This window comes from Sphingomonas sp., assembly GCF_004799495.1.
Classification (GTDB): Bacteria; Pseudomonadota; Alphaproteobacteria; order Sphingomonadales; family Sphingomonadaceae; genus Sphingomonas.
Window position 1 is genome coordinate 1 of the sequence record NZ_SSMY01000011.1, and the last position, 110,921, is coordinate 110,921.

Below are 110,921 nucleotides of genomic sequence, written 5' to 3' on the forward strand. Positions count from 1 at the left end.
GCCCATAAAAATGCCCCCGGCGAACCAAGATCACCGGGGGCACCTACACATATCGCACCCGAGGGAGATCGGGACTGGAGTCGCCATCGTCAAATGAGCAAACCGGTGGCGACATGCTATTTATCATTCGGGCTCAATCTGGCGTAACTTCGCGGTCTAACGCGTCCTTCGGAGATTGAACCTAACTTTTCCTCCCACGAGATCAGCCGACAAAGATCGCGTTCCACGTGCTCAAACTCGTGTTTGGTGAAATGCCGATTGGCGAAGCACGAACGTGCGTGCACGTGAGTAAGCGGAGCCATGAGGCCGGTGGCCGCGAATGCGGACGCCGCGCATCTATCGAGTGATCGAACTCGCTTTGCTCGTTCGCCCAGCGACCGCTTGTTCGCTCACGTGCGAGCACGCGAGCTACACCGCGCGTTCGCATTTCTAAGAGCACTTCGTGTAAACACGCTTAGCCTATAAAGGCTTTATAAGAGAATAGAAGTTTACAACCTTTAGGCCGTCGAGTTACGCGGCTGCCAGCCGATTTCAATTTCGACTTCCGACACCCGAATCGTGTAAGCTTGATAAATAAGAACGAAGGCGCTCCCGCCTACATTCAAGGCTTACATGAAGATCACTGTAGACGAAGCCGCACCGGGCAGCGGTAAGACACACAACGCCCTTTCTAACATGATCTCGTTTCCGGCTCGATATCTGTTCGTCACCGAACGCAAGGAGTCGATCCACTCGATTACACGTCAATGTCGCGAACTCGGCGTTCAACGGCATCGCCACGTTCGAGTCTGGCCGGTTGATGCTGACAATCTCCCCACGTCCCGGAACAGTGTGCGCGAGGAAGTCGAAGCGCTGCCGAACCACTTCCGTGACGAGCCGCACGTCATTGCGATCATCACGCACGCGGCGCTTCTCATGAGCGACCTAAGCGATTTCACCGGCTGGCACGTCATCATTGATGAGGTCCCGAATGTGCTCAGCATTCAGGAAGTCCAAACCCTCAAGGACACCGCATTCTTCGCCGACCACTACACGTTGGAAAAGCTCGACGGCTATGACGGCTGGTCGGTCGTGGGGCTCACCGCGCGTGGTCGAGCGCTCACTTCTCGTCACCTCTACCAAGATGACAGTCACCGGCATTTGCGGTCGTTCCATAGCCGTGTGCTCGATAGCGCCGATCACGATCATCGTCGCGTCGTCTGCAATCTCACCGATTGGGGGCAGATGGGTCAAGCCGTGGAGACGACGGCGGGCAAGCTCGCCCCGGTGTGGATTTGGGGAAGTCTCTTCACGCTGTCCGCGCTGGCGGCGTTCGAGACGGTGACGATCCTCGCGAACCGGTTTCGGGAATCGCTGTCCTACAAGCTTCTCGTGGCGTCGGCGGGCGATCTCGATATCCGGTGGACGCTCCGCGCATCATCGCGCCCGATTGCGTGGCAGCGTCGTTCGGTGCGTGTCGTCTATTTCAGCGAGCGCCGGGCATCGCGCTACCATCTCCTTTCCGAGACGGGTCGTGAGCATCTGACGCGGATCGATGCCTATTTGGCCGCTCAGATGGGCACAGCGTCGATTTGGAGCACGAACGGGGCATTTGCCGGGTCTTTCACGTCGTTGCCCTCAGCGAACCGCCAGCCGCCAAAACAGGCGGGTTCAAATGAGTTCGTCGCGTGCAACGAAGCCGCAATCATCTACAGCGCCAAGGCTTCGCCGAACGTGCGCGGGTTGCTTGCCACCCATGGCGTGAGCGAGGCCGATTGGATCGCGACCAATGAAAACGAGATCGTGCTTCAATTCCTCACGCGCACGAGCCTGCGCAATCCCGCCTCAGCCGAGCCCGTCACCCTCTACGTGTATGACCGGGCTCAGGCCGATTACGTCGCCGAGCGGATCGGTGCCTTGCCCCACGCCGATCTCTCCGTTGAACACGTCGATCTCGGCGTTGAGACGGCTCAGCGGCCCCGTGGGCGGAAGCCGCGCATCCTCTCGCCGGACGAGATCGAAGCCAAGGCGAAGGCACGGCGCGACTACATGCGCGACTATCAGCGGGCTCAGCGGGCAGCCGCGAAAGGCGGTGCGGCATGACAGGCTCGCTCAAGCGACACTACAGCATTCGCTTTGTCCGCGCGGACGACGCCGCACCGATATGGAAAGAGATCAACCGGCTACGTGAAACACAGACGATCTATCGCGGCGTATCGATGTGGCATGACCTTCACTATCGCGTGTCGTTTTCGGATGAGAGCGCCGCGTTAGCGTTCTTCATGACGTGGTGCGATGACATTGAAATCGTTGACCGATGGGCACACGACGAATGGGGCAACCGCCTTCGTGACGGCGATGCGGTCGAAGGCGGCGCGGCATGATCGTGCTCAAGGAATACGTCGCCGACGCTTTGCTCACCGCGTGCGAAGCCGATCCGGCTCGGGAGTTACCGCCCGCTGCCAGCTTCCCCACATCGTTCAGCTTTCGCGTGCTCGCAATCACTGCCGGTCATTTGGCCACTATGATGTCAGCACTTGGTGAGCGCCTGTTCGCCGAGTGTGGTGACGCATGATCCGCCCCAAAGAATACGCCCTCAGCGGTTGGCTCGAAGCTCAGGCACGAGCGTGGCATGAAGAGATGGGCCGGGGCGTGTTCGATTTCGACCGACGCGACGTGTTGCGAAATCGGGCACTGAACGGTTACGTCGTTGATGACGCTCTTCGATCATTCTTCAATGCGGTCGTCAGATTCGACAACGCGACCATTCAGAGCGCTGCCACGCTGCACTATCTTAACGTCATTAAATCCGCACCTAACCCCTAATTCGCGAAGATAACTACTATCGGAACCCACGGTTATCGACGGGTTCCGATAGGACACACAATGATTGATCTCGTCACCGCTGCCGAACTGTGCAGCCGCCTAAAGATCGGACGCGACAAGCTCAACGAGCTTCGCACCGATCCTGCCTTTCCCAAGCCGGTTGAACGGCTGTTGCCCAAGCTGTTTTGGCTCGAAACTGAAATCGCGCAATGGCTCAAACCCGGTGAGCCCAACGACGCCTCCGACGCTAAGATTTGCCGTGTCTATCGACACACTTTCATCGACGTTGGTCGTGCCAACGCCTTCATGAAGTTCTTGGGCGACGATCTCATTGAAATCAGGGTCGGCGACGGCGAATGGTTCTTCAACCCAGACGGCACGCTGCCCGAGCGGGACGGGCTCGCATACGAGTTCACTTTCCGCCGTCGTGAAGCTCTTGATGAGTTTTGGGCGCACTGTCGGGAGGGCAAGTGATGCCCGGTCGTTATTTCGCATTCGCCACTTCCGCCATTCATGAAAACTATGGTTGGCGAGACTTCATAAGTGCGCATGACAGCATCATCGATGCGTTGGCGGCAATCGCGGCTTTCGAACCCGATCCTGACGAACCCGGTGGCGATTTCGAAGGCAACATCGGCGACTCCGAAAGCCTCAAGTGCGTCCTCACTTTCGAACGAGAATGGGGAAAGACCTACGTCGAGTTCGATGAGATAATGGACGAAGACGCAGTTCAAGTGAAGTTGACCTTCCCCGACCTATTTGAAGATCGCGATTCTTATCCGACCGTCGCACGACTTCGTCGCGGTGCCGCCTATTACATCGTTCGCGAAACGCTGTCGGGCGCGCCTCCCTCGCCGACATATTCGCCGCTGTTCGGTATGCCGAAGTTGGAGGGCAAGTGATGACCCGCACCGAACGCCTCATCATCGCCCGCGAAGCTGAACTCGAATACATCTACGAACTCGTTGAGGCGTCGGCACTCACCGCCCATGCGGACGATATCGCCACCCTGTTTGCCCGTTCGCGGGAGATCGTCGCGGAGATCGCGGCGTTGAAGCGGGAGGCGGCATGACGACGCTCGTTTTCCGCCTTCCATATCGCGATATAGGGGAAATCTTGGCGTTGGGTGACGGACGGTTTGCTTCGCGCGAGGTTATCGTCGCCGATCTTGCCAACCGCATCGCGACCGGCAACGGTTCGCTCACCATCAAATCGCTGTTCACCGACGAACAACTGGCATCGATGCGTCCCCGTATATCCTTTCTCGAAGGCGTCGCGGCTTTTCTCGCTTTCGACAACGATGCCGACGCCGTGGCCTTCCGCCTGCGCTACGCCGACGATCTCGACTTCATCGCCTGAGCGCCGTAGCCTGCCTGCTACAAGGGGGATAGCGATGCGGGAAGAGGTTGCGACGCTCCACGAGCGGATGAGCCGAGGCGGCGATTGGCGTGCGTTTCGGGATGAGATCGCGGAGCTTCACGCTCAGGACAACACCGAGGAAGAGTATGTCGAGCTATTGAAGGCGCACTTCAATCTCATGCTCTTGATCGATCAGGTCTTCGACGGCGAGACGGCGACGAAGCTTCACCAAATCGTCCTGTCGGAATATCTGCTTTTCCTGAACAAAGAGGCGCTGCAAGGCGGCGAGCTAATCAACCCGGTCGTGCTCGAACGCATTACGCGGCGTGAGGTCGAAGCGGGGCGGCTCGACCCGGACAGCGAAGCCCGCAAGCTCGCCGTCGCGGGTGCTTCCGTGCTCGGCGACTCGTCGCGCCATGACCGCTCGGACGGACGCAACGCCGTCGGCGGCGGTGCTACGCTCGGGTTGATCGTCGGCGTCATTCTCAAATTCGTGATCGCGGGCGCGACGTGGTGGATCGTTGGCAAGGCAATCGTGATAGGCGCACTGATCGGGCTGTTCTTCGAATTGCTGCCCCGATTATTCCGCGTTGCGCGCTAACGCACGTTCCAAACGTAGCTGTAAGTCCCGCAAAGGCCGGGACTGTCCTTGTCTTCCGGCTTCGTCGCGGAAGACCACACCGACATGTTGACGGCACCGCCGACGCCATCCTGATAGCTTTGCCAGAGGACGACGAACCGCGCCTTCGCGCCAGCCCCGCAAAGTGTGTTTCCTTGCCGTAGCGCGCCGGGATCGCTCGATAGCGCGTAGACGCTGGCGGTGCTTTTCTTGCCCGTGTCATCCCACTCGCGCCACCACTTGCCAACGAGCCGCGACCGAACAACCTTGCCGTTGAACGTGATCGACTGAGGCCGGACGCGCACCGGACCGGTGATGGCCTGTGCCGTGCGGCTCAACGGCACCAAGGGACGCGGGTCTTGCCACGCATAGTGCTCGATAGCGGATTGCGCGAAGGCGAGCGTCGGCATCGTGGCGAAGAGCACGGCAAGGATTGTTTTCATTCGGCAATCTCCCACTGCTAACCACTGTGCCCGAACGCACCCCGGTTACGTCCACCATCCGGCGTGTTTTGCATTTCGACCACTGACTCGGCGTTGCCCAAAAAGAGCGTCACGTTGAGGGGGTGCGCGTGCACCTCCTTGTAAAACTCAGGGTCCGCTTTCGCTTCGACGTTCAGCGCTTCCATCACGCCCGCTATCCGCTGCGCGACGATAGGATCAACGATCTCAATGACGCGTTCGATTTGCGTCTTCGCCCGTGCGATCAAGTGTCGGTCGATTATCTGACGGCGCGACAATGCGCCGGTTCGAACCGTGATGCCTTCGACTTCCAAGACGGCGATTTCTCGAACCCAATTGCCCACGTAAGAGCCGCCAGTGCCGTAATGGGCAACGGCGCGGTCGCGGAGATCGCAAAGCTCTTTGTGCACGATCTTCTCGGCGTCGTTGAGGTATGGCAGCGGATCGAATTGCTTCCGCTCTTCCGATGAGGTTTTCGCGGCGCGCGCATAGAGCAACACGATGTAGCTCATGAGCGCGGCTTCGCTCGTCTCGCGAAACTCGGCGGGCTGGTTCATCGGCGTGTCGAGCGAGAAGGCCAAGGCGTCGCACGCCTCAAGCGCAATTCGGAGATCAACCGAAATCGACTGTAGCCCGATCATGTTCTTGATCGTCCAAGCGAGGTCAAGCTTGCGCTTCTCAGCAATGAGCCGGTCGGCGAACGCGGATAGGTTGAAAGTCTGCTTCGCTGGCATCGCCCGAGGATAGCGGAATTGGTTTCAATTCCTATCGCCGGTTTTTGCCGGTATATACTCGGCATCGCGCGACAATGCGTCAACGTGCGAAATGGCATCACGCTATCGGGGGTGAACTGCGGCCCGCCCCTGACGCCCTGAGATAGGGTGATAGTGTGGCCTTGCGTGATCGTTATTGGGAACGTCCGTATCTGACGCTCGAAGAGTTTGCGGACTACGCGTGCATGAAGGTGCGTAGCCTCAACGACTGGCGGGCGAAGCGGAGTCCGCTCTTCCCGAGCGAATACCGCCCCGCCGGTCGTCCAATTTTCAAAACAAGCGAAGTTGCGGATTGGGTGGAGAGTCGGGCACTGACGCGAAAGACGGCGTGGCATCATCCCGAGTGGAAGGCTTCGCCGTCTCAAGAGTGATCGCACGTTCAGGAACGCCGAGACGATCCGCGACGCCAACCTTGACCGCAATGTCGATCAAGAACGCTTCCCATTTGGCGTAGGCGTCGCGCTTCTCGTCCGCGAGGTCGTAGCGGTCATAGACTTCCGTCAGCCCGGTTTTCTTGTGGGCGATCACCGCTTCCGCCGTGTCGTAATCGATGCCGAGCCGCTTCGCGTTCGAGCGAAAGGTGCGACGGAAGTCGTGATAGGTCCACGCGGGGATCGACTGCCCCGCGATCTTCGCCATGCGCTTCGCGACCCGGTTCCGAATCTTATACCACCCGTCCATGCGTGGCCCGTCCTTGCGGTCGCTCGCGATCAGCCAAGCGTCGTTCGTCCGGGCGAGCGCGGTGCCCCATGCGCCAAGATAAACCTCATGCGTGATGTGGTTCTTCATACGCGGACCGGGGATCGTCCACACGCTGCCCGCGATCTCGCTCATCGCTGCGCCGAGCACTTCGTCGCGGCGCAACGCGGTGAGCAATAGGAGCAAGATCGCCCGTTGATAGATGCGCTCTTCATCCGCCAGCGCGGCCAATAACCAACCAATCTCGTCATGGCTGAGGAAGCGGTCGCGCTTGGTCTGCTTGTAGTAGTAGGCATCAAGGGAGATTGCGGGATCGGCCTTTAGCACAATGCCCGCTGCCTTGCCCTCACGGGACGCGCACCATTTGAAAAACACCTTCATTTCACCCGCGAGCCGGTTCGCGCGGATTGGTGCCTTCGCGCCCTTGGCGAGCACGAGCGACCACAAGTCATCGTCGGTGATCTCTTGAAGGATGCGCGAGCCGATTTGCTCGCACATGTCGATCTTCCACATCGATTCCTTGTCGGCGATTGATCGCTGCTTGAGCTTCCGCCGCGTGCCCGCGCGGACGTAGGTCATGTAAAGGTCGCGCGCGTCGCCGACCGTGATGTAGGCGGCTTTCTCGGCACGCGTCGCTTCGTCCGGATCAATTCCTTGCTCGACCGCCCGATTGAGCGTCTGTGCCCATTCGCGTGCATCGGCGATGCTCTTGTCGGGGAACTTGGCGAAGGTCTTTTTGACGAACCTTGCGGCGTCGCCCGTGCCCGCAACGCGGCGGCGATACTTCCACATGAGGCGGAAGCCGCCGCGCGTTTGAGCTTCGACATACAGGCCGGGCGTCTGCGGATCGGCCATCATGCCCGAGCGAAGTGCTTCGATGGTGGCAGGGGTAAAGGTCTGCTTTTTGGTCATTGGAGCCTCATCAGGAAGAGCGAGGCGGTCCAAGTTTCACGGGCACAAGCCGGGCACAACAAGGTGCCCTGATTCGCTTTATTTCGCCTGAAATCGCCGAAACCGTGTGCCCGCATTGTGCCCGTATTCGCTCTTCGTAGCCGCGCAAAGCGGCGGAAAAGCTCGGTTTTCTGCGGTTTTTGACGCTTGCTTACGGTGCGCTAAAAGCGAATTTGTAAACCGAAGGTCGCGGGTTCGATTCCTGCAACCGGCACCGCCTACCGATCCCGCCAATAATCGAACGCGATCTGCTGCTGCTCGCGCACCAGCTTTATCGCGCGTGGCCCGGTCCACGGTCCGTCATACCCGAGCACGAACGCCCGCGCGCCGCCCCACCAGCCCTGGCCTGGCAGCCCGTCCGATTCGCGCACGACCAGCACCGCCAGTTCCGGCTCGCCCGCCGCGATCGCGGCCTCGTCGATCACATCGAGCGTCTTGCACAAGGCCCGCATCTTTGGCCGCGTAAAACGCAGGCCCAGTTCGCCCAGCATCTCGCTGTAACTAACCGCCCGTCCTTCGCGCGCCGCCGCGATCAGCAAACCGCGCACGCGCTCCACATCGGCGATCGGTGAGTCGGTCATTGCCCGCGCTCCGTTCCTCGGCTTAGGTGCAACCCGCATCGCGTGGAAGGCGTTACGCACCCCAAAATGATCAAGGTCGCGAGCTATAATATCCGCAAGGGGATCGGCACCGACCGCATCCGCAGCCCCGACCGCATCCTGCACGTGCTCCACGAAATCGACGCCGACGTGATCGCGCTGCAGGAGGCCGACCGCCGCTTCGGCGGGCGCGCGGCGATCCTCAGCCCGCACCACCTCGCCGAGCATAGCGCGTACAAGGCGGTGCCGTTCGGCAAGCGCGAGCATTCGGCGGGGTGGCACGGCAACGTCCTGCTGGTGCGCAAGGACGCGACGATCGCCGATTGCGAAGCGATCCACCTCCCCACCCTCGAGCCGCGCGGCGCGGTGATGGCGGATCTGCGGGTCAACGGCACGCTGGTGCGGATCGTCGGGATGCACCTCGATCTGTCGGGGCTGATGCGTCGGCGCCAGGCCGATGCGATCATCGCGCACCTTGATGCGAGCACCGATCGCTTGCCGACGGTGATGATGGGCGATCTCAACGAATGGACGCGGCATTCGGGGTGCCTCAAGAACTTCGCCGAGCGCTTCACCATCGCGGCGACCGGGCCCAGTTTCCACGCGCGGCGCCCGGTCGGGCGGCTCGACCGGATCATGGCCTCGCCCGATCTGCGCATCGCCGATTGCGGGGTGCACCATTCGCCAGCGTCGCGTACCGCGTCCGACCACTTACCAATCTGGGCCAAGATCGAAGCCGCATGACGCGCGAGAAGGAACTCCGCATGGCGCTGGTCTGCTACGGCGGGATCAGCCTGGCGGTGTACATGCACGGCATCACCAAAGAGATCTGGCGCCTCGCCCGCGCCTCGCGCGCGTTTCACGGCGACCACGCTCCGCCGGCGCAATCGACCGAGCGAGTCTATCACGCGCTGCTCGCGGAAATCGAGACCGAGTCCGACGTGAAACTGCGCATCCTGCCCGATATCATCGCGGGTGCGAGCGCAGGCGGGATCAACGGCGTGTTCCTGGCACAGGCGATCGCGACTGGGCAGAGCCTGGAGCCCCTAACGCAATTGTGGCTCGACACCGCCGACGTCGAGGCACTGATCGATCCCGACCAGGCGGCGCAGCATCCCTGGACGAAGATATGGGCGCTGCCGATCGCGTGGATGGCGCAACGCCGTGGTGCCGCGCGGATCGACGAGCTGGTCGAGGCAGGCGCGCGGCGCGAGGTGCAGGCGAAGCTGTCGCAATTCGTCCGCGCGCGCTGGTTCGAGCCACCGTTCGGGGGGAAGCGCTTCTCCAACCTGATCCTCGACGCGCTGGAGGCGATGCACGCCGCGGGCGGCGACGGGCGGTTGCTCCCCCACGGTCAGCCGCTCGACCTGTTCGTCACCGTCACCGATTTCCGCGGCCATCCCGAACGGCTCGAACTGCATTCGCCGAGCGAAGTGATGGAGACCGAGCACCGCCTCGTCATCCCGTTCAGCGACCATGGCACGGGCGGCTTCGCCGACCCCGCCGAGCTGACTTTCGCCGCGCGTGCGACCTCTAGCTTCCCGGGCGCCTTCCCGCCGTTCAGTGTCGGCGAACTCGATAGCGTGCTCGACGAGCGCGCGCTGGCGTGGCCGACCCGCGCCGCGTTCCTCGAACGCGCGCTGCCGCGCCAGTACGCCGCCAACGCGGCCGACAGCGCAGTGCTGATCGACGGCTCGGTGCTGGTCAACGCGCCGTTCCGCCCGGCGATGGACGCGCTGCGCGAACGCCCCGCCAGGCGCGAGATCGACCGCCGCTTCATCTATATCGACCCCGCCCCCGGCCCGAGCTTCCAGTTCGGCGCGACCGCGGCAGCGACGCCCGGGTTCTTCCAGACGATCATCGGCGCGATTTCCGAAATCCCGCGCCAACAACCGATCCGCGACAATCTGGAAGCGATTCAGGAGCGCAGCGAGCGGATCGACCGGATGCGCGCGATCACGCGGCTGATTCGGCCCGAGGTCGAGGCGCAGATCGAGGCGTTGTTCGGTTATACTTTGTTTCTAGATTCGCCGACGCCGGCGCGACTCGCCGCTTGGCGGACCAAGGCGCAGAATGCGGCGGCGGCCAAATCGGGGTTCGGGTACGCGGCGTACGGTCATTTGAAGGTCGCTGGTGTCGTCGACCTGATCGCAACCCTGCTCCACGCGGTCGGCGGCGAAGGGGCGCCCGAGCGGCTGCACCGCATCCGCCGCGCCGTCGAGGAGGCGGTGCGAGCAATGGACGGCGGGCTGACCTTCGCCGGCAAGGCGAGCCCGTCTGCGATCGCATTCCTGCGCTCGTTCGATCTCGGTTTCCGCATCCGCAGGCTTCGGCTGGTAGCGCGCCGGCTCACCGAGCTGGAGGACGAACTGACCGAAACGCAACTCGCGACCGCGCGCGCGCAAATCTACGACGCGCTCGCGGGGTATCTCGAGGCCAAGCGCACCGACCCGCACGCGGGGCTGCGCCGCGCGGTCCGCGTGATGCGGAGCGACGCGCAGCCGGTGCTCGACCAATTGGCGGCCTCGCTCGGACTCAAGCAGCTCGACGACGAGACCGACCGGAAGATGGCGGTCGCATTCGAAGGCATGGCGAAGGAGGTGAAGCGCCCACTCCTCCTCGCCTATCTCGGTTTCCCGTTCTTCGACGTCGCGACGCTGCCGCTGCTCCAGGGCGAAGGGCTCGATGAATTCGACCCGATAAAGGTCGACCGGATCGCGCCCGAGGACGCCGCGTCGATCCGCCAGGGCGGCGCCGAGGCTACCTTGAAGGGCATCCAGTTCAACGCGTTCGGCGCGTTCTTCAGCCGCGCGTATCGCGAGAACGACTATCTGTGGGGCCGCCTCCACGGCGCCGAGCGGATGATCGACATCGTCGTCTCCGCACTCCCGCCGCGCACGCGGATGAAGCCGGGACGTGTGGCGGCGATCAAGCGCCAGCTTTTCCATGCGATCCTCGACGAGGAAGAACCGCGACTGGGCGCGGTGCCGGGGTTGATCGGCGCGCTGCGCAAGGAAGTCGGCTGAGGCTGGCCAAGGGCGCCCTTCCCCGCTAGCCTCCCTCCCATGCAATTCCTCAAAATCCTGCTGTGGTGCCTGCTCGCCTTCGTCGCGGCGATCTTCACCTTCGGCAACTGGACGTGGGTCACGATCAACCTGTGGGGCGGGCTGGTCGCGGAGGTGAACCTGCCGTTCCTGATGCTGCTGATGTTTCTCGCCGGGATGCTGCCGACCTGGCTATATTTCCGCGCGCAGCGCTGGCGGCTGACCCAGCGGCTCGCCACGTCGGAACGGATCATCGCCGACCTCAAGCCCGTACAGAGCGTCGCGGTGGTCGAGCCGGTGACGCCGCCGGCACCGCCATCGCCGCCGCCGGTCGACAAATTGCTATGACCAGCCGCATCTACGTTGCGCTCGACACGCCCGATATCGAGCGGGCCAAGGTGATCGCCAACCGCGTCCGCCACCATGTCGGTGGGATCAAGCTGGGCCTCGAATTCTTCATGGCGAACGGGCGTCACGGCGTGCTGGAGATGCACGAGCTCGGCCTGCCGATCTTTCTCGACCTCAAGCTGCACGACATCCCGAACACCGTCGGCAAGGCGATTCAGTCGTTGCGCGGGCTCGATCCCGCGGTGCTGACCGTCCACGGCGCGGGTGGCCGCGCGATGCTGGAGGATGCCAAGGCGGCCGCGCCGATCGACACCAAAGTCGTCGCGGTAACGATGCTGACCAGCCTCGACGAGAACGACCTGCGAACCACGGGGATCGAAGGATCGGCGCACGATCAGGTGCTGCGGCTGACCGACCTCGCGATGGACGCCGGGCTCGACGGCATCGTCTGTTCGGGCGACGAGGTCGCCGCGGCGCACAAACATTGGCCCAAGGGGTTCTTCGTCGTCCCCGGCGTGCGTCCGGCCAACGGCGCGATCGGCGACCAGAAGCGCGTCGTGACGCCGCGGGCCGCGCTCGATGCAGGCGCATCGATCTTGGTGGTGGGACGTCCAATCACCGGCGCCGAAGACCCCGACATGGCCGCGCGCGAAATCGGGGCGACGTTGTAAGGCGAGTCCGCTTCGGCCATAGCGCCGCGATGCCCCGCGTCACCGGCAAGATTTGCGGCCTTTCAACGCCCGAAACGCTCGACGCCGCGATCGCGGGCGGGGCGAGCCATGTCGGGTTCGTGCTCTATCCGCCCTCCCCCCGCGCGGTGTCGTTCGATGGCGTGCGCGGTCTCACCCAGCGTGTGCCCAGCCATGTCGCCAGGGTCGGCGTATTCGTTGATCCGTGCAACGCGCTGATCGACCAGGCCATCGGGAGCGGAGCGCTCGATGCGATCCAGCTCCATTCGGTGACGCCGGCACGCGCGGCGGCGTTGAAGCAGCACAGCAAGCGTGAGGTGTGGGTCGCGGTGGCGGTCAAGACGCGCGCCGACCTCGACACTGCTGCCAATTATCGGAGTGCGTGCGACAAAATTCTGTATGACGCCAAGACGCCGGACGGCGCACTCCCCGGCGGGATGGGCGTGCGGTTCGACTGGACTTTGCTCGACGGCTTCCCGCACCCTCTCCCTTGGGCGCTGTCGGGCGGGCTGACGGCGGACAATGTTGGCGAGGCCGCGCGGCGCACCGGCGCGTCGCTCGTCGACACGTCGTCGGGCGTCGAGACCGCGCCGGGCGTGAAGGATGTGGACAAGATCGCCACGTTCCTGCGGGCAGTTGCACAAATCTAGTCCGCTGGTGTCGAGCGAAGTCGAGACACGGTAACAGGCGGAAACGCTTCTCGACTTCGCTCGAAGCGAACGGCTAAGGGGAGGCGCAATGACCGCCAACACCTTCCGCGCGCAGCCCGACGACAGAGGGCATTTCGGCCAGTTCGGCGGGCGCTATGTCGCCGAGACGCTGATGCCGCTGATTCTCGACCTCGAGCGCGAATATCGCGCGGCGAAGGCGGACCCGGCGTTTCAGGCGCAGTTCGATGACCTGCTCGAACATTATGTCGGCCGCCCCAGCCCGCTCTATTTCGCCGAGCGGCTGACCGCGGCGGTGCGGGAGGGGTGCGACCCCGGCAAAGGTGCGCAAATCTGGTTCAAGCGCGACGAGCTCAACCATACCGGTGCGCACAAGATCAACAATTGCATCGGCCAGATCCTGCTCGCCATGCGGATGGGCAAGACGCGGATCATCGCCGAGACCGGCGCGGGGCAGCATGGCGTCGCCACCGCGACCGTGTGCGCGCGGTTTGGGCTGCCGTGCGTGATCTACATGGGCGCTAAGGACGTAGAGCGGCAGCAGCCTAACGTGTTCCGGATGAAATTGCTTGGTGCCGAGGTGATGCCGGTGACGAGCGGCGCGAACACATTGAAGGACGCGATGAACGAGGCGCTGCGCGATTGGGTCGCGAACGTCCACGACACCTTCTACATCATCGGCACCGCGGCGGGACCGCATCCCTATCCTGAACTCGTCCGCGATTTTCAGTCGGTTATCGGGACGGAGGCGCGCGCACAGATGCTGAGCCGGATCGATCGCCTGCCCGACCTGCTGGTCGCGGCGATCGGTGGCGGGTCCAACGCGATCGGGCTGTTCCACCCATTCCTCGATGATGCCGAGGTGAAGATGCTGGGCGTCGAGGCGGCCGGCGAAGGGCTCGACAAGAAGCACGCCGCGAGCCTTGCGGGTGGCTTCCCCGGCATCCTCCACGGCAACAAGACCTATCTGCTGCAGGACGACGACGGCCAGATCGCAGAGGCGCATTCGATTTCGGCGGGCCTCGACTATCCCGGGATTGGGCCTGAGCACTCATGGCTCAAGGAAATCGGGAGGGTCGAATACACCTCGGCAACCGACGAGGAAGCGCTCAGCGCGTTCCAGTTGTTGTGCAAGACCGAGGGCATCATCCCCGCGCTCGAACCTTCGCACGCCATTGCAGCTGTCGTGCACAAGGCACGGGAAATGGATCAAAACCAGATCATCCTGTGCAACCTGTGCGGGCGCGGCGACAAGGACATCTTCACCGTCGCTGAGGCGTTGGGGGTTGCGATATGAAGAGCAAAAATCAGCTAATCGGCTTCGTAATTATGACGACGCTAGTCGTTGCGCTGATCCCGCTCGGTGAAACAATGGCGTTTGGGAACACCATTGTCGTCGTCCTTTACGCGATCTCGTTTGCGACAGGCATTTCGCTCGCCACCGCCAGCCTGTCGCGGCCTTATCGGGCGTTTTGGGCCCTCGGCTTGTCGATCGTGCTGGTTGTATTAGCAACCACGATCAATACGTCGATGGCGCCGGGCGAAGAGGGAGGACCCGTTCTGGGCCTGATCGTGTTCGGTTTCTACCTGGGCCTGCCGACCTTGATCTTCGCGTTGCTATTTGGGCTCGCGCTAAAACCCCGCATGCTACAATGAGCCGCCTGTCCTCCGCTTTCGCTAAAGAACGTCCTGCCCTCGTGACCTTCGTCACCGCAGGCGACGGCCCGACCGCGGCAGTCCTCGACGCGCTGGTCGCGGGCGGCACGGACGTGATCGAGCTCGGCATGCCGTTCACCGATCCGATGGCGGACGGCCCGGCGATCCAGGCGGGCAATCTGCGCAGCCTCGGCGCGGGAACGACGACCGCCGATATCCTGAGTATCGCCAAAGACTTCCGCGCGCGCCATCCCGACGTGCCGCTGGTGCTGATGGGCTATGCCAACCCGATGACCCGCCGCGGGGCAGACTGGTTCGCCGCCGCCGCGCGCGAGGCCGGGGTCGATGGCGTGATCTGCGTCGATATCCCGCCCGAGGAAGACGAGTCGCTGGGTCCCGCGCTGCGCGCCGCGGGGGTTGACCTGATCCGTCTCGCCACCCCTACCACCGATGCCGCGCGGCTCCCCCGCGTGCTCGATGGCGCGAGCGGGTTTCTCTATTACGTCTCGGTCGCCGGGATCACCGGCAAGCAACAAGCGGCGCAAGCTTCGATCGAGGACGCCGTCGCGCGCCTTAAGGCCGCGACCGATCTGCCCGTCGCGGTCGGTTTCGGCATCCGCACGCCCGAGCAAGCCGCCGCGATCGCGCGCGTCGCCGACGGCGTCGTGGTCGGCTCGGCGATCGTCGAACTGGTCGGCGAGCACGGGCGGGATGCACCGGAACCGGTTCGCGCCTATATCGCTTCACTCTCGGCGGCGATTCACGCTGCCCGCAAGGAAACAGCATGAGCTGGCTCAGCAACGTCCGCAACGCGCTCTCTTACGTGATGCCGAAGAAGGAGAGCCCCGACAACCTCTGGCACAAGTGCAAGGGGTGCGGGCAAATGGTGTTCGCGAAGGAGCTGGAGGACAACCTCTATGTCTGCCCGAACTGCGGACATCACGAGCGGATCGGGCCCGAGGTGCGGTTCGCGCAGATCTTCGACGAGGACAGCTACGAGCAACTCGCCGCGCCCAAGGTGCCCGAGGATCCGCTCAAGTTCCGCGACCAGAAACGCTATACCGACCGCATCAAGGCCGCGCGCGCCGCGACGGGCGAAAGCGACGCGCTGATCAACGCGAGCGGGACGATCGACGGGCGCAAGGCGGTGGTCGGCGTGCAGGACTTCGCGTTCATGGGCGGATCGATGGGCCTCGCGGTCGGCGAAGCATTCGTGCGCGGAGTCGAGGCGGCGATCGAGGAGGAGGCGCCGTACATCATCTTCACCGCGGCGGGCGGCGCGCGGATGCAGGAAGGTATATTGTCACTGATGCAGATGCCGCGTGCGACCGTGGCGATCGAGATGCTACACGACGCCGGACTGCCCTATATCGTCGTGCTGACCGACCCCACGACGGGCGGCGTCACCGCGAGCTACGCCATGCTCGGCGACGTCCAGATCGCCGAGCCGGGCGCGCTGATCGGGTTCGCCGGGCAGCGCGTGATCGAGCAGACGATCCGCGAGAAATTGCCCGAGGGGTTCCAGCGCGCGGAGTATCTGCTCGATCACGGCATGCTCGACATGGTCGTGCCGCGTGCCGAGCTGAAGGCGACGCTGGCGAGCGTGGTCGGCTATCTGTGCGAGCGCCGGAAGGCGGCATAATCTCCCCTCCCGCTTGCGGGAGGGGTCGGGGGAGGGCATGTGCCGACCCGTGCTGATCGACGCGCCCTCCCCTAGCCCCTCCTGCAAGCGGGAGGGGAACTGATGCCCGACCACGCCACCTCCGCCGATCCCGCCGTCCAGCGCCAGTTCGACCGGCTAGCGGCGTTGTCCCCCGGCGCCGACATTCTCGGGCTGGAGCGGATCAGCGCGTTGTTGGAGCGCGTCGGCAATCCTCAGGATCGCCTCCCACCCGTGCTCCACGTCGCGGGGACCAACGGCAAGGGATCGACCTGCGCCTTCCTGCGCGCGGGATTGGAAGCGGCGGGATATAGCTGCCACGTCTATTCCTCGCCCCACCTCGTCCGCTTCAACGAGCGAATCCGGCTCGCCGGCACGCTGATCGACGATGCACAGCTTGCCGCGTTGATCGAGGAAGTGCTCGACGCGGGCGGCGATATCGGCGCGAGCTTCTTCGAGGTGACGACCGCCGTAGCGTTCCTCGCCTTCGCGCGCACGCCGGCGGACGCTTGCATCATTGAGGTCGGGCTCGGCGGGCGGCTCGATGCGACCAACGTCATCGCGGAGCCGATCGTTACCGGGATCGCGCAACTCGGGATCGACCACGAACGCTTTCTGGGGAGCGACATCGAGGGCATCGCCGCGGAAAAGGCCGGGATCGCCAAGCCACACGTCCCGCTCGTCACGATGCGTTACCCGGCCAAGGTCGAGGCGCGCATCGCCGGCGTCGCACGGACCGCCGGCGCGCCGATTGCGGCGGAGGGCGGGCACTGGTTCTGGGCGGCGGACGAGGCGCACGTGACATACCGCGACGCCGCGGGCCGGGTCGTGACACCCCTCCCCGCGCTCGCCGGATCGCACCAGCGGGCCAATCTCGCGCTCGCCATCGCGATGCTGCGGCACCAGCGCGCGCTGACGATCCCGCCCGAGGCGTATGTCGCGGCGGCGGAGCACGCGATCTGGCCCGCACGGCTGCAAAAGCTCAGCGCAGGGCCGCTGACGACAAAGCTGCCCGGCCGCACCGTGCTGGTCGACGGCGGGCACAATGCCGATGCGGCGCAGGCAATCGCGGCGGCGCTGGCCGGGTCCGCCCCTTTCGACCTGATCTTCGGGCTGATGAAGAACCGCAAGATCGCCGATGTCCTCGGGCCGATCGCGCCACTCGTGCGCAAGGCGCATGTCGTGCCGCTGACCGGGCACGAGCACCACGACCCGCGCGACGTCGCGATGTTCGCGCAGGCGCGCTCGGCGCCGCGCCATTGCTATCCGGCTGTCAGCCTCGAGCAGGCGGTGGACCGGCTGGCGACGGACGAGGAAGGCGCGCCGACCGTCCTCATCGCCGGGTCGCTCTATCTCGCCGGTGAAGCGCTCGTCGCGAACGACGAGGCGCCGGTCTAGCCCGCGCGCAACTCGCGCAATTTGTCGACCGCCCAGCGGTACATCTCAGCATCGTCGCGGCGCTGATAGCTGTCGAGCCGCTTCATCCGGTCCTCGACCTCCTCGAGCACACCAAGCGCTTCGCGCTTGCGCCCCAGTTCGATCAGCAGCGCGGCATAGCGGCAGCGCGCTTCCTCGCCCGGCATGCGCGTGACGATGTCGCGATAGATCGCCAGCGCCTCGTCCTGGCGCCCGACATGATCGTACAGCCGCGCGCGCAACAGGTTCAACTTGTCGCGCTCACTCTGCCCACTCGGCTCCTTGATGTCCTCGACCGTCGCCAGCGCGGCATCGACTTGATCGTCCTCGAACAACGCGTTGGCGAGCTTGGTCTCGGTGCGCGGGTCCGCCATCGGCTGCGCCGCCAGCGCCTCGCGATAGAGCGGGATCGCCTCGCCCGGCCGGTGCACCGCCGCCAGCGCGTCGGCGAGCCGGATACGGTTGGCGATCGTGTCCGCCAGCCCCAGCGCATCGCGCGCGTTGCGCACCTCGCGCTCGGGGTCGATCGCTTTGGCCGCCTGCGCCTTCATGACGCGGACGTGGCGGTTGCCCTGCATCCCGGGCAGCACCTCGATGATGAAATAGGCGAGGCATCCGACCACGGGGAAGAAGATCAGCGGCCAGATCCAGAACTGGTTGCGCCCCAACCGGATGCAATGGACGACGCATGCGACCTGGCACAGGATCGACCCGCCGTAGAGGAGCAATGGCAGCATCAGCCGGGCTCGCCGGTGTGGCCCGGCTCCGCCACGGCCGCGAGGCGTGACGTGCGCCACCATTCTAGCAGCACGAACAGGATCGCGATCACGCCCGCCAGCGACAGCCAGCGGAACACCGTGCCGTAGCCATGGATCGGGATCGCCTCGCCCACCGGCGCGCGCATCAGCGCGCCGACCAGGAAGGTCATCGACGACAACACCGAATATTGTACCGCGGCGTACTTCTTGCTGACCACGCCCGACACGAACGCAACCAGCGCGGCGCCGGCGATGCCGGTCGAGATGTTCTCGTAACAGATCGCGAGCAGCAGCCGCGCCATCCGCAGGTCGCCGCCGAAAGCCTGCACCAGCAGGTCGAGCCGCGTGGCGTGCAGCACCATGTCGATATAGGGCGACCCGTCGGCCAAATCGGCGAACACGAAATTGCCGAAGATCGGCAGGATCGCACCGATCAGCACGGTCGGAAAACGGCCGATCCTGAGGAAGAGATACCCACCGATGCTCACCCCGACGATCGACATGATGATGCCGAAGATCTTCGACGCGAACGCCACCTCGTCCTTCGAATAATGCATGAAATCGAGGTAGAACGGGTATGCGAACGACGCCCAGACATTGTAACACAACGCATAGGTCAGGATCAGCCCGATGATCAGCAGCACGCCCCAGCGCAGCCGCTCGGCGAGATCGGCGAGCGGGGCGATCAGCGCGCCGTAGAGGTGGTTGGCGGCGGTGCGCGCGCCCGATCGCGTCGTGTCCTCGACCGTCTGGACGTTCTGCCCGCGCGCCTTCATCCGGTTGATGAACGCGGCGACCGCCAGCGGCACGAACACCGTCGCGGTAATGATCAGCCAGCCATAATTCTTCAGGAAATCGCCCGCCGAGGGCCGCACCGCGCCGGGCGGCAGGTCGGCGAGCATGCCGATCATGAACATCACGAGCGTGACGATCGCCCAGGTCCAGCTCGCGCCGACGATCAGCAGCGCGAACGCGCGGATTCGCGGATTGACCTCGCCCGGTTGCGCCAACGCGCTCGCCTTGACGCTATCGGGTCGCGGCGTGTCCGGCGCACCGAGCCCCAGCGCCAGCACGACAGCCATCAGCGCCGCCATCACCAGATAGACGGTCGGCCACGACATTCGCGCCGCGAGATACAGCGCCACCGCCCCCCCGACGATCGACGCGCTCCGTGCTCCAAGCTGATAGACCGAGGACAGCAGTTCGACCGGCGTCTTCTCGTCGGCAACATCGATCCGCCAGCCGTCGATCGCGACGTCCTGAGTCGCCGACGCCAGCGCGCCGATGAAGGCGAAGATCGCGAACCGCGCGATATGCTGGGTCGGGTCGGTGGTGACGATCGCCAGCAGGCTCAGAATCATCGCCGCCTGGCACAGGACGATCCAGCTCTTGCGCCGCCCCAGCCGGTCGAGCACGGGCAGCTTGACGCGATCGACCAGCGGCGACCACAGGAACTTGAAGGCATAGGTCAGCCCGATCCACGACAGCACCCCGATCGTCGCGAGCTTGACCCCGACCTCGCCGAGCCACGCCGTCAGCGTGCCGACCAGGAGCGCCGCGGGCAGCCCCGAGGAGAAACCGTACACCAGCATCGACGCCGACTTGCGCGTGCTGAGCGCGGCCGCGAACACCTTCAATCCCTTTGGCCGTGCCGACGCCGCACTCATTCAGGCTTGCTCCCCACTTCTTATCGGCAGACACTAGCTTTAATTACGGGGAGAGGAAGCCATGAACGTGGCGACCAGGATCGCGCCGACGCCGGGGCAACTCGCTTTGGCGAAGGTGCTCGCGGAAGGCGGCGCGCGGCGCGAGCCGGCGATCACGCATGTGCCCGCATCGGCCTATACCGATCCGGCGCGGTTCGCGCTCGAGCGGGAGAAGTTGTTCGAGCGCCGCCCGCTGGTGATCGCGCCGTCCGCGTTGCTGCCCGATCCGGGCATGGCGGTGCCGCATGACGGCTGCGGCAAGCCGTTGCTCGTCACGCGCGACCGCGAAGGCATCGCGCATGTTTTCCTCAATGTCTGCCAGCATCGCGGGACACGGCTGGTCGAGGGCGGCGATACGGTCTGCGCGGCGAAGCTGGTCTGCCCGTATCATGCCTGGACCTACGGCCTCGACGGCAAGTTGCTCGCGCTGCCGCGCACCGATGCGTTTCCGGGACTCGACAAGAGCGCATTGGGGTTGAAGCGCCTGCCGACGCTGGAGGCTGGCGGGCTAATCTGGTTTTCGTTCGACGAGGGCGCGGATTTCGCCGAGCCGGAAGCGCTGGGACACGATTTCGACGCGTTCGACCTTGCCGGACAGCATTTGTTCAAGCGGCGCACGCACGATGTCGCGGCGAACTGGAAGCTGATCATGGACGCGTTCCTGGAGAGCTATCACGTCCAGCGACTCCACGCGGCAACGATCGGCCCGTTCTTCAAGGACGGCGTGGCGTCGGGCGACCTGATCGGGCCGCACCAGCGATCGGCGGTCGGCCGCGATGTCGAGGCGATCGAATGCGCGGCGGAGGATTGGCCGACGCTTCGCCGCGCGATCACCTATACCTATCAGATGTTCCCCGCGACGATCCTGATCGTCAGCCCCGATTACATTAACCTGATGACGCTGATGCCGCGCGGGGTCGACCGCGTACTGGTCGAGGATTTCATGCTGATCCCCGAGGCTCCCACAACCGACAAGGCGCTGGCACATTGGGAGAAGAGCTGGAATCTGCTCGACGGCGGGGTGTTCGGCGCCGAGGATTTCCGCGCGGCGGCACTTGGGCAGGAAGGGCTGATGTCGGGTGCGATCGACCGTCTGACGCTCGGCGGGCTGGAGGGCGGGATCAAGGTGTTCCACGGTGCCGTCGAGGCGGCGCTGACCTGCCGCTAACGCAAAAAGGGCGACCCGGACGGGCCGCCCTTCAGATGCGCATACCGAAACCGTCAGGCCGGCTTCTTCATCACCGTCGCCTTCGAACCGTCGTCGCCGGTCCCGGTCCAGCTCCCGTCGGCGGCGGGCGCTGAATTGGTATAGCACATTTCCTTGGCGCCCTTCGCGGTGAAGCAGCCCTTGGCTCCCTTCATCACGAACGTGCCGGTCTCCGGCTTTCCGGCGGGGTCGGTGCCGGAATAGGTGCCGTCGGCATTGATCGTGACTTCCATCTTGTCGCCCTTGGCGTCGGTAACAGCATAGGTGCCCGGCTCGAACCCGGTCCATGCCGCGGTGGTGTTCGTCGTCGCCGCTTCGGTCGTCGTGTTTTCGGTCGTCGTCACCATATTGACCGAATCGGTCTTGTTCTCGGTTTTGGGTGCGCATGCCGCCAGCGCGGCGACGGTCGCGAAAAGTAGCATCGTCTTCATGGCTGTTCCCCTCCCATGGGAGCGGGAAGGTATCGTTGTTTGCCCGTAACGGTCAATCCTTCAACACCAGCACGATCGTCTCGATCACGCGGAGCGTGTCATCGACTGACCCCACCCGGATGGTGTCGAGTCCCATCTCCTTCGCCGGATAATCGTTGCCGCCCGGGAAGATCGCGTCGCCGAGGAACAGCACTTCGTCCGCGCTTACGCCAGCTTCGGGAAACAGCTTCTTCAGGCCATACGCCTTGTCGACCCCCTTGCGCGTCACGTCGATCGAGGTCGATCCGCCGATATTGATCGACAGGTCGGGCAGCATGCCGCGCAGCCGCGCCTGTAGTTTCTTGCGCTTGGCGTGGTCGGGGTCCCACGCGTCCTTCGCCTCGAGCGGCGCCTGCTGGCCGAGCGCGGAGAAGGTCACCTGGCTGCCGCGATCCTCGACGCGGTCGCCCCACGTCTGGCCCTGGTCGAGCCCTTCCTCGTGCATCGCCTTGTCGAACGCCTGGATGATGTGCTGGCGCTCGCCCTCGCTGAACAGTTCGGCGTAGATCGCCTTCCATTCGCCGTCGACGAAGCGATAGAGCTTGGTCCCGGTCGTCGGCTGGATGAACAGGTTCGCGAGGTTCGCGCGGTCGATCATCCGCCCGATCACCTGCTTCTCGAACTGCGGCCAGTCGCCACCCGAGATGATATCGACCTTCGCCACATCGAGCAGGTCGGCGAGCGCGTTGGCCATGCGGTCGTCGAGCGGTTGCTTCGACAGCGCGAGCGTGCCGTCGAGGTCGAATGCGATGAGCTTCTTCATGATGTCACCTTGGGCAGGATGAACGCATCGATCGCATGCGCGACGCCGTCCTCCTCGTTGCTGCTGGATGTTTCGTCGGCCTTGGCTTTCACCGCCTCGGGTGCCTGGCCCATCACGACCGAGAAGCCGGCGCGGTCGAACATCGGCACGTCGTTCTCCATGTCGCCGAACACCGCGACATCGGCCATGTCGACGCCGAGCATTTTGGCGAGCGCCGCAACGCCGTCACCCTTATTCGCAGTGACGCCCGTCACGTCGAGATAATAGGTCTGGCTTTGGCCGATCGTCGCCTGCTTGCCGAACGCTGCCTTCGCCTTGTCGGCCAGCCCCTTGAGCAACGCGGCATCGTCGCTGACGATGGTGAGCTTGTCGATGCGGCCGTAAAGGTCGGCGAAATCGTCGCGCAGCACCGGCGGCTGGTTCGACGCGATGCGTTCGTGCTCGACATGCACGCCCTGGTCGCTCGTCGCGTACCAGTGCCCGTCGGCAAATACCCAGCGGTCGACCGGCGCATCGCCGACGATCGCGAACACGCCGCGCACGACAGTTTCATCGACATGGCAGGCCGACAGCACCGCACCGTCGGGGCGGAAGACGATCCCGCCGTTGAAGGCGGCGAGCGGGATATCGATCCCCAGCGGCGCGATCAGCGGCATCATTCCCGAAATCGGTCGCGCGCTGATCAGCGTGAACGGCACCCCCGCGTCGCGCAACCGATGGACCGCGGCGATGACTTGCGGGCTGAGCGACTTGTCCTTCCTGACCAACGTGCCGTCGACATCCGACACCGCGAGTCGAATCATTGCGGCATCTCGACATGCCCGCCGAACCCGAAGCGCATCGCCGACAGCAATTTGTCGCCATAGGTATGCTCGACCCGGCTGCGGTAGCGCGCAAACAGCGCAGCGGTCAGCACATGCGCGGGCACCGCCTCTTCCATCGCCGCCTCGATCGTCCAGTGCCCTTCGCCCGAATCGGCGACGCGGCCGCTGAACTGGGCAAGTTCCATGTCCTTGGCGAGCGCCGATGCGCACAGGTCGAGCAGCCACGACGAAATCACGCTGCCGCGCCGCCATACTTCGGCGATGTCGGTCAGGTTGAGGTCGTAGCGCTCGTCCTCGGGCAGCTTGTCGGAGTTCTTCGACGACAGCACGTCGAAGCCCTCGGCATAGGCCTGCATCAGGCCGTATTCGATGCCGTTGTGCACCATCTTGACGAAGTGCCCAGCGCCCGCCGGCCCGGCATGGATATACCCCTTCTCCGCGCGCGGATCCTCGCCCTCGTTTTCCATGCGGTTGGGGGTGCGCGGGATAGTGCCGAGTCCGGGCGCGAGCGCCTCGAGGATCGGATCGAGCGTCTTCACCACCTCGGCCTCGCCGCCGACCATCATGCAATAGCCGCGCTCGAGTCCCCAGACACCGCCCGACGTGCCGACATCGACGTAATGAATTTGCTTTTTCTTCAGATGTTTGGAGCGCTTTATGTCGTCCTTGTAGAAGGTATTGCCCCCATCGATGATGATGTCGCCTGGCGCGCCCATGCCCGACAGCGCCTCGATCGTCTGATCGGTAGGATCGCCCGCCGGGAGCATCACCCAGAAGATCGACTGGCCCTCGAGCTTGCCCTTCATCTCGTCGAGCGACCCCACGCCGATCGCGCCTTCGCCGGCCAGTTCCTTCACCGTTTCGGGCGAGCGGTCGAACACCACGGTTTCGTGTCCTGCGCGCATCAGCCGCCGCGCGATGTTGCCGCCCATCCGGCCGAGGCCGATGATCCCAAGTTTCATGTCCGTGCCAATCTCTCTACCGTTCGCCCTGAGCTTGCCGAAGGGCGTGTCCAGAATACGTGCTTCGACAAGCTCAGCACGAACGGGGTGAAGGTAAGGCCTTACGTCGCCTCGGCTGGATGCTTGGCGGCGATCGCGCCGAGCAAATCGTCGAACGCCTTGGAAAAGGACGCGACGCCTTCCTCGACCAGGTCGGCCGTCACCCCGTCGAGGTCGAGGCCCAGACGCTCGGCCTCGGCGAGCACGTGGCGCGCGCCGTCGACGTCCTGCGTCAGCGTTTCGGCCGCGGTGCCGTGATCGCGGAATGCGTCCATCGTCTTGGGTGGCACGGTGTTGACCGTATCCTTGCCGATCAGCGTGTCGAGGTAGAGCGTGTCGGGGTAATCGGGGTTCTTGGTGCCGGTCGACGCCCAGAGCAGCCGCTGCGGCATCGCTCCCTTCGCGGCGAGCGCCTGCCAGCGGTCCGATTGGATGAAATCGAGATACCATTGATACGCCAGCTTGGCGTTGGCGATCGCGACCTTGCCCCTCAGCGCCTTGGCCTCCTCGCCGCCGGTGCCCGCGTCGATCGCGTCGTCGATCTTGGTGTCGATCCGGCTGACGAAGAAGCTCGCGACGCTCGCGATCCTGTCGATCGCCTCGCCCCGCGCGGCGCGCTTTTCGAGGCCCTCGACGAAGGCCATCGCGACCGCCTTGTACGCCTCGATCCCGAACAGCAGCGTCACATTGATGTTGATGCCCTTGTCGATGCTCGTTGCGATCGCGGGCACGCCCGCGGCGGTGCCGGGAATCTTGATCATCACGTTGGGCCGGTCGATCATCGACCACAGTTTCGCCGCCTCGGCGATCGTGTCGTCGGTGTCGTTCGCAAGGTACGGCGACACTTCCATGCTGACATAGCCATCCTTGCCGCCGAGCCGGTCGTACACCGGACGCAAGGTATCGGCGGCGTCGCGGATGTCGCTGATTGCCAGCGCTTCGTAGCGGTCCATCGTCGCAGCACCTGGATGCGCCTTGTCGAACTCGGCGAGCTCGGCGTCGTACGCGTCGCCGTGCCCCATCGCCTTTTCGAAGATAGACGGGTTGCTGGTGACGCCGGTGATCCCGTCTTCGTCGACCAGCTTCTTCAGCCCGCCTTCGGCGAGCAGCTTGCGGTCGATGAAGTCCAGCCAGACGGCCTGCCCGAGCTTTTCGAGGTCGTTGAGGCGTCCCATCACTTCGTCTCCAGCATCGATTTTGCGGTCTTCACGACATTGTCGACCGTGAAGCCGAACTTGTCCGCGAGCTTGGCGAGCGGGGCCGACGCGCCGAAGGTCGACATTGTGATCGTCCTGCCCGACAGCCCGACGTAGCGGTCCCAGCCGATCTCGCCGCCCATCTCGATCGCGAGCCGCGCGGTGACTTTCTTCGGCAGCACCGATTCCTTGTACGCATCGGATTGCCGTTCGTAACGGAACCAGCTCGGCATCGAGACGACGCGCGCCGCGATTCCCTCGGCCTTGAGCTTTTCGTAGGCGCCGATCGCGAGCGACACTTCGGAACCCGTCGCGATCAGGATGACCTGCGGATCGTCGCTGTCGGCGAGCACGTAGGCGCCCTTCGCCAGTCCGTCGGCGCTCGCATACTTCTGGCGGTCGAGCGTCGGCAGCGCCTGGCGCGACAGGATCAGCGCGGTGGGATAATTGGCGTCGCTCACCGCCGCGCGCCATGCCTCGGCGGTCTCGTTGGCGTCGCACGGGCGGATCATGTCGATCCCGGGAATCGCGCGGAGCGTTGCGAGATGCTCGATCGGCTGGTGCGTCGGCCCATCCTCGCCGACCCCGATCGAATCGTGCGTGTAAACCCATACCGCGCCGATCTCCATGATCGCCGACAGCCGCACCGGCGCGCGCATGTAATCGAGGAAGACGAGGAACGTGCTGCCGTAGGCGCGCAGGTGCGAGAGCGCCATGCCGTTGACCACCGCGCCCATGCCGTGTTCGCGCACGCCGAAGTGGAAGTTGGCGCCGCCGTAATTGCCGGGCTCGAAAGATTCGGCGCTCTTGATATCGGTCTTGGTCGACGGCGCGAGGTCGGCCGATCCGCCGATCAGCCACGGCACGTTCTTGACGATTGCGTTGAGCACCTTGCCCCCCGCGTCGCGGCTGGCGATACCCTTTTCATCGGCATCGAACGTCGGGATGTCGGCGTCCCACCCGTCGGGCAGCTTGTCCGCCAGCACCAGGTCGAGTTCCTTGGCCAGATCGCCCCAGGTGTCGCGATAGCTCGCCAGCGTCTGTTCCCACGCCTCGCGCAACGGCCGCCCGCGGTCGGCCACGCAACCGCTGAAATGATTGACCACGCCGTCGGGCACGTAGAAACTCTTGTCGTCGGGCCAGCCGTACGCCTGCTTGGTGAGCTTGACGTTTTCCTCACCCAGCGCTTCGCCGTGCGCCTTCTCGCTCCCGGCGCGGGGAGATCCCCAGCCGATCACCGAGTGGACGACGATGAAGGTTGGCCGGTCGTCGGTCTTGCGGAACGCCGCGAGTGCCTGCGCCATCGCGTCGCAATCGTTCGCGTCGTTCACGTGGATGACGTTCCAGCCATACGCCTCGAAGCGCTTGCCGACGTCCTCGTCGAACGCGAGGCTCGTCGCGCCTTCGATCGAGATGTGGTTGCTGTCGTAGATCCAGCACAGGTTCGACAGCCTGAGGTGCCCGGCGAGGCTCGCGGCCTCGGCCGACACGCCCTCCATCATGTCGCCATCGCCGCACAACGCGTAGACGTCGTGGTCAAACAAGTCGAAACCCGGCTTGTTGTAGCGCGCGGCGAGCCAGCGCTCGGCGATCGCCATGCCTACCGAATTGCCGCAGCCCTGGCCGAGTGGCCCTGTGGTCGTCTCGACCCCGGTGGTGTGGCGATATTCGGGATGCCCAGGTGTCTTCGACCCGAGCTGGCGGAAATTCTCGATATCCTCGAGGCTGACCGCTTCCTTGCCGGTCTTCTTGCCGTCCTTGTCGATTTCCTCGATCCCCGCGAGGTGGATCAGTGAATAGAGCAGCATCGACGCATGCCCGACCGACAGCACGAAGCGGTCGCGGTTGGGCCAATCGGGCTTCGATGGGTCGTAGCGCAGAAATTGCGACCAGAGCGTGTACCCCACCGGCGCCAGCGCCATCGGCGTGCCGGGATGCCCCGAATTCGCCTTCTGCACCGCATCCATCGACAGCGTGCGGATCGTGTCGATCGTCAGCCGCTCGATCGATCCATCCTCTTGCAATTGGTCGACGTCGCGGATGGTGGTGGTTTCGGTATCGGACATCATAGCTCCCGCTTCGCCTGCATAACGCCGTCATGGCGCGGAGGTTGCGGCCCCTATATGGCGCGCGGCGGCGCGGGACCAGCCGTCAGCGTTCCATTTTCGTAACGATTCCATCCTGCGCGACGTACGCCACGTCGACTTCGCTCAGGAACAACCCGTGGCCGAGCGCGCCCGGAATCGCCTGAAGGTCGACCGCCAGCTTTTCGGGGTCGGCAATCGCACCGAAATGGCAATCGAGGATCAGATTGCCCTGATTGGTGCGATACGCTTTATCCGGAGACATCCGCAGCACCGGGTCGGCACCAAGCGCCGATAGCCGCGCTTCGGCAAAGCTGCGCGCGAACGGCAGGATTTCGACCGGCACCGGCGCCTTGCCCAGCGCCGCGACGCGTTTCGACCCGTCGGCGACGACTACCATCCGGGCAGCTGCGCTCGCAACGATCTTCTCGCGCAACATCGCCCCGCCTGCCCCCTTGATCGCGCGTAGCCGCGGGTCGACCTCGTCGGCGCCGTCGATCGCCAAATCGAGCGTGGCCATGTCGGCAAACCGCCCGATCGTGATTCCTGCTGCGTGCGCGGCGCGCCACGTCGCTTGCGATGTCGCGAAGAAGGTCGCCGTCGGCCATTCGGCGAGCCGCGCGCCGATCGCCGCGATCGCGAATGCCATGGTCGACCCGGTGCCGATCCCGACCCGCATGCCGTCGCGGATTTCCGCCAGCGCGGCTTCCGCCGCCAGCTTCTTGTCGTCGTCCTGCATCGCGCGATGCTAGCCGATAACGAAAGGGCCGCGCCACCCTGCGGTGACGCGGCCCCCGATCGTCAGCGCTTGCGCGCCGCCGGATCAGTTCGCGTTGGCGACGTTCGCGACCGGAACCGTCGCGTTCGCGTCGACGGTGTTGGCGTCGGTCGCGTTCACGTCCGCAGTCAGGTTGGCGTCGTCGGCATTCAGCACGACGTCGTTGCTCACGACGTTGCCCTGGTCCTTCTGGCCACCGCAAGCGGCGAGGCCGAGGACGGCGGGCGCGATCAGCGAGAGAATGAAAAGCTTCTTCATAGACTTCACTCCGTGGTTTCCAGGCCGCTTGCCCCCGCTCTGCACCATGCGTCGCGAACCGGTCCTGTGTTCCGTCGCCGCCTATGCCTTAATCCCCACCGCTTTGATAGGATAAAATGCACGTCTCGCCGCTTTTCGCCCAGATTGAGTGCTCGCGCCTTTTTTCTGCCACAAAACAAAAGCCCCGCCGGTCGGTCTGACCAGCGGGGCTTTCATTGGCGCGCCCGGAACGATTCGAACGTCCGACCCTCAGATTCGTAGTCTGATGCTCTATCCAGCTGAGCTACGGGCGCGCGGAAGACGCGTCCCTTAGAGGCGTCATTCGGGGAGCGCAAGTGCGTTGCGCCGCCGCATGCCGCCGCCTAGGACAATGGCATGATCCGGCGTTCGCTACTCCTCCTCGTCCTGCTCACCGCTGGTTGCGCGGAAGCGACGGACAAATATCCCTCGCTCGCGCCGCGGCCGATCGAATCGCGGCCGGAGGCCGAAGTCGTGACGCCGGTCACCGCCGCGACGCCCGATGCCGCGCTCGACCTGCAGATCGCAGGGATCGCGGTGAAGCTCGCCAAAACCGACAGCGATTTCACCGCGGCTGCCGCGCGCGCCGATGCCGCGGCGCGGGCGCGCGGGGCGCAGACGACCGGGAGCGACCAGTGGCTCGCGGCGCAAACCGCGCTGGCCGATCTCGAAGCACTGCAGGGTGACACGCTCGGCGTGGCCAGCGATGTGGAGACCATGGTGACCGCGCGCGGCGAGGCGGGCCAGCCGCCCTACCCCGCGCTCGACGCGCTGCACGACAAGGCGCAGGCACAGGCCGATGCCGAAGCGGCCAAGGTCGCGGCGATCAGGGCGCTGACCGGCGATCAGTAATCAGGGCCGCGCGAGGCGGTAGGTCAGGTGGCGCTTGAGCGGGTTGCCGTCGGGCACCGCGGGATGATCGAAATCGCCGTTCGGGTCGCGCGTCATGCCCAGCCGTTCCATCAAGCCCCAGCTGTTCGTGTTACCGGCAACGGTGATTGCCGCAATTTCCGGCGCGTCGGTGTTGGCCCAGGTCCAGGCGATCACCGCCTCCGCCGCTTCGCGCGCATAGCCCTGCCCCCAGGCGTCGCGTCGCAGCCGCCAGCCGATCTCGACATCGTCGGCGATCGGCGTGCCCGCCGGCCCCGGCTTGATCCCGCAAAAGCCCAGGAACGCGCCGTCGGCCCGGCGTTCGACCGCCCAGAAGCAATAGCCGTGCTCGGCAAGCACCGCATCCATCCGCTCGCGCGCGGCCTCTGCGTCGGCCAGCGTCATTGGCGGGCCGAGATAGCGCATCACCTCCGCATCGTTGCCCATCGCATGGAACGGCGCGACGTCGCCCTCGCGCCAGCCGCGCAGGATCAATCGCGCGGTGTCGATCATGCGGGACGGTCGATGGAGTAAACGATCATCCGCCCCAGCAGATCGCCAACCTCGTACAGCGGATGATCGAAATCGAGCTCCGCGCGCCGGACCATGCCGAGCCGGAGCATCAGCCCCCACGACCGCGTATTCTGCGCATTGGTCCAGGCGACGATCCGCGGGCGGTTCGTATTGGCCCAGCCCCACGCGATGCTAGCCTCCGCCGCCTCGCGCGCGACGCCCTGTCCCCAATATTCCTCGGCGATGCGCCAGCCGATCTCGAGCTCGTCCGACACGCCCGTCCCGGGATAGCCGCTCAGCCGCACGCCACACACGCCAGCGAGCTTGCCGTCGGCCTTGTGACCGACCGCCCACATCGTGTGCCCGTCGCGATCCTGGCTCGCCATTAGTCGGTCGATCAGCGCGTCCATGTCGGCGCGCGGGCGCACCCCGCCGAAATGCTCCATCATCGCCGGGGTGTTGATGATCGCGTCGAACGCGGGCTTGTCGTCCTCGCGCCACGGGCGGAGGATCAAGCGGTCTGTCTCGATCATAGGTCGATCATTTCGCGAGCAGCCTCGCCGCGTGCAGCGCGTGATAGGTCAACACGCCCGAGCACCCCGCGCGCTTGAACGCCATCAGCGTCTCGAGCACCACCGCGTCGCGCTCTGCGGCACCCGCCGCGACCGCCGCCTCGATCATCGCATATTCGCCGCTGACCTGGTACGCGAAGACCGGCACCTGAAACTCCGATTTCACGCGCAGGATGATGTCGAGATAGGGCAAGCCCGGCTTGACCATGACGCTGTCCGCGCCTTCCGCCAGATCGAGCGCGACTTCGCGCAGCGCCTCCTCGGCATTGGCCGAATCCATCTGGTAGGTTTTCTTGTCGCCTTTGAGCAGTCCGCGCGATCCCACCGCGTCGCGGAACGGGCCGTAGAAGCCGCTGGCGTACTTGGCGGCATAAGACATGATCTGGACGTTGACGTGGCCGCCCGCCTCCAGCGCCTCGCGGATCAGCCCCACGCGGCCATCCATCATGTCGCTCGGCGCAATGATGTCGGCGCCCGCCGCCGCCTGGTTGAGCGCCTGACCGACCAGCACCTCCGACGTCGCGTCGTTCAGGACGTAGCCGGTGTCGTCGAGCAGCCCGTCATGCCCGTGGCTGGTATAGGGGTCGAGCGCGACGTCGGTCAGCACGCCGACCTCGGGCACCGCGTCCTTGAGCGCGCGGATCGCGCGGCACATCAAATTGTCGGGGTTGAGCGCTTCCTTGCCGTCGTCGCTGCGCAGGCCTGCCGGCGTGTTAGGGAACAGCGCGACGCACGGAATCCCCAGATCGCGCGCCTCCTTCGCGCGCGCGACGATCCCGTCGACCGACCAGCGCGACACGCCGGGGAGGCTGGCGATCGGTTCCTCGACCCCCTCTCCTTCGGCAATGAACAGCGGCCAGATCAGGTCGGCGGGGGTCAGCACGGTCTCAGCGTGCAAGCGGCGGCTCCACGCCGAAGCTCGCGTGCGGCGGAGACGAAGCGCGGGAAATTGGCTCATCGCGACGCTATCGCGCCCCGCACCCGATCAAGCAAGTGCGGTTGAAACGGAGCCGCAAGGGTGGCAGCCTGACAGGATAGCGGGAGAGGGAAATAATGACCAAGAGCACCAAAATCATCGCGGCGGCGGTGATGCTTTTGACCCTGGGCGCGGGGCAGACACCGCCGTCCACGCCGCAAAACCTGCCGAAGCCGCGGATCGAGTTGTGGCGGATGGAGGCCTACACTGCCGGCGGCAGGAATTGGGTGCGTTACAGCTTTCTGGTCCCGAACAGCGCAGCCTATCCGGCCGAGATGTTCGCATCTGCGCCGACGCTGCCGCCATGTGGAACCAACACCAAGTCTTCACGGACGTGGGTCGATTTCTTCACTGCCGAAGGTAAGCGGATCTACGGCTTTTGCGCACTTGGCAGCCCTGCCGATCTCAACAAGATCTGGTTCGCGGTCGAACGCGGCACCCCGCCACCGCCGACGGTCTATATCGAGATGACCGACCGGGCAACGGGCAGCAAATACCGCTCGGCGCCCGCACCGACGCACTTCTGATCGTCAACCGGTCGGGTGCAAGCGCCCCGCCGGCTCGCCGTCGCCGTGCGCTTGTTCCTCGGCGCGTTCGGGCTCGGGCGGGACGATCATCACCTGCTCGCGCCACCGGCCATAACGGTAATAGAGCGCCGCCAGCGTCAGCGACACCGACGAGCCGAGTGGGAAGGCCCACCACAAGGCATCGGCACCGATCAGGTGCTGCCCCCACACCGCGAACGCCAATCGCACCGGGTAGAAGGCGATCGTCAGGATGATCAGCGGCGGCACCGTCGCGCCGTTCGACCGCACGGTCGAGAACAACACCATCGTCGCGCCGAACATCACGAAGGTCCAGCTGGAGATCAGCTGGATATGCCGCGCGATCGGGATCGCCGGGCTCTGCGCGCCGACGAAGAGCGCCATCACCTGGCGGTCGAACAGGATGATCGCGGTGATCACGACGAGCGTGATGATCGAGTTATAGACGATCCCCGACCGCGTGATCGCGCCGACGCGGTCCCATTTGCCCGCGCCGATATTCTGCGCGGCCATGCTCGATACCGCGACGCCGATCGCCATCGCGGGCATCTGGATATAGGTCCATAGCTGCTGCGACACGGCATAGGCCGCGGCGGTATCGACCCCCAGCCGGTTGACCAGCCCCATCATCGTCAGCCCGGCGGTCGACATGACGAGCATTTGCGCACCCATCGGCAGGCCCTTGGCGAGGATCGTGCGGACCAGCGCCGCTTCGGGGATCAGGTAGCGCACCTCCGCGCCGCGCAACCGGATCGGCAAGTCGCGCCAATAGGTATAGATCAGCAGCCCCGCCGACGAGACGATCCCGGCGAGCAGGGTCGCGGTCGCCGACCCCGCAATCCCCATCTTGGGGAACGGCCCGATCCCGTCGATCAGTAGCGGGTTGAAGGTACTGTCGATCGCGACGCTGAGTGCCATGAACCACAGCGGCGTCAGCGAATCGCCGGTGCCGCGCAAGCTCATCTGGATGAGGACGCCGAGCATCGAAAAGGGCAGCCCGAGGAAGATCACGCGCAGGTAATCGCGCGCCATGTTCTGCGCCTCGCCCGGCGTCGCGAGCAGCCGCAGGATCTGCGGCGCGAACAGCCAGCCGATCACCGCGATCACCACCGCGCCGCCGACCACCAACCCGACCGCCGAGCCGAACGCGCGCCGCGCCGCCTCGATATCGCCGCGGCCGACCGACTGGCCGATCAGGATCGTCGCGGCCATGCCGAACCCGAACACCGCGCTGAACATCAGGAACATGATGATGTTGGCGTTGGAGGTGGCGGCGAGCGCGCCTTCGCCGAGGAATCGCCCGACCCAGATCGAGTTGATCGATCCGTTCAGCGATTGGAGGATGTTCGAGGCGAGCGTCGGCAGCGCGAACGCGAGCAGCGTCGGACCGATCGGGCCAACGGTGAGGTCGCGCTGGCCGGGGCGGCGGCCGCGCGAATGTTCCGAATGTTCGCGGTCACCGTGGGCATCGCCTTGGGACGACCGAGACGCCCGCGCGGGGTCGGTTGCAATACGCGCTTCGTCGTCGGCGTGCATCTGGCGGCTATCGCATCATCGGCACGTTGTAGGAAAGACTTATCCTAGCCGCGCTAGCGCCGCCGCCAGCCGCTCCGCCTCGGCAGATTTTTCCTCGAAGTCCGAGCGAGCCTTGAGCACCGCCTCGGGATTGGCGCGCTGGACGAAGCTGGGGTTGCCGAGGCGGCTCGCCAACCCGTCCCGCTCCTTCTCGGCGGCGGCAATCGCCTTTGCCAGACGGGCGCGCTCTGCGTCGAGATCAATCACGCCCTCAAGCGGCAGGACAAAAGTCGCCTCATCGACCACGATTTGGATGCCGGCACCAGATGCCGTGTCCGGGGGGTCAAGCTGCGGCCTGATCCGCGCCAAGCGGTTGAGCGAAGCGACGTGCCGTTCCAAGCGCGCGTGCGTTTCGTCCGAAGCATTCGCATGGGAAAACGGGAGGATGGCGCCCGGCGGTACGTTGAGTTCGGTCCGGCTCGATCTCACGTCGCTCACCAGCCGGATCAGCCAATCGATCTCCTTGCCCGCCTCCGGATCGATCGCGCGCGCGTCCGCCATCGGCCATTTAGCGACGATCAGATCGTACTCACGCTCCCCGAGCTTCGACCAAAGTTCCTCGGTCACGAACGGCATGAACGGGTGGAGCATCACCAGGATCTGGTCGAGCACCCAGCCCGCGACCGCCTTCGTCTCGTCGTCGATCGCACCCTTGACCAGCTCGAGATACCAGTCGCAGAACCGGCTCCACGCGAACTGGTAGATCGCGTTCGCCGCGCCGTCGAAGCGGTAATCGGCGAGCGCGAGGTCGACCGCCTGCACCGTCTGGATCGTCTCGCCGATGATCCATTTGTTGACCGCGAGGCTCGCCGCGGGCGGCTCCAGCGTCTGGCTCGCGCCGATCCCGTTCGCCTGGCAGAAGCGCGCCGCGTTCCACAGCTTGGTCGCGAAGTTTCGGTATCCCTCGACCCGCTTCTCATCCATCTTGATGTCGCGGCCCTGGCTCTCCATCGCCGCCATGAAGAAGCGCAGCGCGTCGGCGCCGTAGCGGTCGATCAGCCCGAGCGGGTTGACGACATTGCCCTTCGACTTGGACATCTTCTGCCCGTCCGCGGCGCGGACCAGGCCGTGCAGGTAGAGCGTGCGGAACGGCACGTCCCCCATGAAGTGCATCCCCTGCATCATCATCCGCGCGTCCCAGAAGAACAGGATGTCGAAGCCGGAAATCAGCACGTCGTTGGGGTAGCGGCCGTGGAGCTTGGGATCGGTCTCCTCGGGCCAGCCCATCGTCGCGAACGGCCACAGCGCGGAGGAGAACCAGGTGTCGAGAACGTCGGGATCCTGATGAAGCACGACAGATTTCAGCGCGCCTTCGCCATAGGTGGACTCGTGCGTCATGCCCTCGGGAGCTTGCCAAGGATCGGCATCGGACGTGCCGACCGCCCAATCCTGTCCATAATATTCACGCGCGAGCGCCACGGCTTCGTCTTCGCTCAGCGCAACGAACACCTTCCTGCCAGCGGGATCGTTCGGGTTTTCCGTTAGCTTGTCAGCACCGTCCTTAACCGGTCCAAACCAAGCCGGAATCCGATGCCCCCACCACAACTGCCGCGACACGCACCACGGCTGGATATTCTCCATCCAGTTGAAGAACGTCTTCTCCCAGCTCTTCGGCACGATCTTGATCGCGCCCGACTGCACCGCCTCGATCGGTCCTTTCGCCAGCGTCTCGGCATCGACATACCATTGGTCGGTCAGCCACGGCTCGATCACGTCGCCGGATCGGTCGCCATAGGGGGTCTGGATCGTGCGCGGTTCGGCATCGTGTTCGACGCCCTCCTTGTCGACGAACGGCACGAGGAAGCCGCCCGCCTTCAACCGCTCGACCACCTGCTTGCGCGCCCAGAAGCGGTCGATCCCGAGCAGATCGTCGGGGACCAGCCCATCGCTGGTCTGCGCCACCTGCGCCTTGGCATCGAGCATGTTGAGCATCTCGCCCGCCTTGAACCCAGCGCGCTTGCCCACCTCGAAATCGTTGAAATCGTGGCCGGGCGTGATCTTCACCGCGCCGGTGCCGAGGCTCGGGTCGGCATGCTCGTCGGCGATCACCGGGATCAGGCGGCCCGTGATCGGCAGCTTCACCTGCTTGCCAATCATCGCCTTGTAGCGCTCGTCGTCGGGATGCACCGCGACCGCCATGTCGGCGAGCATCGTTTCCGGTCGCGTCGTCGCGACGGTGATCGACCCCGATCCGTCGGCCAGCGGATAGCGGATTTGCCAAAAGCTGCCCTTGACCTCTTTCGTCTCGACCTCGAGGTCGCTGATCGCGGTGCCGAGACCGGGGTCCCAGTTCACCAGCCGCTTGTCGCGGTAGATCAGCTTCTGATTGTAGAGGTCGACGAACACTTTCAGGACGGCCTTCGAAAAGCCCTCGTCCATCGTGAAGCGCTCGTTCGCCCAGTCCATCGAGCAGCCGAGCCGGCGGAGCTGCTGGGTGATCTCTCCCCCGCTCTCGCGCTTCCAGTCCCACACCTTCTCGACGAACTCGTCGCGCGAGAAATCGGTGCGCTTCTGCTGGTGCTCGGCCATCTGGCGCTCGACCACCATCTGCGTCGCGATGCCGGCATGGTCGGTGCCGACCACCCACAGCGCGTCCTTGCCCTTGAGGCGAGCGTGGCGGACCAGCACGTCCTGCAGCGTATTGTCGAGCGCGTGCCCGATGTGGAGCGAGCCGGTGACGTTGGGCGGCGGGTTGACGATCGTCCACGGCTCGGCGCCCGGGCGATCGGGGCGGAACTGGCCGCTCGATTCCCAATGCGCGTACCAGCGGGATTCGATTTCGGCGGGGTCGAAGGTCTTGGGCAGCTCGGTCATGCGGCTGCCCATAACCAGTTCGTCACCCCAGCGAAAGCTGGGGTCTCGAGCCGCATGAGACCCCAGTTTTCGCTGGGGTGACAGTTAATTTCCGCCCTTCCCCGTCCATTTCCCCAGCCACCCGAGCACCTCGCTATACCATTGCCGGCTCTCCTTCGGGGCGAGGACCCAGTGGCTGCCGCCGGGGAAGACGATCAGCCGCGACGGAATCTCGCGCCGCTGCAGCGCGGTGAACGCCGCGATGCCCTGCGTATAGGGAATGCGGAAATCGCCCTCGGACGTGATCACGAGCTGCGGGGTCTTCCACCTGTCAACGTAATTGACCGGGTTCCATTTCTCGAACGCGGCGGGATCTTGGAAATAGGCCTTGCCGCCATGTTCCCACTCGTCGAACCACAATTCCTCGGTCTCGTACGCCATCGCGCGCGCGTCGAACACGCCGTCGTGCTGGACGATGCACCTGAAGCGGTCGGGCCACTGCCCCTCGATCCAGTTCATCATGTAGCCGCCGTACGAGGCGCCGAGCGCGCAGGCGTTGTTGCCGTCGATCCAGCCGAACTTGGCGGTGGCGGCGTCGAAGCCCTTCTTGAGGTCCTCGAGCGGCCAGCCGCCCCAATTGTTGCGGATGTCGTCGCTGAATTTCTGGCCGTAGCCGGTCGATCCGTGGAAATCGATCGCGACCAGCGCATAACCCGCGCCCGCAAACAGCGCCGGGTTCCAGCGGTACGACCAGCTGTTGTTGCTCGACCCTTGCGGCCCACCATGGACCATGAACGCCATCGGCGCCTTGGCGCCGTCGGCGAGCCCCGCAGGCTTCACCGCATAGCCCCACACCGTGTCGTTGTTCGCGCCGGTGAAGCTGAACCGCGTGACGGTCGGCATGTCGATCCCGGCGAGCTTGTCGGCGTTGACGCTGGTCAGCCGCGTCGTTTTCTTCCCCGCCAGCCAGTAGAAATCGTCGGGCCCGGTGAGCGAGTTCATCGAATAGACCAAGCCCTTCGCGGTCGGCACGACGGCGGAGACGTTGCCCTCGCCCGTCAGCCGCGCGACCTTGCCCGCCAGCGAAACCGACCAGATCGGGTTTTCCTGCGTGTCCTCGGCGGTGACGTAGATCGTCTTCGAATCGGGCGACCACGCGACCGAGCCCACCGAGCGGTCCCAGCTTTCGGTCAGCGCGCGTGTCGTCCCGCTGGCGAGGTCGCGCAGCATCAGCACCTGGCGGTCGGCTTCGTACCCCGGGCGCTTCATCGCGAAATAAGCGAGATATTTGCCGTTGGGCGATGCGGTGGGGAGGTTGTCCATCCCGTCGTTCGCGTCGGTCAAATTGACCGGTGCGCTCGACCCGTCGGCGGGCGCGGCGAAGATGTCGAGGTTGGTCGACGTGGATTCGATCCGCCCCGCCTCGCGCAGCGCGAAGAATACGGTCTTGCCATCGGCCGACCATGACACTTCCTCGCCGCCGCCGAACGGCTTGGAGGGAGTATCGCCGACCAGCGCACCCTCGATCGCCTTGCCGTACCCACTCGCCTTGCCGCCCGCCATCGGCAGCACGAACAGTTGCGAGCGCGTGCCGTCGGCCCAAGCGTTCCAGTGGCGAACGAAGAGCTGGTCGTAGGTGCGGCCGTTACCCGCGTCCGCCGCCTTCTTGACCTCGGCGGGTTCGCTCGTCGGCGCACCGGGAATGCGGTCGGCCCAGATCAGCAGCTTGTCGCCAGTCGGCGAAACCTTGAATCCGCCGAGACCGCCCTTGAGGTCGGTGACTTGCACCGGCGTCCCGCCCGCGATCGCGACCGACCAGACATTATCCTCGCCGCCCTGATCCGACTGGAAGAACACGGTCTTGCCGTCGGCGGAGAATTGCGGCGCGGTTTCGTTGACCGCGGCGTCGGCGACGAGCTTCTCGGGCTTCGCGCCCTTCACGCTCAGATCGAGCCGCCACAGGTCGAACCGGCCCTTGTCCTTGGCGATGTCGGTCTCCCGCTGCTGATACACCAGCCAATGCCCGTCGGGCGACACCGCGGGCGCCCCGACGCGGCTGAGCATCGTCACGTCCTCGATCGTGAGCTGACGCGCGGTTGCGGGAAAGGCGACAATGGCGAGCGCGACGCTCGCGAGCAGGAGCTTTTTCATGGCGGCGACGATGCCGCAAGATTGTTGCGTGGGCAACTGCCCGACGCGGTCAGCGCCCGCCGGTGATCCGCGCGATTTCCTTGGCGACCATCGATTCGACCAGTTCGGGCAGGTTCTTGTCGAGCCACGCGCTCAGCATCGGCCGCAGCATGTCGCGCACCAGGCCCTCCAGCGTGTCGGCGCCGGGCGTTTCGGGCTTCACGATGAGCTTCGACAACGTGTCGAGCGGCGCGCGGCTGGCCTCGGCGGTCTGCGCGGAAACGATCGTCTCTGGCGTTGGTGCTGCGGCGGGCTGCGACATCGGCGGTGCTGCGGCGGGCTGCGACATCGGCATCGGCGCGGGATCGACGGCGGGTTCGAACGCGACCGGCTGGGCGACGGGGTCCGGCGCCGGCTCGTTCAATTCGAGCACATCGTCTTCTTCCTCGACGAACGCCTCGACCGGCGCGGGCGGCGGAACGGGGCGGCGGCGCGCGCGGACGGGGCCGCCGCTCTCGACGTCCTCGGCGATGATCCGCTTGATGGAGGCCAGGATGTCCTCCATCGACGGTTCGGCGCTCACATCCCCCATATGCAGCTTCCTCGCGCGGCCAAACCCCGCGAAAGCGAGGTTATTTCTTGGTGCCGTTTGCTTGAGTATCCGGTGCGATGTCAACCGGCGCGTTCAAACTCGGGTCGAGCGGGCGCTTCTGGCTCGAGTCCTGCGCCGGGGTCGCGCGAGTGCTGGTGCCGGTGGGCTTATATTCCGGGTTGCCGCCGAAATCGCTCCACTTGTTCTTGACGCGGTTATAGTTGGTCAGCGGATCGTAGAGCGCTCCGCCGTCGAGGCCGAGGTCGCGCGCCTCCGCCTCGCCCATCGCCGCGAGCAGCGCGAACCCCGCGACATAGGCATCGCGCTGCGCGGTCACGAGCGTCACCTGGCTGTTGAGCAATTCCTGCTCGGCGTTGAGGATGTCGAGGATCGTGCGGTTGCCCACGCTGTTCTCGGCGCGGACACCCTCGAGGCTCAGTTTGTTGGCTTCGACGGCCCTTTGCGCCGACGCGATGACCTCGAGCGACGATTTCCAGATCGCATAGGCCGATCGCGTCTGCGCGATCACGGCGCGCTCGGTGTCGGTCACCGTCTCCAGCGCCTGCGCGCGGCGTTCCTGCGCCTGGCGGATCTGCGCCGAGGGCAAGCCGCCCTGATAGAGCGGCAGCGTGATCTGCGCGCCGACCGTGCCCGCCGAGCCGGACTGGCCGGGTCTGGGGTTGGTGCCGGTGCCGAACGAACCGAGATAGTTGAAATAATTGCCACCGACGACGCCCGACAGCGTCGGCAGGCGCGACGCGCGCGCGGCGCTCACGTCATATTTGGTGGCATCGCCCGCGCGCACCGCGGCGAGCAGATTGGGGTTGTTCTTCAGCGCGACGTCGACCGCGGCGTCGGGCGAATCCGGCAAGTTGGGCAGCGCGGGCGGATCCTCGAGCACCCCCGGCGGCGTGCCGACGAAGCGGATATAGCTTTCCTTGCTCGAAATCAGCCGCGCCTGCGCGGTCTCGAGCTGGCTGCGCGCGAGTGCGAGCCGCGCGTCGGATTGCGCAACGTCGGTGCGCGTCAGGTCGCCCACTTGGAAGCGGTCCTTCGCGGCCTGGAGGTTGACCTCCAGCACCTTCACGTTTTCCTTGTTGAGCCCGACGATCGCCTCGTCGCGGATCACATCCATGTACGCGCCGACGACCCCGACGAAGAGGTCGGATTCGGTCCCACGCAACTGGTCGCGCGCGGCGTCGGCGCGAACTTCGGCACCCTTGATCGAATTGGAGACCCGCCCGCCGCGGAAGATCGGCACGGTCAGCTGGGTATTGGCCTGAACCTCGCGATCGGGGTTGAGCAGCGAGTTCGTGCTCGAACTGTTGAGCGCGTTCTCGGTGTATCCGCCGTTGAGCGACAGCGACGGGCGTCCCGCGGCCTTGGCGATCGGCACGTTCTCGTCGGTCGCGCGCACGCCGGCGCGCGCCGCCGCCAGGCTGGGGTTGGTGTTATATGCCTTGACCAGCGCCTCGCGCAGTGTGTCGGCGGCGGCGGGTCCCGCCACCACGCCGATCAGCGCCACCCCGGCGAGCAGTACGGAAACGCGCATCAAAATCCTACCTTCGTTAAAACGCGAAGCCGCGCGGCGCGGCAAAGCCGGGCAGCGCGACGCAATCGATATCGGCGAATGCCTTGAGCCCGAACCCGCCCTTGACCGCGCGGCCGGCGGCGAGCCGGCGCACGCCGCGCTCGACGATGCCGGCGACGATCCGTCCGCCCGGCGCGACCTGGCTGGCGAGCGTCTCGGGCAATTGCTCGATGCAGCCGTCGACGATCAGCACGTCGTACGGTGCGCCCTTGGCATAACCCTTTTCCAGCGGCCCGGCGATCAAGGTCACGTTGCCATAGCCCTCCAGCGCCGCCTTGGCGTGCGCGGCGAGGTCCTTGTCGCTTTCGACCGCGACGACCGAGGCGACCAGCCCGCTCAGCACCGCCGCGGTGTACCCGCCCGCCGCACCGATCAGCAACACGCGGTCGGCGGGCAGCAGATACGCCTCGGTCAGCAGCTTGCCCGTCGCGATCGGCACGTTGAGCTCGCGGCCGTTGCCGATCGCCACCGCGGTGTCACGGTATGCCAGCCGGCGCGCGGCTTCGGGCACGAATTTCTCGCGCGGCACCGTCGCCATTGCGGTCACCACGCGCGGATCGTTGACCGCGTTGGTGCGCAACTGGCTCTGCACCATCGCGTGGCGCATCGCTTCGTAACTGGTGATGTCCGCCGCCGGATCGCTCATGGCCCGCTCATTCGCATAACTGTTTTACTTATGCAACACACTAGATGCCGCGCGTTCCCTATATGGTGCGGGCGCGCCCACGCCAAGCGGCAGACTGATCTAATTTGCAGTGGTTTGGCGGGGCGGTGGTTGACTTGGGGCAGAGCCTTGCGCAAAGCCCCGCGCCTTGCCGCATCGGGGCCCGATGGCGGAGTGGTGACGCAGAGGACTGCAAATCCTTGCACCCGGGTTCGATTCCCGGTCGGGCCTCCAGCGGCGCTCAGCTGATCATGCTCTTTAGCGGACGCGAATTGCGCTCTTACGAGCTGATTTTACCCGCTAACGATCTAAATATGCCGAAACGGGCCTGAAAATCTGGTGGTCGCTCGACCGCGATCTCAGATTGGCGCCGCCGGAACACGGCAGTGGATTCGCCTTATCGCGCCCAAGGCATGACGTATTTTGCTGATCCCGTCATGACGATCAGGCGTCGATCGAAAGGGAATTCCTCTTCCACCGTAGCGGCGATGCGCCATCCGCGTCCGCGCCATGCCTCGTATTCGACGATCTCGTCCAATGGCCTGCCGACCAATGCAGCGAAAATCGTCTCGGGCATTTCAGACCCGAGCTCGATGCTCAGCTCGCCAAAACGCGTCTCGATAGTAACCGGACCGATCTTGGCCTCGATCTCAAGCGAGTGATCGACCAGCTGGAGCGTGAAATATCCACCATCTGCTCTGTCGAACATTCGCGAGAATAACGGGGGCTGCGACATCTGCGCCGGCGGCCGCTGTGAAAATTGCGACGGTCGGGTCGCAGAATGATAGTATCGCAGCGGGTGGGATCGCAGATGCCGGCCTACGCTTGGGCCCGACAACCGGGGTCGGGCGGGCCAACCGAACTGCGGCCGAAGCAACATGACCGCTTCGTCGAGCGCCAGGCCCTGGAGCTCAAGCATCGAGACGAGGAGCGGCGACGCGGACCTGACGGTCGCCGCCAGCTCCGCCCGAAGCGCGTCGTTCAGCGCGGCATCTCGCGCCGCCTCGATCTCGCGATACCGGCCAAGTGCCATGCGACGCGCGCTGCGAATACGACGGCGGTCAAGAGCGGTCGGCGCGTCAAGCGACCACGGAACGACGGCCGCTTCCAACCGTCTTGCGGTGCTCATTTCGACAGCCCGCCCGTGGCGACGATCACCGACAGGAGATGGCGGGTGAGCGCGTCGGCACCCTTTTCGTAGGCGATCTCACCCCAGGCGTCCCAGCGGTGCACGCGCTCGGCCAGCCAGGCGAACAGGTCGTCGCGCGACCGCGCGTCGGCGAAGGACTGCGACCAGGCGACGTTGCGGGTCGGCATCCTCGCGCCGACCTTGATACCGGTCAGGGTCACCACGCTGCGCCTGCCGACGACCTCGCGCGCGAACACGTGGCGGCGGAAGCCGACCTCGCGCTCGAACCGGAGCAGCGCCCGCTCGCGTGCCTCGTCTTCCAGGCCCTTCGCCGCCGTGACCGCCGCGACGACCGCCGCCATCGGCAGGCGCTCGAACTCCGGTTCGCGCGTGGCCTGCAGCATCATGAGCACTGACCGGCCGAGCGGGCTGAGCCCCGCCTCGAGGGCGGTCGCCCACGGCGACGACCGAGAAGTTTCGACCATGCCAATGCTTGCGAGCCAGCACTGGTGGAAGCGCCAAAAGGCCATGTCGCCGTCGAACAGGTCCGACTTGCTCTCCCGGCCGTGCCAACCCGCCTCGATCCCGGTCATGGCGCGGAGCATCAGCTCGTGCTGCTCCCGCGCGAAATGCACGGGCGGGAAGCCGAGCTCGCCTTCCCAGAAGGCGTTCCTGACGCTCGGCCAGACGCGGCCCGCGGCATCCTCGAACCCGCCGGGGCACTCGCGCAGCCACCAGCCCCACGGCAATTCGCCGAGGTGGCGTTCGAACTCAGCCACGACAGCCTCCCCGGGTGGGGTCGAGGCCGACCGGCGGCGGCGGGCCGTCGCGCGGGGGCGCCTCGCTACCATCCGCGACCGCGCGCAGCTGGGCGGCGAGCGCGGTCGTCTCGCGGAAGACGTAGGCGTCGTCGCGATACGTCCGGGCGAGTTCGGACGACGACGGGGCCACGGATCCGCGCCCATCACCCGGGACCAGATCAAACGCGTGATCGCACTCGAACCCGAACCACCATGCGTGCTTGTCCTCGACGCGGTGGTCGGTGGCATGCTCGACCTCGTGGAAGACATCCGGACGGATCACGACGTGGCAGATGCGGCGCGCCTCGACAGCGAGGCGGCGGGCCGGGGTCGGTCCGTCCTGGCACAGCCGGGAATACGTCAGGCCACCATGCACCTCGATTCCGATGTCGGGCGCCACCGCCTCCGAATCCCAGCCCCACAGCGGGTGGTCGGACGGGACACCGACGTATCCGGAGAGGAAGCCGCGCCGCGAGTCGCGGAGCATGATGCAGTCGTAGCCGCTGGCCTCGTCGCGCCAGCTGACCTTGTCCGCCTCGCCGAGCCACACACCGTCGCCGTCAGGCCGGGATTCCCGGTCGTAGTAGATCTCCTCTGCGGGGACGATGCCGGCGCTGGTGGCGTAGCCGCGGCCGGTGACGAGGACCACGCCGTCCTCGCGAGCTACCCCGCCCCCGGTGCCGACCAGCTTGGCGACAGCGAGTTCGGATCGCAGGAGGGGCAGCAGCGTATCCGCCGTGGCGGGCGCGACTGCGAGCGTCGCCGGCTTACGAGCCGCGGGCGTCCTGCGCTTGCTCGCGGGCGCAAGTGAAGTGGACTTGCTAGGCTTCTTGGACATTTCACGCTCCTTGCAAAATTGGTTCGGGTTCGGTGGCTGCAGGTCTGGCTTGTTCGAGGATCGGCTCATGGCGAAGCTGGCGCGTAGCGCTCACGCCAGGTGATCCGCTCGACCGTGGGACCGAGCGCCTTCGGTCGTGCGGAGACGGAGTAGACCTGACCGGCAAGCCACCACTCCTCTTCGGCGCGGCGCTCGTCGGGCACATCGCGCCACCAGCACTTGGGATCCCCCTCCCCGTCCCAGCGGTATCCCCGCATCCGCAACTGGTTCCTCAGTTCGAACGCCGCGCCAACCGCACGAAATCGCCAGGTCGGTCTGCGCGCAGTTTCGAGCATCTCGGCCAAGGCGGTGCGACCGGACGGCAAATCCTGTCGCAGCAGCGCGATGACCGCATCGACATCGTCACCTGCGCGGTGCGCACCGTGGAAATATCCCGCCTGCGCCAACAGCCAGCCCAACGACCGCCCGTCGTAGCCGCTTCCTCGCCAATCGATATCCGAGCAGCTGCAGGTCCAAGCGAGGCCCGCCGCGCCGGGCAGGCGCCTCTCAATATGGCCGCGATCGAATTGGGCGTTATGCGCGCAGACGAAGTCGGCGGAACGGAGCAGGCGCACCGCGGCCTCGTCGTCGATCGACTTGCCGGCCACATCCGCGTCGGTGATGCCCGTCAATCGAACGATGTCCTCGGCCAGATCCTGCCCGGGGTCTTCCAGCCACGAATAGTGCCGGTCGATCTTGACGATCACCCCGTTTGGGTCCGCGCGGAACCGGCGCAAGGCCAGTTCGATGATGACATCGTCGCCGCCCAGTCCTGACGTCTCGCAATCCACGACCACGCCGATGACGGTGTCGACGCGGCCACCGACGCCGGTTTCCCCTTCGGGCACATCGAGGCGGCGGAGCAGGCGCCAGTCATCCTCGCCGTTCACCGCGCACAGGGCGTCCTTCCCTGGAATCCCGTCCAGCATGTTGCCTCCAGTGATTTCCAATGTTGGTTGGCTCGGGCGACCGGATCCGCCGACACGTGCGGATCGGGTCGCTGGAGCGACGTTCAGGCGAGGAAGCGCTGCTCGATGTTGAGGTCGAGCCCCGCCGCGAGCGGCGAGCTGGGCGCGGCATCGACCATCATCAGCGTGTCGCAGATCGCCGGGGACACGAGCGCCTCGACGATCGGGGAGGTGTGGTCGAAGCCGGTGACGATGGCGGCGTCCGCCGCCGCCGCGCCCATGCGCGCATAGAGACGCCCCGCGATCTCCGATTCGTCCACGGCGAACGAAGCGTGAAAGGCGTGGACCGTCTCGAAGCCGTCGTCGTGGACGACCGTGGCCGTGAAGAGCCGCAGCGGACGACCCTTCTCCTTTCCGCGTGTCGGGACACCGCGACCACGCGGATCCCGCCTCCCGTTGGCCGCTCTGTCGCCTGCGGTATCAGCGCCCCGATCCATGGTCGCATCCACGTTCTCAACGAGCTCGTCGATCGCGCCGGGGTCTGCGTCGAGACCGAGCGACAGCCCATGGATGAGGACGCCGCGAATGCAACCGGCGCGCGTCAGGCACGCGTCGATGGCGCTCGCGCCATGAAACATCGTCCGCGGCGCGAGCAGCCAGCTCATTGGATCGTGCGCGACGCCCTCGCGCTGGAACCGGGCGCCAGTTTCGGCGGCGACGAGCGCGAGGCGGATCAAGCCGCGGCGCGTCGTGCGGACGGCCGCGTCGGACACGGCGTCCTCGTCGAGCGGATCGTAGTTGCGAACCGGCGGCACGACTGCCGGGAGATTACGGGTCAAGGTGGCCATTTCCATGGTCGGGTTCCTTCCGTCGTTCATCGATGCTGGCCGACACCACGGCCCGCAAACCCTGTAGTAGCTATAGCCTTAGGTAGTTTCAACCTTTCCAGAGCTATGGAAATGTTCTGTCCCACTTCGAGTCAGTCGCGACGATCGGTCCACTTCGGTCGGAAGCGGCCTTGAAGGGTCGGTTCTGTCGGTTATTCTGGAGGAATGGAAAATATGAAGGCCATCGCCGTCATGAGCGCCCTCGCCCAGCCCACGCGGCTGGCGGTTTTCTCGTTGCTTGTCCGTGCGGGCACCGGCGGCATGACCGCGGGCGACCTGGCCGCCGAGCTGGGCACGCCATCGAACACGATGTCGGCGCACCTTACGGTCCTGAACCATGCAGGCCTGACGTCGTCGCGACGGTCAGGCCGCAACATCTTCTACGCCGCGCACCCCGACATGATCAGGCAGCTGACCGTGTTCTTGGTCCGCGAATGCTGCGACGGGTGCACGGGGGTGTGCGAGCACCTCCAGAGCGATCTAGACGCTTGCAAGTCCGCGGGGACCGCGCCCCGCGCCGGCACCGCCTAATCGCTTGTCAGCCGCAACCAGCAGTTCGTCATGAGCGCCTTGCAATCACCGTTCTCGCTGGTGAAGTCGGCGCTCGGTAGCGGCGTGCTTTCATAGGGCGGCGAATGGGAACGGCGACGGAGGATCTCGTCCATCTGGCCGGAAACGACGTCCACCTCGCCTTTCGGCATTCCCATCGTCGTCGCGAAAACCTTCGTAGCGTTGGTGACTCGGTTGCCGACACCAAGCAACTCCATGTTCTGCGCCAGCCACCCGAAGCCCATGAAAACAATGGTCTCGGCAGCCGCGATGCAATCCTTCACGGCGTCGGCGATGCTCTCCTCCATCGCCTCGGTGAAGGTGCGGATGCCAGCGGCGACCTCGGGCAAGACCTGCTGATCATCCAGTTTTCCGAATGGGACGTAACCCGGCTGGTCGGGGAAGAAGGCTCCGACCTGACCATAGGGATGAATGATGTTGCACCGGGCCAGCGCCTTCACGGCCCTTCCCCGGTCAATCGCGAAGCGCCGTTGCAGCGCCGTGACCAGAAACTCCTCGATGCAACGGTCATAGTTGAAGATGACGAACGACGCGCGCTCGAACACGCCATCGACCGTATCGCGCGTGTGTCCGTCGAACAGGATCTGACCGAGCTGAGCGTGCCAGCTGCCGGTCAACTGGGCGACCTGCTTGGCCCTGATGTCCGCCGCGTTCGCGGCCGGCTGCGTATAGGGCACGAGCGACGAACCGGCTTCGTGACGCAGGATGATCGTCGCAATCGCGAGCTTGGCGAGGAATTCAACGTCGGGCAGATCCCGAACCCCTTCCAGATAGCCGTCGATGCTGCGAGCATATGGCAGACCCGCGCGAATGGTCGCGGCCGCCCGCCGGTAAGCCTCCAGACGAACGGTCCAGTCGTTTACGCCCGCCTCACGAATGGCCCGGTCCTTCAGGATCGCGGCGATCACCGGGTCCTTCACGTTGATGCTGGTGTTCGCGTCGTCGACGGCCAAAAGGTCGGTGATCTTGTTGCGTAACCCCTCGCCGAGCGGAAAGCCGAAGTCATGGCTGCCGCCGGCCCCGATCACGAAGGTGGTGTCCTTGCGTAGCATGCAGGTTACCTAGCACGGCTCATGCTCCGGCGCAGCTGGGGGCCGGCCCATTGCCCTTCGCTGGATCGCCGCGCCTAGCTTAAAATCTGCGGCCGCTAGCATTTCGGCGACGCGCTGAGCGCGGCCGGCAGCAATACCGTAAGCCGTCGGGGGCATGCGTTCAGCCGACCGCGACAGGTCCGAACAGGTCGGGCCGGGTGTCGATCAGACCGAGCACGTCGAGGATCGCCAACGCCGGCTGCTCCGCGAGGATGGTGGCACCGCGCCTGGGGATGACCGTCAGGGCGGCGGCAACGTCAGGTTCGTTCAGCAGCGGCGCGTCCGTCGCGGTGGCATCCAAGATCACCGCAGGCAGGAAGCGGAATAGCGCCAGCAGGTGGCAGGCCCGCAAGCGAACCGCCATTTCCTCGCCGCCATCCAGCACGGCCCTCGCGAACGCGTCGACGCCGAGAGGGGACCAGCCCCGCTTCAGGCGATCACCCCACGTCCGCTCGCGTGGAAATCCCAGAGTCGCGAAATGGTAGCGGGCGTTTTCGAATACCCGCCTACGGGATGGAAACGCGCCGGCCGGATTGACCCGGACCTTGCTCACGCCATGCCGCAGGCGCGCCCTGACGAACATGCGCGTCGTTTCCGCGTGGATCGCGTCACCGGCGTCTGACCACTCTTCGAACAGGCCGCCCCAGGCCATGTAGTCGGACAGCCGATACGCGCAGACCTTGTCGTCCACGACCACGTCGTCTTCGTCCGCGGCCTCGAGGGGTTCGATGGCGGCGTCGACCGTGCGCTCGGCCTCGACATAGAGCGGATGCTCGAGCTCGAACGCGGGCGGCCGCCGGATCGACCCCTCCAGGATCACACCCTCGGCCTGGCTCGCCGCCCGCGACATCGCGGTGGCATACCCCGCACGATATACGGTGTCGGCATCGGCCTGGAGCACAAGGACGTCGCGCTCGGCCACTCCCATCTCGCTGGCGAGCTGGGCCGCGACGGCAACCCCGCGACGTCGAGGCGGCACGTATCCGCGCTCGCTCTCCTCCTCGATCCGAAGACGCCCCGGATGTGACCGCGAGATGTCTGCCAGCACGTCCAGCGTGCCGTCGCTCGAGCCGTTGTCCACGGCAATGACGATAGTTTCGCAGCCGTCTTCGCCGAACGATTGGAGTAACGAGCCGATAGCGTCACGCACGACGTCCGCCTCGTTAAGGCAAGGCATGACCGCAACGGTCAGCATCCCACCCGGCGCTCAGCCATGGCCGCGGACGCGATACATGTGTGCGAGCAGGGGACGTGCGAGATCGCCGCCCTACCCGCGGCATAGGCGCCGGGGTCGATCGCCCTAAACCTGCCACGAAAGCGACGCGCGGCGATGTCGTCGCAGAGCGCATCGATGCCCTCGTCGCCCACCCGGGCGGCTGCGCGGTTACAGCATTCCGGATATCCCAGCATCCGACCGAGCGCGATCGTGTGCCTGCCGGGCCGCCGGTCGATGTCGAGCGCACGGCGTGAAGCGACGCCACTTCGGGAAAGCACGGCATAGCCATCCCTGTCCGTGCTGGTGAACAGACCAAGCCGGCGTGCCCAGCGGCGCATCTCTAGTCGGTTGTCGCCGACGTGGATCCGGACGGCCGGCTTCAATCCGTCAACCAGCAGGCCGATGTCAGTCGCCGCCGATGGCGGCAGCCAAGGCGGCAACAAGGTCACCCGCCGCCTCTCGACCTCTTGAGGATCAACTGGGTGAAGCCGGGCGGCGAGGCATCCACGAAGCCGGCGGCCTCGGCGGCAAGGCGCGAAGCGACGTTTGCCTTGCGCATGTGCAGATATATCGGCGAATGGGCGCTGGCATCGGCCGCCTTCCGATAAGCGATACGGCCGATGCCGCGCGCCTGGTCGGGCTTGTTGAGGAATATCTGTAGGGAAGCGTGCTTCCCGATGGGCGGCTCGTCGATGATGTTCACGAACACCTCGCCGGCCCGCTTTCCAGCGACGACCACATCCCAGTATTCGCCACCGGGTCCGTCACCCTTGCCCTTCCGGCCCGGCTTGGCGACCAGCTCGACATCGCCGTCCGCGACCTTGGGCCGGTTGCGCGGGGCGGTCGGCACTTTCGGCTTAGGCGTTGGATGCGCCGGCTTGCGGCGCGGCCGCTTCGTTGGCGTCTTCCCGTCAGCCATAAAGTTCGGCGAGCCCATCCCTGAGTCTTAATTCCGCCGGCTGCCACATCTCGGCGGGGAAGAAGCCCGGCGAGAACGCGACGACCGCATCCTGGATCCGCTCGACAAGTCCTGCGGAACGCATCGCTGCCGCCACTGCATCCACTTTCGCCAGCACGATATCGAGCGGCGGATCGTGCCGCCTAACGCGATCCGGCCAATCGCCGTCACCATCGTATCGGTTGTTGAAGTAATCCATGTCGACATGGAGGAGCACTGGGCCAGGCCCGATGTCGGCGAGCCAGTCGGCCAAGTCTGCGGTGGCGCGGTATCGGCCTGGTCCAGTCCCTCCGTCCGACAGGGGGTCGAGCCGCACTGCCGGTCGCTGTGCACCGGGACGGAGAAGGTCGTCGGCATGTATGTCCTGGACCACCGAATAGTCTTCGGTCGCGGTGATCTTTGGCGCCTGCCCAAGCTGGCGGACGTCGCAATTCGGGAAGGCCCTGAGGAACGGCGTTAGAAAGCTGCCCATTCCGACGGCGCCGCTCGCGCACGAGGCGAGCACGGAGTCCGGATCGCGGATATCGAACGACTTTCCCGTTATCAAATCCACCAGGCCGGCGTCCGTAATGGACAGCCTCGGCGAACCCAGATCGCGATGGTCATCGAGATGAAGGATGGTGATGGGCTCGTCGGAGGGCACGCCCGCGCGCGCCACCCATTCCGTCCAGCTTGGCAACGTCCACGTGTCGTAGAGCGCCGTCAGCACCCTCCCAGACCGGCGGCGCGCCATGGCCATGCCGCCGAGACCGATGCCGTCCCAGGCAATCAATTCGTCAACGATGCGCGGATCGACGTGCCTCTCGATGCCGGCAGGCCAACCGAGCTCAAGTCTCCACATGCCGTCGACCTCGGTCGCCGTTGCGTCTTTGTCGCAGAAGTAGTCGCGCAGGCGGCCGTGCCGGGCATGCCGGTCGGTCGGCAGCCGATCCTTAGGTAGTAGGATCGTCACGCCGCAAGCGACATCGGCCGCCCCCTTTCCTCCAACACGTGAGCCAGTGCCCGCCCCGCCGCAGTCAAGTCGCAATCGCGCAGCGTCGAGAAGGCCTGGGCGAGATTGCGCTCGGTGTCCTGTAGTTGCGCCGTCGCCCGATTATGCAATCGGGGCGGCCCGTGCTCTCGCACATGTTCCCAAAAGCGCCCCAACTCGACGAATACGAACGCGGCGTGAAGCAACCCGGATACGGGGCGTAGATCCTCACGCCACGGCGACACGACAAGAGCACCCTGCGACGTCGTCGGACGGCGGCGCTCGAACAGGTACAGCTTTTGATGTCGGTATTCGTGGATTAGAGAATCGGCGAGGTCGTAGGCGTCGATAAGGCCATCACCCTGGACGATCGATACGAAAAGCGCGCCGGGCACGGAGTCGTCGCTGAACGACACGATCTTGTCAGGATGCGCAGAAGGATCGCGGACGAACTGGATCGCCGAACAGATCAGCCGAAGCTCGCGGGCGACCGCTGGGCGCCAAGCGTCTATAAGCGATAGCGCTTCATCGACCAGCGCCCTGCCCCTTGCTGCAACTTCTTCGGCCTCGAAATATATTCCCTCGCCGAACGGTAGGCGCAGCCATTGGTCGTCGCGGCCGACTTCGAGGTCGCCGGCGGCAGTGAGGTCGCTTGCCGCCAGCTCCACGTAAGCCGGATCGACATCCAGCGGCTTGCCGTCGATATCCCTGACCTGACCGCCCAACCGCGTCGCCCGCTGCCAAGCGACCGTTCCCGCGCGACGGGCGAGGCGACGCAACGTGTCACCGTCAGCGATGTCGACGTCCGCTTGCGAACGCGCGATGGCGTCCCGCAACCCAGCCTCGTCGTCAGCCAGCGCGTCGTCCTGCAGTTCCGCGACGATTTCCGCACTGGTTTCCGCCAACTCGAAATTGCCGACATCGAAATCAGGAAGCGAATTGTCACCAGATTGCGGCGCCGCGAAACTCTGCGACAACCTCAACCTAGCGTGGCCGATCAGGGCCTTCATCTCTCCGCAATAGACTGTTGGATTGTCAAAGCCGCCGTCGCCAAATCGGTGCGGCACCGAGCCGCCGCCGCAAATCTCGACCAAATCGCACGAGCGGCAAGTCGCGCTCAGGCCTGATTTCGTCAGTAGGCGTCGGTGAGCGGCCAGCTGGACGGAGGATGCGACTTCTTCCACCGACGTGTCGACGACCGACCCTACGAGCCTCGTCGCCCCGTCACCGGCCACCTTCAGCACGTCGAGGTCGTGCCAGGTGCCGTCCGTCTCTAGGGAGATCAGGCTCACGTCGCCCAGGCCGAACGCATCGGTGCCCGACGGAAGTCCGGCGATCGCGTCAAGCAAGGCCTCGAAGGTCCTGACGGGCAGTTCGGGGTAGTTGTCCAGCCACTCGTCGAACGCCTCGACCAGCCAGCGTTCGTAGAGACCTGGATCCGCATCACGACCCGGTGGGGATCGGCGATGGTGAGAGTCCGGCAATAGGAAATCGACCTTAGGAATGCCCTTGTCGGCGAAATACCCAAGCAAAATCGACGGGCGCACCGATGCGTCGATGACCGCGATCACGCCGGCGAACACCGTCGGCCGCTTCGCCAGGCGATGCAGAGCTGCCTCGACCCGATCGAAGCTCGAGCGCCCCTTGCGTGTCGTTCGGTGAAGGTCGTGCGCGGCACGCGGACCATCCATGCTGAGCGACACGGCTATGCGTTCAGCCTCGAAGGCGTCGAGGACGTCGTCGGTCAGCAGCAGGCCGTTCGTCTGGAGGCCGACGTCCACCTCCACCAACGGACCGACGGATGAACGCAGCAGCCGGGTGAAATCGACGATATACTGGTGCCCTGCGAGGAGCGGTTCGCCGCCGTGGAAGATGACGGCGACGCGGTTCAGCTGCTGCGTGCGGACGTGTTCGGCCAAGCGCTCGGCGAACAGATTCTGATGCTCCGCAGACAGCAGCTTCGGCATGCTGCGCCAGCTCTGGTCGGCATGATGATAGACGTAGCAATAGTCGCAATCGAGGTTACACCTCGACGCCACCTTGACGAGGAAGGAGGTTATCCTCGCCGAGGACACGGGCTCGCCCTTACGAGCGGCTGTGCCGGTGATGCATGCGATCGTAGCTGGTGATCACTTCGCTCGCCTGCGCGCCGGCGAGGACGCGGCCCTGCAACCGCTGGAGTGCCGGGTTGTCGCTGCGCGCCTTGATGACGCTGGAACGGACGGCGACGGTGTCGTCGGTGGTCTGCATTGCGTTCTCCTTATGCCCCACCCGTCTAACTCAACGGCGCCGCCCGCGCAACCGCGAGGTTGAGCCGATCCGGCGTCAAATTGACTACGCGTCCGCCGGCGCCGTTGCCGCGAGATCGGCTAGCAAGTCGATTGCCATTGAGCTGTATGGCGATGCGGGCAGCGTCGCAGTGGCCAGCGTCGTCGTCGCCCGGGCGCTCGGTTGCTCGCCGAGCCGTGCGGACTTCTCGATCGACTCCTGCGCCAGCATGATCGCATTGACCCTCTCGCGTCGTTCCTCGAGTAGTTGTTCGCGATTGAGCTGCAGCACGTCGATCGTCGACTGTCCTAACGGGGAGAGCGCAAAGGCGCGCTCGACTTCGAACCTGATGTGTTCGCGCGGCTCGAGCGCGACGGGATCGACCAGTAGCGGAGCTTCGGCCACCGTCGACCGTCCCACGCAATCCCGCACGCTGGGGTCGACGAGCGGGAACGTGTTCTTCTTGTGCCTTCCGTTGCACGTCTTGCAGCTCCAGAGCAGGTTTTCCCACTCATACGCCAGCCAGTAATAGCCTGGTCGCGTCAGCTTCGAGCCGGGTGCCTGGCGCCACGCCGCCTTGGGCCGGAAATGCTCGATCTCGCCGGACCCTACGTGCTCGACCCGGCTCTCGCAAAAGCAGCACTTTCGATGCTGCGCCGTTCGCAGAATCTCCCGCACGGCGACGCACCCATAGACGTCTTCGTCGAAGTCGAACCGTCCCTTGTGCGTGGCGTAGAGCGCGGGATCGGCATCATGAAGCGCCGACTTGGCCGCCACTAGGGCAGCGCCTGGCCCGAGCCCAGCCGGGGCCACAGCCGGCCTTTGAATCCGGATCATGCCTCCCGGCGCATCCTCAAGATCGCGCGGGCGCGATCGATGACCGATTGGCGGTCCTCATCGATTTCTTCCGGGTCAGTCCCGATGAACGCGAGCCTGGCGTCGAGATCCGCCATCTCGTCCAGCTCGACATCGTTCAAGCTGTCCTTGGATAGCAGCTCGAGCCGTCTGCGCACGGCGGCGCTGGTCGCAGGACTTCGCGCGGAGTCCAATCCGAACAGCTCGCTCGTCAGCAACTGGTCTACGCTCCAGTCCTTGACGACGGCGGGGTCGTTGTCGATCTCCACTGCGCCCTCAGCCGGGTCGAGCCTTAGAAGCACCAGGTTCTGGTCCAGCAGATCTTGGGCCATCAACGGGCTATGGGCGGTGGCGATGAACTGCACGTTCGGAAAATGCATGGTAAGGCTGCGCCGCAGTTCACGCTGCCAGCTGGGATGGAGGTGGAGGTCTATCTCGTCGACGATGACGATGGCCGGCTCGCGCATCGGCCGCGCGCTGTCGGGATAGGCATTGAAGAGCCGCCAGGCGATGTCGATGGTCCACGCTGTGACAGTCTGATAGCCAAGGCTCAGCTGATCTAGCGGAACCTGTCCGTGCGGCGTCTCTACCCTGACGCCATGCGGGACGGGCCCGAGACCTGCGGTGGGCGGCGGATTTATGACGATGTCTGACGGACGCCTAACTTCGGGCAAAATCGTCGCCAGCATCTCGGTCACTGCGCGCAACCGCATGGTGGCACGGCGCTCCTTGAACTTCACGACGTGGTAATCGAGCCGCTGCAGTATCCGCTCGGCATCGATCAACTCGACGGTTGAATCGAAGAGCGAGGCGATTGGATCGGGAATCTCCTCGTCGGCCGAAGCGACGGCAACGTGACGGCCGGCGCCATAAGCGAACAGGATCGGCGAGCCGAACTCGCGGTCACGGTCGCCCGCCCAGTTCGCGTCGTCCAGCTTGCCGCCCCTCCGCTGGATGAGCGCGGTCGATGTAATCCGGTTCGGGCGACCTCCGCGTCCGTCGAAACTGTAACCGGCGACCATCGACGCGCGAATACCGCAATCGACATCACGGCCGTTGCGGACCAGTGCGTCGAGGCGGGCGTTGTCGTCCTCCGCCGCAAATTCGGGTAGGAAGCCACGTTGGCCGGTCGGATCGCCCTCGATCCTGTTGGCGACGTCGGGACGCATGCGGGCGAGGCACTGCAGAATCGTCGTCTTGCCCGTGTTGTTCTCGCCAAGGATCAACGTCCAGCGGGCGGGATGCACGCCGTCCACGGTGAAGTCGACGAACTGGCCTTCGCCAAACGACTTCACATTGTCGAGTTCGAGACGGGTGAAATAAATGTGGTCGTGCAGCGGAGTGGCCATCACTTCACCCTATATAGGTTTCCGTCGGCGCACGAGGGGACATTCATCCGCCACTCTCGCGAGGAGCAAGGGTCTCGATAATCTTACACTCGGCAACGGTCCCTTGCCGGCAGCCGCTCAATACCTTGGCGAGCTCGCTGCGCATTGATTCCAGGTCGGCGATCTTGCGATCGACCTCGGCGAGATGTGCACCCGCGATGTCGTCGATCGCCTGGCAGGACTGCGACTTGTCGTCCGAGAGCGCCATCAGCTCGCGAACCGCGTCGAGCGTGAAGCCGAGATCCCGCGCCCGACGGATGAACGAGAGCCTGGCCAAGTGCTCCGGGCCGTATGCCCGATAATTCGAGCTAGTCCGGGCCGGAGCGCCCAGCAGGCCGATCTGCTCGTAATAACGGACGGTCTCGACCCGCGTCGCCGTCGCCCGCGCAAGTTCTCCGATCTTCATGCCTTGACCCTCTAGCGGCTTCAGGGTGCAAGGGACAGTCACGCTGAGCGAATCGGAGAGCGTGATGGACGACTGCTGTTCCAGGAAAGGTGACGTGATCGCGACACTCGCGGTCGACCCTCGGCAGCGTCGCGTCCTCGTCGTGGTGATGCTCGTGAACCTCGCCATGTTCGCCGTGGAGTTCGGCGGCGGCCTTTTCGCCCGATCTTCCGCGCTGATGGCCGATTCCGTCGATATGCTGGGCGACGCGATAGTCTACGCGCTAAGCCTGTATGCACTGACCAAGGGCCCGCGTTGGGAAGCGGGCGCCGCGCTGGCCAAGGGCGGCATCATCCTACTTTTCGGGATCGCCGTGATCTTCGAGATTGCCGACAAGCTCGTTAACGGCACGCCGCCCTCGAGCGTGCTGATGCTCGCCGTCGGCTCGCTCGCGCTGGTAGCAAACCTCTCTTGCCTGATGCTCTTGTGGCGGTTCCGGTCCGTCAGCATCAACATGAGCAGCACCTTCGAGTGCTCGCGCAACGACGTTGTATCCAACGTCGGTGTGCTGGCTGCCGCCGGTCTCGTTGCAGTGACTGGCAAGGCCTGGCCGGACGTGGCAATAGGCTGCATCATCGCGATCGTGTTTCTACGTTCTGCCTGGCGCGTCCTTTCGGCGGCGTGGCCGGCGTGGCGCAGCGGCGGTAAGCTGCCCACTGGGGTGTTCGACTGACATGACCCGGTTGCAGAACCGTTTGACGCGGCCACCGCATCGGCTAAGGGCTGCCGCCGTGCGCCGCATGCTCGCCTCGATCGCAGCCGTGATGCTGATGCTGACACTGGTGTCCGGCTTCCAGGCCGCGCCGGCTTTCGCCGCCACCGGACCTGACGGTTGCGCCACGGCAGTCGTGGGCGACAACGCGCCCGGCCATTCGGCCGGCGACGCGGACGAGGTGCCGTCAGATGGCGACAAGGCGACGCCGCACCACCACAATATCAGCCATAGCCACGAGCTCGCCGTTCCCGCGGCCGAGGTCTCCGCCATCGATTACATGCCCGCGTCGCGACCCGTCGGCCGCGGACCGTTGGCACCCCCGCCGGCCGTCGCGGAGCGGCGCGACCTGAGACCGCCCATCGCCTGACATCGCTCGTCCCCCGCGCCTTCGCGCGCGGGCTTCCATGCGATTGTCAGGAGAAGTCCAATCATATCCCGAACTCTCGCGGCGCTGCTCGCCGCGACCGCGTGCGCCGGCTCCGCCGTCGCGCAGACAGCCACGACCACGGCGGTCGAGGCACCACTAACGCTCGACGACGCGCTTGCGTCCGCCCGGGCAAACTCACCCGGCGTCGACGCCGCGGACGCAGGCGTCCGTGCGTCGGTCGCCGCACGCACCGTGGCGGGCCTGCGTCCAAATCCATCGGTGCAGGGCCAGCTCGAGAACGTCGGGGGCACCGGCGCCTATCGGGGATTCGCCGGGTCGGAGACGACGGTTGGTTTCTCGCTGCCGATCGAGACCGGTGGTAAGCGGTCGGCGCGCGTCGCCGTCGCCGACGCCCGCATCGACCGCTCTCGCATCGTGTCGGTGGTGGCGCTCGCCGACCTGGAACAGCAGGTGACCGAGCTTTACGTCGAGGCCGTCAGCGCCGAACGCCGACTGCGCGTTGCGCGCGAACAGTCGGACATCGCGGTCGAGGGCCTGCGTGTCGCCCGCGACCGCGTCATGGTCGGCGCCGCCTCCCCGATCGACCAGCAGCGTGCGGACGTGCTCGCGATCAACGCCAGGGCGGCGGTCGAACGCGCGGAGCGATCCGTCGAAGTGGCCCGCGCGAACCTCTCGCGCGTGATGGGCCGTCCGGTGACCGGGCCTCTCGACATGGTCTGGTTCGACGGCGTGTCGGGTCCCGGCCCGACGCTCACCCCGAGCGCCGATGGCACCCTCGCCCTCGCGCTCGCCCGCGCCGACGTGACGACGGCCGACGCACAGGTGCGCCTGGCCCGCGCCAACCGGATCCCGGACATAACGCTCAGCGCAGGTGCCCGGCGGCTGCAAGCGACGCGGGACACGGCCGCCGTCGTCGGCATCTCGATCCCGCTCCCGCTGTTCAACAACGGCAGCGCGGCGATCGGCCAGGCCAAGGCCGAACGCGACCAGTTCGCGGCCCAGCTCCGCCTCGCCCGCCTCGATGCGGACCGGGCGATCGCCAACGCCGTGGCGGACGTGGCCAACGCTGCCACGAGCGCCCGCGCGGCCAACGGCCCAGCGCTGGCCGCCGCGCTGGAGGCCGCCCGGATCGCGAGGATCGGTTACGGGCAGGGCAAGTTCGACCAGATCGAGCTTCTCGATGCCGAACGGACGCTCGCCGAGACGCGGGCCGCCGCGATCGATTCCCTCGTCACCTACCATAACGCTGTCGCCCGCCTGCGGAGGCTGACCAGTCCCGCGCCGACGACCAACCCGACCGGAGATCCCCGATGACCCTGACAAACAATCGCCTGCTTGGCGGCGCCGCCGCCGTCGCGCTCCTCGCGTCGGGCGGCGGCTTCCTAATCGCCCGCATGACGGCGCCGACACCCTCGGTGGCGACGGCCGAGGCGCCGACGAAGAAGGCCGATGCCCCTGCCGATACGGTGACCATGGACGAGACGGCCGCTAAGACGGCCGGCATCGTCACCGAGACGGTGAACGCCGGCGGTCTGTCCGCCGAAGTCATCGCGCAGGCCGCCGTATCGGCATCCCCGACGGGCGAGGCGATCATCACCGCACGAGCGGGCGGCGCCGTCGTGCGCCTGCTCAAGCGGCTCGGCGATCCGGTCCGCGCCGGCGAGGCGCTCGCCATCGTCGAGAGCCGCGACGCCGCGCAGTTCGCCGCCGACCGCAAGGTCGCGGCGGCCCGCTCGACGCTGGCGCAGAAGGGACTGGCGCGCGAGCGCTACCTATATGAGCAGCGCGTATCCTCGCGCGCCGACTTCGAGCGCGCCCAGGCCGAGGCTGCCACCGCAGCGGCGGAAGCGGAGCGGGCCCGCAACGCGGCAGGCGCCGCCAATGTCACCAGTGACGGTCGCGGCGTCGTGGTGGCGAGCCCGATAACGGGCCGCGTCACGGCGATCGCCGCCAAGCTCGGCGCCTTCGTCCAGCCCGAGACGGAGCTTTTCCGGATAGCGGATCCGCGCCAGGTCCAGATCGAGGCATCGGTCGGCGCCAACGACGCGCAGCGCCTGACGGCCGGCGATCGCGCCATCGTCGAACTGCCTGACGGAAGGACGCTGGAAGGTCGCGTGCGCGCGGTGACGCCTGGGCTCGCCAGCGAAACCCGGACCGCGACCGCCGTGGTCGACGTGTCCGGCAGCTTGCAGCCCGGCCTGGCGGTGCGCGTCCGGCTCATTCCGAGCCGCGGTGACGTATCCAACGCGATCGTCGTGCCCGACGAAGCGGTGCAGTCGTTCGAGGGCCGCGACGTCGTCTTCGTCCGCACCGGCCAGGGATTCCGCGCCCAGACGGTGACCATCGGTCAGCGCAGCAACGGCCGCGTCGAGATCCTCAAGGGCCTGAAACCGGGCCAGCAGATCGCCACCCGCAACGCATTCCTGCTCAAGGCCGAACTCGGCAAGGGCGCAGGCGAGGAGGAATAATCCATGATCGCCAACCTCATGGCGCTCAGCGTGCGCGCGCGCTGGGCCGTCCTCATGATATTCCTCGTCGTGGCAGGCCTCGGCGTCTGGCAGCTGACCAAGCTGCCGATCGACGCCGTGCCCGACATCACCAACAAGCAGGTCCAGATCAACACGATCGACCCCCGGCTGTCGCCGGTCGAGATCGAGAAGCTCGTAACCTACCCGGTCGAGATCTCCCTTGCCGGTATCCCCGGCCTCGAAACCACGCGCTCGATCTCGCGCAACGGTTTCAGCCAGGTCACGGCAATCTTCACGGATTCGACCGATCTATACTTCGCCCGCCAGCAGGTCGGCGAGCGGCTGCGTCAGGCGACTGAGAATCTGCCTGACGGTGTCCAGCCGCAGATCGGGCCGGTGACGACCGGGCTCGGCGAGATCGTCATGTATACGGTCGGCTACAAGAACCCCGACGGCCGCGGCGCCAAGCGCGTCGCCGGTCAGCCCGGCTGGCAGCCTGACGGCAGCTACCTCACGCCCGAGGGGGAACGGCTGACCGACGCCGTCGCGAAGGCCGGATACCTCCGCACCGTCCAGGACTGGATCGTCAGTCCGCAGCTGCGGGCGGTCAAGGGCGTGGCGGGCGTCGATTCCATCGGCGGCTACGCGAAGACGTTCGTGGTCGAGCCCGACGCCACGAAGCTGGCGAACTTCGGCATCTCCTACAGCGAACTCGGCCAGGCACTGCAGGATGCCAACCTCGCGGTCGGTGCGAACTTCTACAACCGCGGCTCGGAGGCGTATCTCGTCCGGGTCGATTCCCGCGTCCGCTCGGTCGAGCAGATCCAGAACGCGGTGGTCGCGACACGCGGCTCCGTCCCGGTGACCGTCGGCCAGGTCGCCAACGTCCGCATCGGCGGCGATCTGCGCACCGGCGCGGGCAGCATGAACGGCCAGGAAGCCGTCATCGGCACCGTGCTGATGCTGATCGGCGAGAACAGCCGCGTGGTCGCGGAGAACGCGTCCGCCAAGCTGGACCAGATCACCAAGTCGCTCCCGCCCGGCATCGAGGTGAAGGTCGTCCTCGACCGCGCCAAGCTGGTCAGCGCAACCGTCGCGACCGTGCAGCGAAACCTTACAGAAGGCGCCATCCTGGTCGCCGTGGCGCTGTTCCTGCTCCTCGGAAACTGGCGTGCCGCGCTGATCGCCGTCCTCGTCATACCCTTCTCGTTCCTGATGATGGCGATGGGGATGAACGCCTTCAAAGTGCCCGGCAACCTGATGAGCCTGGGGGCGCTCGACTTCGGACTCATCGTCGACGGCGCCGTCATCATCATCGAGAACTGCCTGGCGAGACTTGCGCACAGACAGGAACACGAAGGCAGGCTGCTATCGATACGCGAGCGGCTCGAGGAGACGATGCGTGCCGCGCAGGAGATGATCAAGCCGACGGTGTTCGGCCAGGCCATCATCCTGCTCGCGTTCGCACCGCTGCTCACGTTCACCGGCGTCGAGGGCAAGACGTTCTCGCCGATGGCCATCACCATCATGCTGGCGCTCGTCGCGGCGTTCGTGCTGGCGATCACACTGGTCCCAGCCCTCGTCGCGATCCTGATCCGGGGCCGCGTCGCCGAGAAGGACGTGTGGCTGATCCGCAAGTCGAAGGAGCGCTACCTGCCGCTGCTCGACAAGGCGATCGCTCGCCCATGGCCGTTCATCCTAGGGGGGCTCGGGTTCTTCCTGCTCGCCATCCCGGCGTTCGGCCTGCTCGGGTCCGAGTTCATCCCGCAGCTCGACGAGAAGAACCTGGCGCTGGCGTCAACCCGCGTGCCGTCGGTGAGCCTCGAACAGTCGCTTGCCATGCAGCGCCGTGTCGAGGCGGCGGTCAAGGCGCTGCCCGAGGTCGAGACGATGTTCTCGAAGACGGGCACCGCCGAGGTGGCGACCGACCCGATGCCACCCAACGTGTCGGACGGCTTCGTCATCCTCAAGCCGCAGGAGGAGTGGCCCGCCGGCGTCAAGACGAAGGCGGACGCGATAGCCAGGATCGAGAAGGCGTCGGGCGGACAGCTTGGCAACCTTTTCGAACTCAGCCAGCCGATCCAGCTCCGCTTCAACGAGCTGATAGCGGGCGTGCGCGGCGACGTCGCCATCAAGCTATACGGCGACGACCTCGACCTGATGTCGCGTTCGGCCGACGAGATCGTCCGCACGCTGCAGACGATCCCCGGCGCCGCCAGCGTCAAGGCCGACCAGGTCGGCGGGGCGCCGACGCTCGACATCCAGCTCGACCGGGTGGCCATTGCGCGGCTCGGCCTGACCGTGAAGGAGGTCGCCGACACGGTGGCGGCGGCGCTCGGTGGCCGAGATTCCGGGATCGTCTATGAAGGCGACCGGCGCTTCGACGTCACCGTGCGCGTCCCCGACGTCACGCGGACCAGCCTCGACGACATCCGCGCCCTCCCCGTGCTGCTGCCTGCAGCGGAAGGGCGTCCCCGCGCACAGATACCGCTGTCGCAGGTGGCACAGATCCGGCTCACCGAAGGGTTGAACCAGATCAGCCGCGAGAACGGCAAGCGCCGCGTCGTCGTGCAGGTCAACCTGGCGGGCCGCGACGCCGGTTCCTTCGTCGAGGAAGCGCAGGCCAAGGTCGCCAAGCTGAAGCTGCCCGCCGGCTACTACCTGGAATGGGGGGGCCAGTTCGAGAACCTCCAGGCGGCGTCGCAACGCCTCTCGATCGTGGTGCCGCTGTGCTTCGCCGCCATCTTCGGGCTCCTCTACATGGCGCTCGGCACACTCGGTCGGGCGACGGCGGTTTTCCTCGCCGTTCCGCTGGGCCTCGCCGGCGGCGTGTTCACGCTGGCGGTGACGGGGATCGCGTTCTCCGTGTCGGCTGCCGTCGGGTTCATCTGCCTCGCCGGCGTCGCCGTCCTGAACGGGCTGGTCGTCATGTCCGAGATAAGGCGCCGAAGCGAGGAAGGCCTGCCGCTGGTCGATGCCATTAGGGAAGGCATGCGCGAGAAGATGCGCGCGGTCGTGATGACCGGGTTCGTGCCCGCGATCGGGTTCGTGCCGATGGCACTCGCACACGGCACCGGCGCCGAGGTCCAGAAGCCGCTGGCCACGACGGTAATCGGCGGACTGGTCGCGGCCACGATCCTCACGCTGCTGGTGCTGCCGGCGATCGCCAAGGTGGTGCTCGGCACCATCGAGCGGCGGCGGTCGGCCGCCCGCGAAGAAACGACGGAGGTCGCGTGATGCGGAGGGACGACCCGAAGCGGGAAATGAGAGGAGAAACGTCATGTCTCTGGTGAAGTCGGTCGCCGCGGGCGCCGCCATCTCGCTGCTCATCGCCAACGTCATGCACCAGGAAGCGGTGAGCGAGGGTGGCGTCCTCGGCGGCACCCACTTCACGGTGCTCGACCAACGCGTCGCCTGGTCGTGGACGATCTTCGTGATCGCGACGGTCGTGATTTGGCTGCTGTTCAAGGCGGTCGATGCCGGATGACCGCTTCTCACGATCCAAAAGGAGACCAGACGATGACCAAGCAGATGATGCTGCTCAGGATATACACCGACGAACGCGCCTATTCGGGCGATCGCAAGGTTTTCGAGCTCGTCGCCGAGCGGGCACGTGACGCCCAGCTGGCCGGCGCGACGGTGGTGGAGGCGATGCTTGGGTTCGGGCGGTCCGCGCACATGCACCGCCGGCACATCCTCGAAAGCGAGCGCTCGATCCTCATCGAGATCGTCGACGAGGATTCGAACCTGCGGACCTTCATGGCCGGTCTACGCGACCTGTCCGGAATCGGGCTGATGACGCTCGAGAAGGTCGAGGTCGTGACGCCCGCCGAGGACCCGCCCGAATGACCGGACCCGCCGACAACCAACATCCGACGGAAAGCAAAACCCATGACCGATACAGACGACCGAACCACCGGCATGCCCTGCCCGACCTGCAAGGTCGACCTCCTCCTTTCGGAGCGGCAGGGCATCGAGATCGACTATTGCCCCAAGTGCCGGGGCGTGTGGCTGGACCGCGGCGAGCTCGACAAGATCATCGAACGCAGCGCTGTCGAGGACGCGGAACGCGGCCGGGGAGCGCCGCGTGACGCCGGTCCCGGCTACCGGCAGGACGGCCCTTTCGGCGGCAATGACCGCCACGGCGGGGGTCACGGTGGCGGAGGCCACGGTGGCGGCAAGCACTACGGCAAGCGGCACGGTGGCTTCCTTGGCCGCCTGTTCGGTTGAGAAGAGGCGAGCATGGCCGGACCGACGCCGCGTCGGCCCGGCCCCGACCGACACCAGAAAGGAATAGGACGATGAGCAGCGACGCGAAGGACCGGCCCGATCACGGCGACGATCACGCCGGTCACGGCCATGCCGGTGACGACCACGCCGGTCACGATCATGGCGCACTCGGGCACAGCCACGCGCCCGCCAGCTTCGGCAAGGCGTTCGCGATCGGCACGGCGCTGAACGTCGCGTTCGTCGCCGTCGAGGCCACCTACGGGTTGATCGCCGGGTCGATGGCGCTGCTGGCCGACGCCGGGCACAATCTCAGCGACGTGCTCGGCCTGCTCATCGCGTGGGGCGCGGCGACACTGGCGAAGCGCAGGCCTAAGGGCCGCTACACCTACGGCCTGCGCAGCTCGTCGATCCTCGCGGCGCTGCTCAACGCCCTGCTGCTGCTCGTCGCGATCGTCCTCATCGCGGCCGAGGCGATCCGACGCTTCTCCGAGCCCGCCCCGGTCGCGGGCGTGACCGTGATGATCGTCGCGGCGGTCGGCATCCTGATCAACGGCCTGACAGCGATGCTCTTCATGAGCGGCCGCAAGGGCGACCTCAACATCCGCGGCGCCTTCCTCCACATGGCGGCCGACGCGGCCGTGTCGGCGGGCGTGGTGATTGCCGGACTCGTCATCGTCCTGACCGGCTGGTCGTGGGTCGATCCGGTGGTCAGCCTGCTGATCGTGGTCGTCATCGCCATCGGCACCTGGGGCCTGCTGCGGGACTCGGTGATCATGAGCCTGCACGCCGCTCCCGCGGACCTCGACCCCAAGGTGCTCACGGCCTTCCTGGCCGGGCAGCCTGGCGTCAACGCCGTGCACGACCTGCACGTCTGGCCGCTGAGCACCACGGAGACCGCGCTGACGGCGCACCTCGTGATGCCGGCGGGATATCCAGGCGACCAGTTCACGGCCGACCTCGCAGCGACGCTGAAGGAGCAGTTCGGCATCCACCACTCCACCGTGCAGATCGAGACCGACCCGAACGCGGACTGCGTGCTGAAGCCGGACGACGTCGTATGAACGCGCGAGGTACTATGAACAGGAAGGGACCGAGATGACCGGATTGATAAGCACGATCATACCCGTGCTGGCGGTGCTGCTGGGCGCCCTGGTCTCGGTATGGCGACGACCCGGCGAGGCCGTCGTGGCCGGCGTCCAGCACCTCGCTGCCGGCGTCGTCTTCGCGGCCGCCGCCGCCGAGATCCTGCCGCAGGTCCTCCACGGCGGGTCGCCGGCGGCGACGCTGATCGGCGGAGCGGTCGGAGTCGTGGTGATGCTGGGGCTGAAGGCAGCGGGGTCGAAGATGACCGGTCCGGTGGCCATGCTCGGCGCCGTCGGGATCGACATCCTCGTCGACGGCCTCGTGCTCGGGCTGGCCTTCGTCGCCGGCGAGAAGGCCGGGCGCCTGCTCACCATCGCGCTGACGCTCGAGGTGCTGTTCCTCGGGCTGACGGTGACCGAGGCCTTGCAGGATCGAATCCGCTCGAAGGTCGCGATCATCGGCGCCACGCTCGGCATCGGCCTGCTGCTTCCCGTTGGCGCGCTCATCGCGACCCCGGTCGCGACGCTGTCGCCGGCTATGATCACCGCGTTCCTCAGCTTCGGCCTGATGGCCCTTCTCTACCTCGTCACCGAGGAGTTGCTCGTCGAGGCGCACGAGAAGCCGGACACGCCGCTCATCAGCGCAATGTTCTTCGTCGGGTTCCTCGGCCTTCTGCTCATCGAGGAGCTTTCCTGACGATCCGTCTAGCGGCGGCATCTAGGGAAAAACCCGGCCGTCGTGCCCCCGCGCGCTGCTTCCCCCTAGGCGCGCGGGGGCGAAATCAACATCCGCCCAGGCACGAGGGGAACGCACAGAGCGCCAGGCTAGCGCGTCGCAAGCGCCGCCTGCCAATCGGAAGGAGTTGACCATGCCCGACGACAACCGGCGCTCCACGGAGGCGGATGATCGCGCCTATTGGCGAAGGCGCGCAGACCAGCATGCGGCGATGGCCGCTCGTGCCGCGGCTCCCGAAGTCGCCGCCGTCCACCGGGCGATCGCCGAGGCCTACAGCACGCGTGCCGATGCGGCCGCCGCTCCAAATCCCAACCTGCCGTCCGGACGAGACGGTAATGGTCCGCATGGAGTTTGAGCCTTGTCGGTGGATGGCCAAAATCTGACGATGACTCGACTGGCCGGCTTCGTCGCGCCCGCACACACCACCGCGGATGGTGGACGCCCATGCTGCCGCTGACCGTAACCAGTATGTGGGAGGTGCTGGGCCACCTGGCTTCGCTCGCAATCGCCTACATCTTCGCCTTTCCCATCGGCTGGGACCGTGAGCGGGAAGAGCGGAGCGCGGGCCTTCGCACGTTCCCCCTCGTCGCGCTCGCAAGCTGCAGCTTCGTCCTGGTCGCGGTGAAGGTGCTGGGCGCCGAATCCCAGAGCCAGGCACGGATCCTGGAAGGCCTGCTGACAGGCGTCGGGTTCATCGGCGGCGGCGCGATCCTGAAGCACGGCGGCAAGGCATCCGGAACGGCCACCGCCGCAAGCCTGTGGGCCACTGGCGCGCTTGGCGCGGCCGTAGGCTACGGCCTCTACGACATCGCGGCGATCGTCGGCCTGGGGACATTCCTGACCCTCCGCTCGTCACGCGCGATCAAGTCGGCGTCGGGTGCGCGTGCCGACGAACCATAAAGTTGGGGAAAGGCGCCTGTCCGCCGACCATCAACCGTAACTGACGGTCTAGTCACCCTGTGGAGTGTCTTCCACGCTATCGCGGCCGTCCTCGTCGGGACGAGCTGGCTGCTCGGGGTTCTGATCGTCCCCGTCAGGCACTGAATCCGGGTGGGGATCGGGCGGTGCGCTGGCCATGACATCTCTCCTCCTGCTCTGACCGACTAACATCACTCGCGCCTCGGGGTTCCCGATCCCCGGCCAGCCGAACGAAGCATGGCCGATCCCACGGCTGAAGGCGCCCCGGGATGACCCTTCCAGCGTAAGGGAAAAGAAACCCGGAAGGTCGATGACTGCGGTTGTCATCGGAGATTGGAAAAATGCATCAAGAACTAGCCGACACCGAGTTTTACCGCGTCGTCGTCGACCCCGGGAATTCCCTCTGCGTCATGCTCACGACCACGCAATCGGTGAATACGACTTCCGAGCCCGCCGCGCCGCTGTGGCGATGGGAGCTTCCTGACGCCCCGTCGATGGCGGCCTTGTTGGATTGGATGGAAGTTCGTCGCGATCGCTGGCAGGAATGGGGATCGCTCGCCGAGCATCTGGGGCCGGGCGAGTTCCACATGCACATGCTCAAGCGCATGCAGACCGAGCCAGTGATTGGTAATGCGGAGCAGCGAATTTAGTCGGTCGATCCGCCGATACGTCGAATTGCGAGACCCCGGGTCGGCCGCGCGTGGCTGGCGCAGGCCAACTGCCGCCCTTATCGTGAGCACGTGAACCGATCGCCCGAGCAGTGGAAGCCACCGGCGGAACCCGAAGCGCCGTGCCCATGCGGGCGGGGGCGTCGATTCGGCGAATGCTGCGACGTCCCAGGCGGCCTGCCCGTGCTGCGCTATTCATCGCTCCGGCCGCCACCACCCCGGACGGGTCTGTCGAATCCGCGCTGCTACATGCGTTCGACCCGCGACTGCTCGACGCAGATCTCCGGCGAGCATTACATCTCGGCCGCCATCCTCGCCGAGTTCAGTGAACTACGGACGTCCGGGCTACCGTTCTTCGGCGATGGTGAGACACGGGTCGGCCGCAATGCACTGCGTTCGAACATCCTATGCACGAGGCACAATTCCGCACTGTCCCCCCTCGACCAGGAAGGGCACCGCGCCCTGGTCGCGATCCGCGACGGGCTCAACCACGTTTGGCGCCGCTCCCTTTCGCGCAAGACGCTGCACAGCATCATCAGTGGCGAGGCGCTGGAGCTGTGGGCGATCAAGACCCTGATGGGGCTGCTCAAGGCCGATGTCGCCCGCACCGACGGCCGGTCGACCGCCGACGCGTTCACCGTTGACGATGCGCTCGTCGCGGACGTGCTCACGGCTGGCAGGCTCCCTCCGGGCTGCGGGCTCTACGTCGGGCAAGACAGCGACCTGCTGCATGACACGATCGGCTTCGCGCCGATCACGCACCAAGCTGGCGGCCGCGTCTCCGGGCTTCGCGTCAGCTTCCTCGGTATCGTGCTCGACTTCCTGTTCGATCCCCAGGTTGCGCAGGCACTGGCGTTGCGCGACGACCCCCACTTCCAGCCGTCGATCATCGATCTCGACGGCGGTGTCAGGCGCGCCCGTATCATCCTGACGCGAGGGCAGAACGGGCGCGAGCCGAACGTGTTGACGCTCCGTCTGCGGAGGGCGACCGTTTCCGAAGCGGATGCCGAAGGCCTCGCGCAAAGGTTCGCCCGCCGTGAATTCGAGCAAGTGCGGCCAGCCGGAACGAGCGGCCGCCAACGCTAGGGTAGAGGGCGGCGTGTTCCGGTCTTGCGGCTTGGTAAAGGGAGCCGGCCGCAAGGATTTAGACCAGTCCGTAGACCCCATGCTTGGCGTCTCCAGTGTCCTCCCAGGGAGAGGGGAAAAGCGCTCCGCTTATGTGCGGGCTAAGGAGACAAGAAATGTTCGACGAGAACGGTGAACGTCACATCAGGGCTTTTATCAGCGCGATGAAGTGCGTCGCGGATCCGCATCGCGCACTGCAGGCCGATCAGAATTCGCCGGTCGTGGTAACTGGCGGGTCGCCGCTCAACCTCATCCAGTTGGCCCAGTTCGCGCGGTCCGCCTCGGAAGTGTTCGACGCCGATGTCATACACCTCGAATTCGAGCCAGGTCGCGAGGCTGAAGGTCCGCAGCGCATCGCCGTCGGCATGTTCCGCGACGGGATCGCCCAGGTGAAGTCGGATTGTCAGGTCTGGGCCGACCCGCGCGGTCGCCCATTCCTGCTTGCCAGGCAAGGACAGAAGATGGGCTTGGCGAGCTTCGATCCGGAAGGCATGGACTATCGGCCCGGGCGGCCGAAGTCTGACGTCGCCAAGGGCCTTGCCCGGGGCGCGAAGCTCCTTCGGCAGCTCGCGGCGAACGACCTCGCTAAGCCGATGGCCAAAGCTGCTTGACCTGTTCAGCCCGCCCCGAAGCCGGGGCGGGCGCCTACCGCCCGAGCTGCGGATCGATCGGGGACTCGACTCCAACGCCGGTATGGAACATTAAGGGAACGAACACGACTCGATGAACCGTATGTCCCGGCTACACAGCCTCCGCGCGTCGATTGACGACGTCGCAAAAACCTTCGACGCCGATCCTGGCGAGCTGTTCTCGATCCCGGCGGACGTGACCGAGGGAGAGAGCGGCGTCGTCATGTTCGAAACCGGTGGACGACGCCGCCTCAGGATGATGCGGTGGGGATTCCCAAGACGCATCCGCGACGCGCGGAAGGTCGGCATGGAGGCGGACATCATCGGCCTGGTCGCCGACCTTACCAACCCGATGTGGGAGCAGACCGTCGTGGATCCCCGCTACCGCTGCGTCATCCCGATCACGCACTTCGGCAATCCTGAGGGTGACGCCGGCGCCAAGACCCGGGCCTGGTTCTCGGTGAAGGACCAGCCGATCATGGCGTGGGCCGGGTTCTGCAGGAACATCCCGGACGTCGGCCCCTGTTACGCGGGCATGACCATGGAGGCTAACGCCGCCATCCCACCCACCAACGACCGCATGCCCGTCTTGCTCGAGTTCGACGAGATCGACACGTGGCTGCACGGCACGATCCAAGACGTGATCCGACTCCAGTTCCGCCCGCCGTTCGCGGCCGACCGCATGGATGTCATGCACACCGACGACGCATGGCGGAACGGTGGGCCTCCACCCTCGTTCGCCCAGATGCCGCTGATCTAAGCGGTGCATCGTGCAGTGCCCAGTGAAGGACCACAGATGCCAGCAGTGAACGTCAACGACGCATGCCAGGAGGAGCTCGACGCGGTCGAAGGCCTGCGCGGCCACGGCTATGAGATCGTCCGCTACCGCGAGGACCGCGGTCGGTTCCACAGCCTGCGGCAGCTCGAAGAGGTTCCAGGCCTCGCAGGCAAGCTCGACGGCGCGACACTCGCCGGCCTCACTGTCTGACGGGTCGGAGCGACGTGGATCCGGTCACGGCGCGGGTGCCGCCCCTACCCCCATCTCGCGTCGCCGCGCTCACCGCCTGGCGCGAGCGGAACCCGTCGATGATCGTCGGCGAAGGCGCGCTGCGCGAAGCGGCGGCGTGCGCGACGCTCGTCGAATCCGCCGACGGCCCACGTTTTGACGACTCGTTCGCCGAACTGGTCGAGTTCATCGCCGAGTTGCCATTCTGATGCTCGACCTGTTCGACGCCCCCGTCCTGCCCGGCATCGCCACCGTGGCGGACATCGTATCGCCCGACGAGGAAGCCGCCCTCGTCGCAGCGATCGATTCCGAACCCCTGACGCCATTTCAGTTCCAGCAATGGGAGGGGAAGCGGCTGACGCGCAGCTTCGGTATCAAGTATGACTTCCAGACGGGGCGGGTCAGCCGCGGCGACCCTCTTCCGGATTGGCTTGCCGGCCTGCGCAACCGGGCCGCGACGTTCGCCGGCGTCGAACCCTGCGATGTCGCTCAGTGCCTGTTGATCAGATACGATCCAGGCGCCGGCATCGGCTGGCACCGCGATCGGCCTGCATACGGCCATGTCATCGGCGTCTCGCTCGGCGCGCCGGCCGCGATGCGGTTCAGGCGGCGCGTCGGCGGCGGGTTCGAACGAGCCTCCCTTCCCCTCGATCCGCGCGGCGCCTACCATCTGTGCGGCGAGGCGCGGCACGATTGGGAGCACAGCATAGCCGAGATGGAACGGACGAGGCATTCGATCACGTTCCGCACGCTGTCCGGCGAAGGGCGTCGGCGGGCCGCAAGCCTAGACTGACCGGTTGGTCCCTTCCGCGATTTCCCGTTGCCCCTTTCGCCGACCGCCATGGATTGACGGCATGTGCAACCTATACACCGTCCGAAAGTCCGCCGCCGAGGTGGCCGCGCACTTCGGCGTCGCCAACCCGGTCCAGTCTAACGCCGGTGAGGAAGTCTATCCCGGCACGCCCGGCGTCGTCGTCCGCGAAACCGCAGGTCAGCGCGTCGCGCAGTCGATGACGTGGGGCTTCCCGCTGCGCCTCAAGACGATGAGCCCGACCGCCAAGCCGAAACCCGTCAACAACATCGCGGATCTCCGCAAGGGGATGTGGATCGGCCTCGCCCGAAAGCCCGAATGGCGCTGCCTGATCCCCGTCACCGAGTTCGCCGAGGCCGAAGGTGAGAAGGGCTCGAAGACGCGGACGTGGTTCTCGGTGAAGGACGAGCCGATCTTCGCATGGGCTGGGCTATGGCGCGACAGTGCGGAGTGGGGCCCGGTCTATTCCGGCGTGATGACCGATTGCAACGAGGCGATCCGGCCGGTGCACGACCGCATGCCCGTGCTGCTCCACCGCGACGAATACGACCAATGGCTGCACGGCGGCTTCGACGACATACTCGCGTTCCAGGAACGATGCTTTCCCGACGATCTAATCGTCATGAACCGAACCGACGAGCCGTGGGTCAAGAGGCGTGCCGCTGCAGCCGAGGTGCCGCTGATCTAACCGCTCCGCCGCTTGCGCGCGGATCGCTTCGCCTTCCCATCCGCGAGATCGATCCATACGGGCGCGTGGTCGCTGGTCTTCTCCCAACCGCGCACGTCGCGATCCACCTGCGCGTCGACAAGCCTGTCGGCGAGCGCCGGGCTGAGCAGAAGATGGTCGATCCGCAGGCCTGCGTCGCGGCCATATGCGTTCCGGAAGTAATCCCAGAACGTATAGATCGTTTCGTCTGGATGCATCACGCGCAGGGCGTCAGTCCACCCCTGCCCCGTCAACCGAAAGAACGCGTCACGCACCTCGGGCGCGAACAGCGCATCGTCCAGCCAGCGCTCCGGCTTATAGACATCGCGTTCTGTGGGCATGACGTTGAAGTCGCCCGCGAGCATCACCGGCAACCCCGATTCGAGCAGGCCAGCGGCATGCTCGATCAGCCGGTCGAACCAACGCAGCTTGTAGTCGAACTTCGGTCCTGGCCGCGGGTTGCCCTTCGGCAGGTATAGTCCACCGACCAGGATGCCGTTGACCGCCGCCTCCACGTAGCGGCTCTGCGCCGGGTCTGGATCGCCCGGGAGGCCGCGCCGCGTCTCCTGGATCTCGCCCACGCGACTGAGGATCGCGACGCCGTTCCAGCTCTTCTGACCGTGCCAGAGCGCATCGTAGCCGAGGTCGCGCATGGCGGACTCGGGAAACCGATCCTGCGGCGCCTTCAGTTCCTGCAGGACGACGACGTCGGGTTGCCGCTCGGCAAGCCACCGCAGCAGCACCGGCAAGCGCCCGTTGACGCCGTTCACGTTGTAGGTCGCGACCTTCATGGGACCTAGACTCGCGCCTGCGCCAACCGTTCCAACCCTCGCCCGACCTCGTAGCCAGTTGACACGATCGGCCGCGAAGGAACAAACAGGGAACGAATCAACCCGCTCATGAGTCGTTCGATGCCATGCACCAATCCGCCGTCCTCGATGATCTGCGTGCTCGCATCGCGTGCATCGAGGGGACTAGCGCAAGGCACGGCGTGGTTCCGTTCGGTGTCACCGAATTGGACGCTCGACTTCCCGGTGGCGGTATTGCGACAGGCGCTCTGCATGAGGTCGCCGGCGGGGTCGAGCTTTCGGACGACGCCAGCGCGACGATCTTCATCGCCGGCATCCTCGCCCGCATCGAGGGGCCGGTCCTGTGGTGCCTGCGGTGGCGCGACCTGTTCGCGCCCGCGCTCCACCTTGCCGGCCTGCATCCCGACCGCGTGATCCACGTCGAGGCGGGCAGCGACACGAACGTCCTGCTCGCGATGGAGGAATGCCTGCGCCATCCCGGCCTGGCCGGCGTCGTCGGCGAAGTTGGCAAGTATTCGACGACGGCGTCGAAGCGGCTGCAGCTCGCGGCGGAGGGATCGGGCGTCGCGGCGTTCGTGTTCCGCCGCGCCGCGAAGGCCGACCAGATGGCCGAGGGGACGGCAGCCGTCACGCGCTGGCGCATCGCCGCGGCGCCGAGCGAGGATCTCGGCATCCCCAGCCTCGGCCGTCCGCGCTGGCGGGTGGAGCTCGAACGCGTCCGCGGGGGCAACCCGCACGCATGGATCGTGGAGGGTTGCGATGCGCAGGGTCGTATCGCTCTTCCTGCCGCACTGGTCGACCGACCGGCTACGCAGGAAGATTGCCAAGTCGCCGCCTGACGGCTTCGCCCTTGCCGACGGTCCGCTCGCGACCGCCGTCCCCGACCACGGCCGGCGCGTCGTAGCGGCGGTCGACGCGACCGCACGCGCGCAGGGCGTCACGCCCGGCATGACGGTCACGAAGGCCAAGACCTTCGCGCCGGACCTCCAGGTCGTCGATGCCGATCCGGATGCGGACGCGGAAGGCCTGCGTCGCCTCGCACTGTGGGCCGGGGGGCGCTACGCCCCGCTGGTCGCCCCCGACCCGCCCGACGGCATCTGGCTCGACGTCACTGGCTGCGCGGCGTTGTTCTCCACGGAACGCGCGCTGCTCAAGGACCTTCACAGGCGCATCTCGGCGTTCGGACTCACCGTCCAGATCGCCGTCGCCGACACCGCCGGCTGCGCACACGCCGTAGCGCGGCACGTGCCTGCCGGCAGACCGGTGACCGTCGAGCCGGGCGATGCGCGCAAGGCGATCTCGCTCCTGCCGATCGCCGCGCTCAGGCTCGACGCCCCGACCGTCGATGGCCTGCGCAAGCTCGGCTTCGAACGGATCGAGCAACTGATCGGCACGCCGCGAGCCCCGCTTGCAAAGCGCTTCGGGCGCGGTCTCCACCGGCGCCTCGACCAGGCACTCGGCAACCTCCCCGAACCCATCGAGCCCGTCTTCCCTGAACACCTTCCCCGCGCTCGGCGTGGGTTCATTGAGCCGATCGCGACGCCGGAGGCATTCGGCCGCGTCATCGCCGACCTCGTCGCCGACGCCGTCGACCAGCTGGTGCGCATCGGTAAGGGCGCGAGGCGGCTCGACTGCCTGTTCCACCGCGTCGACGGGCACGTGCAGGCCGTGCGCGTCGGCACTGCGACGCCGTCGCGCGACGCCGCCCACTTGGCCAAGCTGCTGCGCGCGAGGATCGAAACCGTCGAGCCCGGACTCGGAATCGAGGCGATGACGCTGGTCGTGCCGTTGGCGGAGGCGATGGCTGCGCACCAGGGCGAAGGACTGGAATCCTTCGGAAGACGGGGCCCCAACGTCGCCGCACTCGTCGACGCGCTCGTCAACCGGTTCGGCGGCGGCAGCCTTCACCGCACGGCACCGAGGCCGGGCGCGATGCCGGAGCGGTCGGTCGATCTGCCAGCCGCCCTCGCCCCGGCACGCGACGCCGCGTGGGCCGACGACCTGCCCCGTCCCGCGCGGCTGCTCGCGCGACCAGAACCGGTCGATGTGATCGCACTGCTGCCGGACGACGCGCCGCGCATGTTCGTCTGGCGCGGCCGCCGGTTCGCCGTCACCCGCGGCGATGGACCCGAGCGGCTGCACGGCGAGTGGTGGCGCGACGGCGGCGTCGAAGGTGAGCAGCCCTACACCGTGCGCGACTATTACCAGGTCGAGACGGCGACGGGAGGGCGATACTGGCTGTTCCGCCTCGGTGACGGGGTCAACCCGTCCACCGGGCCGATGCGCTGGTTCATCCATGGCGCGTTCGCATGACCGCGAACGAGCCCGCATATGTCGAGATGCAGGTCACGACGCATTTCAGCTTCCTGCGCGGCGCGTCGAGCCCCGAGGAACTGTTCGCCGCCGCCGCATTGCTCGGCCTTCCCGCGCTCGGCGTGGTCGACCGTGGATCGGTGGCCGGCATGGTGCGCGCGTGGGATGGTGAGAAGACGACGGGCGTCCGTGCCATCGTGGGGGCACGCCTCGACCTGACCGACGGCACGGCGCTGTGCGTATATCCGACAGACCGCGAAGCGTATGGTCGTATGTGCAGGTTGCTGAGCGTCGGCAAGACGCGCGGCGGCAAGGGCGCCTGCCATCTCGGATGGTCGGACGTCGAGGAATGGAACGACGGGCTGATCGCCATGCTGGTGCCCGACCGCGCCGACGCCGCAACCGAACAGGCATTGGCCACGACCAGACGGATCTTCGGCGACCGCGCATATCTCGCACTCACGGTAAGGCGCCGACCCCGCGACGCGATCAGGCTGCGCGACCTGGCCGCGATGGCCGCCAGTGCGCGCGTCCCGACCGTCGCCACCAACGACGTCCTCTACCACTCGCCCGACCGCCGCCTGCTGCAGGACGTGGTAACCTGCATCCGCGAGAAGTGCACGGTCGACGACCTCGGCGACCGACGCGAACGCTTCGCCGATCGCCACCTCAAGACGGCCGAGGAGATGGACCGGCTGTTCCGCCGCTACCTGAAGGACACGTCGCCGGTCGCACGCAGCGTCGAGATGGCGGACCGCTGCCGCTTCTCGCTCGCCGAGCTGCGCTATCAGTATCCCGACGAGATAAACGTGCCCGGCCGCACGCCCCAAGAGGAACTCGAGCGCCTGACCTGGGAGAACGCGCCGGTTCGTTATCCCGAAGGCATCGAGGGCAAGATCCGCACCCAGCTCGAGCACGAGCTGCGGCTGATCGGCGAGCTCGACTACGCCCCATACTTCCTGACCGTCCACTCGATCGTCGCCGAGGCCCGGCGGCGCGGCATCCTGTGCCAGGGCCGTGGTTCCGCCGCCAACAGCGCGGTCTGCTACGTGCTCGGCGTCACCTCGATCGACCCCGTCAGGTCGGAACTGCTGTTCGAGCGGTTCGTCTCGGCCGAGCGGCGCGAGCCGCCAGACATCGACGTCGACTTCGAGCACGAACGGAGGGAAGAGGTGATCCAGTGGATCTACGATACCTATGGCCGCACCCGCTCGGCGCTGACCGCCGTCGTCACCCGATACCGCGCGCGGGGCGCCGTGCGCGAAGTCGGCAAGGCGCTCGGCCTGAGCGAGGACATGACGGCAGGTCTATCATCGTCGGTCTGGAGCTTCAGCCGGGACGGCGTCGAGGAGAAGCACGCCGAGGAACTTAACATGGACCTCGGCGACAAGCGGCTGACCCTGACGCTAGATCTCGCCCGCCAGCTGATCAATACGCCGCGCCATCTGTCACAGCACCCTGGCGGGTTCGTGCTGACCCGCGACCGGCTCGACGAGCTGGTCCCGATCGAGCCCGCCGCGATGGAAGACCGGCAAGTCATCGAGTGGGACAAGGACGACATCGACGCGCTTGGCTTCATGAAGGTCGACGTGCTCGCGCTCGGCATGCTCAGCTGCATGCGCCGCGCGTTCGAATTCCTCGATCAAGACAAGGGCGTGACGATGGATCTCGCGACCATCCCTGCCGAGGATCCGGCGACCTACGCGATGATCCGCAAGGCCGACACGCTCGGCGTCTTTCAGATCGAGAGCCGGGCCCAGATGGCGTCGATCCCGCTGATGGCGCCGACCACGTTCTACGACCTGGTCATCCAGGTCGCGATCGTCAGGCCAGGCCCGATCCAGGGCGACATGGTTCATCCATACCGACGCCGCCGCGCGGGGCTGGAGGAGGTGACCTATCCGACCGAGGAATTGCGTAGGGTATTGGAAAAGACGCTCGGGGTGCCGCTGTTCCAGGAGCAGGCGATGCGCGTCGCGATCGAGTGCGCCGGGTTCACCGCCAGCGAGGCCGACTTATTGCGCCGTGCCATGGCGACGTTCAAGCTGACCGGCGGCGTCAGCCACTTCCGCGACAAGCTGATCGACGGGATGGTCGCGCGCGGATACGACCACGCATTCGCCGAGAAGACGTTCAAGCAGATCGAGGGGTTCGGTTCATACGGCTTCCCCGAGAGCCACGCCGCGAGCTTCGCGCTGATCGCCTACGCGTCGTCATGGATGAAGTGCCATCACCCCGATGCATTCTGTGCCGCGCTGCTGAACGCGCAGCCGATGGGATTCTACGCGCCGGCGCAGATCGTCCGGGACGCCCGCCAGCATGGCGTCGAGGTGCGGCCGATCGACGTCAACTCGAGCCGCTGGGACTGCACGCTCGAGCACAGCAACGGTCGCTTCAGGGCGGTGCGACTAGGGTTGCGCATGGCGCGCGACCTCGCCAACGCCGATGGCGCCGCAATCGTGGCCGCCCGGGGCGATGAGCCGTATTCGTCTGTCGAGGAAATCCAGCGCCGCGCCGGCGTCGGACGTGGGGCGCTCGACCGGATCGGCGACGCTGACGGCTTCAGCTCGATCGGCGCGAGCCGGCGCTCCGGACTGTGGGAGGTAAAGGGCCTCGGCGATGCTCCACTACCGCTGTTCGCCGCCGCCGACGAGCGCGACGGGCGGCTGCGACGCGAGGCCATTGAACCCGCTGTCAAACTTGCCGAGATGGGTGAAGGCGCGGAGGTGGTCGAGGACTATCGCGCATCCGGCCTGTCGCTGCGCGCGCACCCGTTGGCCTTCCTGCGCGACGAGCTGAGGGCCCGCCGGATGATCACGTGCGCCGAGCTGCGCGACGTGAAGGACGGGCGATACGTCGAGCTCGCCGGCATCGTGCTGGTCCGGCAGAAGCCAGGGTCGGCGAAGGGCGTGATGTTCATCACGCTGGAGGACGAGACGGACGTCGCAAACCTAGTCGTGTGGACCAAGATCTTCGAGGCCAACCGGCGGACAGTGCTCGGCGCATCGATGATGGGCGTGCGCGGACAGGTCCAGCGCGAAGGCGACGTGATCCATGTCATCGCGCGCCGCCTCGACGACATGTCGTCGCTGCTCGCGAGCGTTGGCGGGCGAGCCGACGTGGCCGACGTCTACCGCGTAAGCCGGGCCGATGTCGTGAAGCATGGCATGGGGCCCGACCCGCGAGACCCGGCTGAACGGCCTCTCGGCAAGGGCGCGCGTGACATATACATTGCCGACCTGCGTCTTGGCTCGGGAATTATCCCGGGTGAACCGGTGGAAGGCATCAAAATCAAGGCGAGAGACTTCCGATAAGCGCCAGGCGCCAAAGCACCGCGCGCGGTAACGTCGGGACAGGCTTGCGGCAGCCAAACCCATCGTATATTCCCGATGCATGAAAAACAGTGAAGCGCTCGCCGCGCTTGGCGCGCTGGCACATCCCACTCGTCTCGACGCGTTCCGCGAACTCGTTCGCCACGAGCCGGCCGGTCTCTCCACGGGTGCCCTCGTCGATGCGAGCGGCCTGACGCAGAGCACGTTCTCCACGCACCTGGCCGTGCTGGCGAAGGCAGGACTGGTGACGGCGGAAAAGCAGGGCCGCCAGCAAATCCAGCGCGCCAACATCGACACGCTCCGTGGGCTGATGACCTTCCTCGCCAAGGACTGCTGCCAGGGCCGCGCCGAACTGTGCGAGCCCCTCCTTGCCGAACTCGCCTGCTGCTGAAGGACCACGCCGTGACCGACGTCATCATCTACCACAACCCCGAGTGCGGCACGTCCCGCAACACGCTGGCGATGATTCGCAACGCGGGAATCGAGCCGCACGTGATCGAGTACCTGAAGACGCCGCCGGAGCGCGCGCTGCTCGTGCAGCTGATCGAACGCGCGGGCGTGACGCCGCGTCAGCTGCTGCGCGAGAAGGGCACACCCTACGCCGAGCTCGGTCTGGACGATCACGCCATCAGCGACGACGCGCTCGTCGACGCGATGATGGACCACCCGATCCTGATCAACCGCCCGCTGGTCGTCACGCCGGTCGGCGTGAAGCTGTGCCGCCCGTCGGAGGAAGTGCTCGACATCCTGCCTGAGCCGCAGCTGGGCGCCTTCACCAAGGAGGATGGCGAGCAGGTCGTCGGCACCGACGGCCGCCGCGTGTCGCCAGAATGAGGCGGCGCGCGCTCCTCGCCGAGGCGTTGGGCAGCCTGCTTCTGTTCACGGCCGTCATCGGCTCGGGGATCATGGCCGAGCGGCTCGCTGGCGGTAACGTCGCGATCGCGCTGCTGGGCAACACGCTGGCGACCGGCGCAATCCTGTTCGTCCTGATCACGATGTTCGGCCCGGTATCCGGCGCGCACCTCAACCCCGCCGTCACGCTCGTCATGCGGCTGCGGGGCCATCTCAGCACGCGCCTCGCGATCGCCTATGCCGCGGCGCAGGTGGCCGGCGGCATCGTCGGTGTCTGGCTCGCCCACCTGATGTTCGACCAGCCGATCGTCGAGCTGTCGTCCAAGATCCGCGGCGGCCCGGGTCAGCTCACCGGCGAGGCGGTCGCTACGTTCGGGCTGATCCTCACGATCCTGGGAACGACCCGCATGCGACCCGCCGCAGTGCCGGCCAGCGTCGCGCTATACATCACGGCCGCCTACTGGTTCACGTCGTCGACCAGCTTCGCCAACCCAGCCATCACGCTCGCGAGATCGATGAGCGACAGCTTCGCGGGGATCGCGCCGGCCAGCGTTCTTGCCTTCGTCGCCGCCCAGATCGTGGGGGCGATCGCCGCCCACCTTGTGGCGCACGCGTTGTTCGATGAACCTGCAGCGGCGACCGCATGAGCAGGGTCACGTTTTCCCCCCTGCCGAAGGGTCATCACGACGTCCTCCGCCTCGCGCTCGACGCGGCACGCCTTCCGACCGGCGACCTCGACCTGCCCTGCCGCGCGTTCTTCGAACTATCCGACGATCAGGGTCCGATCGGGTTCATCGGCATCGAGGGCGATGGCGCCGATCGGCTGCTTCGCTCGCTCGTCGTCCTGCCGAGCCGGAAGCGGCAGGGCCATGGCGGATTGCTGGTTGCCCATGCTGAAGCCCACGCTCGGCGCAATGGCGTGAAGCGGCTGCACTTGCTCACCACCAGCGTCGCCGACTTCTTCCGCGCCCGTGGATACCGGCCGGGCGAGCGCAGCGACGCTCCGCCGGCGATCGCCGGCACCGCCCAGTTCTCGTCGCTCTGCCCCGGCAGCGCCACCTACCTCGTCAAGGAACTCGCATGAGACGCCTCCGCGATCTCACCGATCCCAGCCGCATGCCGGCGCTCGACGCCGCCTTGGCCAAGCGCCGGCCGGCGCTTGGCATCGGCGACGACCAGCCGCCGCCGCGCATCCTGCTGCTCTACGGCTCGCTCAGGGAACGGTCATTCTCACGCTTGGCAACTGAGGAGGCGGCGCGGCTGCTCCAGTTCTTCGGCGCCGACACACGGATCTTCGACCCGTCCGACCTGCCGCTGCCAGACCAGGTCCCAAACGACGACCATCCTGCCGTCCACGAACTGCGCGAGCACGCTTTCTGGTCCGAGGGCATGGTGTGGTGCAGCCCCGAGCGCCACGGACAGATCACCGGTATTATGAAAGCGCAGATCGACCACCTGCCACTCGAGATGAAGGGCCGCCGCCCGACCCAGGGCCGCACGCTCGCAGTAATGCAGGTGTCGGGTGGGTCGCAGTCGTTCAACGCCGTGAACACGCTACGGCTGCTCGGTCGATGGATGCGGATGTTTACGATCCCGAACCAGTCTTCGGTCGCGATGGCCTACAAGGAATTCGATGAGGCTGGGCGCATGAAGTCGTCCAGCTACTACGACCGCATCGTCGACGTGATGGAGGAGCTGGTCCGCATCACGGTGCTGATGCGTCCGCACTCCGTGCAGTTGGTCGACAGATATTCCGAGCGGAAGGCCGCCGGCTTGAAGGCGGTCGCCGAGGACCATTCGGCGGTCGCAGTTGGAAAGTCGGATAGACCCTAGCCGTCAGAGTTCCATTTCGATCGCGGGAGCGACGACGTTACGCCACCGGCTGAACAACGGCCGGCACGCCAAATTGAAGATGAACCAGCACCCCACAACCGTCTCGGGCGCGTGGAACGCGTTCCAATGCATCTTGCCGTGCGCCAGCTCGTTCCTGAGCGACGGCCCCGGCCGGAAATTGAAAAGCAGGTCGATCTCGTGGACGATGTCGACGCCCCACATCGCCTCCAGGTCGCCACGGTTGACGTCGAGCAGCGCGCCAAGCGCACGATCACCCTGCAACAGGTCAGCCTCGACCTTGGTCGGGTCGGCATTTCCGAGCACCAGCATGTGTCGCAGCGAATTCTCCAGCTGCGGGAAAAGGATGTGGGCGGCCGAGACGTAGTCGCCCTGGAACATGCGGGCGAACCCCAGCGAGAAGATGTTGCCATAGCCCGGGGGCACGAAGGGTGTGGTGTGCGTGATCGGCACGAGATGGCGCTCCTCGACACTGAAGCGGTCGAGAAGCGTGCGGCGCGCGGGCTCGATCAGCCCGTTGACCTGCTGGAACCTGGTGACCGACATATGACGGACGCACTTCGCCTTGACCCAATCCTCGTCTGGCTCGCTGTCCAAACCTAGAGCGTCCACCCGGGCCACCGTCTTGCCGTCACCGTCGAGATATTCCGAGCCGCCGATCGCATCGAGGATCGACCCCTTCGCACCTGCGATCGCGGCCGCGCGAAGCTCGTCCCGCTTCGGTGCATCGACGAGGATCAGCATCTGCGCGAACGCGTCGGGCAGGCTCAAGCCTTCGAACAACTCAACCGCCGCCGCCCGCTCCTCGGTGAGATCGATCGGGATGAGCGTCGACCCCATCTCGTCGCGCGCCGACAGCTGCAGCTGCCGCATCTCGTCGAGAAGCTGGCGGACACGATCCTTCGTCCCCTTCACCTCGCGTAGCTCGGCGACCGCCAGCTTGGTCCAATGCGCCTTCGCCAGCGAGCCATGGCACTGGTCGCGCATCTTCAGCGTCTGTTCCGCAGCCTCGCGACGGCAACGATCCTCGTCGTCGGGCCGCTGGGACCAGCCGTGGCACCGGGCAGCCAGAAGCCAAGCGCGCTTGACGGCCTCGGGATAGGCGTTGGCGGGCGCGGCTGACGCGAGAATCTCCGCCTCACGCGACGCATCGTCCGGCGTCAACAATCCCACCCCCATGCCGATATCGGCCAGCTCGACGAGCTGGACGTATGCGGCATCGGCGCGAGCCTGATCCCAAGCGCGCTCGAACGCTCCGCGCACCGTCGCGGCGATGTCTCCCCTCTTATTGAGCAGCCGCATCAGGTCGATGGCGCGCGCGATCGGCTTGACGACGTCGTGCATGCCGAGGGCGACGCCGGGGATGCCCGGGACAACGGTCCCGGCGAGGACCCTCATCGCAACCTCGCAATACGCCTCCATCGCTGCCCGACCGGCACGGTGATGGCGACGGGCGTTGAGGAACGCGACGTCGCCCATCCGGGCGCGCAAATGCGCGTGGGCGATCGAGGGCGCCATGTCGGCTACGACGTCGTTCTGCTCGCCGCGGATGTCTGAGGGAATCATCGACCTGCGGTCGCCCATGACGAGCTTCGCGCCGAACACCTCGGCCGGGTCGTCCAGCCGCATGTGGAACGACATCAGGCCCGCCAGCAGATCGAACACCCGCTCGCGCGATCCCTCCCCAGCGGCTGCCGCAACGGCCGCCGCGTCACGGAGGTCATTCTCCACCGAATAGCCGTCGGCCGAAGTGCGCGCGGCAAGGAACGCGTCGAGGCCGCTGGCGGCGAAATCCTCCCGTGTGGCGAGGACATAGAGCGGACGGTCGTCTTCCGGCTGGTCGGACATCCGTCCGTTCTCCCCCTGTTCCGGATGCTTGTCCAGCGCCGCCATCGGTCGGGGACGGAGAACGACCGGTGAACCACGTCTCGCCATCGGCTTGGCGGGCTCTCGGAATCTTCATCAAAAAGAGGAAAAAGATATGCAGGACATCGATCTGTCCGGCGTCGATCCGACGCGCTGGGCCGAAACCCGCCGCCGCGTCGGGATAATCCGCGAGTGGTGCGCCAAGCCGCGCCACACCAAGGCCGAGGGCATCGCCGCCGCCACCCGCTTGGGGCTCAGCGTCGGACAGTTCAACCGCCTGGTCGCGAGTTGGAAGGCACACGGCGATGCCCTTCGGATCAGTGGCAGCAACCGGCGGCGGGGAGCCAGCACCGGCACAACCACTTTGCCGGCTGCCACGCGCGCCGCCATCGACGCGGCCATCGCCACCGTGGGTGCGGACGCGGCCTTCCAAGCCGTCCGCGACGAGGCCGCGCGTCGCTGCCGCGACGCGGGGACACCCGAGGCGTCGGAAGGCATGGTGCACTACCTGCTCATGCGCGCGCGTCGCGATGGCGCCCACCGAGCGCGTGCCGATTCAGCGCGGCTCCTGATCGGTCATGTGCAGGCCCTGCTGCCCGTCTCCGACGGCGAAGGCGGCGCGGGCATCCCTACCCTGCTACTCGCCGTCGAGGAAGCTAGCCGCCGCGTGATCGCACATCGCCTGACGATCCATGGCGCGCCATCGGCGAACGCCGTTGATTCACTGGTCAACGAGGTCCGCGAGGGGCAACCGACCGACCGGCGGGGCGAGATCGTCGTCGCGAAGGATCTGGCCACCTCGCCGCAGGAGGGCATCAAGCATGGCGGCGGGCCCCGTCTGCTGGCATCCATCCTCGGCAGCCACCTCGACACCCTCCCGCTAAGGCACCAGCGGGCGCGGCCGGGCGAAACGCGTCGTGCACCGGGGCAGCCGGTCAGCCTAGAAGACGCCCACACCGCCGTTTCCAGCGCGGTCGACGCCCACAACCTGCGGCTGTAGCCCATTCGCCCGCGGCGCGGACGCCCCGGCTCACTCCGCGAGCATCCGCAAAGCGTCGAGAAGCCCATCCGGCGGCGTCGGGGCCCCGCCGCGACGTTCGATGACCTTCGTGGCATTCCAGGTCGCAACTTCGCGGGCGATGCGAAGTTCGGCCTCGCCCTCGGTGAACACCTCGTCACCTTGGGTCAGCGGCGGCGGCCCCTTCGCAACCCACGTCGGTCGCAGCCATATGCCGCCGATCCGCTCGCCCACATACTTGCGCAGCTGCGATCCATACCGACGCTCGCGCGTAATCAAATCGACATCGGCGGGGCGGAGCGCCGCCTTCATGTCTGCGACCCGATGGGACCAACTTTCGCCATCGGCGCCAACCACGATGTCCATTCGGCGCATGGCCGCGGCCCACGGCAGCGGATGAGGCGTATCCTTCACCGCCTCCCGTGCGCCTATGGCGGCGCGACGGTAGCCACCGACGCTATCGGCCAGCGACCCCATCGCCCAGCCGAGGATGCGAAGCGTTCCGCGATCGATAAGGCAGAACAGCGCGAACGGTTTGCCGCCTGCGTCACGCATCGCCACCGGGCAACAGTCGAGCACGACCGATTCGCCGAGCATCGCCATGTCCGCGACGCGAGCCTGTTCGCGGGCGATGATGGCGCGCACGGTCTTCGGCGACGGCATGGTCGGGCCGTCCTTCCTGCCGATGGCTGGCACGCGCGCGCGCACGGCGTGTTCGAGATCGCGCCGCAACGCCTCGACGGAACGAGCCCCTTCAGCCGCTGCAGCGATCACCTTCACGACCTCCGCCTGAAGCGCGGCGTTGACGGCCGGGTCGATCCGGCGCGTGCGATCCGGCGAGCCCGCGGCATAAGAGCCAACGGCCAGAAGTCCCGGCCTTCTGCGCCAGGCCGACGCCATCTGGTAGAAGCGGTTCGGCTCGACGCCAGCGGCGGCGGCCGCCGTCACCGCCGTCAGCTCGCCGCGGTCGCCCACCCATCGCCGCAGAAGCTCGATGCGTGTTGCCGCGCGACGCCGCAACGCGGGCGACATCGACAACCAGGCCTCCCTCTCCTCTGCCGTCGGCCGCTGTCCGACCAGCGATTCGAGGTCGACCACGATGTCCGATTCGCCAGCCACCGATTCGGCATGCGCGACATCCTCGCCCCGCGTGATCCCCACGGCGGTAATAGCGGCGGCGCGCGGGCGCTTGGTGGACTTGGGGACGCGGGTCGAGGCCATTTCCGCGGCATACGATGGTTAAGAGGCTGCGCCAACCCATTTGCAAATGAAGACGCATAAAAAGTTGTTGCCAAAATCGAGGTCCGTCCTATGTTGCATCTTCATTTGCAAACAATGGGATGACAACTCATGCGGTTGCAGAAGCCCCCGAAATCCGTCCAGGCGACGCAGGTCCGCAGCTTCGGCAGGATCGACGCGCTCCGGATCGTGCGGCCGATCGGCCCCGGCCCGATCCGCCAGATCATCACCGGCAACAAGGTCGTGGTGACGACCAACTATCCTTCGAAGAAGAACCGCTGCGCGCACCCCGCCGAAGCGCAGACCGAGGGTGCGGGCACGAAGCACGACGAGGTGGTCACGCACATCGTCCGGTCGAAGCCGCAGCCGTTCCGCATCGAGGCCGTCATCGACGGCGTCCTGTTCCGCAGCGTGCCCGACCGCATCCGGCTCATGGCCGACGGCTCGCGCTCGATCGTCGAGTTCAAGCGCGAGTGGAAGGATTTCGAGCGCGAGGAGGCGCAGGCCCAGTCGACGCTCGCCATCGCGGTCGCGGACGAACTCGGCCTCATATACGAGCGCAAGACCCTCGCCTGCCTCGGTGACGAGACCCGGCGCGCCAACATCAACCGCGTCCAGCTCTACCGCTTCGTCCCCGTCACCGTCCGCCAGGAGATGACGGCGACGCGTATGCTGGCCGAACGCGGCCCCCTCGCGCTCGGCGAACTCGCCGACGCCATGGCCGCCGACCACCGCAACGGCTTCGCGCACGTGTGTGCACTCATGGTGCGCCGCATCGCGGCCATCGACCTCGACGGTCGCGAAATCAGCCGCGACAGCCGCGTCGACCCCGTCCCGCCCCTCCCGACCGTGATGCCGAGCATCAACGTGTAGCCTCCCGCCAACCCGACAATCCGCCCTTCCAGAGGCGGCTGCCGGGATGCGCGCCCCGGCCGCCGCGACGAACCCGCGCGCCCGGAGAAGATGAAGTGAAGATCAAGAACGTGATCGGCCGCACCATCAAGGTCGATGGCCAGAAGCTATTCGTCGAAAAGGCGCTCGGCGACGGGTTGCTGCACATCATCGAATTGCCCGGCGGAGCGCCGTTCCGCCCGATCAACGAGGAAACCGGCGACCGCATGATGCCGGACGAGGCATTCATCAACGAGGTGAACCGCCGCGGCCTGCTCGAGATCCTCGCGGACGAGAACGGACCGATCGTCGGGGCGCTGCCGCCGGAACCCCCGATGACGCCCGAGGAAATCATGGCCGTCGATCCGATGGCCGAGGTTCGGGTAATCGTCGTGGACGGGCTGCGGGAGCGCGGGGCTCACGCGAACGACCCCGACCTCTCGCGCCAACTGAAGGCTGTGTGGGCCGAGAAGGGACTGGCAAAGAAGGCCGGCCCGACGCCGCCGGTCTCGACCGCCCGCGCGTGGCTGAAGAAGGTCGAGAACGATGTGGCCACCCTTTCGGCGCTGATGTCGCGGTCGGGTCGCGTGCCCCGCGCGCGCCGGCTCGATCCCGAGATGGTCGAGATCGTCGAGCTGCTCGCGCGCTGGTATTACGCCCTGCGCGGACGCCGATTGCAGGACGTCGTGACCGAGGCGGACAAGAAGACGAAGGAGTTGAACGCCCGACGCAAGGCGCTGGGCCTGCAGCCGCTCCGCCCCCCGTCGCGCGAGACACTCCGCCGCGAGATCCAGCGCATCCTGTGCCGCGAGACCTACGCCGAGAAGTATGGCGAGAAGGCCGCAAAGTCGCGGTGGGACGGTTCCGGCAAGGGTCTCTCGGCGAGCATCGCGCTGGAACTTGGTCTGATGGACGACACCGTCATCGACAACGTCGTCGTGTTCGACGGACGGTCGGCGGTGCCGGCGGGGCGCCCTTACATCTGCGTGCTGCTAGACGTCAGCACGCGGGCCGCGCCCGGATGGGTGACGAGCTTCGTTCCGCCCACCGTGCAGACCGCGGCGGCGTGCGTCAGGCGCGCGGCGTTCGGGATGCCCGTTCGGCCCGACCGCGCAGAACGCTACCCGGTCCTGCTCGAGATGAACGGCAAATTCGACGAGATCGGCGTAGATAACGGCAAGAACTACGCGTCGACGTCGTTCCAGCACGCGCTCGCCGACATCGGCACGACGCTTCGGCTGATGCCGGTCGGGTCGCCGCGGCACAAGGCCATGGTCGAGAGGCTGTTCCACACGCTCAAGACCTTCCTGCTGGAGAAGCTGCCGGGCTACACCCTCAATCCCGCGATCCTGAGGGAGTTCGGCTACGATCCCGAAAAGGAAGCCGCGATCACAATCAGCGACCTCCAGAGCCTCATCGCGGACTTCTTCTACGCCTACCACATCGTCGTCCACAGCGGCATCGGGACGCAGCCCGCGAACGCCTGGCAGAAGTCGATCGAGAAGCACGGCCGCAACGTCGTCGCGAACCCGGCCAAGCTGGCGGTGCTGGTGCACGCCACCATGACGAGGCGCATCACGCGTGCGGGCGTCCGCGCGTTCGGCGGAATGCGCTTCACGCATCCGCAGCACGCGCCCGCCCTGCTCGACGCCATCGTGGCGCGCGAGAAGGTCCGCAACCGCACCAGGGCCGGGACCACGGCCACCGCCCACATCAAGTATGATCCCGAGGACCTCGGCGCTATCTGGGTGCTGAACCCCGACACGAACGAATACCTGCGGCTCGACAATGTCGATCAGGAATACGCCAAGGGGCTCCCGCTCTGGCGCCACCGGCAGATCGTCAAGTGGGTCGAGAAGGAGAACCTCGCCTTCAACACCGTCGAGGAGCGGCTCGAGGCCCGGCGCTTGCTGAATGAGCGCATCCTCGAACTCGCGCCGGAGATGAAGAACCGCGAACGCCGCGCCATGGCGCGCATGCTGGGCAAGCCGCTTGTCGATGCGGAGGTCGACTTCGCGGAAGCACCGCCGACGCACGACGGTCTCGCGCCGGTCATCGAGCACGACCTGGCTGCCGACGAGCGCATCGACGCCGAGGTCAGCTTGAGTCGGCCCGGCACCCTGACCGGCGACGGCGCCGACGACGCTGACACCGACGGTGAGGCGGCAGCCGGCGCTCGCGGCGGCGACGCCGACGACCGTGACGACGGAGAGTCGGACGTCGAGACCGAGATCCAGGATCCGCTGTGGAGTTCGCCGCCCGACGAGGACGACCAGTGGGAGGACCTCGCATGAGCTTCGACCCCAAGCGCGCCCGCGCGCCCTTCGCGCCGCAAGAACTCGTCCCCGCCACGGGCGATCCCGGCAAGACGCCCAGCGCCACGGCCGTCGGCGTCAGCCGCGCGCGCTACCGCGCGATCTACATCAGGAGCCCGGCCCATCGCCGGGTCCACCTGGCGTTCGATCGGCTGCGCGCGCTCGGGCTGGCGACGCCCGGGATGCCGCAGCGCGCCGTCCGCAACAGCGCACATTCCGGATCCGGCAAGACCGCCAACGCGGAGGCATACGAGAAGCACGCCAACGCGAACGCGGCCGAAGGAACGATCCCGGTCCTGCACGTCGAACTCGACAAGGCATCCACCGTCGCGCGCCTCTGGGCATCGGTGAACGAGAAGGCCGGCGACGACTACAGCGACAAGGGATCGGAGGACATGCTGCGGCGGCGCGCGTTCAAGCTGCTCAAGGAAAAGAGCGTGGAACTGCTGATCATCGACGAGGCGCAGCACCTGTCCTACCGTTCGAGCTCGCGCAACGACGTGACCGATTCCCTCAAGAAGGCGCTGGACGACGGCGTCGTCCCAATCGCGCTGGTGGGCAACCAGGACCTCGCGCCGCTGCTGTCGCAGAACATCCAGCTCTCCAACCGGATGGATCCGCCGTGCGATCTCGAACCGCTGGACGTGCGAGTGGAGCGTGACCGCAGCGAGTTCAAGGGATTCGTCGGCCGCCTCGACGACGCCATGCTCGCCCGGGGGATCGTCACGGAGAAGGCGAACCTGGTCGAGGTGCGGACGCTCGGATGCCTCTACGCCGTCAGCTCGGGCATTATCGGACGCGTCTTCAACCTCGTCGAGCAGGCGCTCGTCCACGCCCTCGAGCGGGGAGCGACGCAGATCGAGCTGTTCGATCTGGCTGCGGCTACCGACCGCTGGGCGATTGCGCAGAAGGTCGTCGACTACAATCCGTTCCGGACCGGCGCCAAGCTGTGACGGCGGATTTCGAAGAGGTGGCTCGCGGCTTCGGCCGCGAGCCGCACCTCCGCCGCGTGGTGCTCCCCCTAAAGGCGGTCCACGAGCGCGAATCGCTGATGAGTATCGTCTATCGCACCGCCGAACGGACGGAATTGACGCCGGGGCACATCATTCTGTCTGCTGGCTACCCCCACCGCCAGACATACAACATGGCAGTGACGGAACTGCAACGCGCGCCCGATCTCGCCTACGTGCTCGGCGTCGCTGAAGACGAGGTCCGCGCCCGAATCTACGCGGAGACCTTCCACTCGGGCCGCGGATGCACATTCGTGAATTTCGCGGGCGCGTCGGTCCCGGCGACGCTCCTGAACGTCCGCGAGAGGAAGATCGCGCCGGCCGCGCTCGAGGATCGCCCGTTCCACCACCTGTTGTCGGAGCACCGGCTGCTGCCCTTCGATGCTGACACGGGCACCTTGTTAATCTCGCGCTGTCCGGAATGCCGCAAGCGGCTAGCGTGGACCGTCGTCCGGTCGTTTTACCGCTGCCCCTGTGGCGCCGATCTGCGCACCGCGCCATCCATCGCCGTGCCCGAAGAGTTCGTCGATGGCGCGACGGCAATGGCGCACCTTCTCGACCCACGAACGGCCACGCACGCTCCCGCCGTCGAGGCGCTACCGGCGTCGATCCGGACTATGAACCGCGGCAGCCTGTTCGAGATCGGCTGGCAGACCGCCGTTGCGATCGGTTTCGCGGAGCGGCCGGAGGCCAATGCCGCCAACTGGCCGGACGACTGCAAGATCCGAACGCTCGACCTCGCCGCCCGACTGCTCGCGAACTGGCCCGCGAGCGCCGAGGCGGCCTTCGCCGAGATCGCCTCGACGGAGCACCGGCGCCGGGCCGTCACCAGTCTCGCAGCCCTTGCCCGGTCGACCCGGATTCCGGACGATGTGCGCGCGGGTATCCGGTCCATCCTGCCGCCGCGCGCGACGGCGACCCGGGCCGCTTCCTCGGGCCGGCCCCACGGCGTCAACCTCACCGCCTCTGAGCGATCATTGCGGCGCGAGGCGTATGCGGCCCGTGGCGGCGAGGGCACGATCGTCGGCGATCGCGTTGCCGATTCCGTTTCGATGAATCAGGCGTGCCACATCCTTGGAACGTCCATACAGGACACATCGCGCATGCTCCGCACGATGGAACCGGTTGACGCGCTCGGCGCGCACAAGTCACGCGTTCGCTACGCGCGTAACGACGTCGAACGCTTGGCCGACCTCATCGACAACCGGATCCCGATCGACACGCTTTCCTACCGCTCCGGCATATCGATCCACGGCATCGAGCAGATGGTCTGCCTTGGCTACCTTGACCGTCTTGACGAACCGGCGATCCTGGCGGGTTACAAGACGCCTCAGGTCGATCGCCGATCGGTCGTAGCCCTGGTCGATTGGATCGTCCGGCGGTCGCTCGATCACGAGCCGGATGGCTGGATCTCGCTCCCGCAAGCGATGAAGGCCATAGGCGGCAGGGAGAAACCATGGGGGCCGGCATTCACCCTGCTGTTGACCGAGCAGTCGCTGCCATTCTTCTGGCGCGGCGGCGAGCGGGATGGCTACCTGCCCACCGGCGCGATCATCGTCCCGCCAAGGGCGACCGAGGCGTTCCGCACGGTCGCCTTCTCGAGGCTGGATCATCCGCTTTTCGATTTCGACGAATACCTTACCGCCAGGGACGCGACGACGGTTCTGAATATCTCCGATTCTAAGTTCACCAAGATTCGCGAAAAACATTTCCGAGGCGCGGTCATTAAAAACGGCCGGATCGCGGCCGCGGCGGTCATTGCCGCCGCGCAGACCTGGGTGGCACCGGGCGAGCTGGCGGCTAGGTCCGACCGAACCCCGCACGAATGCTTCACCGAACTGCAGCGCGCCAAGCTGCCCCGAACCTTGCTCGGCTTTCCGCGCCTCGAGGCCGAGCGCCTCATGAAATTGGCGCCCAGCGATTTCTGACCGGTCGGGCCGCTTAGGTCACTGTCATTGCCGACTGCATACCCTAAGCGGGTATGCCATCGGATTGGAAGCTCGTTAGCGGGTATCCCACGATGTGCAGAATTACGCTTTTTGGACGATTCCAAGGGGTTACGGCGAACATCCTAAACGAGCACGATCATCAGCGATCCATTCAGGTTTTTGCAAATTGCCGGCGCGGGACTGAATCCCGCGCCGTCGGACCTCGCTTTGCGAGGCCGGCCGATCGGCGTCTCACGATTAGCACGCGCTAATCGTGTGCGCCTCTGCTAGAGGATAACATCCCCCTCGCCACCCGCGAGGATGCGGCCCATCGCCTCGAACAGCGCATCCATCGCGACCGGCTTGAACAGCACTTCGTCGGCGCCCGCGGCGATGCACCGCTCGCGCAGGTCGAGCGCGGTGTCGGCGGTGACGACGATGATCGGCATCTTCGCCTTGGCGTCGGTGCGCGCGCGGATCGCCTTGATCGCGGTGATCCCGTCCATGCCGGGCATGCGCAGGTCGATCAGCGCCATGTCGTAATCGTGGGCATCGATCATCTTTAGACCGATCTCGCCATTTTCGGCCTCGGCCATCGTGGCGCCGGCTACGTCGAGCATGTCGGCGACGACTCGCCGGTTCATCGGATCGTCCTCGATGAAGATGACGTTCATCAGCGATTCCCGCGCGGCGCGGCGGAGGGGGTGTGTTGCAGCATTACGACTCCCCTAACCATCATGCGGCCCGACTAGCAATATCATCATTCGTCGGATGCGTAACGATTGCGTTGACGAGCGCGGCGCCGGCGATCGGCTTGGCAATCAGCTGATCGACCCCGGCGGCGGCGAAGCGGGCACGATCGGCATCCTCCGGATTCGTCCACAACAAGGATACCGGTACGCCTGTCAGCGCGCGGACGCCACCCTCCGCATCGCCGTTCATCGCAACGGTGACTTCGTCGATCAGCACACGGCCGATCCCCCCGGCCGCGAGCGCCGCGACCGCTTCGTCGATCGACCCGGCGATTTTCAAAGCGGCGACGCGCGACGCGAACAGCGTCTTGAGCATCGCGCGGCTGATCGGGTTCTTGTCGACGATCAACAACGCAGCAGCATCGCTGGCGGCGGAAACCGGTGCTTCCTCGGCGAGCCGCACCAGCGGCAACGCGAAGGTAAAGGTCGACCCCTCGCCTTGCTCGCTGGCCACCGTCACGTCGCCGCCCATGGCACGTGCGATGTTGCGGCAGATCGCGAGGCCGAGCCCAGTCCCGCCGAACTGCCGCGTCGTGCCGGCATCGGCCTGGCGGAACGATTCGAAGATCAGTTCGAGCTTGTCGCGGGGAATCCCGATCCCGCTGTCGCGGATCACGACCGTCATTTGCTCGCCCTCGCTCGTCTCGATCACGCCGGACGAGACTTGGATCGTCCCCGACTGGGTGAACTTGAGCGCGTTGGACAACAGGTTGAACACGACCTGGCGCAGCCGTGCCGGATCGCTCTCGATCCGCGGCGGCGCGGCGGCGAGGTCGAGCTCGAATCCCAACCCTTTGTCCCGCGCCTGCTCCTCCCACATCCGCGACACATCCTTGAGCATCGCAGGCAGATCGACCGGTGCGCGCTCGATCGTGAGGTTGCCCGTCTCCATCTTCGCGACATCGAGGATATCGTCGACCAATGCGCGCATCGACACGCCCGCGCCGTGCACCACGCCGATCCGGTCGCGCGTCGCCTCGTCGAGCCGCTGATCGGCCAGCATCACCTGGGTCATGCCGAGGATACCGTTCAACGGCGTGCGGATCTCGTGGCTGGTGGTCGCGAGGAATTCGGTCTTGGCGGCGAGCGCCTTGCCCAAAGCGGCGTTGGTCGATTCAAGATCGACGTTGGCGGCGCGCACCTCGTTGCGGCTGCGCCGGATCGTGACCAGGCCGAAGCCCAGCATGCCAACGATGATCATCGCGCTGATGCCCGACCCGACGAAGATCCAGAATTGCGTGCGCGCCTTCGCTTGTTCGAAGTCCAGTTTGCGCTTGGCATCGTCCGCCTGCAGCTTCGCGATCTTCAGGTCCTGATTCGCCGAATCGAACCGCGCCGCCATCAGCGCGGTGTTGGTCGATGCGCGCAGCTTGCCGATCTTGTCGTCGAGCACCTTGAGCGCTTCGAGCTGGGCTAGTGCGTTGGGTTTGTCGCCCAACGCCTTGTAGATTTCGTATGCGGTCTTGCGCGCCTGCCAGAATTGCGTGTCGTCAGCGCTATCGAGGCCGGCGAAGGCCTGCTCGATCTGGGCGCGCGCGCCGTTCAGGTCATGCCGCTGCAGCCGGGCTTGCGCCGACACCGCGAGCACCTTCGCGCGTTCCTCCGACGAGGCCGTCGGCCCCAGCAAATGGAACGCTTCGGCCAGCGTGCGGTCCGCATCGTCGAGCAGGCCCGCCGCCAGTTCATTGCGCGCGACGTTGCGGAGGATCGGCAGGAGCAACGCTGGGCTCTTGAGCCCGCGCGCCAAGTCCATCGCCTTGTTGAACTCGGCCTCAGCCTCCCGGTAGCGTCCGAGTTCGCGCAGCATGTCGCCACGATTGTTGTGCATCGACACCAGCAGCAACGGGTCGCCGTGATACACGTCGAGCGCCTGGTCGACATATTTAAGCGCACCGTTGTAATCGTTCGCGTCGAGGTACAGCGCCGAAATGGTCAGCAGCGCAATCGCCTGGCTGCGCGTCTCGCCGATCTTGCGGTAGATTTCGAACGCCGCCTGGATATCGGTCAACGCGCCGGCAACATTGGCGGTCAGCGCATTGTAATTGCCCCGCGACAACAAGGCGTCGGCGTTCAGCTTGGTGCCCGGCGCGACGCGGACGATGCTGGCAAGCGCTTCGTTGATCAGCGCCCCACCCTTCTGGATCTGGTTGTCGCGGACGGACGCTTCGCCGAGCAGCCAGCTCGCGGTCGCGCGTGCAATATCGCCCGCGACGCCGGTCAATCGCTGGGCATCGGCGCGCGCTGCAAGCGCGCGGTCGATCGCTTTGTGCGGGTCGGTCAGCATCGTCGCGCGGGCATCGGCGATCGCCACATCGACCCTTGCCTGCGCCGAAGCGGCGGATTGCGCCTGCACGCCCGTCGGCACCCCGGCGAGCATCAGCAAAACGATCAGTGTTCGGCGAAATCCCGCAATCATGCCTAGCGCATGACAGATGCGAGTTAAGACGGCGCTAAGCCTGACGTCAGGCGACGCGGCGGAAGGCGCCGGCGCGAAATGTCGCGCGCGCCGAATCGACCAGCGCCGCATCCTTGTGATCGCGCATATAATGGCAGAAGGCGTCGATCTCGAGCGGGCGACTGATCAGATAGCCCTGGATCATGTCGCACCCCATGACGCTGAGTAGCGCTAGCGCGGCGGGGGTTTCGACGCCCTCGGCAGTCACTTCCATCTCCAGCGCGTGCGCAAGATCGATGGTCGAGCGGACGATCAGCGGGTCGCGATTGCTGCTGGTCAGTTGCAGCACGAACATTTTGTCTATCTTCAGCTCGCGCGCCGGAAGCTGTTTCAGATACGCCAGGCTCGACAGGCCGGCGCCGTAATCGTCGATCGCGATCGCGATGCCATGGTCGGCGAACACGTTGAGGTTGGCGATCGCGCTGACGGGGTCGCGGATCACCGAGGTTTCGGTGATTTCGAAGCCCAGCGACACGTCCGATGCGCTGACGATCTCGCACGCGCGCTTGACGAACTTGGCGTTGCTCAACAACTGACCGGAGATGTTGACGAAGATCGGGATGTCCTGGCCCTCGGCGCGCAGCCGTTGCTGATCGGCGATCACCTGCTCGATCGTCCATAGGGTCAACCGGTCGATGTCGCGCGTGCTTTCGGCGAGCGGGATGAAGTCGCTGGGCAGGATCAGCCCGCGTACCGGGTGCCGCCAGCGCACCAAAGCCTCGGCACTCGCCACTTCCTGGCGGCGCACATGCACCTTGGGCTGGTATTGCAGGAACATCTCGCCCCGGTCGATCGCGTGCGTCAGGTCGCGCTTGAGTGCCATCACGTCGACCATCGGGTCGAGCATCGACAGGTCGCGGACGACGGGGCCGTGCTCATGGCGGGACTGATTAAGCGCGTCCTCGACCTCTTCGGCCAGCCGTACGTCGTTGATGAGGCCGGGCGGCCCCGCCGCGACACCGATCGCGAGGTCGACGGGATGGTTCTCGCCGTCGAGATCGAACGGCTCGGCGACCGCGCCCGCCAGCACCTTGGCGAAACGGTCGAGGTCGGCCGCGTCGCCGACACAGGTCTCGACCTCGATCGTCCAGCGCCCGACCACCGATACCGCGGCATCGGGCATCAGCGCGACGATCCGGTCGGCGACGTCGAGCGCGACGTCGTTCGAGCGCGCCACGCCGAGCAAGCGGCGCAACGCGGCCTGATTGGTAAGCTGCAACAGCGCCTGGGCGATCCACGGCTTGGCGAGCGAGATTTCGGTCGGCGTGACTCGCGGGTCGCGCCCGCGCGCGCCAGCCGCACGCCCGCGCCGGGCGACCGACAGGTCCGAGGAATGATCCGAGGTGCGAACGCGCGCCATGCCCTGGGCAATACCCTCCTGAACTGAAGGAACTCTTAAGTGCGCCATATTGGCTCACTCGCATGCGAATAAGCCGCTATACGCGAATTGCTTTCTGGTTAAATTTCAATTAATAATTGGGCTGTGCCCGGGGTGGGCGCACAAGGAGTAAAGCAATGCTCGCGTTTATCATTGCGCTTATCCACGGCGACACCATTCGCCCCTGGTAAAGCGATTTTAGACGGCCCGCTTCCCGCCGGTTTTCCTCGTTTTAACAACGGGATGCCGGTGGAGGCGGGCCGCTCTTTATCCGGCGTCCCGGCACTGTAGAAATCCGCAGCATTGCTGACTGAAAGCCGTTAAAAATTAACTATTTGTTAACTTTTCCGAATCGGATGTTAACCATCTAACGATCGTTGAAACGGCCGTTTTCGATTGTTGCGTCCAGGCAACAGGTTGACCCGATAGGCGGCGGCCTATTCCGCCGACCAACCTCCGCCCATCGCCTTGAACAGCGCCGCGGTCTGTTGCCGCAGTTGCGCGTCGCTCGCCGCGAGGTTCTCGCGCGCGCGCAGCACGTCGATCTGCGTGTTGATCACCGTGTCCTGTGCGACCAGTCCGGCCTTGTAGCGTGCGAGGTCCGCGCCCGCCGATCGATCGGCATCGGCCAGCGCCTGGCGCAGCAACGCGTTGCGCCGCCGCTCGGCATCGATCCGCGTCAAAGCATCCTCGACGTCGCGCAACGCCTGGAGCACGGTCGCGCGATACGCCTGGTACGCCTGCTCGCGCTGCTCCTTGCGCACGCCGACCGTGGCCTTGCGCCGGCCCCAGTCGAACAGCGGGAAGGTAGCGGCACCCGTGCCGGTCAATTGCAGGCTGTCGCCGGTGAACAAGGTCGCGAGCGAGGTGGAAATGAGTTGCGCCATCCCGGTCAGGCTGAACTTGGGATAGAGATCGGCGGTCGCGACCCCGATATCGGCGGTCGCGGCCGCTAGGTTGCGCTCGGCCGCGCGGATATCGGGGCGCCGCCGCAGCAGGTCGCTCGGCAACCCGGCCGGTATCGCGGGCGTCGCGGCGAGCGCGGGCAAGGTACCCGACAGTTCGCCGAGCAGGTCTTCTGGGTTCTGGCCGAGCAGCACGCCGAGCGCATGCTTGCGGACGTCGAGGTCGGCCTTGAGCGGCTCGAGCCGCGCGCGCGTCGCGGTGATGTTGCCGTTCTGCCGCGTCACGTCGATCGCGGGGACCAGTCCGACCTTGGCGATGTTACCCGAGATTTGCAGTGCGCGGCCCTGACGCTCGATTTCGCTGTTCAACACCGCGATCTGGTCCTGGTCGAGCCGCAGCGCGAAATAAGCGTCGGCGACCTCGGCGGCCAGCGTCACTGCAGCGTCGCGGCGGTTCCATTCGGCCGCCTCGGTCCGCGCCAGCGCCGCCTCGACCCCGCGCCGTCCGCCGCCAAAGATGTCGAGTTCCCAGCTCGCGTCGAACCCGACCGCATAGGTCATGATGCTGTCGCCGGGGAGTGCCACGCCGCCCGCCGTGCCGGAGCCCGAGCCCGATCCGCTCCCGCCGCCGCCCGAAAACGCGCGCGCGAGCGACGAAAAACCGGCATTCTTGCTGAACCGCACGTCGGTGACGTTGGCGTCGGCGTTGACCGTCGGCTTGTACTGCGCGCGCGCCTGGATCTCGCCGAGCCGCGCTTGGCGCACCCGGCTGGCGGCGGTCGCCATGTCGGGATTGTCCTTGAGCGCGCGGTCGATCAGTCCGGTCAGCGCGGGGTCGCCGAACGCTTCCCACCAGCGCGCCGGGTCGATCGCCTGCCCAGCCGGCGCGGGGCCCGCAAAGGCAGCTGGCACAGGCAGACCGGGCTTCGTGTAATTGGGGCCGACGGTGCAGGCGGTGACCGCGAGCATCGACACGAACAGGATCGGTTTCTTCAGCATATTAATGTCCCATTCCGCCACCACCGGCCTTGCCCGACCGCAGCAGCAGCACGGCCGGCGTCAGCACGAGGACGACCACCATCAGCGACCGGAAAACGTCGAGGAACCCGGCCATCGCTGCTTGCCGCCCGACGATCTGGTACAGCACCGCTTGGGGCAGCACGTTCGGGTCGCCGACCCCGGCGAACGCGCCCTTCGCTTTCGCCATCCAGTCGGTGTAATTGGGGTCGAGCGGGTTGAGCTTCTGGACGAGCTCGGACTGGTGCCGCTGCACCGCGTTCGCCAGCATCGTTTGCGCGGTCGAAATGCCGATCGTCCCGCCCAGGTTGCGCGCGACGTTCAGCAGGCTCGACGCCTGTGCGGTCTTTTCGCGCGGCAACCCCTGATACGCGACCGAGTTGATCGGCACGAACAGGAACGGCAGCGCCATTGCTTGATACAATCGCCCAGTCGCCGCGTCGGCGAAGGTGATGTCGGCCGACCAGTGCGACATGTTCCACAGTGCCGCGGCTTGCACGAACAGCGCCCCGCCGAGCAGGATTCGCGCGTCGACCTTGCCCGTCAGCCGACCGGCGAATGGCACCGCGACCAACGTCGCGAACCCGCCGAAGGTCATCGCGAGCCCCGCGTCGAACGACGAATAACCCATCACCTGTTGCAGCATCTGCGGGATCAGCTGCGTCGTGCCGAACAGGATCACGCCGGTGATGCCCATCACCAGCAGCGTCACCGCGAAGCTGCGGTTCTTGAGCAGCTTCAGGTCGACGACCGGGTCCTTGTGGTTGAGCTCCCACAAGACGAGGCTGATCAGCGACAGCGCCGAAATCGTCGCGGTCATGACGATGAACCCGCTCGAGAACCAATCCTCGCGCTGCCCGCGGTCGAGCGTGAGTTCGAAGAAGCCGAGTCCCGCCGCGACGAGCAGCACGCCGACATAATCGATCCGCAAGCCCCCCTCGATCCGCTTCGCGCGGTCCTTCTTCACCTGGTCCGGCTCGGCGACGAACAGGTAGCTCAACACGACCGCGACGATCCCGACCGGCACGTTGATCAGGAATACCCAGTGCCAGCTCCACGTCTCGGTGATGTACCCGCCCAGCGTCGGCCCGAGCACCGGCCCCACCACCACGACGATCGCGAACGCCGCCATCGACATGCCGCGCTTTTCGGGCGGGAAGGTATCGACCAGCATCGATTGCTCGACCGGCGCTAGCCCACCGCCGCCGATCCCCTGCGCCACGCGCGCGATCACCAGCGTCGTCAGGTTCGGCGCGATGCCGCAGACAAAGGACGCCAGCGTGAACAGCGCGATCGAGAACAGGAAATAACGCTTCCGCCCGATCGCGTCGCTGAGCCAGCCGGAAATCGGAATGATGATCGCGTTGGCGACGAGGTAACTCGTCAGCACCCATGTCGCCTGGTCGACCGTGATCGACAACCCGCCGGCGATATGGTCGAGGCTGACATTGGCGATCGAGGTGTCGAGCACCTCCATGAAGGTCGGGAGAGAGATGATGCCGACGATCAGCCAGGGATTGTACGGCCCCGCGGCCGAGCGGCTGGCATCCCAGCCGCCTTGCCCGCCCGCCGGCTTGGCGGTCTTGCTCTTCGAGCCTGCGCCCGCGCCTTGCGCAGCGCTCGCCATGTCAGCGGACCTTGACCGTCGGGACCACCGACATGCCCGGGCCGATCGGGTAATTGCGCGGGTCGGGATAATCCTTGCCGATCAGAAAGGTGATGCGCACCGGCACGCGCTGGACGACCTTGACGTAATTGCCCGTCGCGTTCTGCGGCGGGAGGATCGAGAAGGCCTGCCCCGCGCCGCGCTGGATCGAATCGACCCGGCCGCGAAACTTCACGTCGGGAAAGGCGTCGACCTTGATCGTGACTTCCTGGCCGATCCGCATGTCCTTGAGCTGGGTTTCCTTGAAATTGGCGGTGATCCACATCGTGTCGGGGACGATCGCCATGACCTGCGTGCCCGGCGCGACGTACGACCCGACGTTGATCGAGCGGTTGACCACCTGGCCCGACACGGGTGCGGTCAGGCGCAGGTCGCCGAGCGTGATGCGCGCCTGACTGGCTTGCGCGCGGCGGGCGGCGATGACCGCACCCGCCGCGTCGGCGGCCTTGCGCGCGACCCCGATCTGCGCGTCGGCGCTCGCCACCTGGCGCCGCGCCGCGGCGGCGTCGGCGGCGGTCGAACGGGCATTGGCGCGCGCCTGATCGAGTTGAGTCGAGGCGACGGCCGCGCGGTCGATCCGCGCCAGGTTTTCGTACCGCGCCAGATCCTGCGCCGCCTTGGTCGCGGCGGCGAGCGGCACGAGCGACTGCGCGCGGGCCTGATCGCGAGTGGCGGTCGCGGCGGCAATCTGCGCCTGCGCCTGGCTATACTGCGCCATCGCCTGGTCGACCCCGGCCTGAGCCTCCGCCAGTTGCGCCTCGGGCCCGCTCGGCTTGATCACCGCGAGCAACTCGCCCGCCTTGACGTGGCGATTGTCGAGGTCGGCGACCTGCATCAGCGTGCCGGCCACTTCGGGCGCGATCCGCACGATATGCGCGTCGACGAACGCATCGTCGGTCGATTCGAATTCGCGCGCGTGGAGGTAATAGAGCGTCCCGCCGATCACGAGCGCCGCGACCACCGCGACCGCGATGATCCAGAATATCGGTTTGCGAAAGACCGGCGTCTTCCTTTCGCCGTTGTCCGCGTCGTCCTTGGGACGCGCGTCATTCGCATCGGCGGGCTGTTCGTCGCTCATGATTGCTCCTGTCGCTCGGCGATCATCCGGTCGAGGATGGCGTCGATATTGGCCACGACGCGCGCGGCGTAATCGTCGATGACGTCCTGGGTCAGCGTCTCGCGCTCGAGCATCTTGCGGCACGTCGCGCGCGCCGCCTTCATCACCAGCACCTGGCCGAACAGCGAGATCGCCGCGAGCCGCGCCGCCGCGCGATCGTCACCGCCGGTCGCGACGCAGATCAGCTCGACCAGCACGCGCGCGGTCTGCCCCATCGGCCCCGCATAGATGCGCTCGAACGCCTCGGTCGGGTTGAGTTGCTCGCGCATGATGAACAGCGCCCAGGCATTGCTCTGCGGTTGCTGCAGCCGCTCGAGGAAATTGCGCATGATCGCGGCGATCGCGCCGCGCGCCGCCGCCGGGTCGCCGCCCGCGATGACGCGATCGAACGTCGCGATCGTGTCAAGACCGCCCATCTGCTTGGCGACCTCGTCGGCGGCGGCGAGGTACAAGCCTTCCTTGCCGCCGTAATGATAGGTGATCGACGACATCGCGGTGTCCGCCGCCGCCGCGATCTCGCGCGTGCTGACGCCGTCTAGCCCGTGCTGGCCGAATTGTTCGATCGCGATATCGAGGAGTCGCTGCTGAACCACGCGCCGCCATGTAGTTCGTTCGAACGAACAAGCAAGCGTAGATTTCGTTGGGGAGGGCCCGAGCGGAATAACCGGTCGACATCGCCCTGGTTCCCCGGCCCGGTTGCCGAAATCTTCACCACTGCGCGCTAGCATCGCGCGCAAGGCTTATCCGAACGAGGAATCGAATGAAGGATCGTCAGTTCACGGTCATCCTGGCGCTGGTCGTGGCAGCAGGGCTCGTCATGGGCCTGATCGCGTTTCGCATGACCGCCGGTGCACCGGTTGGGGTGGCGGGCAACGCGGCGGTCGCGAACGACGGCGCGCCGCATCCCTCGCCGGCGGACGAACTCACGACCCAATCGACCGATAGCCCAACCTTGTCGCCAACGCCGGACAACACGCAAAACGCGGAACCCGCGGTTCCGACGGGCGAGCCGCCCGAAATGCGCGGCCCGGGCAGCGGCGACCCGCCGGGAACCGCAGCGAGTGCGGCACCGCCGGCCGCGCCGTCGAGCGACGCGATCCAGTAACCGGCGTGATGGGCAGGCGCGGCTGGATTCTGACGGCGCTCGGCGCGATCGGGGCGATCGTCGTCGGCATGGGTGTGGCCAGTCTGGTGGGCCCGTCTCCGGGACACAAACCGGTCGCGGCAACGACGGCCGCAATGGTCCGCATCGATCCCGCGCCGACGCCTACGCCGACACCATCGCCCATCGCCGCGGTTCCCTTGGCACGTCCCAGTGTGGAACCCGTTGCCATCGCGACGCCCGCGCCCAAGTCACGGCACGTACCGATGCCACATCCGGAGCAATCGGCAGCGCCCGATGTGGTGACCGTATCGACGATCAATTCGTGGTGAGCGCCCCTTCGCTGCACTGCGACAAATTGCAACAATAGCGACATTGAACCGCGACAAAGCGCGCCTATCTAGCCCTTGTCGCGGTGAGTCCTCCCCTTGCTGGCCGCGACCTTGATCGGCCTTATCCCCCTTGGCCGATCTCCCCGAACTGCGGGGCGGTCCGTCCGGGCCGCCCCGTTTTTTATGCGCAGGCGCGCTAGCGCCGAGCAGGGCGGGCGGACGGCTAGCAGCCGATCCGGTCGACGGCTTCGCCGGCCGCCCGCTTCACCTTACAAATACGGCTTCAGCGTATATTCCACGTCGCGCCGCGCCCCGCCGCGCTCGACCGCCAGCTTCACCACGCGTCCCGGTGGCCCGCCGATCGCGGCCGGCGCCTTGTCCCACGGCACATCGACGATCCGGTCGCCGACCGCCATCCCGGCGGCTGCGGCGGGGCTGCCCGCGCCCACCGCGACGACGGTGACATGGCCGCCTTCCTGTTCGATCCAAAGACCCGATAAGCCGTAGCGCGCCTCGGGCACCGATTGGCGGCTCGGCTGCACCCACAATTTGCGCCCGCGGCTGTCGATCGACAGGTTGAAACGGCGGATGAACGACAGGCCGAGGATACCGTCGACATTGCCACCCACCGTATCGCCGAGCAGCGTGATCAAGGGGCGATCGTGCCGCGCCCCGCCCATTTCCAGCGACTCGACGCGGATCGTGCGCGCCAGCGGCCCCGTCCCGCCGATCCCGCGCGGGCGAAGCGGCGCGTAAGCGCGGCCACTGTCCCACAGCCCCAGCCGCTTGGCCGCGGTCTGGTTGAGCATCAGCACGCTCGGCGCCCCCGTATCAAGCACGCAGCGGATCGGGCGCCCTTCGAGCAACACCGTCGCCATGATCTTGCGCGATCCGCGATCCGCCTGATCCGCGCGCGGGATTTCCGAATCGAGCGCGACGAAGCCGGACCGGTCGCCGTGCCCGTCGGGATAGATGCGCAGCTCCCCCCGATCGAAATCGAGGTCGGTATCGGTCGCGGTCAGGATACCCGCGGCGAGCGCGCCGTAGATGTCGCTTTGATAGCCGAAGTCGAACGAATCCTCGAGTACGACGCTCGGCTGGCGGATCCCACCGCCGATCACGAAATTGTCGGCGCGATAGATCGCGTAGGACCCCCTGCCACCGACGCCGCGCGAGCCTTCATACCCTTGCACCGGCAATTTCAGTTGCTTGGCGAGGTCTGGGCGGATCAGGCTGACATAGGTGCCGGTGTCGATCATGAAGATATACGGCCCCTTGCCGTTCATCCCGACCGCGACGAGCACGCGATTGTCCTCCAGCGCGATGCTCGACGTGAACACTCGCCGGTCGGCCGCCAGTGCGATCCCCGGCATTGCCAGGCCGCCCGCCAGTGCCGCCATCACTTCGCGCCTGCCGATCATCGCGCCACTCCATTGTTTTCGCGGGCGAACCTAATCGGATTTTAGCAATCGTGCAGGCAAAAAGTGACGCGTGTCGCCCCGCTTGTCCGCGCCCCGCCCGACCCTTAAGCGTCCAGCGGTGACTTCGCACGATCCCTCGGCCGACGCGTTGCAGGGAGCGTGGCGCGCGCTCGACGGCGATCCATCTTTGCAACGCAACAAGGTGATCGTCGCCGATGCCATCGCGCGACATCGCGGGCTGATCGATCGGCGCCGCGCGGATGATCTGCACCGGCTGCTGATCGACCCCGACCTCGACCCGCGCCCCTTCGCCGCGGCCGGTTGGCGCCACCTTGCGGCATGCGGCCGATTGCCGACGGCCGACGCAGCAGGCGCGGCGCTGGTGGAGTCGAGCGCGTTCCTCCGCGACCTGCTGACCGAGACGTTTGTCGCCGTGGCGGACGCCGAGCGCGCGCTGTCGGCGCTGCGCCGCTGGCTGCTGTTGTCTGGCCACGCAGCCGACTTCCCGAAAACGACCGCCGCGTTCGTCGCGCAAGCCATACGAAACGAAGGAGCATGGCCGTTCGAACCGGACGAACGGGCCGCGTTCGAGGAGCACGCGCTACGGCCTGCTTACCTCCCGCCCCGCCCCGCGCCACTCGCCGACGCGGACGCGTCGTCGACCACCGCGCGCGTCGCGGCGCAGTATGAAGGGTGGCCCTATCCGACATGGGAACGCATCACGCGACGCCGGCGCTCGCTGCGGCAATTGCTCGACCGGATCGACGCGGATGCCGCCACGGCCTTGCCCGCGCGGCCCAAAATCCTGATCGCAGGTTGCGGCACGGGGTCCGAAGCGTTGCGCTACGCGCGGATGGCGCCCGAGGCGCGGATCACCGCGATCGATTTGAGCGCGACCTCGCTGCGTTATGCGCAAGAGCGCTGCGCGCAGGCCGACAACATCGACTTCCGGCAGATCGACCTGCACCAAGTGGCCGACCTCAACGCCAGCTTCGACGTGATCGTCTCCGCCGGTGTGCTCCACCATCTGCCCGACCCCGAAGCGGGCTGGTCGGCGCTCGTCGGCGTGCTTCGGCCCGGCGGCGTGATGAACGTGCAACTCTACAGCACGGCCGCGCGGCTGCCGCTGCAGGCGGCGCGGCGGAAACTCGCCGATCTTCTGGCGCGCCCGGTTGACGACGATTTGATCCGTGAGGCACGCGCGCGGTTGAACGCCGCGCCATACAACCCGCTCGCCGAATCGCCCGACTTCTACAGTCTCGCCGGCGCCTACGACCTGATCTTCCACGAGCATGAGGATCCGTTCGACATCCCGCGGATCCGAGCGGCGATCGAAGCGAACGGGCTCGAGCTGTTGCGCTTCGTGCTACCGTCGCCGGACGAGCAAACGCGCTATCGTGCCGAGCGACCGGACGACCCACACAACCGCGACTTCGCCGGGTGGCAGGCGTGCGAGCGCCGCGACCCCTCGCTGTTCGCCGCGATGTACGATTTCTGGTGCCGCAAACCGGCGTGAACCTGCCCGGTCAGTACTGTCCATACCGCCCGCGCACCGACGCCAGCAACGCCGCGGGATCGTAGCCGACGCCGTCCTTGAACACCGTCACGATGCGCTCGATATCGGCGATATTTGTTGATGGATCGCCATCGACGAGCACCAGGTCGGCATCCTTCCCTTCGGCAATCGACCCGATCCGCCCGGCAAGCCCGAGATAGGTCGCGCCGTTGAGCGTGCCGATGCGGATCGCCTCGAGCGGCGAGAACCCGGCCTGCACCAGCAACTCGATCTCGCGCTGGTCGCCGAAGCCGGGCAGCACTTGCCCGCCGCCGGTGGGATCGGGCCCGGCGATCAGCAGCCCGCCCGCCGCGACGAACGCGCGTTCCAACCCCAGTTCATTGGCCCATTGCTTCGCCCGCGCCGCCTTCGCCTCGGGCGACGCGGTGCTCCCTCGCGTGCGGACGTAGAAATAATCGGCGCGCGCCTCGGGCGTCATCAGGTCGAGCTGGCGCTGCGGCAGCGTCGCGTAGGTCGGCGACGCGCCTTCGAACACCGGTAGCGTCGAGGTGACGGCGACGTGCTTCGCGACGAGCAGCGCGATCAGCGCCTTCGCCGCCGCGCTGTCCGGCGTCATCGCGGTCAGCGTCGGGCCGCCGGTGCCTTTCGAGCAGGTGTCGGGCGCCTTCCCCGGATCGAGCTGCGTGTTGACCCAGAAGCCATGCTCCAGATTGTCGATCCCGAGCGCCGCAGCCTCGGGATAGGTCACCGAGCACAGATGCCCCGTCAGCTTCAGTCCGCGCGCGTGCGCCGCATCGATCGCCGCCTTCAACTCGGCGCGCGTGATGTTCATATACGCCTTGAACGACGTCGCCCCGCGGTCCGCCCAGTAATTCACCGTCGCGACGGCGTCCGCTGCGCCCTTGAGCGGGTGCATCTGGAGGAACGGGCTGCCCGATCCTTCGAGATACGGCCCGGTCACGTCCATGTGCGGCCCGGGCAACGTCCCCGCGTCGATCGCCGTCTTCATGTTGAGGTCGGTGTACGGTTCGACCGACCCCGTCGTGCGCAGCGTGGTCACGCCCGACGCAAGGTAGAGGCGGGGCGACGAGAAGGCCATTTGCGGGATCATCAGCGGCGGCTCGCTGCCGCCCTCGGCGGTCAGGTTGGGGCGCGCGATATAATATTGGTGGTCGTGCATCCCGATCAGGCCGGGGATCAGGCTCTTGCCGGTGCCGTCGATGCGCTGGAAATCCGCCGGACCCGTGTCGTTGCCCGGATGGATCGCGACGATCTTGCCGCCGTCGATCAGCACGGTGCGGTCGTCCTCCGCCGGCGCGCCGGTTCCATCGATTACGCGCACGTGCATGATCGCAATCTTGGGACCCGGCACCTTCACGAACGGCAGCACCGCCTTCCCCGGCGCGGCGGGCGGCGGGAGGACGGCAGCGGCCATGTTGACCTTCGCGGGCGCGGCCGCCCCCAGCAGCAGCGCGGTCAGCGGCATCAGTCGGCGCATGGCGGTCTTCCCCCGATTTCGCGCCGCATGATGCGCGCTCGCGGTTGCCCGGGCAAGCGCCGTTCCCTAAGTGTTCGCGCGTGACTCACCCCAGTACCTTGCCCGACGATCCGCCGTATCTGCGCGGCCTCAACGCGCCGCAGCGCGAGGCGGTGCTGACCACCGAGGGCCCGGTGCTGGTGCTCGCTGGCGCCGGCACGGGCAAGACCGCGGCGCTGACCGCGCGCCTCGCGCACCTGCTCTTCACCCGCAAAGCGTGGCCGTCGGAAATCCTCAGCGTCACCTTCACCAACAAGGCCGCGCGCGAGATGCGCGAGCGCGTGCGGCACATCGTCGGCGACGTGGTCGAGGGGATGCCGTGGCTCGGCACGTTCCACGCGATCGGCGCGAAGATGCTGCGCCGCCATGCGGAGCTGGTCGGGCTGCACCCCAATTTCACGATCCTCGACACCGACGACCAGTTGCGGCTCTTGAAGCAGATCATCCAGGCCGCCGACTTGGACGAGAAACGCTTCCCCGCGCGCCAGCTCGGCGGGCTGATCGACGAGTGGAAGAACAAGGGCCTCGTCCCCGCCGACATCCAGGCGGGCGAGAGCGAGCGCTACGCTAACGGCCGCGGGGCCGAGCTCTATGCCGCGTACCAGGCGCGGCTGAAGGCGCTCAACGCGTGCGATTTCGGCGACCTGCTGCTCCACATGCTCGTCATCCTGCGCACCCACCGCGAGGTGCTCGCCGACTATCAGCGCCGTTTCAAATACGTGATGGTCGACGAATATCAGGACACCAACAGCGTCCAGTACCTCTGGCTCCGCCTGCTCGCGCAGGAGCGCAAGAATCTGTGCTGCGTCGGCGACGACGACCAGTCGATCTATTCGTGGCGCGGCGCGCAGGTCGAGAACATCCTGAAGTTCGAGAAGGATTTTCCCGGCGCGAAGGTCATCCGGCTGGAGCAGAATTACCGCTCGACCCCGCACATCCTCGCCGCGGCCTCCGGGGTGATCGCCAACAACAGCGGCCGCCTCGGCAAGACGCTGTGGACCGAGGAGGCCGAGGGCGAGAAGGTCAAGGTGCTCGGCGTGTGGGACGGGCCCGAGGAAGCGCGCCGCGTCGGCGACGAGATCGAGGCAGCACAGCAGGTCCGCGGCCAGAGCCTCGACACCATCGCGATCCTGGTCCGCGCGCAGCACCAGACGCGCGAGTTCGAGGACCGCTTCATCGCGATCGGCCTGCCGTACCGCATCGTCGGGGGTTTCCGCTTCTACGAGCGGCAGGAAATCCGCGACGCGCTCGCGTATCTCCGCGTCGTGGCGCAGCCCGCCGACGACCTGGCGTTCGAACGGATCGTCAACACGCCCAAGCGCGGGCTCGGCGACAAGGCGCTGGCGAAGGTCCACCAGCTCGCGCGCGCCGAGGGCGTGCCGCTGACGACGGCGGCCGCGCGTATCCTCGACACCGACGAACTGACCCCGCGGGCGCGCCGCGCGCTCGGCAACCTCGTCGCCGACATGGCGCGCTGGCGCAGCATGGCGGGCGAGATGCCGCACCCCGACCTCGCGCGCCAGATCCTCGACGAAAGCGGCTACACCGCGATGTGGCAGGCGGAGAAATCGGCCGAGGCCGCCGGGCGGCTCGAAAATCTCACCGAACTCGTTCGCGCGATGGAGGAATACGAAAACCTGGGCGCGTTCCTCGAACACGTCTCCCTCGTGATGGACAATGACGCGAGCGCCGACGAGGCCAAGGTAACGATCATGACGATCCACGCCGCCAAGGGCCTCGAATACGACACGGTGTTCCTGGTCGGGTGGGAGGAAGGGCTGTTCCCCTCGCAACGCTCGCTCGACGAAGGCGGGCTCGCCAGCCTAGAGGAGGAACGCCGCCTGGCGTACGTCGCGATCACGCGCGCCCGGCGCCGCGCGACGATCCTCCACGCCGCCAACCGCCGCATCTACGGCCAATGGACGTCGAGCATCCCCAGCCGCTTCGTCGCCGAACTGCCCGACGCGCATATCGACAGCGAGAGCAGCATGGCCGGCGGCGAAAGCCTGTGGCGCGCCAACTGGAGCGAACGCGCCGACCCGTTTGCGGACGTCGCGCGCGGAACGGGCCGCGGCCCGGGGTGGCAGCGCGCGGCGGGCATGGACATGAGCAAGCCGGGCGGCAGCTTCACCAGCCGCACCTTCACCCGCGAACCGGCCCGCGTGGTCGAGGCGCGCGCGAGCGCGGTGAGCCTGGGCAACAAGGGCCGATCCGACGTCGCGATCGGCATGCGCGTGTTCCACCAGAAATTCGGCTACGGCACGATCGAGGAGATCGAGGGCAACAAGCTGGAGATCGAGTTCGAACAGGCCGGGCGGAAGCGGGTGATGGATAGTTTTGTGACGGTGGGGTGAAACCTGAGGGTTCAGTCGAAAGATGCAGGTTCTCCCGCTACCTTCCAATCCACCATGCCACCAAGAAACTCTTTGGTAGGGTACTGTCGGATATCTCGATCGGTAGCACCAGCCGCACGATGCTTCTCGAAATACCATTCCTGAAAATCCGCATATTTGCCGATAATTCGTTGAGCTCCTACGTTTTCGGCGTCGGCCTCATTGACCAGCCAATTCCGAACTTTTTTGATGGCAATGTCAAACTTGTTTGAGTGAGATTCGATGTCGTTGCCTGCTATATCCGACAAAGCTTTCTGATAATGGTATTGTTTGTCGGCCGTGATCAGCATCTTTTTTTCGGCCCACACGCCATCCTTGAATTTCCGGCATCCTTGGTCGACACCGAGTTCGAACGGCATGTTAAGTCGATAAATCTCACCAACTTTTCGCGCCTTATATCGGCTAAGGTCATGAATAGAGTATTTTGATTTTTCTATCAGCTCTATAATCTTATCTATTCTAACTTCAGCACCGTTGTTGCGCTCTCGGGCGATACGAGGTTTAAATTCAAGATAGACGATGCAAAACAGCATCGCTTGCAAAATAGGCTCAAACTCTTTGTCAAATGGACAATTGATAAAGACCGACTTGTGGAAATCCGGATCCTCCACAGACTTTAGCCTTTGGGAGGATAGCTATCTGGACCATAGGAATCACGACTGCGAATTCGGCCATCCCGACCATGAATATACAGCTCAGTACCTTGGTTTTTGGCTGCTTTCCTTGCCTCCGAGATAGCTTCGGACTGGGTGTCGAAAACGCGCGATGCCTTCGAAGCGCCCGCTTTGCGAACGCTCCACTTGCTACCGTTTGGCACGACGTGTTGACCGGGCTTCGACACAATATCCTCCTCACGGTTCCTCATTGACAGTATAGGAAGCAGTTGGGCTGAAAGCGATAGCCATCAATAAGCCGCCACCCGCTTCACCCCAACCACATCCCCCCTTAGCCCGCACCTGCGCCAGATCGTGCGCCGCCTGCATCCGCATCAGCGTGTCGGCGCTCAGCCCAAATGCCTGTTCGAACCGGATCGCCATTTCCGCCGACAGCCCGACGCGGCCGCGGAGCAGGTTGCTCATCGCCTGCCGCGTCACGCGCAGTTTCGCCGCCGCGTCGGTCACCGACAGCCCATGCGGCTCGATCATCTCCGCGCCCAACCACGCACCGGGATGGACCGCAAAACTCGGGTGCAGCTTGATCGCCGTGGCCGCCGCATACTTGATTCCCAATTTGGGAACAACTATAAAGGATCGTGAGGTGGATCGCTCGAAACACGCTCGTCGCGTTCATTGACAGGCATCCGGAAACGCGTGCCTCGCTGACGCACTGGCAGAGCGTGGTGAAGGCGGCAGCGTGGTCGAATGCGGCGGAGGTGCAATCCGCCTTTTCGAAGGCGAAGGTGCTGAACGGCGAGCGGGTGAGGTTCGAGGTCGCGGGCGGCGATTACCGGCTGATCGCCGCGTTCGATTTCCGTCGCGGTATCGCCTTTGTAAAGTTCGTCGGCACCCACGCCGAATACGACCGGATCGACGCGTTGTCGGTCAATTTGTTTTGAGGAACTGGTATGCAGATCGCCCCGATCCGAACCGATGCCGATCACGAGGCCGCGTTGCGCGAGATCGAGACGCTGTGGGGCGCCTCGGAGGGAACGCCCGACGGCGACCGGCTCGACGTGCTGGCGACGTTGGCCGACGCCTATGAGGACAAGCGCTGGCCGGTCGCCGAGCTCGATCCGGTCGAGGCTATCGAGGCCGCGATGGCGCATGACGGCCATACGCGCGCCGATCTCGCCGCGCTGATCGGCGGCAAATCGCGCGCGTCCGAGATTCTACGGCGGCGGCGCGCCCTGACCTTGCCGATGATCCGCCGGATTTCACGCGAATGGCATGTTCCCGAACGTCTGCTCGTGCGTGAATATGCGCTAGCGAGCGATGCGCGCTAACCCGTGGAATTAAACCCTTCCAATGTAGGATTTCGTCTGAAATACGCTGGTCGATGCACCCCGCGCCCGACCTCGATCCGATCGCGTTCGATCCCGTTCCCACCGCCTCGACTCGCCACGACGGCTGGACGCCGACGCGGCAGCGTGCGTTCATCGATGCGCTCGGCAAGTGCGGGCTGGTCGCCGCCGCCGCGCGCGAAGTGGGGATGACACCCAAGTCCGCCTATCGCCTGCGCGCGCGGGGCGATGCGGCGAGCTTTGCCGCGGCGTGGGACGTGGCGGTCGATCAGGGCAGCGCGCTGGCCGCCGACACCGCGATCGAGCGCGCGATGCAGGGCGAGGTGGTCCCGGTCTTCTATCGCGGGCTGCAGGTCGGCGAGCGGCGGCGCTACGACAATCGGCTGCTGATCGCCGCGCTGCGTAACTGGCGGCCCGCCGCGCCCGACGGCACCGCAACGCTCGCCGCCTTCCTCGATTCGTCGCATTCCA

Annotated in this window: 116 protein-coding genes and 2 tRNA genes (1 of these 118 running past the window's edge); 64 read left to right on the forward strand and 54 right to left on the reverse strand. The window is 66.2% G+C overall.

Going from position 1 to position 110,921, the window contains the following annotated elements:
• Positions 1 to 612 precede the first annotated feature (612 nt).
• The 9 genes from E7773_RS11275 to E7773_RS11315 all read left to right on the forward strand — a co-directional run bounded on the left by E7773_RS11275 (position 613) and on the right by E7773_RS11315 (position 4,765).
• Positions 613 to 2,082 (forward strand): hypothetical protein, encoded by a 1,470-nt coding sequence (locus tag E7773_RS11275; protein ID WP_293991233.1) that lies wholly within the window; start codon positions 613 to 615, stop codon positions 2,080 to 2,082.
• Entirely contained in the window at positions 2,079 to 2,363 is a 285-nt protein-coding gene (locus E7773_RS11280; protein WP_293991236.1) for a hypothetical protein, read from the forward strand. Before E7773_RS11275 ends, E7773_RS11280 begins: the two co-directional genes overlap by 4 nt.
• Positions 2,360 to 2,554, forward strand: coding sequence for a hypothetical protein (locus tag E7773_RS11285; protein ID WP_293991239.1), 195 nt, complete (start codon positions 2,360 to 2,362; stop codon positions 2,552 to 2,554). The genes E7773_RS11280 and E7773_RS11285 overlap by 4 nt, the downstream gene beginning before the upstream one ends.
• Positions 2,551 to 2,805: a hypothetical protein gene (locus E7773_RS11290; RefSeq protein ID WP_293991241.1), complete on the forward strand. Its 255-nt coding sequence runs from the start codon at positions 2,551 to 2,553 to the stop codon at positions 2,803 to 2,805. Before E7773_RS11285 ends, E7773_RS11290 begins: the two co-directional genes overlap by 4 nt.
• A 60-nt stretch (positions 2,806 to 2,865) precedes the next feature.
• Positions 2,866 to 3,279, forward strand: a complete 414-nt coding sequence (locus E7773_RS11295) for a hypothetical protein (RefSeq protein ID WP_293991243.1) — start codon at positions 2,866 to 2,868, stop codon at positions 3,277 to 3,279.
• Positions 3,279 to 3,707 (forward strand): hypothetical protein, encoded by a 429-nt coding sequence (locus E7773_RS11300; RefSeq protein WP_293991246.1) that lies wholly within the window; start codon positions 3,279 to 3,281, stop codon positions 3,705 to 3,707. Before E7773_RS11295 ends, E7773_RS11300 begins: the two co-directional genes overlap by 1 nt.
• Positions 3,707 to 3,877 carry a hypothetical protein gene (locus E7773_RS11305; RefSeq protein WP_293991247.1) on the forward strand — a complete coding sequence of 57 codons (171 nt, stop codon included), beginning with the start codon at positions 3,707 to 3,709 and terminating at the stop codon, positions 3,875 to 3,877. Before E7773_RS11300 ends, E7773_RS11305 begins: the two co-directional genes overlap by 1 nt.
• Positions 3,874 to 4,164, forward strand: a complete 291-nt coding sequence (locus E7773_RS11310; protein ID WP_293991250.1) for a hypothetical protein — start codon at positions 3,874 to 3,876, stop codon at positions 4,162 to 4,164. Before E7773_RS11305 ends, E7773_RS11310 begins: the two co-directional genes overlap by 4 nt.
• A gap of 67 nt (positions 4,165 to 4,231) precedes the next feature.
• The gene (locus tag E7773_RS11315) at positions 4,232 to 4,765 is read left to right on the forward strand and encodes a hypothetical protein (protein ID WP_293991253.1); all 534 of its coding nucleotides are present in this window, start codon (positions 4,232 to 4,234) and stop codon (positions 4,763 to 4,765) included.
• Here the strand turns inward: E7773_RS11315 and E7773_RS11320 are convergent.
• The 4 genes from E7773_RS11320 to E7773_RS11335 all read right to left on the reverse strand — a co-directional run bounded on the left by E7773_RS11320 (position 4,762) and on the right by E7773_RS11335 (position 8,248).
• Positions 4,762 to 5,226 (reverse strand): hypothetical protein, encoded by a 465-nt coding sequence (locus E7773_RS11320; protein ID WP_293991255.1) that lies wholly within the window; start codon positions 5,224 to 5,226, stop codon positions 4,762 to 4,764. The two genes, E7773_RS11315 and E7773_RS11320, sit on opposite strands and share 4 nt — an antisense overlap.
• Positions 5,227 to 5,243: 17 nt before the next feature.
• Positions 5,244 to 5,978: a hypothetical protein gene (locus tag E7773_RS11325; RefSeq protein ID WP_293991258.1), complete on the reverse strand. Its 735-nt coding sequence runs from the start codon at positions 5,976 to 5,978 to the stop codon at positions 5,244 to 5,246.
• Between the two features lie 309 nt (positions 5,979 to 6,287).
• The gene (locus E7773_RS11330; RefSeq protein WP_293991260.1) at positions 6,288 to 7,628 is read right to left on the reverse strand and encodes an integrase family protein; all 1,341 of its coding nucleotides are present in this window, start codon (positions 7,626 to 7,628) and stop codon (positions 6,288 to 6,290) included.
• A 257-nt stretch (positions 7,629 to 7,885) separates the two neighbouring features.
• Entirely contained in the window at positions 7,886 to 8,248 is a 363-nt protein-coding gene (locus E7773_RS11335; protein WP_293991263.1) for a ribose-phosphate pyrophosphokinase, read from the reverse strand.
• Positions 8,249 to 8,314: 66 nt separating this feature from the next.
• Here E7773_RS11335 and E7773_RS11340 point away from each other — a divergent pair, with 66 nt between their 5' ends.
• The 10 genes from E7773_RS11340 to E7773_RS11385 all read left to right on the forward strand — a co-directional run bounded on the left by E7773_RS11340 (position 8,315) and on the right by E7773_RS11385 (position 17,729).
• Entirely contained in the window at positions 8,315 to 9,010 is a 696-nt protein-coding gene (locus E7773_RS11340) for an endonuclease/exonuclease/phosphatase family protein (protein ID WP_293991265.1), read from the forward strand.
• On the forward strand, positions 9,007 to 11,292 hold the full coding sequence (locus E7773_RS11345; protein WP_293991267.1) for a patatin-like protein: 2,286 nt from the start codon (positions 9,007 to 9,009) through the stop codon (positions 11,290 to 11,292). The genes E7773_RS11340 and E7773_RS11345 overlap by 4 nt, the downstream gene beginning before the upstream one ends.
• Before the next feature lie 39 nt (positions 11,293 to 11,331).
• Positions 11,332 to 11,658 carry a hypothetical protein gene (locus E7773_RS11350; RefSeq protein WP_293991270.1) on the forward strand — a complete coding sequence of 109 codons (327 nt, stop codon included), beginning with the start codon at positions 11,332 to 11,334 and terminating at the stop codon, positions 11,656 to 11,658.
• Positions 11,655 to 12,329 (forward strand): orotidine-5'-phosphate decarboxylase, encoded by a 675-nt coding sequence (gene pyrF, locus E7773_RS11355; RefSeq protein WP_293991272.1) that lies wholly within the window; start codon positions 11,655 to 11,657, stop codon positions 12,327 to 12,329. The genes E7773_RS11350 and pyrF overlap by 4 nt, the downstream gene beginning before the upstream one ends.
• A 29-nt stretch (positions 12,330 to 12,358) precedes the next feature.
• Positions 12,359 to 12,997, forward strand: a complete 639-nt coding sequence (locus E7773_RS11360; RefSeq protein ID WP_293991275.1) for a phosphoribosylanthranilate isomerase — start codon at positions 12,359 to 12,361, stop codon at positions 12,995 to 12,997.
• Positions 12,998 to 13,085: 88 nt separating this feature from the next.
• Positions 13,086 to 14,312: a tryptophan synthase subunit beta gene (gene trpB / locus E7773_RS11365; protein ID WP_293991277.1), complete on the forward strand. Its 1,227-nt coding sequence runs from the start codon at positions 13,086 to 13,088 to the stop codon at positions 14,310 to 14,312.
• Positions 14,309 to 14,671, forward strand: coding sequence for a hypothetical protein (locus E7773_RS11370; RefSeq protein WP_293991280.1), 363 nt, complete (start codon positions 14,309 to 14,311; stop codon positions 14,669 to 14,671). Before trpB ends, E7773_RS11370 begins: the two co-directional genes overlap by 4 nt.
• Positions 14,668 to 15,459: a tryptophan synthase subunit alpha gene (trpA, locus tag E7773_RS11375; protein ID WP_293991282.1), complete on the forward strand. Its 792-nt coding sequence runs from the start codon at positions 14,668 to 14,670 to the stop codon at positions 15,457 to 15,459. The genes E7773_RS11370 and trpA overlap by 4 nt, the downstream gene beginning before the upstream one ends.
• The gene (gene accD, locus E7773_RS11380) at positions 15,456 to 16,313 is read left to right on the forward strand and encodes an acetyl-CoA carboxylase, carboxyltransferase subunit beta (protein WP_293991285.1); all 858 of its coding nucleotides are present in this window, start codon (positions 15,456 to 15,458) and stop codon (positions 16,311 to 16,313) included. Before trpA ends, accD begins: the two co-directional genes overlap by 4 nt.
• 102 nt (positions 16,314 to 16,415) lie before the next feature.
• Entirely contained in the window at positions 16,416 to 17,729 is a 1,314-nt protein-coding gene (locus E7773_RS11385) for a folylpolyglutamate synthase/dihydrofolate synthase family protein (RefSeq protein WP_293991289.1), read from the forward strand.
• Here E7773_RS11385 and E7773_RS11390 read toward each other — a convergent pair.
• Together E7773_RS11390 and E7773_RS11395 are read right to left on the reverse strand one after the other, a co-directional pair.
• Positions 17,726 to 18,484 (reverse strand): tetratricopeptide repeat protein, encoded by a 759-nt coding sequence (locus E7773_RS11390; RefSeq protein WP_293991292.1) that lies wholly within the window; start codon positions 18,482 to 18,484, stop codon positions 17,726 to 17,728. The two genes, E7773_RS11385 and E7773_RS11390, sit on opposite strands and share 4 nt — an antisense overlap.
• The gene (locus tag E7773_RS11395; RefSeq protein ID WP_293991295.1) at positions 18,484 to 20,172 is read right to left on the reverse strand and encodes an MFS transporter; all 1,689 of its coding nucleotides are present in this window, start codon (positions 20,170 to 20,172) and stop codon (positions 18,484 to 18,486) included. The genes E7773_RS11390 and E7773_RS11395 overlap by 1 nt, the downstream gene beginning before the upstream one ends.
• A 61-nt stretch (positions 20,173 to 20,233) precedes the next feature.
• Between E7773_RS11395 and E7773_RS11400 the strand changes: the two genes are divergently transcribed.
• Entirely contained in the window at positions 20,234 to 21,379 is a 1,146-nt protein-coding gene (locus tag E7773_RS11400) for an SRPBCC family protein (protein WP_293991297.1), read from the forward strand.
• A gap of 53 nt (positions 21,380 to 21,432) precedes the next feature.
• Here E7773_RS11400 and E7773_RS11405 read toward each other — a convergent pair whose 3' ends face one another.
• The 9 genes from E7773_RS11405 to E7773_RS11445 all read right to left on the reverse strand — a co-directional run bounded on the left by E7773_RS11405 (position 21,433) and on the right by E7773_RS11445 (position 29,085).
• Positions 21,433 to 21,849 carry a hypothetical protein gene (locus E7773_RS11405; protein ID WP_293991300.1) on the reverse strand — a complete coding sequence of 139 codons (417 nt, stop codon included), beginning with the start codon at positions 21,847 to 21,849 and terminating at the stop codon, positions 21,433 to 21,435.
• 52 nt (positions 21,850 to 21,901) lie between these two features.
• Positions 21,902 to 22,651 carry an HAD-IIB family hydrolase gene (locus E7773_RS11410; RefSeq protein WP_293991302.1) on the reverse strand — a complete coding sequence of 250 codons (750 nt, stop codon included), beginning with the start codon at positions 22,649 to 22,651 and terminating at the stop codon, positions 21,902 to 21,904.
• On the reverse strand, positions 22,648 to 23,454 hold the full coding sequence (locus E7773_RS11415; protein WP_293991304.1) for a Cof-type HAD-IIB family hydrolase: 807 nt from the start codon (positions 23,452 to 23,454) through the stop codon (positions 22,648 to 22,650). The genes E7773_RS11410 and E7773_RS11415 overlap by 4 nt, the downstream gene beginning before the upstream one ends.
• Positions 23,451 to 24,437 carry a phosphogluconate dehydrogenase (NAD(+)-dependent, decarboxylating) gene (gnd, locus tag E7773_RS11420; RefSeq protein ID WP_293991306.1) on the reverse strand — a complete coding sequence of 329 codons (987 nt, stop codon included), beginning with the start codon at positions 24,435 to 24,437 and terminating at the stop codon, positions 23,451 to 23,453. Before gnd ends, E7773_RS11415 begins: the two co-directional genes overlap by 4 nt.
• Before the next feature lie 101 nt (positions 24,438 to 24,538).
• Positions 24,539 to 25,651, reverse strand: a complete 1,113-nt coding sequence (tal, locus tag E7773_RS11425) for a transaldolase (protein WP_293991309.1) — start codon at positions 25,649 to 25,651, stop codon at positions 24,539 to 24,541.
• On the reverse strand, positions 25,651 to 27,738 hold the full coding sequence (gene tkt, locus E7773_RS11430) for a transketolase (protein ID WP_293991311.1): 2,088 nt from the start codon (positions 27,736 to 27,738) through the stop codon (positions 25,651 to 25,653). Before tkt ends, tal begins: the two co-directional genes overlap by 1 nt.
• Positions 27,739 to 27,823: 85 nt before the next feature.
• Positions 27,824 to 28,495: a ribose-5-phosphate isomerase RpiA gene (rpiA, locus tag E7773_RS11435; protein WP_293991313.1), complete on the reverse strand. Its 672-nt coding sequence runs from the start codon at positions 28,493 to 28,495 to the stop codon at positions 27,824 to 27,826.
• A gap of 84 nt (positions 28,496 to 28,579) precedes the next feature.
• The gene (locus tag E7773_RS11440) at positions 28,580 to 28,792 is read right to left on the reverse strand and encodes a circumsporozoite protein (RefSeq protein ID WP_293991315.1); all 213 of its coding nucleotides are present in this window, start codon (positions 28,790 to 28,792) and stop codon (positions 28,580 to 28,582) included.
• A gap of 216 nt (positions 28,793 to 29,008) precedes the next feature.
• Positions 29,009 to 29,085, reverse strand: a tRNA-Arg gene (locus E7773_RS11445).
• Between the two features lie 82 nt (positions 29,086 to 29,167).
• On the opposite strand from E7773_RS11445, the gene E7773_RS11450 reads away from it, so the two are divergent.
• On the forward strand, positions 29,168 to 29,662 hold the full coding sequence (locus tag E7773_RS11450) for a hypothetical protein (protein WP_293991317.1): 495 nt from the start codon (positions 29,168 to 29,170) through the stop codon (positions 29,660 to 29,662).
• Here the strand turns inward: E7773_RS11450 and E7773_RS11455 are convergent, their stop codons facing one another.
• Genes E7773_RS11455 through hemB form a run of 3 tightly spaced genes read right to left on the reverse strand, consistent with a single transcriptional unit; the run spans position 29,663 to position 31,723 of the window.
• Positions 29,663 to 30,193 (reverse strand): GNAT family N-acetyltransferase, encoded by a 531-nt coding sequence (locus E7773_RS11455; RefSeq protein WP_293991320.1) that lies wholly within the window; start codon positions 30,191 to 30,193, stop codon positions 29,663 to 29,665.
• Positions 30,190 to 30,726 carry a GNAT family N-acetyltransferase gene (locus E7773_RS11460; protein WP_293991322.1) on the reverse strand — a complete coding sequence of 179 codons (537 nt, stop codon included), beginning with the start codon at positions 30,724 to 30,726 and terminating at the stop codon, positions 30,190 to 30,192. The genes E7773_RS11455 and E7773_RS11460 overlap by 4 nt, the downstream gene beginning before the upstream one ends.
• A 7-nt stretch (positions 30,727 to 30,733) precedes the next feature.
• Entirely contained in the window at positions 30,734 to 31,723 is a 990-nt protein-coding gene (gene hemB, locus E7773_RS11465) for a porphobilinogen synthase (RefSeq protein ID WP_293991324.1), read from the reverse strand.
• Positions 31,724 to 31,818: 95 nt separating this feature from the next.
• On the opposite strand from hemB, the gene E7773_RS11470 reads away from it, so the two are divergent.
• A complete protein-coding gene (locus E7773_RS11470) occupies positions 31,819 to 32,268 on the forward strand; it encodes a hypothetical protein (RefSeq protein ID WP_293991327.1) in 450 nt (149 codons plus the stop codon).
• Between the two features lie 3 nt (positions 32,269 to 32,271).
• On the opposite strand, the gene E7773_RS11475 is transcribed toward E7773_RS11470, so the two are convergent.
• The 6 genes from E7773_RS11475 to E7773_RS11500 form a co-directional block, all read right to left on the reverse strand.
• The gene (locus E7773_RS11475; RefSeq protein WP_293991329.1) at positions 32,272 to 33,822 is read right to left on the reverse strand and encodes an MATE family efflux transporter; all 1,551 of its coding nucleotides are present in this window, start codon (positions 33,820 to 33,822) and stop codon (positions 32,272 to 32,274) included.
• Between the two features lie 39 nt (positions 33,823 to 33,861).
• Positions 33,862 to 36,675, reverse strand: a complete 2,814-nt coding sequence (locus tag E7773_RS11480) for a valine--tRNA ligase (protein ID WP_293991332.1) — start codon at positions 36,673 to 36,675, stop codon at positions 33,862 to 33,864.
• Positions 36,676 to 36,759: 84 nt separating this feature from the next.
• On the reverse strand, positions 36,760 to 38,805 hold the full coding sequence (locus E7773_RS11485; protein WP_293991334.1) for a S9 family peptidase: 2,046 nt from the start codon (positions 38,803 to 38,805) through the stop codon (positions 36,760 to 36,762).
• 49 nt (positions 38,806 to 38,854) lie between these two features.
• A complete protein-coding gene (locus tag E7773_RS11490) occupies positions 38,855 to 39,376 on the reverse strand; it encodes a DUF2497 domain-containing protein (protein ID WP_293991336.1) in 522 nt (173 codons plus the stop codon).
• A gap of 40 nt (positions 39,377 to 39,416) precedes the next feature.
• Positions 39,417 to 40,928: a TolC family outer membrane protein gene (locus E7773_RS11495; protein WP_293991338.1), complete on the reverse strand. Its 1,512-nt coding sequence runs from the start codon at positions 40,926 to 40,928 to the stop codon at positions 39,417 to 39,419.
• A 16-nt stretch (positions 40,929 to 40,944) separates the two neighbouring features.
• A complete protein-coding gene (locus E7773_RS11500; protein ID WP_293991341.1) occupies positions 40,945 to 41,613 on the reverse strand; it encodes a protein-L-isoaspartate O-methyltransferase in 669 nt (222 codons plus the stop codon).
• 178 nt (positions 41,614 to 41,791) lie between these two features.
• Here E7773_RS11500 and E7773_RS11505 point away from each other — a divergent pair.
• Positions 41,792 to 41,865: transfer RNA gene (locus E7773_RS11505), tRNA-Cys, on the forward strand.
• Positions 41,866 to 42,028: 163 nt separating this feature from the next.
• Here E7773_RS11505 and E7773_RS11510 read toward each other — a convergent pair.
• The 5 genes from E7773_RS11510 to E7773_RS11530 all read right to left on the reverse strand — a co-directional run bounded on the left by E7773_RS11510 (position 42,029) and on the right by E7773_RS11530 (position 46,199).
• Complete coding sequence (locus E7773_RS11510) at positions 42,029 to 42,760, reverse strand: hypothetical protein (RefSeq protein ID WP_293991342.1); 732 nt, start codon at positions 42,758 to 42,760, stop codon at positions 42,029 to 42,031.
• Positions 42,757 to 43,539 (reverse strand): hypothetical protein, encoded by a 783-nt coding sequence (locus tag E7773_RS11515; RefSeq protein WP_293991344.1) that lies wholly within the window; start codon positions 43,537 to 43,539, stop codon positions 42,757 to 42,759. The genes E7773_RS11510 and E7773_RS11515 overlap by 4 nt, the downstream gene beginning before the upstream one ends.
• The gene (locus E7773_RS11520; RefSeq protein ID WP_293991347.1) at positions 43,532 to 44,398 is read right to left on the reverse strand and encodes a hypothetical protein; all 867 of its coding nucleotides are present in this window, start codon (positions 44,396 to 44,398) and stop codon (positions 43,532 to 43,534) included. Before E7773_RS11520 ends, E7773_RS11515 begins: the two co-directional genes overlap by 8 nt.
• Positions 44,399 to 44,463: 65 nt before the next feature.
• Positions 44,464 to 45,366: a 3'-5' exonuclease gene (locus E7773_RS11525; protein WP_293991349.1), complete on the reverse strand. Its 903-nt coding sequence runs from the start codon at positions 45,364 to 45,366 to the stop codon at positions 44,464 to 44,466.
• 83 nt (positions 45,367 to 45,449) lie between these two features.
• Positions 45,450 to 46,199: a hypothetical protein gene (locus E7773_RS11530; RefSeq protein ID WP_293991351.1), complete on the reverse strand. Its 750-nt coding sequence runs from the start codon at positions 46,197 to 46,199 to the stop codon at positions 45,450 to 45,452.
• Between the two features lie 225 nt (positions 46,200 to 46,424).
• Between E7773_RS11530 and E7773_RS11535 the strand changes: the two genes are divergently transcribed.
• The gene (locus tag E7773_RS11535; RefSeq protein WP_293991354.1) at positions 46,425 to 46,763 is read left to right on the forward strand and encodes a metalloregulator ArsR/SmtB family transcription factor; all 339 of its coding nucleotides are present in this window, start codon (positions 46,425 to 46,427) and stop codon (positions 46,761 to 46,763) included.
• On the opposite strand, the gene E7773_RS11540 is transcribed toward E7773_RS11535, so the two are convergent.
• The 10 genes from E7773_RS11540 to E7773_RS11585 form a co-directional block, all read right to left on the reverse strand.
• A complete protein-coding gene (locus E7773_RS11540; protein WP_293991356.1) occupies positions 46,760 to 47,854 on the reverse strand; it encodes a hypothetical protein in 1,095 nt (364 codons plus the stop codon). The genes E7773_RS11535 and E7773_RS11540 overlap by 4 nt on opposite strands.
• A gap of 160 nt (positions 47,855 to 48,014) precedes the next feature.
• Positions 48,015 to 49,088 carry a glycosyltransferase family A protein gene (locus E7773_RS11545; RefSeq protein ID WP_293991358.1) on the reverse strand — a complete coding sequence of 358 codons (1,074 nt, stop codon included), beginning with the start codon at positions 49,086 to 49,088 and terminating at the stop codon, positions 48,015 to 48,017.
• The gene (locus E7773_RS11550) at positions 49,082 to 49,558 is read right to left on the reverse strand and encodes a hypothetical protein (protein ID WP_293991361.1); all 477 of its coding nucleotides are present in this window, start codon (positions 49,556 to 49,558) and stop codon (positions 49,082 to 49,084) included. Before E7773_RS11550 ends, E7773_RS11545 begins: the two co-directional genes overlap by 7 nt.
• Entirely contained in the window at positions 49,555 to 50,046 is a 492-nt protein-coding gene (locus tag E7773_RS11555; protein WP_293991363.1) for a GNAT family protein, read from the reverse strand. The genes E7773_RS11550 and E7773_RS11555 overlap by 4 nt, the downstream gene beginning before the upstream one ends.
• Entirely contained in the window at positions 50,021 to 51,019 is a 999-nt protein-coding gene (locus E7773_RS11560; RefSeq protein WP_293991365.1) for a hypothetical protein, read from the reverse strand. Before E7773_RS11560 ends, E7773_RS11555 begins: the two co-directional genes overlap by 26 nt.
• Positions 51,016 to 53,112 (reverse strand): cyclophane-forming radical SAM/SPASM peptide maturase YhhB, encoded by a 2,097-nt coding sequence (gene yhhB / locus E7773_RS11565; protein WP_293991368.1) that lies wholly within the window; start codon positions 53,110 to 53,112, stop codon positions 51,016 to 51,018. The genes E7773_RS11560 and yhhB overlap by 4 nt, the downstream gene beginning before the upstream one ends.
• 10 nt (positions 53,113 to 53,122) lie before the next feature.
• Positions 53,123 to 53,287 carry a YhhA family cyclophane-containing RiPP gene (yhhA, locus tag E7773_RS11570; RefSeq protein ID WP_293991371.1) on the reverse strand — a complete coding sequence of 55 codons (165 nt, stop codon included), beginning with the start codon at positions 53,285 to 53,287 and terminating at the stop codon, positions 53,123 to 53,125.
• An 84-nt stretch (positions 53,288 to 53,371) separates the two neighbouring features.
• A complete protein-coding gene (locus E7773_RS11575) occupies positions 53,372 to 54,082 on the reverse strand; it encodes a hypothetical protein (RefSeq protein ID WP_293991374.1) in 711 nt (236 codons plus the stop codon).
• 56 nt (positions 54,083 to 54,138) lie between these two features.
• Entirely contained in the window at positions 54,139 to 55,509 is a 1,371-nt protein-coding gene (locus E7773_RS11580) for an AAA family ATPase (protein WP_293991377.1), read from the reverse strand.
• Positions 55,510 to 55,552: 43 nt separating this feature from the next.
• Positions 55,553 to 55,954: a helix-turn-helix domain-containing protein gene (locus E7773_RS11585; RefSeq protein ID WP_293991381.1), complete on the reverse strand. Its 402-nt coding sequence runs from the start codon at positions 55,952 to 55,954 to the stop codon at positions 55,553 to 55,555.
• A gap of 61 nt (positions 55,955 to 56,015) precedes the next feature.
• On the opposite strand from E7773_RS11585, the gene E7773_RS11590 reads away from it, so the two are divergent.
• From E7773_RS11590 to E7773_RS11685, 20 genes are all read left to right on the forward strand, one after another.
• Positions 56,016 to 56,666, forward strand: a complete 651-nt coding sequence (locus E7773_RS11590) for a cation transporter (protein WP_293992281.1) — start codon at positions 56,016 to 56,018, stop codon at positions 56,664 to 56,666.
• 58 nt (positions 56,667 to 56,724) lie between these two features.
• Entirely contained in the window at positions 56,725 to 57,075 is a 351-nt protein-coding gene (locus E7773_RS11595; RefSeq protein WP_293991384.1) for a hypothetical protein, read from the forward strand.
• 63 nt (positions 57,076 to 57,138) lie between these two features.
• On the forward strand, positions 57,139 to 58,410 hold the full coding sequence (locus E7773_RS11600) for a TolC family protein (protein ID WP_293992283.1): 1,272 nt from the start codon (positions 57,139 to 57,141) through the stop codon (positions 58,408 to 58,410).
• Positions 58,407 to 59,564, forward strand: a complete 1,158-nt coding sequence (locus tag E7773_RS11605) for an efflux RND transporter periplasmic adaptor subunit (RefSeq protein ID WP_293991387.1) — start codon at positions 58,407 to 58,409, stop codon at positions 59,562 to 59,564. Before E7773_RS11600 ends, E7773_RS11605 begins: the two co-directional genes overlap by 4 nt.
• 3 nt (positions 59,565 to 59,567) lie before the next feature.
• The gene (locus E7773_RS11610; protein WP_293991390.1) at positions 59,568 to 62,801 is read left to right on the forward strand and encodes a CusA/CzcA family heavy metal efflux RND transporter; all 3,234 of its coding nucleotides are present in this window, start codon (positions 59,568 to 59,570) and stop codon (positions 62,799 to 62,801) included.
• Between the two features lie 43 nt (positions 62,802 to 62,844).
• Positions 62,845 to 63,051 (forward strand): hypothetical protein, encoded by a 207-nt coding sequence (locus E7773_RS11615; protein WP_293991393.1) that lies wholly within the window; start codon positions 62,845 to 62,847, stop codon positions 63,049 to 63,051.
• Between the two features lie 32 nt (positions 63,052 to 63,083).
• Positions 63,084 to 63,413 carry a DUF190 domain-containing protein gene (locus E7773_RS11620; RefSeq protein WP_293991395.1) on the forward strand — a complete coding sequence of 110 codons (330 nt, stop codon included), beginning with the start codon at positions 63,084 to 63,086 and terminating at the stop codon, positions 63,411 to 63,413.
• A 42-nt stretch (positions 63,414 to 63,455) separates the two neighbouring features.
• The gene (locus E7773_RS11625) at positions 63,456 to 63,794 is read left to right on the forward strand and encodes a zf-TFIIB domain-containing protein (protein WP_363130336.1); all 339 of its coding nucleotides are present in this window, start codon (positions 63,456 to 63,458) and stop codon (positions 63,792 to 63,794) included.
• Positions 63,795 to 63,865: 71 nt separating this feature from the next.
• Positions 63,866 to 64,855: a cation diffusion facilitator family transporter gene (locus tag E7773_RS11630; RefSeq protein ID WP_293991396.1), complete on the forward strand. Its 990-nt coding sequence runs from the start codon at positions 63,866 to 63,868 to the stop codon at positions 64,853 to 64,855.
• 34 nt (positions 64,856 to 64,889) lie between these two features.
• Positions 64,890 to 65,573, forward strand: coding sequence for a transporter (locus E7773_RS11635; protein WP_293991397.1), 684 nt, complete (start codon positions 64,890 to 64,892; stop codon positions 65,571 to 65,573).
• Positions 65,574 to 65,745: 172 nt separating this feature from the next.
• A complete protein-coding gene (locus E7773_RS11640; protein ID WP_293991398.1) occupies positions 65,746 to 65,967 on the forward strand; it encodes a hypothetical protein in 222 nt (73 codons plus the stop codon).
• Between the two features lie 98 nt (positions 65,968 to 66,065).
• Positions 66,066 to 66,512 (forward strand): MgtC/SapB family protein, encoded by a 447-nt coding sequence (locus tag E7773_RS11645; RefSeq protein WP_293992288.1) that lies wholly within the window; start codon positions 66,066 to 66,068, stop codon positions 66,510 to 66,512.
• A 359-nt stretch (positions 66,513 to 66,871) separates the two neighbouring features.
• Complete coding sequence (locus E7773_RS11650) at positions 66,872 to 67,180, forward strand: hypothetical protein (protein ID WP_293991400.1); 309 nt, start codon at positions 66,872 to 66,874, stop codon at positions 67,178 to 67,180.
• Positions 67,181 to 67,447: 267 nt separating this feature from the next.
• Positions 67,448 to 68,284 (forward strand): hypothetical protein, encoded by an 837-nt coding sequence (locus E7773_RS11655; protein WP_293991402.1) that lies wholly within the window; start codon positions 67,448 to 67,450, stop codon positions 68,282 to 68,284.
• 155 nt (positions 68,285 to 68,439) lie between these two features.
• Positions 68,440 to 68,934, forward strand: a complete 495-nt coding sequence (locus E7773_RS11660) for a hypothetical protein (RefSeq protein WP_293991404.1) — start codon at positions 68,440 to 68,442, stop codon at positions 68,932 to 68,934.
• A 112-nt stretch (positions 68,935 to 69,046) separates the two neighbouring features.
• Positions 69,047 to 69,712, forward strand: a complete 666-nt coding sequence (locus tag E7773_RS11665) for an SOS response-associated peptidase family protein (RefSeq protein ID WP_293991407.1) — start codon at positions 69,047 to 69,049, stop codon at positions 69,710 to 69,712.
• Between the two features lie 36 nt (positions 69,713 to 69,748).
• Entirely contained in the window at positions 69,749 to 69,940 is a 192-nt protein-coding gene (locus tag E7773_RS11670; RefSeq protein WP_293991409.1) for a helix-hairpin-helix domain-containing protein, read from the forward strand.
• Between the two features lie 98 nt (positions 69,941 to 70,038).
• Complete coding sequence (locus E7773_RS11675) at positions 70,039 to 70,167, forward strand: hypothetical protein (protein WP_293991412.1); 129 nt, start codon at positions 70,039 to 70,041, stop codon at positions 70,165 to 70,167.
• Positions 70,167 to 70,751 carry an alpha-ketoglutarate-dependent dioxygenase AlkB gene (locus E7773_RS11680; RefSeq protein ID WP_293991414.1) on the forward strand — a complete coding sequence of 195 codons (585 nt, stop codon included), beginning with the start codon at positions 70,167 to 70,169 and terminating at the stop codon, positions 70,749 to 70,751. The genes E7773_RS11675 and E7773_RS11680 overlap by 1 nt, the downstream gene beginning before the upstream one ends.
• Positions 70,752 to 70,812: 61 nt before the next feature.
• Positions 70,813 to 71,457, forward strand: a complete 645-nt coding sequence (locus tag E7773_RS11685) for an SOS response-associated peptidase family protein (RefSeq protein WP_293991416.1) — start codon at positions 70,813 to 70,815, stop codon at positions 71,455 to 71,457.
• Here the strand turns inward: E7773_RS11685 and xth are convergent.
• The gene (gene xth, locus E7773_RS11690) at positions 71,454 to 72,266 is read right to left on the reverse strand and encodes an exodeoxyribonuclease III (protein WP_293991419.1); all 813 of its coding nucleotides are present in this window, start codon (positions 72,264 to 72,266) and stop codon (positions 71,454 to 71,456) included. The two genes, E7773_RS11685 and xth, sit on opposite strands and share 4 nt — an antisense overlap.
• Before the next feature lie 125 nt (positions 72,267 to 72,391).
• Between xth and E7773_RS11695 the strand changes: the two genes are divergently transcribed.
• From E7773_RS11695 to arsH, 8 genes are all read left to right on the forward strand, one after another.
• Positions 72,392 to 73,123: a damage-inducible mutagenesis protein gene (locus E7773_RS11695; protein WP_293991421.1), complete on the forward strand. Its 732-nt coding sequence runs from the start codon at positions 72,392 to 72,394 to the stop codon at positions 73,121 to 73,123.
• A complete protein-coding gene (locus E7773_RS11700; protein WP_293991423.1) occupies positions 73,044 to 74,597 on the forward strand; it encodes a DUF6504 family protein in 1,554 nt (517 codons plus the stop codon). Before E7773_RS11695 ends, E7773_RS11700 begins: the two co-directional genes overlap by 80 nt.
• A complete protein-coding gene (locus E7773_RS11705; RefSeq protein WP_293991425.1) occupies positions 74,594 to 77,911 on the forward strand; it encodes an error-prone DNA polymerase in 3,318 nt (1,105 codons plus the stop codon). The genes E7773_RS11700 and E7773_RS11705 overlap by 4 nt, the downstream gene beginning before the upstream one ends.
• Positions 77,912 to 77,990: 79 nt before the next feature.
• Positions 77,991 to 78,320 carry a metalloregulator ArsR/SmtB family transcription factor gene (locus tag E7773_RS11710; RefSeq protein WP_293991428.1) on the forward strand — a complete coding sequence of 110 codons (330 nt, stop codon included), beginning with the start codon at positions 77,991 to 77,993 and terminating at the stop codon, positions 78,318 to 78,320.
• An 11-nt stretch (positions 78,321 to 78,331) separates the two neighbouring features.
• Positions 78,332 to 78,763, forward strand: a complete 432-nt coding sequence (arsC, locus tag E7773_RS11715) for an arsenate reductase (glutaredoxin) (protein ID WP_293991430.1) — start codon at positions 78,332 to 78,334, stop codon at positions 78,761 to 78,763.
• On the forward strand, positions 78,760 to 79,428 hold the full coding sequence (locus E7773_RS11720) for an MIP/aquaporin family protein (protein WP_293991432.1): 669 nt from the start codon (positions 78,760 to 78,762) through the stop codon (positions 79,426 to 79,428). Before arsC ends, E7773_RS11720 begins: the two co-directional genes overlap by 4 nt.
• The gene (gene arsN2, locus E7773_RS11725) at positions 79,425 to 79,865 is read left to right on the forward strand and encodes an arsenic resistance N-acetyltransferase ArsN2 (RefSeq protein WP_293991434.1); all 441 of its coding nucleotides are present in this window, start codon (positions 79,425 to 79,427) and stop codon (positions 79,863 to 79,865) included. The genes E7773_RS11720 and arsN2 overlap by 4 nt, the downstream gene beginning before the upstream one ends.
• Positions 79,862 to 80,614 (forward strand): arsenical resistance protein ArsH, encoded by a 753-nt coding sequence (gene arsH, locus E7773_RS11730; RefSeq protein WP_293991437.1) that lies wholly within the window; start codon positions 79,862 to 79,864, stop codon positions 80,612 to 80,614. The genes arsN2 and arsH overlap by 4 nt, the downstream gene beginning before the upstream one ends.
• Positions 80,615 to 80,617: 3 nt before the next feature.
• On the opposite strand, the gene E7773_RS11735 is transcribed toward arsH, so the two are convergent.
• Positions 80,618 to 82,480, reverse strand: a complete 1,863-nt coding sequence (locus E7773_RS11735) for a hypothetical protein (RefSeq protein WP_293991439.1) — start codon at positions 82,478 to 82,480, stop codon at positions 80,618 to 80,620.
• 133 nt (positions 82,481 to 82,613) lie between these two features.
• Between E7773_RS11735 and E7773_RS11740 the strand changes: the two genes are divergently transcribed.
• Positions 82,614 to 83,498 (forward strand): hypothetical protein, encoded by an 885-nt coding sequence (locus tag E7773_RS11740; RefSeq protein WP_293991441.1) that lies wholly within the window; start codon positions 82,614 to 82,616, stop codon positions 83,496 to 83,498.
• A 30-nt stretch (positions 83,499 to 83,528) separates the two neighbouring features.
• On the opposite strand, the gene E7773_RS11745 is transcribed toward E7773_RS11740, so the two are convergent.
• Positions 83,529 to 84,737, reverse strand: a complete 1,209-nt coding sequence (locus E7773_RS11745; RefSeq protein ID WP_293991443.1) for a hypothetical protein — start codon at positions 84,735 to 84,737, stop codon at positions 83,529 to 83,531.
• Positions 84,738 to 84,866: 129 nt separating this feature from the next.
• Here E7773_RS11745 and E7773_RS11750 point away from each other — a divergent pair, with 129 nt between their 5' ends.
• The 4 genes from E7773_RS11750 (at position 84,867) to E7773_RS11765 (ending at position 90,899) form a co-directional block, all read left to right on the forward strand.
• Positions 84,867 to 85,628 (forward strand): hypothetical protein, encoded by a 762-nt coding sequence (locus E7773_RS11750; protein WP_293991446.1) that lies wholly within the window; start codon positions 84,867 to 84,869, stop codon positions 85,626 to 85,628.
• A 95-nt stretch (positions 85,629 to 85,723) separates the two neighbouring features.
• Complete coding sequence (locus E7773_RS11755; RefSeq protein ID WP_293991448.1) at positions 85,724 to 87,940, forward strand: hypothetical protein; 2,217 nt, start codon at positions 85,724 to 85,726, stop codon at positions 87,938 to 87,940.
• A complete protein-coding gene (locus E7773_RS11760) occupies positions 87,937 to 88,914 on the forward strand; it encodes a TniB family NTP-binding protein (protein WP_293991449.1) in 978 nt (325 codons plus the stop codon). The genes E7773_RS11755 and E7773_RS11760 overlap by 4 nt, the downstream gene beginning before the upstream one ends.
• A complete protein-coding gene (locus E7773_RS11765) occupies positions 88,911 to 90,899 on the forward strand; it encodes a hypothetical protein (RefSeq protein ID WP_293991450.1) in 1,989 nt (662 codons plus the stop codon). The genes E7773_RS11760 and E7773_RS11765 overlap by 4 nt, the downstream gene beginning before the upstream one ends.
• A gap of 287 nt (positions 90,900 to 91,186) precedes the next feature.
• Here E7773_RS11765 and E7773_RS11770 read toward each other — a convergent pair whose 3' ends face one another.
• The 7 genes from E7773_RS11770 to E7773_RS11800 all read right to left on the reverse strand — a co-directional run bounded on the left by E7773_RS11770 (position 91,187) and on the right by E7773_RS11800 (position 100,782).
• On the reverse strand, positions 91,187 to 91,573 hold the full coding sequence (locus tag E7773_RS11770; protein WP_293991451.1) for a response regulator: 387 nt from the start codon (positions 91,571 to 91,573) through the stop codon (positions 91,187 to 91,189).
• A gap of 61 nt (positions 91,574 to 91,634) precedes the next feature.
• Positions 91,635 to 94,067, reverse strand: a complete 2,433-nt coding sequence (locus E7773_RS11775) for an ATP-binding protein (RefSeq protein WP_293991452.1) — start codon at positions 94,065 to 94,067, stop codon at positions 91,635 to 91,637.
• Between the two features lie 46 nt (positions 94,068 to 94,113).
• Positions 94,114 to 95,466 (reverse strand): EAL domain-containing protein, encoded by a 1,353-nt coding sequence (locus E7773_RS11780; protein ID WP_293991453.1) that lies wholly within the window; start codon positions 95,464 to 95,466, stop codon positions 94,114 to 94,116.
• Positions 95,467 to 95,921: 455 nt separating this feature from the next.
• Positions 95,922 to 97,388, reverse strand: a complete 1,467-nt coding sequence (locus E7773_RS11785) for an efflux transporter outer membrane subunit (protein ID WP_293991454.1) — start codon at positions 97,386 to 97,388, stop codon at positions 95,922 to 95,924.
• Position 97,389: 1 nt separating this feature from the next.
• Positions 97,390 to 99,033 (reverse strand): DHA2 family efflux MFS transporter permease subunit, encoded by a 1,644-nt coding sequence (locus tag E7773_RS11790; protein ID WP_293991456.1) that lies wholly within the window; start codon positions 99,031 to 99,033, stop codon positions 97,390 to 97,392.
• Between the two features lies 1 nt (position 99,034).
• The gene (locus E7773_RS11795; protein WP_293991457.1) at positions 99,035 to 100,150 is read right to left on the reverse strand and encodes an HlyD family secretion protein; all 1,116 of its coding nucleotides are present in this window, start codon (positions 100,148 to 100,150) and stop codon (positions 99,035 to 99,037) included.
• Positions 100,147 to 100,782 carry a CerR family C-terminal domain-containing protein gene (locus E7773_RS11800; protein WP_293991458.1) on the reverse strand — a complete coding sequence of 212 codons (636 nt, stop codon included), beginning with the start codon at positions 100,780 to 100,782 and terminating at the stop codon, positions 100,147 to 100,149. The genes E7773_RS11795 and E7773_RS11800 overlap by 4 nt, the downstream gene beginning before the upstream one ends.
• Positions 100,783 to 100,949: 167 nt before the next feature.
• Between E7773_RS11800 and E7773_RS11805 the strand changes: the two genes are divergently transcribed.
• Both E7773_RS11805 and E7773_RS11810 read left to right on the forward strand, forming a co-directional pair.
• The gene (locus tag E7773_RS11805; protein WP_293991459.1) at positions 100,950 to 101,294 is read left to right on the forward strand and encodes a hypothetical protein; all 345 of its coding nucleotides are present in this window, start codon (positions 100,950 to 100,952) and stop codon (positions 101,292 to 101,294) included.
• Positions 101,295 to 101,302: 8 nt separating this feature from the next.
• Entirely contained in the window at positions 101,303 to 101,623 is a 321-nt protein-coding gene (locus E7773_RS11810) for a hypothetical protein (protein ID WP_293991460.1), read from the forward strand.
• A gap of 269 nt (positions 101,624 to 101,892) precedes the next feature.
• Here the strand turns inward: E7773_RS11810 and E7773_RS11815 are convergent, their stop codons facing one another.
• Positions 101,893 to 103,044, reverse strand: coding sequence for a retropepsin-like aspartic protease (locus E7773_RS11815; protein WP_293991461.1), 1,152 nt, complete (start codon positions 103,042 to 103,044; stop codon positions 101,893 to 101,895).
• 118 nt (positions 103,045 to 103,162) lie between these two features.
• On the opposite strand from E7773_RS11815, the gene E7773_RS11820 reads away from it, so the two are divergent.
• Entirely contained in the window at positions 103,163 to 104,560 is a 1,398-nt protein-coding gene (locus E7773_RS11820; RefSeq protein WP_293991463.1) for a class I SAM-dependent methyltransferase, read from the forward strand.
• Positions 104,561 to 104,570: 10 nt separating this feature from the next.
• Here the strand turns inward: E7773_RS11820 and E7773_RS11825 are convergent, their stop codons facing one another.
• On the reverse strand, positions 104,571 to 106,058 hold the full coding sequence (locus E7773_RS11825) for an amidohydrolase family protein (RefSeq protein ID WP_293991464.1): 1,488 nt from the start codon (positions 106,056 to 106,058) through the stop codon (positions 104,571 to 104,573).
• An 80-nt stretch (positions 106,059 to 106,138) separates the two neighbouring features.
• Between E7773_RS11825 and E7773_RS11830 the strand changes: the two genes are divergently transcribed.
• A complete protein-coding gene (locus E7773_RS11830) occupies positions 106,139 to 108,451 on the forward strand; it encodes a UvrD-helicase domain-containing protein (RefSeq protein ID WP_293991465.1) in 2,313 nt (770 codons plus the stop codon).
• Between the two features lie 11 nt (positions 108,452 to 108,462).
• On the opposite strand, the gene E7773_RS11835 is transcribed toward E7773_RS11830, so the two are convergent.
• From E7773_RS11835 to E7773_RS11845, 3 genes are read right to left on the reverse strand one after another with little or no spacing between them, the layout of a single operon-like run.
• The gene (locus E7773_RS11835) at positions 108,463 to 109,101 is read right to left on the reverse strand and encodes a hypothetical protein (RefSeq protein WP_293991466.1); all 639 of its coding nucleotides are present in this window, start codon (positions 109,099 to 109,101) and stop codon (positions 108,463 to 108,465) included.
• A 5-nt stretch (positions 109,102 to 109,106) separates the two neighbouring features.
• Positions 109,107 to 109,355: a DUF2188 domain-containing protein gene (locus tag E7773_RS11840; RefSeq protein WP_293991467.1), complete on the reverse strand. Its 249-nt coding sequence runs from the start codon at positions 109,353 to 109,355 to the stop codon at positions 109,107 to 109,109.
• Complete coding sequence (locus E7773_RS11845) at positions 109,342 to 109,719, reverse strand: HigA family addiction module antitoxin (RefSeq protein ID WP_363130350.1); 378 nt, start codon at positions 109,717 to 109,719, stop codon at positions 109,342 to 109,344. Before E7773_RS11845 ends, E7773_RS11840 begins: the two co-directional genes overlap by 14 nt.
• Before the next feature lie 23 nt (positions 109,720 to 109,742).
• Between E7773_RS11845 and E7773_RS11850 the strand changes: the two genes are divergently transcribed.
• The 3 genes in view from E7773_RS11850 to E7773_RS11860 are tightly spaced (at most 53 nt apart) and all read left to right on the forward strand, a layout consistent with a single transcriptional unit that may run on beyond the window.
• Positions 109,743 to 110,045 carry a type II toxin-antitoxin system HigB family toxin gene (locus E7773_RS11850; protein ID WP_293991469.1) on the forward strand — a complete coding sequence of 101 codons (303 nt, stop codon included), beginning with the start codon at positions 109,743 to 109,745 and terminating at the stop codon, positions 110,043 to 110,045.
• Between the two features lie 9 nt (positions 110,046 to 110,054).
• Positions 110,055 to 110,432, forward strand: coding sequence for a transcriptional regulator (locus tag E7773_RS11855; protein ID WP_293991470.1), 378 nt, complete (start codon positions 110,055 to 110,057; stop codon positions 110,430 to 110,432).
• A 53-nt stretch (positions 110,433 to 110,485) separates the two neighbouring features.
• Positions 110,486 to 110,921, forward strand: the 5' portion of a protein-coding gene (locus E7773_RS11860; RefSeq protein WP_293991471.1) for a hypothetical protein. 17 nt of this gene lie beyond the right edge of the window; only the first 436 of its 453 coding nucleotides appear in the window; the start codon lies at positions 110,486 to 110,488; its stop codon lies beyond the right edge, outside the window.

Excerpts from the sequence above, each read along its gene's own strand:
- E7773_RS11485 (WP_293991334.1), bottom strand. The coding sequence starts at position 38,805 with ATGAAAAAGCTCCTGCTCGCGAGCGTCGCGCTCGCCATTGTCGCCTTT.
- E7773_RS11520 (WP_293991347.1), bottom strand. The coding sequence starts at position 44,398 with ATGTCCAAGAAGCCTAGCAAGTCCACTTCACTTGCGCCCGCGAGCAAG.
- E7773_RS11495 (WP_293991338.1), bottom strand. The coding sequence starts at position 40,928 with ATGCGCGTTTCCGTACTGCTCGCCGGGGTGGCGCTGATCGGCGTGGTG.
- E7773_RS11440 (WP_293991315.1), bottom strand. The coding sequence starts at position 28,792 with ATGAAGAAGCTTTTCATTCTCTCGCTGATCGCGCCCGCCGTCCTCGGC.
- E7773_RS11665 (WP_293991407.1), top strand. The coding sequence starts at position 69,047 with ATGAACCGTATGTCCCGGCTACACAGCCTCCGCGCGTCGATTGACGAC.
- arsH (WP_293991437.1), top strand. The coding sequence starts at position 79,862 with ATGAGACGCCTCCGCGATCTCACCGATCCCAGCCGCATGCCGGCGCTC.
- E7773_RS11395 (WP_293991295.1), bottom strand. The coding sequence starts at position 20,172 with ATGAGTGCGGCGTCGGCACGGCCAAAGGGATTGAAGGTGTTCGCGGCC.
- E7773_RS11785 (WP_293991454.1), bottom strand. The coding sequence starts at position 97,388 with ATGCTGAAGAAACCGATCCTGTTCGTGTCGATGCTCGCGGTCACCGCC.
- E7773_RS11635 (WP_293991397.1), top strand. The coding sequence starts at position 64,890 with ATGACCGGATTGATAAGCACGATCATACCCGTGCTGGCGGTGCTGCTG.
- E7773_RS11770 (WP_293991451.1), bottom strand. The coding sequence starts at position 91,573 with ATGAACGTCATCTTCATCGAGGACGATCCGATGAACCGGCGAGTCGTC.
- trpB (WP_293991277.1), top strand. The coding sequence starts at position 13,086 with ATGACCGCCAACACCTTCCGCGCGCAGCCCGACGACAGAGGGCATTTC.
- yhhA (WP_293991371.1), bottom strand. The coding sequence starts at position 53,287 with ATGCAGACCACCGACGACACCGTCGCCGTCCGTTCCAGCGTCATCAAG.
- E7773_RS11415 (WP_293991304.1), bottom strand. The coding sequence starts at position 23,454 with ATGATTCGACTCGCGGTGTCGGATGTCGACGGCACGTTGGTCAGGAAG.
- E7773_RS11295 (WP_293991243.1), top strand. The coding sequence starts at position 2,866 with ATGATTGATCTCGTCACCGCTGCCGAACTGTGCAGCCGCCTAAAGATC.
- E7773_RS11410 (WP_293991302.1), bottom strand. The coding sequence starts at position 22,651 with ATGAAGAAGCTCATCGCATTCGACCTCGACGGCACGCTCGCGCTGTCG.
- E7773_RS11475 (WP_293991329.1), bottom strand. The coding sequence starts at position 33,822 with ATGCACGCCGACGACGAAGCGCGTATTGCAACCGACCCCGCGCGGGCG.
- E7773_RS11825 (WP_293991464.1), bottom strand. The coding sequence starts at position 106,058 with ATGCGCCGACTGATGCCGCTGACCGCGCTGCTGCTGGGGGCGGCCGCG.
- E7773_RS11315 (WP_293991253.1), top strand. The coding sequence starts at position 4,232 with ATGAGCCGAGGCGGCGATTGGCGTGCGTTTCGGGATGAGATCGCGGAG.
- E7773_RS11390 (WP_293991292.1), bottom strand. The coding sequence starts at position 18,484 with ATGCTGCCATTGCTCCTCTACGGCGGGTCGATCCTGTGCCAGGTCGCA.
- E7773_RS11705 (WP_293991425.1), top strand. The coding sequence starts at position 74,594 with ATGACCGCGAACGAGCCCGCATATGTCGAGATGCAGGTCACGACGCAT.
- E7773_RS11585 (WP_293991381.1), bottom strand. The coding sequence starts at position 55,954 with ATGAAGATCGGAGAACTTGCGCGGGCGACGGCGACGCGGGTCGAGACC.
- E7773_RS11535 (WP_293991354.1), top strand. The coding sequence starts at position 46,425 with ATGAGCGCCCTCGCCCAGCCCACGCGGCTGGCGGTTTTCTCGTTGCTT.
- E7773_RS11300 (WP_293991246.1), top strand. The coding sequence starts at position 3,279 with ATGCCCGGTCGTTATTTCGCATTCGCCACTTCCGCCATTCATGAAAAC.
- E7773_RS11675 (WP_293991412.1), top strand. The coding sequence starts at position 70,039 with ATGATCGTCGGCGAAGGCGCGCTGCGCGAAGCGGCGGCGTGCGCGACG.
- xth (WP_293991419.1), bottom strand. The coding sequence starts at position 72,266 with ATGAAGGTCGCGACCTACAACGTGAACGGCGTCAACGGGCGCTTGCCG.
- E7773_RS11795 (WP_293991457.1), bottom strand. The coding sequence starts at position 100,150 with ATGAGCGACGAACAGCCCGCCGATGCGAATGACGCGCGTCCCAAGGAC.
- gnd (WP_293991306.1), bottom strand. The coding sequence starts at position 24,437 with ATGAAACTTGGGATCATCGGCCTCGGCCGGATGGGCGGCAACATCGCG.
- E7773_RS11625 (WP_363130336.1), top strand. The coding sequence starts at position 63,456 with ATGACCGATACAGACGACCGAACCACCGGCATGCCCTGCCCGACCTGC.
- E7773_RS11555 (WP_293991363.1), bottom strand. The coding sequence starts at position 50,046 with ATGGGCTCGCCGAACTTTATGGCTGACGGGAAGACGCCAACGAAGCGG.
- E7773_RS11620 (WP_293991395.1), top strand. The coding sequence starts at position 63,084 with ATGACCAAGCAGATGATGCTGCTCAGGATATACACCGACGAACGCGCC.
- E7773_RS11480 (WP_293991332.1), bottom strand. The coding sequence starts at position 36,675 with ATGACCGAGCTGCCCAAGACCTTCGACCCCGCCGAAATCGAATCCCGC.
- E7773_RS11370 (WP_293991280.1), top strand. The coding sequence starts at position 14,309 with ATGAAGAGCAAAAATCAGCTAATCGGCTTCGTAATTATGACGACGCTA.
- E7773_RS11710 (WP_293991428.1), top strand. The coding sequence starts at position 77,991 with ATGAAAAACAGTGAAGCGCTCGCCGCGCTTGGCGCGCTGGCACATCCC.
- E7773_RS11510 (WP_293991342.1), bottom strand. The coding sequence starts at position 42,760 with ATGAGCACCGCAAGACGGTTGGAAGCGGCCGTCGTTCCGTGGTCGCTT.
- E7773_RS11360 (WP_293991275.1), top strand. The coding sequence starts at position 12,359 with ATGCCCCGCGTCACCGGCAAGATTTGCGGCCTTTCAACGCCCGAAACG.
- hemB (WP_293991324.1), bottom strand. The coding sequence starts at position 31,723 with ATGAGCCAATTTCCCGCGCTTCGTCTCCGCCGCACGCGAGCTTCGGCG.
- E7773_RS11290 (WP_293991241.1), top strand. The coding sequence starts at position 2,551 with ATGATCCGCCCCAAAGAATACGCCCTCAGCGGTTGGCTCGAAGCTCAG.
- E7773_RS11630 (WP_293991396.1), top strand. The coding sequence starts at position 63,866 with ATGAGCAGCGACGCGAAGGACCGGCCCGATCACGGCGACGATCACGCC.
- E7773_RS11790 (WP_293991456.1), bottom strand. The coding sequence starts at position 99,033 with ATGGCGAGCGCTGCGCAAGGCGCGGGCGCAGGCTCGAAGAGCAAGACC.
- E7773_RS11340 (WP_293991265.1), top strand. The coding sequence starts at position 8,315 with ATGATCAAGGTCGCGAGCTATAATATCCGCAAGGGGATCGGCACCGAC.
- E7773_RS11450 (WP_293991317.1), top strand. The coding sequence starts at position 29,168 with ATGATCCGGCGTTCGCTACTCCTCCTCGTCCTGCTCACCGCTGGTTGC.
- E7773_RS11775 (WP_293991452.1), bottom strand. The coding sequence starts at position 94,067 with ATGATTGCGGGATTTCGCCGAACACTGATCGTTTTGCTGATGCTCGCC.
- E7773_RS11650 (WP_293991400.1), top strand. The coding sequence starts at position 66,872 with ATGCATCAAGAACTAGCCGACACCGAGTTTTACCGCGTCGTCGTCGAC.
- E7773_RS11805 (WP_293991459.1), top strand. The coding sequence starts at position 100,950 with ATGAAGGATCGTCAGTTCACGGTCATCCTGGCGCTGGTCGTGGCAGCA.
- E7773_RS11640 (WP_293991398.1), top strand. The coding sequence starts at position 65,746 with ATGCCCGACGACAACCGGCGCTCCACGGAGGCGGATGATCGCGCCTAT.
- E7773_RS11385 (WP_293991289.1), top strand. The coding sequence starts at position 16,416 with ATGCCCGACCACGCCACCTCCGCCGATCCCGCCGTCCAGCGCCAGTTC.
- E7773_RS11285 (WP_293991239.1), top strand. The coding sequence starts at position 2,360 with ATGATCGTGCTCAAGGAATACGTCGCCGACGCTTTGCTCACCGCGTGC.
- E7773_RS11810 (WP_293991460.1), top strand. The coding sequence starts at position 101,303 with ATGGGCAGGCGCGGCTGGATTCTGACGGCGCTCGGCGCGATCGGGGCG.
- E7773_RS11815 (WP_293991461.1), bottom strand. The coding sequence starts at position 103,044 with ATGATCGGCAGGCGCGAAGTGATGGCGGCACTGGCGGGCGGCCTGGCA.
- pyrF (WP_293991272.1), top strand. The coding sequence starts at position 11,655 with ATGACCAGCCGCATCTACGTTGCGCTCGACACGCCCGATATCGAGCGG.
- E7773_RS11350 (WP_293991270.1), top strand. The coding sequence starts at position 11,332 with ATGCAATTCCTCAAAATCCTGCTGTGGTGCCTGCTCGCCTTCGTCGCG.
- E7773_RS11540 (WP_293991356.1), bottom strand. The coding sequence starts at position 47,854 with ATGCTACGCAAGGACACCACCTTCGTGATCGGGGCCGGCGGCAGCCAT.
- E7773_RS11325 (WP_293991258.1), bottom strand. The coding sequence starts at position 5,978 with ATGCCAGCGAAGCAGACTTTCAACCTATCCGCGTTCGCCGACCGGCTC.
- E7773_RS11280 (WP_293991236.1), top strand. The coding sequence starts at position 2,079 with ATGACAGGCTCGCTCAAGCGACACTACAGCATTCGCTTTGTCCGCGCG.
- E7773_RS11275 (WP_293991233.1), top strand. The coding sequence starts at position 613 with ATGAAGATCACTGTAGACGAAGCCGCACCGGGCAGCGGTAAGACACAC.
- E7773_RS11660 (WP_293991404.1), top strand. The coding sequence starts at position 68,440 with ATGTTCGACGAGAACGGTGAACGTCACATCAGGGCTTTTATCAGCGCG.
- E7773_RS11305 (WP_293991247.1), top strand. The coding sequence starts at position 3,707 with ATGACCCGCACCGAACGCCTCATCATCGCCCGCGAAGCTGAACTCGAA.
- E7773_RS11720 (WP_293991432.1), top strand. The coding sequence starts at position 78,760 with ATGAGGCGGCGCGCGCTCCTCGCCGAGGCGTTGGGCAGCCTGCTTCTG.
- E7773_RS11760 (WP_293991449.1), top strand. The coding sequence starts at position 87,937 with ATGAGCTTCGACCCCAAGCGCGCCCGCGCGCCCTTCGCGCCGCAAGAA.
- E7773_RS11695 (WP_293991421.1), top strand. The coding sequence starts at position 72,392 with ATGCACCAATCCGCCGTCCTCGATGATCTGCGTGCTCGCATCGCGTGC.
- E7773_RS11525 (WP_293991349.1), bottom strand. The coding sequence starts at position 45,366 with ATGCTGGACGGGATTCCAGGGAAGGACGCCCTGTGCGCGGTGAACGGC.
- arsN2 (WP_293991434.1), top strand. The coding sequence starts at position 79,425 with ATGAGCAGGGTCACGTTTTCCCCCCTGCCGAAGGGTCATCACGACGTC.
- E7773_RS11735 (WP_293991439.1), bottom strand. The coding sequence starts at position 82,480 with ATGTCCGACCAGCCGGAAGACGACCGTCCGCTCTATGTCCTCGCCACA.
- E7773_RS11750 (WP_293991446.1), top strand. The coding sequence starts at position 84,867 with ATGCGGTTGCAGAAGCCCCCGAAATCCGTCCAGGCGACGCAGGTCCGC.
- E7773_RS11490 (WP_293991336.1), bottom strand. The coding sequence starts at position 39,376 with ATGGGGGATGTGAGCGCCGAACCGTCGATGGAGGACATCCTGGCCTCC.
- E7773_RS11855 (WP_293991470.1), top strand. The coding sequence starts at position 110,055 with ATGCAGATCGCCCCGATCCGAACCGATGCCGATCACGAGGCCGCGTTG.
- E7773_RS11745 (WP_293991443.1), bottom strand. The coding sequence starts at position 84,737 with ATGGCCTCGACCCGCGTCCCCAAGTCCACCAAGCGCCCGCGCGCCGCC.
- accD (WP_293991285.1), top strand. The coding sequence starts at position 15,456 with ATGAGCTGGCTCAGCAACGTCCGCAACGCGCTCTCTTACGTGATGCCG.
- E7773_RS11455 (WP_293991320.1), bottom strand. The coding sequence starts at position 30,193 with ATGATCGACACCGCGCGATTGATCCTGCGCGGCTGGCGCGAGGGCGAC.
- E7773_RS11545 (WP_293991358.1), bottom strand. The coding sequence starts at position 49,088 with ATGCTGACCGTTGCGGTCATGCCTTGCCTTAACGAGGCGGACGTCGTG.
- E7773_RS11615 (WP_293991393.1), top strand. The coding sequence starts at position 62,845 with ATGTCTCTGGTGAAGTCGGTCGCCGCGGGCGCCGCCATCTCGCTGCTC.
- E7773_RS11610 (WP_293991390.1), top strand. The coding sequence starts at position 59,568 with ATGATCGCCAACCTCATGGCGCTCAGCGTGCGCGCGCGCTGGGCCGTC.
- tal (WP_293991309.1), bottom strand. The coding sequence starts at position 25,651 with ATGGGACGCCTCAACGACCTCGAAAAGCTCGGGCAGGCCGTCTGGCTG.
- E7773_RS11345 (WP_293991267.1), top strand. The coding sequence starts at position 9,007 with ATGACGCGCGAGAAGGAACTCCGCATGGCGCTGGTCTGCTACGGCGGG.
- E7773_RS11655 (WP_293991402.1), top strand. The coding sequence starts at position 67,448 with ATGCGTTCGACCCGCGACTGCTCGACGCAGATCTCCGGCGAGCATTAC.
- E7773_RS11310 (WP_293991250.1), top strand. The coding sequence starts at position 3,874 with ATGACGACGCTCGTTTTCCGCCTTCCATATCGCGATATAGGGGAAATC.
- E7773_RS11330 (WP_293991260.1), bottom strand. The coding sequence starts at position 7,628 with ATGACCAAAAAGCAGACCTTTACCCCTGCCACCATCGAAGCACTTCGC.
- trpA (WP_293991282.1), top strand. The coding sequence starts at position 14,668 with ATGAGCCGCCTGTCCTCCGCTTTCGCTAAAGAACGTCCTGCCCTCGTG.
- E7773_RS11500 (WP_293991341.1), bottom strand. The coding sequence starts at position 41,613 with ATGAGCGATCCGGCGGCGGACATCACCAGTTACGAAGCGATGCGCCAC.
- E7773_RS11700 (WP_293991423.1), top strand. The coding sequence starts at position 73,044 with ATGCGCAGGGTCGTATCGCTCTTCCTGCCGCACTGGTCGACCGACCGG.
- E7773_RS11685 (WP_293991416.1), top strand. The coding sequence starts at position 70,813 with ATGTGCAACCTATACACCGTCCGAAAGTCCGCCGCCGAGGTGGCCGCG.
- E7773_RS11605 (WP_293991387.1), top strand. The coding sequence starts at position 58,407 with ATGACCCTGACAAACAATCGCCTGCTTGGCGGCGCCGCCGCCGTCGCG.
- E7773_RS11670 (WP_293991409.1), top strand. The coding sequence starts at position 69,749 with ATGCCAGCAGTGAACGTCAACGACGCATGCCAGGAGGAGCTCGACGCG.
- E7773_RS11740 (WP_293991441.1), top strand. The coding sequence starts at position 82,614 with ATGCAGGACATCGATCTGTCCGGCGTCGATCCGACGCGCTGGGCCGAA.
- E7773_RS11680 (WP_293991414.1), top strand. The coding sequence starts at position 70,167 with ATGCTCGACCTGTTCGACGCCCCCGTCCTGCCCGGCATCGCCACCGTG.
- E7773_RS11400 (WP_293991297.1), top strand. The coding sequence starts at position 20,234 with ATGAACGTGGCGACCAGGATCGCGCCGACGCCGGGGCAACTCGCTTTG.
- tkt (WP_293991311.1), bottom strand. The coding sequence starts at position 27,738 with ATGTCCGATACCGAAACCACCACCATCCGCGACGTCGACCAATTGCAA.
- E7773_RS11335 (WP_293991263.1), bottom strand. The coding sequence starts at position 8,248 with ATGACCGACTCACCGATCGCCGATGTGGAGCGCGTGCGCGGTTTGCTG.
- E7773_RS11840 (WP_293991467.1), bottom strand. The coding sequence starts at position 109,355 with ATGAGGAACCGTGAGGAGGATATTGTGTCGAAGCCCGGTCAACACGTC.
- E7773_RS11320 (WP_293991255.1), bottom strand. The coding sequence starts at position 5,226 with ATGAAAACAATCCTTGCCGTGCTCTTCGCCACGATGCCGACGCTCGCC.
- E7773_RS11780 (WP_293991453.1), bottom strand. The coding sequence starts at position 95,466 with ATGGCGCGCGTTCGCACCTCGGATCATTCCTCGGACCTGTCGGTCGCC.
- E7773_RS11530 (WP_293991351.1), bottom strand. The coding sequence starts at position 46,199 with ATGGAAATGGCCACCTTGACCCGTAATCTCCCGGCAGTCGTGCCGCCG.
- E7773_RS11470 (WP_293991327.1), top strand. The coding sequence starts at position 31,819 with ATGACCAAGAGCACCAAAATCATCGCGGCGGCGGTGATGCTTTTGACC.
- E7773_RS11580 (WP_293991377.1), bottom strand. The coding sequence starts at position 55,509 with ATGGCCACTCCGCTGCACGACCACATTTATTTCACCCGTCTCGAACTC.
- rpiA (WP_293991313.1), bottom strand. The coding sequence starts at position 28,495 with ATGCAGGACGACGACAAGAAGCTGGCGGCGGAAGCCGCGCTGGCGGAA.
- E7773_RS11405 (WP_293991300.1), bottom strand. The coding sequence starts at position 21,849 with ATGAAGACGATGCTACTTTTCGCGACCGTCGCCGCGCTGGCGGCATGC.
- E7773_RS11460 (WP_293991322.1), bottom strand. The coding sequence starts at position 30,726 with ATGATCGAGACAGACCGCTTGATCCTCCGCCCGTGGCGCGAGGACGAC.